General features: G+C 62.4%; 97 protein-coding genes, 3 tRNA genes, 1 other RNA gene, 1 pseudogene and 1 CRISPR repeat array (2 of these 103 only partly in view). Of the genes and pseudogenes, 67 read left to right on the forward strand and 35 right to left on the reverse strand.

Features of this window, described 5'->3' with window-relative positions; translation table 11 throughout:
- The 6 genes in view from TO66_RS04035 to TO66_RS04060 are tightly spaced (at most 25 nt apart) and all read left to right on the forward strand, a layout consistent with a single transcriptional unit that may run on beyond the window.
- Positions 1-188: the 3' portion of a hypothetical protein gene (locus TO66_RS04035; protein ID WP_256242509.1), read on the forward strand. Its footprint begins 91 nt before the window's first position; the window shows 188 of its 279 coding nt (coding positions 92-279); its start codon lies beyond the left edge, outside the window; the stop codon is at positions 186-188.
- Positions 189-191: 3 nt separating this feature from the next.
- A complete protein-coding gene (locus TO66_RS04040) occupies positions 192-3,077 on the forward strand; it encodes a phage tail tape measure protein (RefSeq protein ID WP_052506096.1) in 2,886 nt (961 codons plus the stop codon).
- Complete coding sequence (locus tag TO66_RS04045; protein ID WP_044461117.1) at positions 3,067-3,405, forward strand: phage tail protein; 339 nt, start codon at positions 3,067-3,069, stop codon at positions 3,403-3,405. The genes TO66_RS04040 and TO66_RS04045 overlap by 11 nt, the downstream gene beginning before the upstream one ends.
- Before the next feature lie 9 nt (positions 3,406-3,414).
- The gene (locus TO66_RS04050; RefSeq protein WP_044461118.1) at positions 3,415-4,164 is read left to right on the forward strand and encodes a phage minor tail protein L; all 750 of its coding nucleotides are present in this window, start codon (positions 3,415-3,417) and stop codon (positions 4,162-4,164) included.
- A 2-nt stretch (positions 4,165-4,166) separates the two neighbouring features.
- Positions 4,167-4,931, forward strand: a complete 765-nt coding sequence (locus tag TO66_RS04055; RefSeq protein WP_044461119.1) for a C40 family peptidase — start codon at positions 4,167-4,169, stop codon at positions 4,929-4,931.
- Between the two features lie 25 nt (positions 4,932-4,956).
- The gene (locus TO66_RS04060) at positions 4,957-5,157 is read left to right on the forward strand and encodes a hypothetical protein (protein ID WP_044461120.1); all 201 of its coding nucleotides are present in this window, start codon (positions 4,957-4,959) and stop codon (positions 5,155-5,157) included.
- On the opposite strand, the gene TO66_RS33175 is transcribed toward TO66_RS04060, so the two are convergent.
- On the reverse strand, positions 5,141-5,368 hold the full coding sequence (locus TO66_RS33175; protein WP_146021770.1) for a hypothetical protein: 228 nt from the start codon (positions 5,366-5,368) through the stop codon (positions 5,141-5,143). The two genes, TO66_RS04060 and TO66_RS33175, sit on opposite strands and share 17 nt — an antisense overlap.
- Positions 5,369-5,556: 188 nt before the next feature.
- Between TO66_RS33175 and TO66_RS32245 the strand changes: the two genes are divergently transcribed.
- Together TO66_RS32245 and TO66_RS04065 are read left to right on the forward strand one after the other, a co-directional pair.
- Positions 5,557-5,898, forward strand: coding sequence for a hypothetical protein (locus tag TO66_RS32245; protein WP_082061037.1), 342 nt, complete (start codon positions 5,557-5,559; stop codon positions 5,896-5,898).
- Positions 5,899-5,944: 46 nt separating this feature from the next.
- Positions 5,945-6,529, forward strand: coding sequence for a tail assembly protein (locus TO66_RS04065; protein ID WP_044461121.1), 585 nt, complete (start codon positions 5,945-5,947; stop codon positions 6,527-6,529).
- A gap of 219 nt (positions 6,530-6,748) precedes the next feature.
- Here TO66_RS04065 and TO66_RS33830 read toward each other — a convergent pair whose 3' ends face one another.
- Positions 6,749-6,994 carry a hypothetical protein gene (locus TO66_RS33830; RefSeq protein WP_082061038.1) on the reverse strand — a complete coding sequence of 82 codons (246 nt, stop codon included), beginning with the start codon at positions 6,992-6,994 and terminating at the stop codon, positions 6,749-6,751.
- Positions 6,995-7,124: 130 nt separating this feature from the next.
- On the opposite strand from TO66_RS33830, the gene TO66_RS04070 reads away from it, so the two are divergent.
- The 7 genes from TO66_RS04070 to TO66_RS04100 are packed head-to-tail and all read left to right on the forward strand — an operon-like array spanning position 7,125 to position 13,997.
- Positions 7,125-10,751: a phage tail protein gene (locus tag TO66_RS04070; protein ID WP_044461122.1), complete on the forward strand. Its 3,627-nt coding sequence runs from the start codon at positions 7,125-7,127 to the stop codon at positions 10,749-10,751.
- Positions 10,748-11,050 (forward strand): hypothetical protein, encoded by a 303-nt coding sequence (locus TO66_RS04075; RefSeq protein ID WP_044461123.1) that lies wholly within the window; start codon positions 10,748-10,750, stop codon positions 11,048-11,050. The genes TO66_RS04070 and TO66_RS04075 overlap by 4 nt, the downstream gene beginning before the upstream one ends.
- Positions 11,050-11,925, forward strand: coding sequence for a hypothetical protein (locus TO66_RS04080; RefSeq protein WP_044461124.1), 876 nt, complete (start codon positions 11,050-11,052; stop codon positions 11,923-11,925). Before TO66_RS04075 ends, TO66_RS04080 begins: the two co-directional genes overlap by 1 nt.
- A 13-nt stretch (positions 11,926-11,938) precedes the next feature.
- Entirely contained in the window at positions 11,939-12,907 is a 969-nt protein-coding gene (locus tag TO66_RS32260; RefSeq protein ID WP_082061039.1) for a hypothetical protein, read from the forward strand.
- 42 nt (positions 12,908-12,949) lie between these two features.
- Positions 12,950-13,375, forward strand: a complete 426-nt coding sequence (locus tag TO66_RS04090; protein WP_044461125.1) for a structural protein — start codon at positions 12,950-12,952, stop codon at positions 13,373-13,375.
- Positions 13,372-13,743: a hypothetical protein gene (locus TO66_RS04095; RefSeq protein ID WP_044461126.1), complete on the forward strand. Its 372-nt coding sequence runs from the start codon at positions 13,372-13,374 to the stop codon at positions 13,741-13,743. The genes TO66_RS04090 and TO66_RS04095 overlap by 4 nt, the downstream gene beginning before the upstream one ends.
- Positions 13,740-13,997, forward strand: coding sequence for a hypothetical protein (locus TO66_RS04100; protein WP_044461127.1), 258 nt, complete (start codon positions 13,740-13,742; stop codon positions 13,995-13,997). Before TO66_RS04095 ends, TO66_RS04100 begins: the two co-directional genes overlap by 4 nt.
- A gap of 120 nt (positions 13,998-14,117) precedes the next feature.
- Here TO66_RS04100 and ssrA read toward each other — a convergent pair.
- The 7 genes from ssrA to TO66_RS04130 all read right to left on the reverse strand — a co-directional run bounded on the left by ssrA (position 14,118) and on the right by TO66_RS04130 (position 22,758).
- Positions 14,118-14,509, reverse strand: a transfer-messenger RNA (tmRNA) gene (ssrA, locus tag TO66_RS32265).
- Positions 14,510-14,588: 79 nt separating this feature from the next.
- Positions 14,589-14,876, reverse strand: a complete 288-nt coding sequence (locus tag TO66_RS04105) for a hypothetical protein (protein ID WP_044461128.1) — start codon at positions 14,874-14,876, stop codon at positions 14,589-14,591.
- A gap of 296 nt (positions 14,877-15,172) precedes the next feature.
- Positions 15,173-17,983, reverse strand: a complete 2,811-nt coding sequence (locus TO66_RS04110; RefSeq protein ID WP_044461129.1) for an FAD-binding and (Fe-S)-binding domain-containing protein — start codon at positions 17,981-17,983, stop codon at positions 15,173-15,175.
- A complete protein-coding gene (locus TO66_RS04115; RefSeq protein ID WP_044461130.1) occupies positions 17,980-18,651 on the reverse strand; it encodes a lactate utilization protein C in 672 nt (223 codons plus the stop codon). Before TO66_RS04115 ends, TO66_RS04110 begins: the two co-directional genes overlap by 4 nt.
- Positions 18,648-20,105, reverse strand: coding sequence for a LutB/LldF family L-lactate oxidation iron-sulfur protein (locus TO66_RS04120; RefSeq protein ID WP_044461131.1), 1,458 nt, complete (start codon positions 20,103-20,105; stop codon positions 18,648-18,650). The genes TO66_RS04115 and TO66_RS04120 overlap by 4 nt, the downstream gene beginning before the upstream one ends.
- Positions 20,102-20,926 carry a (Fe-S)-binding protein gene (locus TO66_RS04125; protein ID WP_044461132.1) on the reverse strand — a complete coding sequence of 275 codons (825 nt, stop codon included), beginning with the start codon at positions 20,924-20,926 and terminating at the stop codon, positions 20,102-20,104. Before TO66_RS04125 ends, TO66_RS04120 begins: the two co-directional genes overlap by 4 nt.
- A gap of 146 nt (positions 20,927-21,072) precedes the next feature.
- Complete coding sequence (locus TO66_RS04130; RefSeq protein ID WP_044461133.1) at positions 21,073-22,758, reverse strand: lactate permease LctP family transporter; 1,686 nt, start codon at positions 22,756-22,758, stop codon at positions 21,073-21,075.
- A gap of 262 nt (positions 22,759-23,020) precedes the next feature.
- On the opposite strand from TO66_RS04130, the gene TO66_RS04135 reads away from it, so the two are divergent.
- Positions 23,021-23,788 carry an FCD domain-containing protein gene (locus TO66_RS04135; RefSeq protein ID WP_044461134.1) on the forward strand — a complete coding sequence of 256 codons (768 nt, stop codon included), beginning with the start codon at positions 23,021-23,023 and terminating at the stop codon, positions 23,786-23,788.
- 70 nt (positions 23,789-23,858) lie between these two features.
- Here the strand turns inward: TO66_RS04135 and smpB are convergent, their stop codons facing one another.
- The gene (smpB, locus tag TO66_RS04140) at positions 23,859-24,341 is read right to left on the reverse strand and encodes an SsrA-binding protein SmpB (protein ID WP_044461135.1); all 483 of its coding nucleotides are present in this window, start codon (positions 24,339-24,341) and stop codon (positions 23,859-23,861) included.
- Between the two features lie 116 nt (positions 24,342-24,457).
- On the opposite strand from smpB, the gene TO66_RS04145 reads away from it, so the two are divergent.
- Genes TO66_RS04145 through TO66_RS04155 form a run of 3 tightly spaced genes read left to right on the forward strand, consistent with a single transcriptional unit; the run spans position 24,458 to position 26,616 of the window.
- Complete coding sequence (locus TO66_RS04145) at positions 24,458-25,861, forward strand: sodium-dependent transporter (protein WP_044465944.1); 1,404 nt, start codon at positions 24,458-24,460, stop codon at positions 25,859-25,861.
- 7 nt (positions 25,862-25,868) lie between these two features.
- A complete protein-coding gene (locus tag TO66_RS04150; protein ID WP_007920838.1) occupies positions 25,869-26,303 on the forward strand; it encodes a type II toxin-antitoxin system RatA family toxin in 435 nt (144 codons plus the stop codon).
- Positions 26,304-26,307: 4 nt separating this feature from the next.
- Positions 26,308-26,616, forward strand: coding sequence for an RnfH family protein (locus tag TO66_RS04155; RefSeq protein WP_044465945.1), 309 nt, complete (start codon positions 26,308-26,310; stop codon positions 26,614-26,616).
- Positions 26,617-26,672: 56 nt separating this feature from the next.
- On the opposite strand, the gene TO66_RS04160 is transcribed toward TO66_RS04155, so the two are convergent.
- Positions 26,673-27,200 (reverse strand): outer membrane protein assembly factor BamE, encoded by a 528-nt coding sequence (locus TO66_RS04160; protein WP_044461136.1) that lies wholly within the window; start codon positions 27,198-27,200, stop codon positions 26,673-26,675.
- 98 nt (positions 27,201-27,298) lie between these two features.
- Between TO66_RS04160 and fur the strand changes: the two genes are divergently transcribed.
- Positions 27,299-27,703 (forward strand): ferric iron uptake transcriptional regulator, encoded by a 405-nt coding sequence (gene fur / locus TO66_RS04165; protein WP_007920840.1) that lies wholly within the window; start codon positions 27,299-27,301, stop codon positions 27,701-27,703.
- 91 nt (positions 27,704-27,794) lie between these two features.
- Here fur and recN read toward each other — a convergent pair whose 3' ends face one another.
- Positions 27,795-29,468, reverse strand: a complete 1,674-nt coding sequence (recN, locus tag TO66_RS04170) for a DNA repair protein RecN (RefSeq protein ID WP_044461137.1) — start codon at positions 29,466-29,468, stop codon at positions 27,795-27,797.
- A 252-nt stretch (positions 29,469-29,720) separates the two neighbouring features.
- Between recN and grpE the strand changes: the two genes are divergently transcribed.
- The 8 genes from grpE to TO66_RS04210 all read left to right on the forward strand — a co-directional run bounded on the left by grpE (position 29,721) and on the right by TO66_RS04210 (position 40,200).
- Positions 29,721-30,287: a nucleotide exchange factor GrpE gene (gene grpE / locus TO66_RS04175; protein ID WP_007920848.1), complete on the forward strand. Its 567-nt coding sequence runs from the start codon at positions 29,721-29,723 to the stop codon at positions 30,285-30,287.
- Positions 30,288-30,389: 102 nt separating this feature from the next.
- Positions 30,390-32,306 carry a molecular chaperone DnaK gene (dnaK, locus tag TO66_RS04180; RefSeq protein WP_044461138.1) on the forward strand — a complete coding sequence of 639 codons (1,917 nt, stop codon included), beginning with the start codon at positions 30,390-30,392 and terminating at the stop codon, positions 32,304-32,306.
- Between the two features lie 325 nt (positions 32,307-32,631).
- Entirely contained in the window at positions 32,632-33,756 is a 1,125-nt protein-coding gene (gene dnaJ, locus TO66_RS04185) for a molecular chaperone DnaJ (protein ID WP_044461139.1), read from the forward strand.
- Between the two features lie 10 nt (positions 33,757-33,766).
- Positions 33,767-34,573: a 4-hydroxy-tetrahydrodipicolinate reductase gene (gene dapB, locus TO66_RS04190; protein WP_044461140.1), complete on the forward strand. Its 807-nt coding sequence runs from the start codon at positions 33,767-33,769 to the stop codon at positions 34,571-34,573.
- 258 nt (positions 34,574-34,831) lie between these two features.
- On the forward strand, positions 34,832-35,968 hold the full coding sequence (gene carA, locus TO66_RS04195) for a glutamine-hydrolyzing carbamoyl-phosphate synthase small subunit (RefSeq protein ID WP_044461141.1): 1,137 nt from the start codon (positions 34,832-34,834) through the stop codon (positions 35,966-35,968).
- 104 nt (positions 35,969-36,072) lie between these two features.
- The gene (carB, locus tag TO66_RS04200; RefSeq protein WP_044461142.1) at positions 36,073-39,294 is read left to right on the forward strand and encodes a carbamoyl-phosphate synthase large subunit; all 3,222 of its coding nucleotides are present in this window, start codon (positions 36,073-36,075) and stop codon (positions 39,292-39,294) included.
- Entirely contained in the window at positions 39,291-39,767 is a 477-nt protein-coding gene (gene greA, locus TO66_RS04205; protein ID WP_044461143.1) for a transcription elongation factor GreA, read from the forward strand. The genes carB and greA overlap by 4 nt, the downstream gene beginning before the upstream one ends.
- Positions 39,768-39,795: 28 nt before the next feature.
- The gene (locus TO66_RS04210) at positions 39,796-40,200 is read left to right on the forward strand and encodes a hypothetical protein (RefSeq protein WP_044461144.1); all 405 of its coding nucleotides are present in this window, start codon (positions 39,796-39,798) and stop codon (positions 40,198-40,200) included.
- Positions 40,201-40,212: 12 nt separating this feature from the next.
- Here TO66_RS04210 and TO66_RS04215 read toward each other — a convergent pair whose 3' ends face one another.
- Complete coding sequence (locus TO66_RS04215) at positions 40,213-40,521, reverse strand: YhbY family RNA-binding protein (protein ID WP_044461145.1); 309 nt, start codon at positions 40,519-40,521, stop codon at positions 40,213-40,215.
- Positions 40,522-40,627: 106 nt separating this feature from the next.
- Between TO66_RS04215 and rlmE the strand changes: the two genes are divergently transcribed.
- From rlmE to TO66_RS04295, 16 genes are all read left to right on the forward strand, one after another.
- The gene (gene rlmE / locus TO66_RS04220; RefSeq protein ID WP_044461146.1) at positions 40,628-41,257 is read left to right on the forward strand and encodes a 23S rRNA (uridine(2552)-2'-O)-methyltransferase RlmE; all 630 of its coding nucleotides are present in this window, start codon (positions 40,628-40,630) and stop codon (positions 41,255-41,257) included.
- A gap of 199 nt (positions 41,258-41,456) precedes the next feature.
- Positions 41,457-43,361, forward strand: a complete 1,905-nt coding sequence (gene ftsH, locus TO66_RS04225; RefSeq protein WP_009046930.1) for an ATP-dependent zinc metalloprotease FtsH — start codon at positions 41,457-41,459, stop codon at positions 43,359-43,361.
- 8 nt (positions 43,362-43,369) lie between these two features.
- Positions 43,370-44,221 carry a dihydropteroate synthase gene (gene folP / locus TO66_RS04230; RefSeq protein WP_044461147.1) on the forward strand — a complete coding sequence of 284 codons (852 nt, stop codon included), beginning with the start codon at positions 43,370-43,372 and terminating at the stop codon, positions 44,219-44,221.
- Between the two features lie 16 nt (positions 44,222-44,237).
- Positions 44,238-45,575, forward strand: coding sequence for a phosphoglucosamine mutase (gene glmM / locus TO66_RS04235; protein ID WP_044461148.1), 1,338 nt, complete (start codon positions 44,238-44,240; stop codon positions 45,573-45,575).
- Positions 45,576-45,641: 66 nt separating this feature from the next.
- Positions 45,642-46,397: a triose-phosphate isomerase gene (gene tpiA, locus TO66_RS04240; RefSeq protein ID WP_044461149.1), complete on the forward strand. Its 756-nt coding sequence runs from the start codon at positions 45,642-45,644 to the stop codon at positions 46,395-46,397.
- Between the two features lie 4 nt (positions 46,398-46,401).
- Positions 46,402-46,785: a preprotein translocase subunit SecG gene (secG, locus tag TO66_RS32270; RefSeq protein WP_080926012.1), complete on the forward strand. Its 384-nt coding sequence runs from the start codon at positions 46,402-46,404 to the stop codon at positions 46,783-46,785.
- A 29-nt stretch (positions 46,786-46,814) separates the two neighbouring features.
- Positions 46,815-46,900: transfer RNA gene (locus TO66_RS04250), tRNA-Leu, on the forward strand.
- A 96-nt stretch (positions 46,901-46,996) separates the two neighbouring features.
- A tRNA-Met gene (locus TO66_RS04255) sits at positions 46,997-47,073 on the forward strand.
- 130 nt (positions 47,074-47,203) lie between these two features.
- The gene (gene rimP, locus TO66_RS04260; RefSeq protein ID WP_044465946.1) at positions 47,204-47,662 is read left to right on the forward strand and encodes a ribosome maturation factor RimP; all 459 of its coding nucleotides are present in this window, start codon (positions 47,204-47,206) and stop codon (positions 47,660-47,662) included.
- 47 nt (positions 47,663-47,709) lie between these two features.
- Positions 47,710-49,191, forward strand: a complete 1,482-nt coding sequence (gene nusA / locus TO66_RS04265) for a transcription termination factor NusA (RefSeq protein ID WP_009046934.1) — start codon at positions 47,710-47,712, stop codon at positions 49,189-49,191.
- A gap of 26 nt (positions 49,192-49,217) precedes the next feature.
- Positions 49,218-51,737: a translation initiation factor IF-2 gene (gene infB / locus TO66_RS04270; protein ID WP_044461151.1), complete on the forward strand. Its 2,520-nt coding sequence runs from the start codon at positions 49,218-49,220 to the stop codon at positions 51,735-51,737.
- A gap of 159 nt (positions 51,738-51,896) precedes the next feature.
- Positions 51,897-52,292 (forward strand): 30S ribosome-binding factor RbfA, encoded by a 396-nt coding sequence (gene rbfA, locus TO66_RS04275; RefSeq protein ID WP_044461152.1) that lies wholly within the window; start codon positions 51,897-51,899, stop codon positions 52,290-52,292.
- Positions 52,293-52,295: 3 nt separating this feature from the next.
- Complete coding sequence (gene truB / locus TO66_RS04280) at positions 52,296-53,213, forward strand: tRNA pseudouridine(55) synthase TruB (RefSeq protein WP_044461153.1); 918 nt, start codon at positions 52,296-52,298, stop codon at positions 53,211-53,213.
- 140 nt (positions 53,214-53,353) lie between these two features.
- Entirely contained in the window at positions 53,354-53,623 is a 270-nt protein-coding gene (gene rpsO, locus TO66_RS04285; RefSeq protein ID WP_009042128.1) for a 30S ribosomal protein S15, read from the forward strand.
- A gap of 196 nt (positions 53,624-53,819) precedes the next feature.
- Positions 53,820-55,925 (forward strand): polyribonucleotide nucleotidyltransferase, encoded by a 2,106-nt coding sequence (pnp, locus tag TO66_RS04290; protein WP_044461154.1) that lies wholly within the window; start codon positions 53,820-53,822, stop codon positions 55,923-55,925.
- A gap of 119 nt (positions 55,926-56,044) precedes the next feature.
- Positions 56,045-56,120 (forward strand) — tRNA-Thr (locus TO66_RS04295).
- Positions 56,121-56,211: 91 nt separating this feature from the next.
- Here the strand turns inward: TO66_RS04295 and TO66_RS04300 are convergent.
- The gene (locus TO66_RS04300; RefSeq protein WP_044461155.1) at positions 56,212-57,072 is read right to left on the reverse strand and encodes a LysR substrate-binding domain-containing protein; all 861 of its coding nucleotides are present in this window, start codon (positions 57,070-57,072) and stop codon (positions 56,212-56,214) included.
- Positions 57,073-57,205: 133 nt separating this feature from the next.
- Between TO66_RS04300 and TO66_RS04305 the strand changes: the two genes are divergently transcribed.
- The 4 genes from TO66_RS04305 to TO66_RS04320 are packed head-to-tail and all read left to right on the forward strand — an operon-like array spanning position 57,206 to position 61,457.
- Complete coding sequence (locus TO66_RS04305) at positions 57,206-58,264, forward strand: agmatine/peptidylarginine deiminase (RefSeq protein ID WP_044461156.1); 1,059 nt, start codon at positions 57,206-57,208, stop codon at positions 58,262-58,264.
- A complete protein-coding gene (gene aguB, locus TO66_RS04310) occupies positions 58,261-59,169 on the forward strand; it encodes an N-carbamoylputrescine amidase (RefSeq protein WP_044461157.1) in 909 nt (302 codons plus the stop codon). Before TO66_RS04305 ends, aguB begins: the two co-directional genes overlap by 4 nt.
- A 2-nt stretch (positions 59,170-59,171) precedes the next feature.
- Positions 59,172-60,275, forward strand: a complete 1,104-nt coding sequence (locus tag TO66_RS04315) for an extracellular solute-binding protein (protein WP_044461158.1) — start codon at positions 59,172-59,174, stop codon at positions 60,273-60,275.
- Between the two features lie 57 nt (positions 60,276-60,332).
- Positions 60,333-61,457, forward strand: coding sequence for an agmatine/peptidylarginine deiminase (locus tag TO66_RS04320; RefSeq protein ID WP_044461159.1), 1,125 nt, complete (start codon positions 60,333-60,335; stop codon positions 61,455-61,457).
- A 63-nt stretch (positions 61,458-61,520) separates the two neighbouring features.
- On the opposite strand, the gene TO66_RS04325 is transcribed toward TO66_RS04320, so the two are convergent.
- Entirely contained in the window at positions 61,521-62,408 is an 888-nt protein-coding gene (locus tag TO66_RS04325; RefSeq protein ID WP_044461160.1) for a hypothetical protein, read from the reverse strand.
- A gap of 338 nt (positions 62,409-62,746) precedes the next feature.
- Between TO66_RS04325 and TO66_RS04330 the strand changes: the two genes are divergently transcribed.
- Complete coding sequence (locus TO66_RS04330) at positions 62,747-63,043, forward strand: DUF6388 family protein (RefSeq protein ID WP_171820077.1); 297 nt, start codon at positions 62,747-62,749, stop codon at positions 63,041-63,043.
- A gap of 60 nt (positions 63,044-63,103) precedes the next feature.
- Here the strand turns inward: TO66_RS04330 and nadC are convergent, their stop codons facing one another.
- Entirely contained in the window at positions 63,104-63,952 is an 849-nt protein-coding gene (gene nadC, locus TO66_RS04335; protein ID WP_044461162.1) for a carboxylating nicotinate-nucleotide diphosphorylase, read from the reverse strand.
- Positions 63,953-64,296: 344 nt separating this feature from the next.
- Between nadC and TO66_RS04340 the strand changes: the two genes are divergently transcribed.
- From TO66_RS04340 to TO66_RS34240, 4 genes are all read left to right on the forward strand, one after another.
- A complete protein-coding gene (locus tag TO66_RS04340) occupies positions 64,297-66,498 on the forward strand; it encodes a DUF1631 domain-containing protein (RefSeq protein ID WP_044461163.1) in 2,202 nt (733 codons plus the stop codon).
- A gap of 62 nt (positions 66,499-66,560) precedes the next feature.
- Positions 66,561-67,121: a 1,6-anhydro-N-acetylmuramyl-L-alanine amidase AmpD gene (ampD, locus tag TO66_RS04345; protein ID WP_044461164.1), complete on the forward strand. Its 561-nt coding sequence runs from the start codon at positions 66,561-66,563 to the stop codon at positions 67,119-67,121.
- Positions 67,118-67,954: a regulatory signaling modulator protein AmpE gene (gene ampE / locus TO66_RS04350; RefSeq protein WP_044461165.1), complete on the forward strand. Its 837-nt coding sequence runs from the start codon at positions 67,118-67,120 to the stop codon at positions 67,952-67,954. Before ampD ends, ampE begins: the two co-directional genes overlap by 4 nt.
- Before the next feature lie 1,530 nt (positions 67,955-69,484).
- The gene (locus TO66_RS34240) at positions 69,485-70,189 is read left to right on the forward strand and encodes a methyl-accepting chemotaxis protein (RefSeq protein ID WP_409077184.1); all 705 of its coding nucleotides are present in this window, start codon (positions 69,485-69,487) and stop codon (positions 70,187-70,189) included.
- Position 70,190: 1 nt separating this feature from the next.
- Here the strand turns inward: TO66_RS34240 and TO66_RS04360 are convergent, their stop codons facing one another.
- A complete protein-coding gene (locus TO66_RS04360; RefSeq protein WP_044461167.1) occupies positions 70,191-70,979 on the reverse strand; it encodes a TatD family hydrolase in 789 nt (262 codons plus the stop codon).
- 2 nt (positions 70,980-70,981) lie between these two features.
- Entirely contained in the window at positions 70,982-71,977 is a 996-nt protein-coding gene (gene cra / locus TO66_RS04365) for a catabolite repressor/activator (RefSeq protein ID WP_044461168.1), read from the reverse strand.
- A 297-nt stretch (positions 71,978-72,274) separates the two neighbouring features.
- On the opposite strand from cra, the gene ptsP reads away from it, so the two are divergent.
- From ptsP to TO66_RS04400, 7 genes and pseudogenes are all read left to right on the forward strand, one after another.
- Positions 72,275-75,136: a phosphoenolpyruvate--protein phosphotransferase gene (ptsP, locus tag TO66_RS04370; protein ID WP_044461169.1), complete on the forward strand. Its 2,862-nt coding sequence runs from the start codon at positions 72,275-72,277 to the stop codon at positions 75,134-75,136.
- Entirely contained in the window at positions 75,136-76,077 is a 942-nt protein-coding gene (pfkB, locus tag TO66_RS04375; RefSeq protein WP_044461170.1) for a 1-phosphofructokinase, read from the forward strand. Before ptsP ends, pfkB begins: the two co-directional genes overlap by 1 nt.
- Before the next feature lie 11 nt (positions 76,078-76,088).
- Positions 76,089-77,831, forward strand: coding sequence for a PTS fructose-like transporter subunit IIB (locus TO66_RS04380; RefSeq protein ID WP_044461171.1), 1,743 nt, complete (start codon positions 76,089-76,091; stop codon positions 77,829-77,831).
- A 1,175-nt stretch (positions 77,832-79,006) separates the two neighbouring features.
- Positions 79,007-79,378 (forward strand): DUF3077 domain-containing protein, encoded by a 372-nt coding sequence (locus TO66_RS04385; protein WP_044461172.1) that lies wholly within the window; start codon positions 79,007-79,009, stop codon positions 79,376-79,378.
- A gap of 235 nt (positions 79,379-79,613) precedes the next feature.
- A CRISPR array of direct repeats spans positions 79,614-80,842; the repeat unit is 28 nt; unit sequence GTTCACTGCCGTATAGGCAGCTCAGAAA.
- A 247-nt stretch (positions 80,843-81,089) separates the two neighbouring features.
- Positions 81,090-81,362 (forward strand): annotated as a pseudogene (locus TO66_RS33835) (PAAR domain-containing protein); the annotation flags it as partial.
- Positions 81,363-81,517: 155 nt separating this feature from the next.
- Positions 81,518-82,093: a hypothetical protein gene (locus TO66_RS04395; protein ID WP_044461174.1), complete on the forward strand. Its 576-nt coding sequence runs from the start codon at positions 81,518-81,520 to the stop codon at positions 82,091-82,093.
- Between the two features lie 293 nt (positions 82,094-82,386).
- The gene (locus TO66_RS04400; protein ID WP_044461175.1) at positions 82,387-83,928 is read left to right on the forward strand and encodes an alkaline phosphatase; all 1,542 of its coding nucleotides are present in this window, start codon (positions 82,387-82,389) and stop codon (positions 83,926-83,928) included.
- Between the two features lie 115 nt (positions 83,929-84,043).
- Here TO66_RS04400 and TO66_RS04405 read toward each other — a convergent pair whose 3' ends face one another.
- Both TO66_RS04405 and TO66_RS04410 read right to left on the reverse strand, forming a co-directional pair.
- Positions 84,044-86,572, reverse strand: a complete 2,529-nt coding sequence (locus tag TO66_RS04405; protein WP_044461176.1) for a sulfite reductase flavoprotein subunit alpha — start codon at positions 86,570-86,572, stop codon at positions 84,044-84,046.
- Between the two features lie 164 nt (positions 86,573-86,736).
- A complete protein-coding gene (locus TO66_RS04410) occupies positions 86,737-89,016 on the reverse strand; it encodes a TonB-dependent siderophore receptor (RefSeq protein WP_044461177.1) in 2,280 nt (759 codons plus the stop codon).
- A 205-nt stretch (positions 89,017-89,221) separates the two neighbouring features.
- Between TO66_RS04410 and TO66_RS04415 the strand changes: the two genes are divergently transcribed.
- Genes TO66_RS04415 through TO66_RS04430 form a run of 4 tightly spaced genes read left to right on the forward strand, consistent with a single transcriptional unit; the run spans position 89,222 to position 91,286 of the window.
- The gene (locus TO66_RS04415) at positions 89,222-89,902 is read left to right on the forward strand and encodes a Fe2+-dependent dioxygenase (RefSeq protein ID WP_044461178.1); all 681 of its coding nucleotides are present in this window, start codon (positions 89,222-89,224) and stop codon (positions 89,900-89,902) included.
- 3 nt (positions 89,903-89,905) lie between these two features.
- Positions 89,906-90,691 (forward strand): tetratricopeptide repeat protein, encoded by a 786-nt coding sequence (locus TO66_RS04420; RefSeq protein WP_044461179.1) that lies wholly within the window; start codon positions 89,906-89,908, stop codon positions 90,689-90,691.
- A 56-nt stretch (positions 90,692-90,747) separates the two neighbouring features.
- Entirely contained in the window at positions 90,748-91,011 is a 264-nt protein-coding gene (locus TO66_RS04425) for a CopG family ribbon-helix-helix protein (RefSeq protein WP_044461180.1), read from the forward strand.
- Positions 91,008-91,286 (forward strand): type II toxin-antitoxin system RelE/ParE family toxin, encoded by a 279-nt coding sequence (locus TO66_RS04430; RefSeq protein ID WP_044461181.1) that lies wholly within the window; start codon positions 91,008-91,010, stop codon positions 91,284-91,286. The genes TO66_RS04425 and TO66_RS04430 overlap by 4 nt, the downstream gene beginning before the upstream one ends.
- 74 nt (positions 91,287-91,360) lie before the next feature.
- Here the strand turns inward: TO66_RS04430 and TO66_RS04435 are convergent, their stop codons facing one another.
- From TO66_RS04435 to TO66_RS04460, 6 genes are all read right to left on the reverse strand, one after another.
- Positions 91,361-92,524 carry a type III PLP-dependent enzyme gene (locus TO66_RS04435; protein WP_044461182.1) on the reverse strand — a complete coding sequence of 388 codons (1,164 nt, stop codon included), beginning with the start codon at positions 92,522-92,524 and terminating at the stop codon, positions 91,361-91,363.
- 577 nt (positions 92,525-93,101) lie between these two features.
- Complete coding sequence (locus TO66_RS04440; RefSeq protein ID WP_044461183.1) at positions 93,102-94,259, reverse strand: betaine/proline/choline family ABC transporter ATP-binding protein; 1,158 nt, start codon at positions 94,257-94,259, stop codon at positions 93,102-93,104.
- Complete coding sequence (locus tag TO66_RS04445) at positions 94,256-94,909, reverse strand: ABC transporter permease (protein ID WP_044461184.1); 654 nt, start codon at positions 94,907-94,909, stop codon at positions 94,256-94,258. Before TO66_RS04445 ends, TO66_RS04440 begins: the two co-directional genes overlap by 4 nt.
- A gap of 13 nt (positions 94,910-94,922) precedes the next feature.
- Positions 94,923-95,825, reverse strand: coding sequence for a glycine betaine ABC transporter substrate-binding protein (locus tag TO66_RS04450; RefSeq protein WP_044461185.1), 903 nt, complete (start codon positions 95,823-95,825; stop codon positions 94,923-94,925).
- Between the two features lie 18 nt (positions 95,826-95,843).
- A complete protein-coding gene (locus TO66_RS04455; RefSeq protein ID WP_044461186.1) occupies positions 95,844-96,560 on the reverse strand; it encodes an ABC transporter permease in 717 nt (238 codons plus the stop codon).
- A gap of 548 nt (positions 96,561-97,108) precedes the next feature.
- Entirely contained in the window at positions 97,109-100,576 is a 3,468-nt protein-coding gene (locus tag TO66_RS04460) for a GLUG motif-containing protein (protein WP_044461187.1), read from the reverse strand.
- 174 nt (positions 100,577-100,750) lie between these two features.
- Here TO66_RS04460 and TO66_RS33180 point away from each other — a divergent pair, with 174 nt between their 5' ends.
- The 3 genes from TO66_RS33180 to TO66_RS04470 all read left to right on the forward strand — a co-directional run bounded on the left by TO66_RS33180 (position 100,751) and on the right by TO66_RS04470 (position 103,285).
- Positions 100,751-101,047 carry a hypothetical protein gene (locus TO66_RS33180; RefSeq protein WP_156162036.1) on the forward strand — a complete coding sequence of 99 codons (297 nt, stop codon included), beginning with the start codon at positions 100,751-100,753 and terminating at the stop codon, positions 101,045-101,047.
- A 39-nt stretch (positions 101,048-101,086) separates the two neighbouring features.
- Complete coding sequence (locus TO66_RS04465) at positions 101,087-102,676, forward strand: peptide chain release factor 3 (RefSeq protein WP_044461188.1); 1,590 nt, start codon at positions 101,087-101,089, stop codon at positions 102,674-102,676.
- A 348-nt stretch (positions 102,677-103,024) separates the two neighbouring features.
- Positions 103,025-103,285: a hypothetical protein gene (locus TO66_RS04470; protein ID WP_044461189.1), complete on the forward strand. Its 261-nt coding sequence runs from the start codon at positions 103,025-103,027 to the stop codon at positions 103,283-103,285.
- 105 nt (positions 103,286-103,390) lie between these two features.
- Here the strand turns inward: TO66_RS04470 and TO66_RS04475 are convergent, their stop codons facing one another.
- The 9 genes from TO66_RS04475 to TO66_RS04515 all read right to left on the reverse strand — a co-directional run.
- Positions 103,391-104,362, reverse strand: coding sequence for a peptide ABC transporter ATP-binding protein (locus TO66_RS04475; protein WP_044461190.1), 972 nt, complete (start codon positions 104,360-104,362; stop codon positions 103,391-103,393).
- On the reverse strand, positions 104,362-105,330 hold the full coding sequence (locus tag TO66_RS04480) for an ABC transporter ATP-binding protein (RefSeq protein WP_044461191.1): 969 nt from the start codon (positions 105,328-105,330) through the stop codon (positions 104,362-104,364). The genes TO66_RS04475 and TO66_RS04480 overlap by 1 nt, the downstream gene beginning before the upstream one ends.
- Before the next feature lie 10 nt (positions 105,331-105,340).
- Positions 105,341-106,267: an ABC transporter permease subunit gene (locus tag TO66_RS04485; RefSeq protein WP_044461192.1), complete on the reverse strand. Its 927-nt coding sequence runs from the start codon at positions 106,265-106,267 to the stop codon at positions 105,341-105,343.
- A gap of 11 nt (positions 106,268-106,278) precedes the next feature.
- The gene (locus TO66_RS04490; protein ID WP_044461193.1) at positions 106,279-107,289 is read right to left on the reverse strand and encodes an ABC transporter permease subunit; all 1,011 of its coding nucleotides are present in this window, start codon (positions 107,287-107,289) and stop codon (positions 106,279-106,281) included.
- A gap of 73 nt (positions 107,290-107,362) precedes the next feature.
- Positions 107,363-108,958, reverse strand: coding sequence for an ABC transporter substrate-binding protein (locus TO66_RS04495; RefSeq protein ID WP_044461194.1), 1,596 nt, complete (start codon positions 108,956-108,958; stop codon positions 107,363-107,365).
- Positions 108,959-109,036: 78 nt separating this feature from the next.
- Positions 109,037-110,458 (reverse strand): OprD family porin, encoded by a 1,422-nt coding sequence (locus TO66_RS04500; protein ID WP_044461195.1) that lies wholly within the window; start codon positions 110,456-110,458, stop codon positions 109,037-109,039.
- A gap of 172 nt (positions 110,459-110,630) precedes the next feature.
- Complete coding sequence (locus TO66_RS04505; RefSeq protein ID WP_044461196.1) at positions 110,631-112,232, reverse strand: ABC transporter substrate-binding protein; 1,602 nt, start codon at positions 112,230-112,232, stop codon at positions 110,631-110,633.
- 305 nt (positions 112,233-112,537) lie between these two features.
- Entirely contained in the window at positions 112,538-114,163 is a 1,626-nt protein-coding gene (locus TO66_RS04510) for an ABC transporter substrate-binding protein (protein WP_044461197.1), read from the reverse strand.
- Positions 114,164-114,939: 776 nt separating this feature from the next.
- Positions 114,940-115,343, reverse strand: the 3' portion of a protein-coding gene (locus TO66_RS04515) for a cupin domain-containing protein (RefSeq protein WP_044461198.1). Its footprint extends 160 nt past the window's final position; the window shows 404 of its 564 coding nt (coding positions 161-564); the start codon falls outside the window, past its right edge; it ends in the stop codon at positions 114,940-114,942.

A 115,343-nucleotide genomic window follows, 5' to 3' on the forward strand; every position in this document is an offset into this window, starting at 1 on the left:
AAAACGAAACGCTGAACCTGGGCCTGAAGATCGAGCGGGGTTTTGCCCTGCTCGCCACCATTCTCAACAACCTGCACGGCGGCAAAGCCACGTTCGACGACTTCCTGCCGAAACGCGGTGAGGTGGCGGAAGAGGTGGAAGCTTCTGCGCAGGATCTGTTCAGGCTGCTGCAGTCGGTCAAGAGGTGATTTATGGCTGTTGATTCACTTGGCCAGCTGACGGTCGACCTGGTGGCCAACACCGGCGGCTTCGAAAAGGGCATGGACCGGGCGCAGCGGGCGCTGAAGTCGGCGACCAAGGAAGCGGCCTATCAGGCTGGCCAGCTCGACAAGCTGGTCGGCCAGATTGACCCGGTGATCGGGGCCTACGGCCGCCTCGACAAAATGGAAGAACAGCTGCGCAAGCACCGTGCGGCTGGCCGGCTGGATAATGCCGATTTCACCCTGTACCTAAACAAGCTAAAGGAACAGCGCGACGCGGTCGAGAAGGTCGACCGGGTCATGGCCAAGAACGGCCAGACCGCCAAGCAGTACGCGGCGAATCTGCGCGGTGTGCCGGCTCAGTTCACCGATATCGCCGTTTCGTTGCAGGCCGGTCAGAACCCGTTGACGGTGTTTCTCCAGCAGGGCGGCCAACTCAAGGATATGTTCGGCGGCGTGGTGCCGGCGGCCAAAGCCCTGGGCGGTTACGTGCTGGGGCTGGTGAACCCGTTCACGGTCGCGGCGGCAGCGGCGGCGGTGCTGGCCCTGGCTTACAAGCAGGGTTCCGACGAAGCCACCGCGTTCAATACCTCGCTGGCGATGACGGGCAACACGGCCGGCACCACCGCGAACGGTTTGGCGTCGATGGCGCGGCAGGTTTCGGGTGTGAGTGGCACCGTCGGCAAGGCGTCCGAGGTGCTGGCGCAGTTGGCGGCGACTACCCGGATCCCGGTAGCGGCTTTCGAGTCCATCGCTGAGGCCGCCATCAAGTACGAATCGGCGACCGGGATTGCGGCCAGCAAAACTGTCGAAAACTTCGAGAAAATCGCCAAGGACCCGGTCGCGGAGATTCTGAAGCTCAACGAGTCGATGAACTTCCTGACCGCGACCACGTACGAAAACATCAAGTCGTTACAGGAGCAGGGTAGAACTCAGGAAGCGGCCGCGTTGGCGACCGCCACCTATGAGGACGGCCTGAATCGGACGTCCACCTCCATCAAACAGAACCTCGGCTACCTCGAGGCGAGCTGGGGTGCGGTCAAGAGCGCCGCCAAGGGGGCGTGGGATGCGGCGTTGAACGTTGGCCGCGAGGAAACCCTCGACCAGCAGATCGCCAAACTCGACGAGCAACTGAACGCCATTGCCCAGAACGCTGCACTGCGCAACAAGCGTAATGCTCGGGGCAAGCCGGCGGACCCGTTCAGCAACCTGACGCCCGACGACAGCTTCCGCACGGAAGCGCTCGAGCGTGAGAAAACCGAAAAGCTGTTGCTCAAGGCCGAACAAGATCGTCGGGCGGCCGCCAAAGGATACGCCCAGCAGCAACAGCAGGCGGCACTGGATGACCAGCTCAAGCTGGACAAGCTACGCAAGGAAACCGAGAGCAATTCGGTAAAGCGCGAGCGTGAACTGGCTGATTATCGGTTGCTGGTGGAGCGTCGGGTTACCCAGGCCAAAGCCAGAGGTGACAGCTCGCTGCTGATCTCTGCGGATCAGCAGGCGAAAGACATCGCCGCGATCAATGAGAAATACAAGGATCCCAAAACCGCCAAAACGCCGCAGTACCGCGAGGATGCTGGCATCAAGGCACTCGATCAGGCGAAACAGCAGTACGCTGTGCTGCAGCAGCAAAGCGCCCTGATCGGCGATCAGACCGCCGCGAGCCAGGCCCTTGGTACGAACGCGAAGAAGCTGGTCGAGTGGGAGCAGCAGCTCGCCGACATCAAAGGCAAGAAAACCCTGACGGCCGATCAGCAGTCCCTGCTGGCCAACCAGGAACTGATCACTGCCCAGCTCAAGCGCAACGCCGCGCTGGAAACAGAAAACACGTTGCGCGAGAAAGGGCTGGAAACCCGCCGCAAGCTCGCCGCCTTCGACGAGAACCTGAAAAGCCAGCTGTCCAGTGCTCAGCAGGGGCTGGACAACAACCTGGCCGGCATTGGCCTGGGCGACCAGCAACGCAAGCGCTTGCAGGAACAGCGCGCTATTCAGCAGTCCTACCAGTCGCAGATGGACAAGCTGACCTCGGACTACAACAAGAGCAACAAGGACCAGTTCAGCACCGAACTGTACGACAAGGAAACCGCTGCGCTGAGGTCGGCCCTCGACAAGCGCCTGGCCATGCAGACCAAGTACTACGAGGACGAAGACGCCGCTCGCAGCGATTGGCAGGCCGGCGCATCGTCTGCGTTCCAGAACTACGTCGACCAAGCCAAGGATGTAGCCGGCCAGGCGAAATCGGCGTTCACGTCGCTGTATGACGGGCTGACCGATGCCGCCGTGGATTGGGCATTCGGTGCGGATAAGAGCTTTGGTGATGTTGCCAAGAGCTTTGCCCGCATGATCGCCAAGATGGCCTTGCAGTCGGCGGCTTCGAACGTGTTCTCAAGCATCGCCGGCAGCGCGCTGGGCAGCTACTTCGGCGGGACGACGGCAGCGTCTGCGGGCAGCACCGCCGCCGGTTACTCCGCTGACGTTTTGTCGAAGTGGCCGGGGCTATCCGATGGCGGCTACACCGGCGATGGCGGCAAGTTTGAGCCGAAAGGCGTTGTGCACGGTGGCGAGGTGGTCATTCGCAAGGAAGTGGTCCAGCAACCGGGCATGCGCGGCTATCTGGAGCGCCTGAACAAGCGCGGCTATGCCGACGGCGGGTATGTTGGGCTGACCGGTGGCTCTTCGCCGCCAGCTTCGACGCCGGGCGGCGTTTCCATCCATCAAACCATCATGGTGCCCGAGTCGGGTGGCGGCGGATCTGGCCAAGACATGCAGGCGCTCGGCCAAGAGTATGCCGCCGTATCCAAGCGCGGCGCCGAACAGGCCATTGCCCAGGAGATTCGCCCGGGCGGTTCAATTTGGAGGCTCGTAAATGGCCGTTGAGAAATTCGACTGGTGCCCGAAGATTGAGGCGGTCAGCGCTCCAGAGTATCGCGTCAGGTCCTCCAAGTTTGGCGATGGGTATGAGCAGGTCGTTGGGGAGGGGGTCAACAACCGCGTTGACTCTTGGCCCCTGACGTTTGTCGTCAAGGAGGCAGTGGCGTTGCAGATTCAGGCCTTTCTGAACAGGCATGGCGGCTTCAAGTCCTTCCTCTGGACGCCGCCGCTTGGCCAGGTCGGCTTTTATCGAGGAACGGCACCGACCGTCAGCCCGAACGGGGCAGGGATGTACACCCTAACCACCACATTCACCCAATCCTTTCATCCATAAGGGGCAACCATGCCACTGATCAGTGACATCCAGGTCCTGGAGCCGGGAAGCGAGGTGCTGCTATTCGAACTGGATGGTTCCGAGTACGGCGCGGATGTGCTGCGCTTCCACGGGCATGCGATCCCGCACTCGCCGGAGGAGATCATCGCCGCCGGCGCCGATGCTGACCAACTGCCGGCGAAGGCGATCTACTGGCAGGGCAATGAGTACAGCGCCTGGCCCATGCAGATCGACGGTATTGAAGCCAACGGCGACGGTACAGCGGTACGCCCTACGCTGTCGGTCGGTAACGTGAGCGGGCGGATTACTGCGCTCTGCTTGGCGTTCGACGATCTGCTCGAGTTCAAGCTGACCATGCGTCACACGCTGGGGAGCTACCTGGATGCGCAGAACTTCCCGGGCGGCAACCCGACGGCAGACCCAACCCAGGAGACGATCGAGGTCTGGTACATCGACCAGAAGACCAACGAGGACGGGGAAACGGTCAGTTGGGATCTGGCCAGCCCGGGAGACGTTGGCGGCGAGACGATCGGCCGCCAGGCCACAACTTTATGCCACTGGTGCCTCACCGGCGGCTACCGCGGCCCCAACTGCGGCTACACCGGCCCATACCGTGACAAGGACGGGAACCTCACGGATAACCCTGAACTTGATGCCTGTGACGCGACGCCGGGCCGCGGGTGCATCCCTCGCTTCGGCGAAGGAAACCCGCTGCCGTTTGGTGGTTTCCCGGCCGTTTCCCTGATCGCACGGAGCTGAGCATGCGCAAACACATCTTGAGCGCTATCCAGGCGCACGCGGCGGCTGAGTACCCAAAGGAGTGCTGCGGCCTGCTGCTGGCCGTGGGGCGCAAGCAGCAGTACTACCCGTGCCGCAACGTCTCCACTGAGCCGAACGAGGAGTTCCGGATCGATCCGGAGGAGTACGCCGCGGCCGAGGACGTGGGCGAGGTGATCGGGGTAGTTCACTCGCACCCTGACGCCACCAGCCGGCCGTCACCGCGCGACCTGGCCATGTGCGAGGCTACAGCGCTGCCCTGGCACATCCTGAGCTGGCCGGAGGGTGACCTGCGCACCATCACGCCGGCAGGCAGCACGCCGCTGCTCAAGCGCCCGTTTGTGCATGGTGCCTGGGATTGCTGGCAGGTCTGCGCAGACTGGTACAAGCGCGAGTGGGGGCTTGAGTTCGAAGCCTTCAAGCGTGCTGATGGCTGGTGGGAAGACCCGGCCGGGCCAAGCCTGTATGAGCAGGCCTATGAGGCCGCTGGGTTCTACCAGGTTGATCGACCCGAACGCGGCGACATGATCGTCATGGCGGTGGGGCGAACGGCACACCCGAACCATGCCGGGATCTACCTCGGCGCTGATCCGGCGCTGACCGATGAGGCCGCCGAAGTGTTCGGCCCGGGGCCATTCCTGCTGCACCACCTGTACGGGCGGCCCAGCGAGATCATCATATTCGGCGGCCCGTGGCTCGACAGGACGCGCCTGATCCTCAGGCACAAAGATGCACAATCAACCACATGATGCGGCAGGGCCGCAGGAGAGAGTTATGAATCAGCCATTCGAAGCAGCAGGCGATCATTTCATCAACAACTGGTCGATCATCGTCGATGGTGGTCGGTTCGCAGGGATTGGGCTTGGGTTGCCCGAAGAATTTGGCAAGGAAGCGCAGGAGAAAGCCGACCTACTTGAGCGTCGGCTTTCGAGATTGGAAAAGGCGCTCGGCCTTGATCCTATTTGTGATGGCTGAAGAAGCTGTTGATAGCTGTCACATCGGGCGCAACAGCGCCTGATGGATGAGTCTTGGCGAGTTCTACTGCATAAGCTTGAGCGGCCTCAACAGCCCCCGCGCCTTGCGTCTCTTTAAGCTGATTCGCCAGGCCTGAAAGTATGCAGTTCAGTGTAAGAAGAGATGAGCCGGTGTAGTTCAGAATCTCTTGGATGTTGGTGTCATTGCTCACATCGACCTCCTAGGTCATAAACGCGCCGAAATTGGCGCAATCCCAGTCCTTGGGCTTGCAGGCAAGGGACTGGGGAATCCGTTGCGTGAGGGCGGGAGGCTACTACGGAGGGCGCCGGGGCGTAACTGGGGATTCGTACAGGGGTCGACCGGTGATATCGTTGACTCCTTTCCACAGGAGTGACCCGCATGAGATTGATCGTAGGAGCGTTGGCTGTGGCGTTGTTGGCGGGGTGTGCATCACCGTCAGACCTCATGTCTGAAGCACCGGCAATTACTGTTTCTTCTGCAAAAACACCGAAAGCCTTAGCGCTCTGTATTTTCCCTGCGTGGCAAGAGCACAACTCTAATGCCAGTATGAGTGAAACGACTACCGGTTACCGTCTGGTCAGCGGCTTTGCCCAACAAACAGACGATGTTCTGGACATCAGCTATGCAAAAGCAGGGAGCGTGGCGAAACTCTATCAGCGGGTCGCATGGTCGCAAATCGGACGTGGGTCCTTGCGAGACTCAATTCAGAAGTGCAAATGAATACAAGACCGCCGATAGGCGGTTTTTTTATGAAAGGAGAAACGTTTTGGCCGCTATTGCTGAAATGACTACCATCAAGCTGTCGGGCTCTCTTGCTCGGAAGTTTGGTAGATCTCACGCTAAAAAAATCGATTCAGGCACATCACGCGAAGTCTTTAAAGCCATGAGCTGCACTCTCGAAGGTTTCGAGGCAGAAATCAAAAGGCTTGCCGCTCTAGGAATGCGGTTCGCAGTTTTTCGAAATCGGGTGAATATTGGTGAAGCTGAATTGGATCTTGGTGGGACTCGAGAGATTCGAATTGTGCCCGTTGTCGAAGGGAGCAAACGCGCTGGAGTTCTGCAGACTGTCGTCGGTGTTGTGTTGTTGGCAATTTCCTACGCGCTTCCATTTACCGCGCCATATCTGACCCCGGCCGGGATTGGTCTCATTGCCGGCGGCGTCATCCAGATGCTCAGCCCCCAGGTCTCAGGCCTGAAGCAAAGCGCATCCCCGGACAACGCCCCGTCCTACGCCTTCGGCAGCGCCAAGAACACCACGGCCAGCGGCAACCCGGTGCCGATCTGCATCGGCGAGCGCCGGTGGGGCGGGATGATCATCTCGGCCTCGATCTACGCGGAGGACAAGGCATGACCAAAGTCACCTACAGCATCACTATCCATGACCTGCAACGGCTTGAGGACGGATTGATTTGCGGCGACGAAGCGGTGGTGGCCGTTCTGGACAATGGGCGTGAGATCCATCACGAGCGCTTCATTGGCAAATGCACATCGCCAAGCGGCTACACGCGAAAATACCGCGACAAGGCAGGTCTTACCGCCGCACCGGTCTTTGGCAGCTGCCGCATGGGCTTCAGCCTAACTGGCCCGGCAAAGGCTCTTCCAAGCCACCCACAAAATCGTCAGATCCCAGCCGGTGAGAGCCGTAATCGACTCGATATTCTGGACCGCGAGATGCCGCTTCAGTCTCGGCCGCATCCTTAGACGCGTAGATATCGACGAAATGCCAGGGTGAGGTTTGCACGACTCCCCAGCCCAGAACCCACCCCTCGTTGTCTGGGTCGGCAGGGAGATTTTTAGCAAGACTTTTAATTGACATGACCGCTCCTTGGTTGCGTGAAGGCTGAACGCTACTACCCTGGCGCGCTCTTGCGTTACTGGAATTTCATCCACCCTGTACAGCTACACAGGCCGCCCAAGAGGCGGTTTTTTTATGCCTGGAGGAAAGCATGGGCGCCGCAGAAAAGATCGAGATCCACGGCGAGAAGGGCGGCAGCAGCAAGCCGAAGACGCCGACCGAAGCCAGCGATAGCCTGCGCTCGACCAACGTGGCGAAGCTGCTGGTGGCGGTGGGCGAAGGAGAGTTCGACGAAACTCCGACCGACTACGACATCTACCTGGACAACACGCCGATCCGCGATGCCAGCGGCAACTACAACTTCCCGAACGTGAAGTGGGACTGGCGGCCGGGCTCCGTGGATCAGACCTACATCCCGGGCATTCCGTCGGTCGAGAACGAGACCTCGCTGAACATCGAGCTGCGCAGCGATACCCCGTGGGTGCGCTCGATCACCAACACCCAGCTATCGGCAGTGCGCCTGCGTTTCGCTTGGCCTGCCCTGCAGCGGCAGGACGACGAGGGAAATGTCGTCGGCTACCGCATCGAGTACGCCATTGATCTGGCTACTGACGGTGGTGCTTATCAGCAGGTGTACCCCGACGCCGTGGACGGCAAGACAACCACCCGCTATGAGCGCTCGCGCCGAATCGATCTCCCGGCCGCCACTACCGGCTGGCAGATCCGCGTGCGCCGCCTGACGCCGAACCAGAACAGCAACAGGATCGCCGACACCATGCTGATCGCCGGTATCACCGAGGTGATCGATGCCAAGCTGCGATATCCGAACACAGCGCTGCTCTACATCGAATTCGACGCCGAGCAGTTCACCAACATCCCGGCCGTAACTGTGAAGTGCAAGGCTCGGCGCTGGATGGTGCCGAGCAACTATGACCCTGTGGCCCGCACTTACACCGGCACCTGGGACGGCACTATGAAGTCGGCCTGGACCAATAACCCGGCGTGGATCACCTACGGGGTCTGCACCGAGGACCGCTTTGGCCTGGGCAAGCGCATCAAGTCGTGGATGGTCGACAAGTGGGAGCTGTACCGGATTTCGCAGTACTGCGACCAACTTGTGCCGGATGGCCTGGGCGGCCAGGAACCGCGCTTTCTGTGCGACATGAACCTACAGGGCAAGGCCGATGCCTGGTCGCTGCTGCGCGATATCGCCGGCATCTACCGGGGCATGACCTATTGGGCTCAGGGCCAGCTGGTGATGCAAGCGGACATGCCGCGGGCGCAGGACTTCGACTACGTCTTCACCCGGGCCAACGTCATCGATGGGAAGTTCTCCTACGGCAGCGCGTCGGCCAAGACCCGGTACACCCGGGCCCTGGTCAGCTACGACAACCCTTCGAACAACTACGACACCGACGTCATTCCGTTCGCGGACCTTGGCCTGCAGCGCCGCTACGGCGACCGGCCGACCGAACTGACCGCTATTGGCTGCACTCGTGCCTCTGAAGCCCAGCGCCGCGGTAAGTGGGCGATCCTCAGCAACAACCAGGACCGCACCGTGTCGTTCAAGACCGGCATGGAGGGCGTGATTCCGCTGCCTGGGCATATCATCCCGGTCGCGGATTCGCTGTTAGCCGGCCGTGAGGTGGGCGGGCGGATCTCGGCCGCGGCCGGCCGCGTGGTGACGCTTGACCGCAACACCCAGGCCAAGGCCGGGGACCGGTTGATCATCAACCTGCCGGGCGGCCGCGCCGAGGGGCGCACCGTGCAAAGCGTCAGCGGCCGCGCGGTGACGGTCACGGTCGCCTACAGCGAGCCGCCGATCGCGCAATTGCAGTGGGCCCTGGATGCTGATGATCTGGCGATCCCGCTGTACCGGGTGTTGCGCACCAAGCGTACTGCTGAAGGGGATTTCGAGATCAGCGCCCTGCAGTACGAGCCCGGCAAGTTTGCTTTCATCGATACTGGCGCGCGCCTCGAGGAAAGGCCGATCAGCGTGATCCCGATCACCGTCGTTCCGCCGCCGGCAAGCGTCACCGTCGCCTCGACCTCGGTCGTGTCGCAGGGCCTGGCCGTGGCCACCATGAATATCACCTGGCCAGCCGTGAACGGAGCAGTCGGCTATGACGTGGAATGGCGCAAGGACAGCGGGAACTGGATCAAGCTGCAGCGCACCGGGGCTACCTCGGTTGACGTGGTCGGCATCTACGCCGGCGCCTATGTTGCCCGGGTGCGGGCGGTGAGCGCCTTCGATATCACGTCGATCTGGAAGAACTCGAACCTGACCCAACTGAAGGGCAAGGAGGGGTTGCCGCCGGCGGTGTCATTCCTGACCCCGACGAGCCTGGTCTACGGCATTCGCCTTGACTGGGGCTTCCCCGCGGGCGCCGAGGACACGCAACGGACGGAGATCTGGTACAGCAAGACCACGTCGCAGGCTGACGCGATCAAGCTGGGTGACTTCGCCTACCCGCAGGCTCGGCACGAAATGCAAAACATCCTGGCCGGGGCGTCGTTCTTCTTCTGGGCGCGCCTTGTCGACCGCACCGGCAACGTCGGCCCCTGGTATCCGACGGGGATTGGCGTCAACGGCCAGGCCAGTTCAGACCCGACCGAATACGAGAAGCACTTCCTTGGCCAGATCACGGAGTCGGCCCTTGGGCAGCACCTGAGCAACCGTATTGATCTGGTCGACGGAGATGGCCCTGGTTCTGTCAACTCACGCATCAAGGCAACCAAGGAAGAGCTTGAAGGGCTCATTGAACAGATCGTGGATGCACTCGAGTACGACCCGTCAAAGACTTACGCGGTAAACGAGATCGTCCGCCAAGGGCAGCACCTGTATCAAGCCATTACGGCTGTGCCAGCAGGCGCGGCACCGCCCAACGCTGCCTACTGGATCGATATCGGTACTGTCGCTCAGACGGTGAACGCGCTCGCAACTCAGGTTCAGCAGAACAGCACAACCATCGCGCAGCACGGCAACGAGATCACTGCGCAGGCGTCCCAGCTAAATGCAGTGAAAGCCACGGTGAACGATCCTGTCACTGGCGTGAATGCTACGGCGACTGGCCTGAGCACTCTCAAGTCGACGGTCACAGCGCTGGACGGCAAGGTCACCACCACCGCGGAGCGAGTGGACGGAATCTATGTCCAGGTCAACCCGGCAATGGCCGGCGAGGAAACCAGCTACGCCGGCTCAGAGCAAGGGTATGTCGGCGTTTGGTCGGTGCAGTCCGCTTTGATCGAGGGCGACGTGGCCACCGGTAAGCGCGTTGACGAAGTCAATGTGCAGATGGGGCAGAACAGCGCCGCGATTCAGACGGTCAGCCAGGCCCAGGTGGCGCTCGACGGCAAGGCCTCGACGATGTGGTCGGTGAAGATGCAGGTTGATTCAAACGGTCGCTACATCGCCGCGGGCATCGGTCTGGGCATTGAAAACCAGGGTGGTGTGTTCCAGAGCCAGTTCCTTGTGAGTGCTGACCGCTTCGCAGTAGTGAACGGCTTGGGCGGCTCGCCCTCCGCGCCGTTTGTGGTGCAGAACGGCCAGACGTTCATCAACTCGCTGTTCGTCCTCGATGCATCGATCACCAACGGGAAGATCGGCGGGGCGCTGTACTCCCTCGACTACGTGCCGAACACGACAGGCTGGATGCTGCCACGAACCGGCGCCTGGGAAATGAACGGCAGCAACGGTGCCGGGCGTCTGCAGATCAACAACACATCCATCAAGTTCTATCACCCGAACGGCGTGGTAGGCATCGAGATGAGCCTATGACCGGCATGACCCTGAAAACCGCCGGCGATGTCGTGTTGGTGGATATGACGATGAAGATCAGCCAGATGGTTGGCAGCGTGGTGACCGGCGGGGCCAATGGCTCTGCCTCGATCCCGCTGCCGCCGGCGGGCAAGACCATGTTCTTCATCGTCGTGCCGCTGGTGGACCTGCAGCGGGAGAAGGGGAAGCGGCCGGGGGTGACACTGTCCGGCACGACCCTTTCCTGGAGCTACTCATACAACACAAACGGCTGGGGCTACTTCTCGGCCAACTGCCAGATTTACTATGGGTACTACTGATGGTCGCGAGACTGGTTGTTACCAAAGACACCGAGGAGCTTCTGTTCGATACCAGCAAGATCTGCTACGGGCTTGTGAAAAGCGGAAACCTTGCCTTTATCGAGAACTGGGCCAGGTACTACCTGAGGTCCGCGCAGCTTGACCCGAGCGACGGCGCGAGTTGGGCGCCTGAGTCTGACCCGCAGCGCGGAGATCCCGCCTACGGTTTCACGGTGACGAATGCGCTATCGCCAATCGTGTTTATCACTGGCCCTGGCTGCCTGAACGGGGTTTCCCGGTCGGGCAGCAGCATGACGTTCATCTACATCAACGCCGATGCCAATACGCGGTTCTACTGCTTTGATCTCATGGCCGACAACATCCCGGGCAGCCCCTACCTGAAGACGCGTCTCGAGGACGGCAGGATCTCGTTCAACTCGCTACAGCCACCCTTGAACGTGCTGGCAGCAGTCCAGGCGCCGCCGCCACCTGCACACCCGCCAGCATGGCCTGACTGGTGGGGGACAACCTACAGCGGCGGATACAACGTTCAGCGGCGAGGTCTTGTAGCGCCAAATTACTCCCCAGCGCTTGATAGTCGAGTAGACATCGGGCTGGCGGGCGAGGAGTACGCCGCCTATCTCCCGTGGGCCCGCTCTGCGGTTTGCTTGAATGGCAGCGCCGATACAGGGCTGACCGTAACCGTTTCTGAGGGTGCATACGGAAGGGTTGGCGGCATCAGTTTTATGTTCGGCGCAGCCGGAGCCACAACGAAAGGAAATACCCCGTCAGGCCCCGGAACGCCGTCGGGAAACAGCTTCCGGAACATCCCGACGGATAGGTATCCAACGGCACTTGTGATCAGAACTGCCGGCCTTCCATTCCCCTACCAGTAATTGGAGCATTCAAATGTCAAAGCAAACGGTAACCCTGGGGACTGCCCCGACGGGCGTCGGCGGGGACACACCGCGCAGCGCCAACATCAAGATCAACGGCAACTTCGACGAGCTTTATGCGGCCCTCGGCGCAACAGGATCTCCGTCAGCGCTGCCGACGGTGCTGCCGATCGCGCGGGGCGGCACGGGAGCGGATACCGCGGCAGGAGCGCCCTGGCCAACGAAGTCAGCGTCGGGCATTGGCATGGTCGCCGCACCCGACGCGACAGGCTATGACTCGCCTGGGAACGCGCAAGTGGGAAGCCCGCAGGGGGGCGGAATGTACAAAGTCGCCGCCGGTCCTTCGTCATCCGGCATTTCCTACGCCGCCATGGTTCGAGTTCCCTACAACAACAACTACGAGGCTCAGCTTTTCTTCCCGATGGGTCTCGCAGTCAACAAGATGTATTTCCGGGTTTCGACGGGGGCCGCCGGCGGCAATTTCGGGCTGGCGATGGAGGTCTACCACACGGGCAACACCACCCGCGGATCAGGCGGCGCGCTGTCCGCTGCATCGCCGATCGTGCGCATCGCGAACGTCGCAGATAGCGTGCGCCGCGATCTCGACGAGCAGACCTTCGAGCCGGCCGGCGAGTGGGGCGTGGCGAACAGCGAAGCCCGCGGCGTGAGCGTTGAGCGCCTGGGTGTCGGCGAGTATCGGGTTACCGGCAGCCTGGGCCTGGCCCTTGAAGGCTGGCGCACGCAGGATCCTTGTTCGCCGGACGGCGGCGGCACGCTCGGCATCACCGAGAGTGAACAGGCGGAAGACGGCACTGTGATTATCCGTCTGTTCAAGCAGCGCTGGACGCTCTCTGAAGACGGCGAAATGATCCCCGGCCGCGGGGCTCCGCTGGACGTTCCGCTCAACAGCTGGATCGATGTCCGGCTTGAAATGCCGAAGCCGGAACCATCGCCACCGCCGGCAGCCACCGAAACCGAATAACAGCCCGCCACTGAGCGGGCTTTTTCTTGCCTGGAGAAAAGCATGAGTACCACTGAAACCCGCGGGGTGCGTAACCGAAACCCCGGAAACATCGACTACAACCCGGCCAACAAGTGGCAGGGCCAGCTACCGCACAATCCAGCGCTTGAGAAGCGATTCGCACGGTTCGATACACCGGAGAACGGCATTCGCGCCCTGGGCAAGGTGCTGCTGACCTACCAGCGCAAACATGGGCTCCGAACGGTGAAGGCGATCATCAGCCGCTGGGCGCCTGCCGTGGAGAACGACACGGCTGCATACGTGCGTGCTGTCGAAGCGAACACCGGCACCCGGCCTGGAGCGGAGATCGATCTGGCCCAGGCCGCGGTCATGGCCGGATTCGTCAAGGCGATCATCCATCACGAAAACGCAGGGTACGAATACCCGGCCGCTGTACTGGCTGAAGGCGTGCGGCGGGCGCTGTTATGAGCCCGGCGCCGAAGCTGATCGGCCTGCTGGTGCTGGCCGGACTGTTGATCACTGCTGGTGCCGGGCTGGGGGCCTGGCTCGCTGCTGGTCACTACCGGCCTTTGCTCGACGCCGCCCAGGATGACCTGGCTACCACCAAGGCCGGGCGGGCCAACCTGGAAACGCTGGTGGTGGAGCAGGGCAGGAAGCTCGGCGACCTGGTTCTGGCAGGTCAGGAGCGGGAGCGGCGCGCCGCCCATGCCCAGGCCGACGCCCGGGAGCTTTCCCGGGTCGACAATGCCGCCGCGAACCGGCTGTTGCAGGAGCGGACCGGCGGGGACCAGGCTGCGGCCGCCACGTCCGTTATTGATCAGGAGCTTGGATTATGAAGTTGCTGCTGTTGGGGGTTGTGGTGCTGCTGGCGGGGTGCGCGGGCCAGAAGGCGGAGGTACGCACTGTGCGAGTGGAGGTGCCCGTTCAGGTGCCGTGCCGCGCGCCAGATGTGGTGGTGCCGGCCTGGGCCGCGGGCAGCCTCAAGAAGGCCGACAGCTTGGAGCAGAAGGTGAGGGCATTGCTGGCTGAGCGCCGGCAAAGGATCGGGTACGAGCGGGAGCTGGTTGCGGCAGTTGGCGCCTGTCGTTGAGCACTACATGACCACTACATATGCTGTCATTAAGCTGGCATAACCGAGCCAAAACAGCCCTATCAGGCACAAAAAAGGCACTTGCGAAAACCGCTAAGTGCCTGATTTGTCTAGCTTTTTTGGTGGAGCCGGGGGGATTTGAACCCCCGTCCGCCAGTACTCCGCTGTCGGTACTACATGCTTAGCCGTGTCTATTGAGTTAACCCTCAGCGACCCGACGGGCAGGGTGCTTTGGGCGAGTTGTGTAAGTTTTAGCCGCTTCGTCCACAACGTACTGCACGGCGATTCTGTTCTGTATGACAATCATTTCGGGTTTACAGACATCCCCTGATGATTGCTGGACCCGAAGGTACCAGGAGGAAGGCTAGCGCCGCTTACGCAGCGAGAGCGTATTCCCCGTAGGTTTCGTCATTGGCAACTATAGGAAGTTGCAACAGTGGATTTACGAGTTCTGTTACCAACTCGGCATGCACCTAAAGTTTCGCAACCGGCGTCGAATCCTAAACGGCCCCGAACCTGCTGTGCATTACCAGCAGGTTTGCGCAGTCTACGCCAAAATGGCTCGCAAGGCCATCCCGAAGGCTTGCCCAGTTAGCCGCCGCCTTCACCCTTGGTGCTGTTCTGGATGGTCTGGATGGCACGGGTGGTCAGGGCGATGCATTCCTTGGTGCCTTCCTCGGTGTTTTTCGCCTGGGCCGCCTGGGCTTGTTGCACGGTGGCTTCCATATTGGCCTGCAAATCCTGGGACTGGATGCTGGTCCGGGCATCGCGGATGGTTTGCAGGTTCACCTGGCACAGGTCCTCCTGGTTCCCGGCGAAGCTGGGGGAAGCTAGGATCGAAGCGGTGACGAACAGGCCTAACAGTACAGAGCGTTTCATGGGCGTCTCCTTGGACTGGAGGGCCAGGCGCCGCTGGCCGTCAGCACGAATTGCCGCGTTTGGGGAAGCTCCCGTTTCCGGGGACTTGCTCGGTGGACTGCGAGGGTTCGGCAGGGTTCTATTTTTTTGCCCGGCGTTGCGACCGCTGGGCAGCTGGGTGCGAAAAAGGGCGATGTTTGTGTAGGAGCGAAGCTTGCTCGCGATGGTCATGAGAACGCTGCATTTATCCAGTCAATACGCGTTACCGTTAACGTTCATCGCGAGCAAGCTTCGCTCCTACAGTGGGCATATGCCGATCAGGCTGTTCTGGGCCGGGTCACCCGGTCCACCAGGTAGACCAGCCCGTGGTAGTCGATCCCGCCGTACTGGCTCAGGCCGATTTCGCAGGTGCGGCTGGTGGAGAGGCCTTCGCTGCAGTGCTGCACCGCATCCTTGAGGCTGCGCAGGGAATGGGCGTTGAGCTCTGGCGTGGTGAAGCCCTTGTCGCCGGCGAAACCACAGCAATGGATGCCTTCCGGGATCACCACGTTAGTGCTGCAACGCCGCGCCAGGTCGATCAGCGCCTGGCTTTCGCCCAGGTGCTGGGTGCTGCAGGTGACATGCACGGCCACCGGCGCCTCCTGTGGAGTGAACTCGAGCTTGTCCAGCAGGTGGGTGCGGATGAAACGCACCGGGTCGTACAGGTCCAGGCGCGTATCGCCCAGGTCTTGCGTCAGGCGCAGGGTGCAGGGGCTGGTGTCGCAGTAGATCGGGTCGAGACCGCCACGGCTGGCGTGGAGCAGGGCGCCGAGCAGTTCCTGGCGCTTGTGCTCGGCCTGTTCCGCGTAACCCTTGGAGGCGAACGGCTGGCCGCAGCAAAGGTTCTCGATGTGCTCCGGGATCACCACCTGATAACCGGCTTTCTCCAGCAGGTTGCGGGTCTTGTCGTAGAGCGAACTTTGCTCTTTGTCCCCAGCCGCCGGGCCCATGACCCGCGACACGCACGCCGCCAGATAGACCACCCGCGGCCGCCGATCATTGATCGGCGGGCTGAAACGAATGGCCCGTTCCGGCTGCGGCATGGCGTTGGTCCACTGCGGCACCTGGCCCTTGGACAGCTTGGTCAAGGCCGCCGAAACCCTGGCCAGGCGTGGCGCCCCCAGCAGCATCCGCGCGCCGTTGGCCACATGCAGAGTGAAGCGCGCGCCCTGCAAGGTGGTAGCAAAGTGCGAACCGAGCCAGTCAGCCGCCTTGGCGTGCGTGGCCTGCTGGCCGCGCAGTTTTTTCACCAGTTCGCCGGTGTTGATGCCGACCGGGCAGCGCTGGGCGCACAAACCGGTGGCGGCGCAAGTGTCGAGGCCCTGGTATTGATAGGCCGCCTCCAGCTCTGTGGTGTCGATGCCGGCGCGTTTGCGCGCCTGGATATCGCGCCAGATCACGATGCGCTGGCGCGGGCTCAGGGTCAGCCCCTTGGACGGGCACACCGGTTCGCAGAAGCCGCACTCGATGCACTTATCCACAATCTCGTCGGCCGCCGGCAGCGGCTTGAGGTGCTTGAGGTGGATCTGCGGGTCTGCGCTGAGCACCACGTCCGGGTTGAGGATGCCGTTGGGGTCGAGCAGGCGCTTGAGTTGCCACATCAGCTGGTAGGCGTCGCTGCCCCATTCCAGCTCGACGAAGGGCGCCATGTTGCGCCCGGTGCCGTGCTCGGCCTTGAGCGAGCCGCCGAACTCCACCGCCACCAGCTGCGCCACGTCGTCCATGAAGGCCTGGTAGCGCGCCACTTCCTCGGCGCTGTTGAAGCCCTGGGTGAAGACGAAGTGCAGGTTGCCCTCCAGCGCATGGCCGAACAGGATCGCTTCGTCGTAGCGGTGCTTGTCGAACAGCGCGATCAGGCGATTGACGCCGATGGCCAGCTGTTCCACCGGGAAGGTCACGTCTTCGATGATCACCGTGGTGCCGGTCTTGCGCACCGCGCCGACGGCGGGGAAGGTGTCCTTGCGGATCGCCCAGAGCCGGGCGTTTTCCTTCGGGTCCTCGGTGAAGTCGACCTGCTGTTCCACCGGGAACGCGGCCAGGGACGCCATGATCTGCACCCGTTGCTCCTGCAACAGGGTCGAGGACGCGGCGCGGGATTCGATCAGCAGTGCGCAGGCATTGGCCGACAGTTGCTGGACGAAGGCCGGCATTCCCGGTTTGTCCTGCACCGAACGCAGGCTGCGGCGGTCCAGCAGTTCCACGGCGGACACCGGCTGGCTTTTCAGCACGGTCACCGCGTTGCAGCAGGTTTCCACATCCGGGAAGACAATCAGCGCCGAAGCCTTGTGTGGATGATCGACCACCGTGTCGTAAGTCACCGCGCTGATAAAACCCAGGGTGCCTTCGGAGCCCACCAGCAGATGGCTGAGGATTTCCAGCGGCTCGTCGAAATCCACCAGGGCATTGAGCGACAGGCCGGTGGTGTTTTTCAGGCGGTATTTGTGGCGGATCTTTGCCGCCAGTTCGCTATTGGCACGGGTCTCGTGGCCCAGGGTCGCCAGGCGTTCCAGCAGTTCGCCGTGGCTGGCGCGAAAGGCTGCGACACTGGCGGCGTCTTCGGTGTCCAGGCGAGTGCCGTCGGCCAGCACCAGGCGCAAGCCGGCCAGGGTGTGATAGGTGTTTTGCGCGGTGCCGCAGCACATGCCGCTGGCGTTGTTGGCGACGATGCCGCCGATCTTGCAGGCATTGATCGAGGCCGGGTCCGGGCCGATCTTGCGCCCGAACGGCGCCAGCCAGGCATTGGCCTGGGCACCGATCACCCCCGGTTGCAGGCGGATCTGCTGGCCCTGGTCGCGGATCTCGCGGCCGTTCCAGTTATCCCCCAGCACGATCAGCACCGAGTCGCTGATGGCCTGCCCGGACAGGCTGGTGCCGGCGGCGCGGAAGGTCACCGGCACGCGGTCGCGCTGGGCCAGCTGGAGCAGGGCCACCACTTCGTCTTCGGACTCGACGCGGATCACCAGTTGCGGAATCAGCCGATAAAAACTCGCGTCGGTGCCGAAGGCCAGGGTCGAGAGCGGATCGTCGAAACGCCGCTCCTGGGGAATCAGTTGTTGCGCATCACGCAGAAAAGCCGCCGGTAGACTCATTGGTCCTCCAGGATCAGCACCACCAGGTCTTTCGGGCCGTGGGCGCCGTAGGCCAGCACTTGCTCGATGTCGGCGGTTTTCGACGGGCCGGACACCAGCAGCGCGTTGGTCGGCATGCCTTGGGCCCAGGCGTATTCCTGCTGGACCTGATAGAAGTTGTCGCGGATCTCGCTGGCCTTGAGCAGGGCGAAATGCACCGGCGGCACCAGGCTCATCAGCCGCGGCTCTTCGCGGGTCGGCCAGAGGATCAGGCTGCCGGTGGCGGCGATGGCGCCGAGGGTGGTGGTGAGGCTGGCCGGGGTGTCGTTGAACAGCTCGGCTTTCCATTCCTCCACGGGCCGATCGTAGGCCTTGAGCGGCGGCAGGCCGGGATGCTCGGCCCAGTACTGGCTGATGCGCTGGCCGTGGGGCGTGGTCGGGGCGATCAGCAGGCTGGGCAGTTGCCGGTCGCGCAGCAATGTCGCCAGCAACTCGGGCCAGCCGGCGCCGGTGGTCTGATGGATTTCGGTGTGCACCGCTTCCATCTGCTTGCGCAGCTGTGGGATGCGTTGTTCCGCGGTGTAGGTATAAGGCGCGGTGACCAGCGCCTCGTCGAAGTTATCCACAAGCGGCGTGGTGCCGGCGAGGCTGTTGCGCAGTTTGCCGAGGATGTTCTGTTTGGCGCTCATCGACGCTCTCCCTGTTTGGCCAGATGCTCGCGGGCCAGGTCGTGCAGGGACCGGGCGGCGGGTTTCGGTGCGCTGTGGTTTTGCGTCCAGGGGCCGACGTTGCTCGGGGTCAGCGCGCGCAGGCGAGTCGCCGCCAGGCTGAACAGGCGGTACAGGGTCGGCGAGCTGTTGAGCCGGGCCCAGGCGTTCCAGATGAAACGTTCTTTGCGCGAATACTTGCTGCCCTGGCCGCGCATCACCTGGTGCGGGCTGTCCGGAGCCTTGACGTTCTCTTCGCGCAAGCGGCGCAGCAGGCTCGGGATCGGGATCTTCACCGGGCACACTTCACCGCAGGCGCCGCACAGCGACGACGCGCTCGGATGGTCCGGCACCTTGGCCAGGCCAACCATGTGCGGGGTGATGATCTTGCCGATGGGGCCGGGGTAAACCTCGCCGTAGGCGTGGCCGCCGATGCGGGTGTAGACCGGGCAATGGTTCATGCAGGCGCCGCAGCGGATACAGTTCAGGGTCTGGCGCAGCTCGCTGTCGGCGAAGGCCTGGCTGCGACCGTTGTCGAGCAGCACCAGGTGCACTTCTTGTGGGCCATCGAGCTCGTGCTCCTTACGCGGGCCGGAGATCATGTTGACGTAGGTGGTGATCGGCTGGCCCAGCGCCGAGCGGGTCAGCAGCGACAGCAGCGGTACCACGTCGCGCAGGTTCTCGACGACTTTCTCGATGCCGGTGACGGCGATGTGCACCGGCGGCACCGTAGTGGACATGCGGCCGTTGCCTTCGTTTTCCACCAGCAGCAGGGTGCCGGTTTCGGCCACGGCGAAGTTGACACCGGAGACGCCGATGTCCGCTTCGAAGAATTTCTGCCGCAGGACCCTGCGACCGATCTGAATGAGTTGGTCGACGTCCCTGGTGTACTCCACGCCAAGTTTGTCGTGGAACAAGGACGCGACCTGACCGGCGTTCTTGTGGATCGCCGGCATGATTATGTGAGAAGGCTTCTCGTGGTCGAGCTGGACGATGAACTCGCCCATGTCCGACTCAAGGCATTCAATGCCTTGTTCAGCGAGGACATGGTTCATTTCCATCTCTTCGCTGACCATCGATTTGCCCTTGATCACTTGCCGCGCCTCGTGAGCGCGGATGATCGAGAGGACGATGCCATTGGCCTCGTCCACCGTCTCCGCCCAATGCACAGTCACACCGTTGCGGGTCAGGTTCTGTTCAAGCCGCTCGAGCAGGTCGGGCAGCTTGGATAACGCACGGGCCTTGATCGCATTGCCCAGGGCCCGCAGGTGTTCGCGCTCAAAGGCATCGCTGAACGACGCCGCACGCTTGGCCATGAGGGAATCCATGGCACTGCGAAAGTTGTTTCGCAGTTGTTGGTCACCCAGGGCCTGGTGGGCCCGGGTGCGAAAATCGTCCGACATGTCGGTGGTCGCAATCAGCTCGGGGGCGCTCATGCGGCACCTCCGGTGCGTTGCCAGAGGAAGCTGGCCAGGTGTTGGCCGCGCAGCGCTTCCCGTTGTTTCTCCAGCGCGCCGTTGATGTTCATCAAACAGCCGCAGTCGGCGCTCAGCACCTGGTGGGCGCCGGATTCCTTCAGTGCGCGGGTCTTGTCCGCGACCATCGCGCCGGAGATGTCCGGCATTCGGACGCTGAAAGTCCCGCCAAAGCCACAGCATTCACTTTCGTGGTCGTGGTCTACCCGCTCCACGTTGCCCAGTTGTGCCAGCAGCTCACGACCGTGCAGGTGGGTGTTCATTTCGCGCCGTGCCGAGCAGGAGGTATGCAGCGCCACCTTGACCGGCTCGCCCTGGTCCTTGAGCTGCACCTTGCACACATGCAGCAGGAACTCGGCCAGCTCGTAGGTGCGGGCCGCCAGGGCCTGCACCTGTTGCAACGTCTGCGGCTCGTCCTTGAACAAGTCGCTGTAATGCTCGCGGATCATGCCCGCGCAGGAACCCGAAGGCACCACCACCGGATAGTCGCCGGCGAACAGCGCCAGCTGCGAGCGGGCCACGGTGCGCGCCTGCTCGGTGTAACCCGAGGTGTAGGCCGGCTGTCCGCAGCAGCTTTGCCCTTGCGGGTACTCCACGCGAATGCCTTCGCGCTCGAGCAGGTGAATCGCATCCATCCCGGCGTCGGGGTAGAACAGGTCGACCACACAGGTGCCGAACAGGTAGACCCGCGACGGTTTCTCGCTGGGGTACTGGCGCGGTTCGGCCAAGGGCGGTGCGACGCGGGTCGCGTTAGGCACGGCGTTGTAAAAAAGCTCGCTCATCAGGCGTGTCTCCGGGTGGTCCCGGTTATCCGTCTGCTGCGGCTGCTGAATATAGAGAGACAAGCTTTCAGCAGCCTTGCAGACCGGGTTGTGAGTTGCAGGCGCCGAAGTCGTGCTCCGGCGCCGGTTCTTTCGGTGTCGCGGTATTAATGCACCAGCATGCCGGTGAACCAGTAGGCCTGGGCCAGGGTGATCAGGCCGACGATAGTGGCAAAGAATAGGCTGTGCTTGAGGGTGAAACGGAACAGGTCCGACTCCTTGCCGACCAGGCCGGTGGCGGCGCAGGCCACGGCGATCGATTGCGGCGAGATCATCTTGCCAGTCACGCCGCCGCTGGTATTGGCGGCCACCAGCAGGGTGTCGTTGACGCCGAGCTGGTGCGCGGTGGTGGCTTGCAGCGAGCTGAACAGGGCGTTGGACGAGGTGTCCGAGCCGGTCAGGAATACCCCCAGCCAGCCCAGGAACGGCGAGAAGAACGGGAACGCCGCGCCGGTGGCGGCCAGCACCAACGCCATGGTCGAAGACATGCCGGAGTAGTTGGTGACGAAGGCGAAGGCCAGCACCATGCCGATGGACAGGATCGGCCAGCGCAGTTCGTAGAAGGTCTCTCTCAAAGTGGTCAGACCAGTTTTGAAATCGATCTTCAACACCAGCATCGAGACCAGGGCGGAGAAGAAAATCGCCGTACCGGTCGCGGAAATCGGGTCGAGCTTGAACACCGCCGGAATCGCGGTCGGGGTGGCGACGATCGGTGCGCTCTTGATCACCAGTTGATCCAGGTGCGGGATCGCGAAGTTGAAGACCCAGCTGTACATCGAACCACCGGCGGCGAACATCGCCTTGAACGGCTTGAGGGTCCAGATAGTGACCAGCACGGTGAGGATCAGGAACGGCGACCAGGCCTTGAAGATTTCACCGAAGCTGTAAGGCGAAGGCTGGGTGGTACGTGGTTGGCCGAAGCCGCCGCTTTGCACGGCTGCGGCACCGACGCTGGCGGTGGCCGCGGCGAACGAGCGCTTGGGTTGCCAGACCTTGAGGAACAGGGTCAGGGCAATCAGGCTGGCCAGGGCCGAAGTGATGTCCGGCAGTTCGGGCCCGATGAAGTTCGAGGTGAAGTACTGGGTCACGGCAAAGCTCAGGCCGGCTACCAGGGCGGCTGGCCAGGTCTCTTTGACGCCGCGCAGGCCGTCCATCATGAACACCAGCCAGAACGGCACGAACAGCGACAGCAATGGCAGCTGGCGGCCGGTCATGGCGCCGATCTTGAACGCGTCGATGCCGGTCACCTGGCCTGCCACGATGATCGGAATGCCCAGGGCGCCAAAGGCCACCGGTGCGGTGTTGGCGATCAGGCACAGGCCGGCGGCGTACAACGGGTTGAAGCCCAGGCCGACCAGCAGGGCGGCGGTGATGGCGACCGGCGCGCCGAAACCGGCGGCGCCTTCGAGGAACGCGCCGAAGCAGAAACCGATCAGCAGCACCTGCAGGCGCTGGTCGTCGGTGATCGACAGCACGGAACTGCGGATGACCTCGAACTGGCCGCTCTTGACCGTCAGTTTGTAGAGGAATACCGCGGCGACGATGATCCAGGCGATAGGCCACAGGCCATAGGCAAATCCGTAGCCGGCGGCGGCGAGCGCCATGTCGGCGGGCATCTGGAAGGCAAAGATCGCCACCAGGATAGACAGCGCCAGGGTGATGCTGCCGGCGACGTGTCCTTTGAGACGGAACACGGCCAGGGCGAGGAAGAAGAACACGATCGGTATGACGGCGGCGAGGGCGGACAGGCCGAGGCTGCCAAGCGGGCTGTAGAGCTGTTGCCAGGTTTGCATATGGGGTGGCCCCTAATTGTTGTTGGTCAGGCACTGGTCAGCGTATTTGGATAATTGGTAAGACCAATTTACAATCGCTGTCGGCTAGGGTAAAAGCCTTGTGAGCGGTGTGTCAATTTGCCGCCCTAAAACTTTTGTCGAAGTTGCGGTGCAGATGGCATCTGATCCGCTCGCAGGCAGGCGTTCTGATAGGTGCTGGCGCGGCCCCGATAGGCCAGAATAGAGAGGCCCGGCGCGCGGCCGGGATCGTGGAGAGTGAGTGATGGGGTTTGATCAGATTCGTCAGCGCCGTTTGTCCGATGACATTGTCGAGCGGCTCGAGGGGATGATTCTCGAGGGCACGCTGAAGTCCGGTGAGCGTCTGCCGGCAGAGCGGGCGCTGGCGGAACAGTTCGGTGTCTCGCGGCCATCGTTGCGCGAGGCCATCCAGAAGCTCACGGCCAAGGGCTTGCTGGTCAGCCGCCAGGGCGGGGGCAATTATGTGGTGGAGTCGCTGGGCTCGACCTTCAGCGATCCGCTGCTGCATCTGCTGGAGAACAACCCCGAAGCCCAGCGCGATCTGCTGGAGTTTCGCCACACCCTGGAAGCCTCATGCGCCTATTACGCGGCGTTGCGGGCCACCGACGTGGATCGCGAGCGCCTGACGGCGGCCTTCGAAACATTGCAGGACTGCTATGCCCGGGCGAGCGAGGTGAGCCGGGCCGAGGAGGGGGCGGCGGATGCGCAGTTTCACCTGGCGATCGCCGAGGCCAGCCATAACGCTGTGCTCCTGCACACCATCCGCGGGCTGTTCGATCTGCTCAAGCGCAACGTGGTGACCAACATCGGCGGCATGTACAAGCAGCGCACGGAAACCCGCGACATGCTGATCAGTCAACACCGCGATCTGTACCAGGCGATTATCGAGGGGCGTGCCGAGCAGGCGCGTGAGATTTCCAGTCGGCACATTCTGTATGTGCAGGAAGTGCTGGAAGAGGTCCGTCAGGAAGTGCAGCGCGTGGCCCGGGCGGAGCGGCGCAAGGGGATCTGAAGGGTAAGTTCAAGCTCGCTCCCTGTAGGAGCGAGCTTGCTCGCGATCATGGCGTCAAGGCAGCAGAGCGTTACTCTTCCTTGCCCTTGTTGCGCACCGCGCGGTGCAGCTCGCGATCGGAGTCGCGCTCGCGCTCGGTGTGGCGCTTGTCGTACTCCTTCTTGCCCTTGCCGAGGGCGATTTCGCACTTGACCATGTGCTTGCTCCAGTAGAGCGACAGGCACACGCAGGCATAACCCTTCTGCTGCACGGAGGCGAAAATCTTCTCCAGCTCACGCTTGTTGAGCAGCAGTTTGCGCGAGCGCACCGGGTCGGCGATCACGTGGGTGCTGGCAGTGGTCAGCGGGGTGAAGTGGCTGCCCAGCAGCCAGGCTTCGCCATCCTTGAGCAGCACGTAACTGTCGACCAGTTGAGCCTTGCCTGCTCGCAGACTCTTTACTTCCCAGCCGGCCAGGACCATGCCAGCCTCGAACCGTTGTTCGATGAAGTAATCGTGACGCGCCTTTTTGTTTTGCGCGATGGTCCCTGTTGGGTGTTTCTTCTGTTTAGCCATAGGGGCGGCATTATAGGCAGTTGCACGCGTGTCGGCTACGGTGTCGCAGCGTGCTTGAGCAGGTTGAGTGAATCCCGGACAATGCGCGCTCTTTTTTTCGGTTGGGCGCGTTTTTGATGTCGACGGACAAGGTTTCTGTCCACGGCGGCTGGGCCAGTCGCTGGGTGTTCATCCTCGCGGCGACCGGTGCCGCCGTGGGTCTGGGCAGTATCTGGAAATTCCCTTATATGGTCGGCGTCTACGGTGGTGGCACCTTCGTCCTGGTGTTCCTGGCCTGCATCGCGCTGATCGGCGTGCCGGTGATGCTCGCCGAAACCTTGATCGGTCGCCGCGCCCGGCAAAGTCCTGCCAATGCCTTGAAGGCGCTCGCTCTCGAGACCGGGCACTCGGCCCGATGGTCCTGGGGGGCGTTCGCCGGCATGATCACGGCTTTGCTGATCCTGTCCTTTTACAGCGTGGTCGGTGGCTGGTCGCTGGACTACATCATCGATATGGGGCGCGGCGATTTCCAGGGTGTGGCGGCGGATCAGGTCGGCGCCTATTTCGGTCAGGTGATTGCTGACCCTTGGCGGCTGACGCTGTGGCATACCCTCTTCATGCTGTTGTCGGCGGTCGTCATCGCCAAAGGTGTGGTGGCCGGTCTCGAACGCAGCCTGCGCATCATGATGCCGTTGCTGTTCGTGATGCTGGTGATTCTCCTGGGCTACAGCATGACCACCGGGCATTTCATGGATGGCGTGCATTTCATGTTCGACTTCAAGGCCGACAAGCTGCTCGACGGCCTGCTTCCGGCCATGGGGCACGCGTTTTTCTCCCTGAGCGTCGGTGTCGGTTCCATCATGATTTACGGCGCTTACATGCCGAAGCATTCCTCCATTTCCGGCACCATTGTCGGCGTGGCCCTGCTGGACACCTTTGTTTCTCTGTTGGCGGGCCTGGCGCTGTTCCCGATCGTGTTCGCCGCCGGATTGAACCCGAGCGAGGGGCCGGGGTTGATGTTTGTCAGCTTGCCGTTTGCCTTTGGTAATGTGGCATTCGGCCAGTTGATGGGCGTAGTGTTTTTTGTCCTGGTGGCCATCGCCGCCTGGAGTTCGGCGATTTCGCTGCTGGAGCCGATGGTGGCGTACCTGGTCGAGCGGACTCGGGTTCGCCGCGGCTGGGTGACGTTCTGGCTGGCGTTCACCTGCTGGTTCGTCGGGCTGGGGACAGTGTTCTCCTTTAATATCTGGCAACAGGCCAAGTTCTTCGTGAACGAAGGCGGAGCTTTCCACCTCTACCAATGGGGGGCGGCGGGCGGCCTGGACTTCTTCGGGGTGATCGACTTTTTCACCTCGAGGATCATGTTGCCCTTGGGCGGTCTCTGTTTTGTGGTATTCGCGGGTTGGGTCATGGGGCGCGAGGCGGTGCGTGACGAGCTGTCGATTCGCAGCCCGCTGCTGTTTGTCCTGACCCTGTTTTTGATGCGCTATGTGGCGCCCATTGGCATTCTTATTGTGTTTGCCGCCCAGTTGTGGAAATGACGCTGACATGACGACACATATTCAACGCTCGGCCCTGCTGCCGTATCCGGCGCAGTTTTTGTACGACCTGGTCAATGACGTGGCCCGTTATCCGGAGTTCTTGCCCTGGTGTTCGTCGGCCGAGGTGCTGGAGAGCAGCGAGGTGCAGATGCGCGCGAGCCTGGCGGTTGCCAAGGGGGGGCTGAGCCAGCATTTCGTCACGCGCAATACCCTGGTGCCGGGCCAGTCGATCGAAATGAATCTGGAAGAAGGGCCGTTCAACCAGTTGCACGGCGTGTGGATCTTCAAACCGCTGGGTGAAAAGGCCTGCAAGATCAGCCTGGACTTGTCGTTTGACTATGCCGGCCCGTTGGTCCGTGCCACCTTGGGACCGCTGTTCAATCAGGCGGCCAATACCCTGGTGGATGCCTTCTGTCAGCGAGCCAAGCAACTGCATGCCTGAGTCGATGATCGAAATCGAAGTGGTATATGCCGCGGTCGAGCGGCAGGTATTGCTGGGCGTTGCAGTGCCCCCGGGAACAAGCATTCGCGAAGCCGTTAAGACCTGCGGGATCGCAGCGCAATTTCCAGAGCTGGATCTGGACGATTGTCCGCTGGGGATTTTCGGCAAGGCGGTTGCCAAGCCTGAGGTGCAGTTGGCGCAGGCGGGTGACCGGATCGAAATCTATCGTCCATTGCTGGCCGATCCTAAAGAGGTTCGACGCCTGCGCGCGGCCAAGGCGGCGCAGGCTCGGGCGCGTACCTCAGAGTCCTGAGGCCAGTCGACAGGCAATAAAAAAGCCCGGGTTCGCCGGGCTTTTCATTTCGCCACTTATTGCGGCGAGGTATCCAGAGGTTCTGGTGTCGGCACCGGAACTGTCTCGACATTGTCGACATCTTTCTGAATCTGATCGAGCAAAGAACCAGGCTTGGCCGGCTTTTCCGGTTTTGGCTGTTCCGCATTTTCGGCCGGAGTGGTCACGGTAGTGCCGCTGTCCTTGCCCAGAATGGCTTCGTCACGGCTTACGCCAGGCATGAAGTCGCCGGAAAGACTAACCAGTTGGTCATTGCCATTGAAGATGACGCTGACGCGTTCCTGCTGGCGTTCACCGCCACCTGGTTGCAGGCTGTACAGATAATCCCAGCGATCGGCATGGAACGTGTCGGTCAACAGAGGGTTGCCCATGATAAACCGTACTTGCCGGCGGGTCATTCCCGGGCGTAACTGGTCTATCATGTCCTGCGTGACGACATTGCCCTGCTGGATGTCGATTTTGTAAACCCCGGGGAATGAACAACCGGCGAGTGCGAGCAGTCCCACGAAGGTGAAACTGGTTAGCAAGAGCTTGGTGTTTTGCATCGGTGGGCGACTTCCACTATCTTGGCTGGGACAACGTAAACCCCGATCATACCCGCATTAAGAGGAGCTGCGAAGCAGCATCCGCGAGAAAGCTGACCATGGTTGAAAATAGCGAACTACGTAAAGCCGGCCTTAAAGTGACTCTGCCACGGGTCAAAATTCTACAAATGCTCGATTCCGCCGAGCAGCGCCACATGAGTGCCGAGGATGTTTACAAGGCGCTGATGGAAGCTGGCGAGGATGTCGGTCTGGCCACGGTTTACCGTGTTCTGACTCAGTTTGAAGCAGCAGGCCTTGTGGTCCGCCACAATTTTGATGGTGGTCATGCTGTATTCGAGTTGGCTGACGGCGGTCACCACGACCATATGGTCAACGTGGATTCCGGTGAGGTGATCGAATTCTTCGACGAGGAAATCGAGAAGCTCCAGAAGGCGATTGTCGAGAAGCATGGCTTCGAGTTGGTGGATCACAACTTGGTGCTGTACGTACGCACGAAGAAGTAAGCATGTCGCGCGGACGTTGTCCGTGAACGAGCGAAGGCGACCCTTGGGTCGCCTTCGTGCTTTCTGCTCCATATATAAAGAAGCGGATTTTTCAGGCCTTGGCGGTGACCACCATTTTTTTCGCGTGAGCCAGCGACTCCTTGGTCAGGTCGATGCCGCCCAGCATGCGCGCCACCTCTTCGATCCGCTCGGTCTTGCCCAATTTGGAAACGGCGGTGTGGGTCGCATCGCTGCCGCGCACCTTGTGCACGAACAGGTGTTGATGGCCCTGGGCAGCCACTTGCGGTAAATGGGTGACCGTCAATACCTGGCCGCGTTCGCCAAGGCGGCGTAGCAATTGGCCGACGATTTCCGCGGTCGGGCCGCCGATGCCAACGTCCACCTCGTCGAATACCAGGGTAGGGACCCGAGAGGTCTGGGCGGTAATCACCTGGATTGCCAGGCTGATCCGTGACAGCTCACCGCCGGACGCCACTTTGGCCAGGGCCTTGAGCGGTTGTCCGGGGTTGGCGCTGACCAGGAGTTCGACGTGTTCGAGCCCATTGGGCAGCAGCTCATCGCCGCTGTTGGCGTGCAGTTCGATGGTGAAGCGCCCGCCGGGCATGCCCAGGCGCTGGATTTCCTGTTCTACGGCGCTGGCCAGGCTGGTTGCGGCTTGTTGGCGCAACTCGCTCAGTTCCCGGGCTTTTTCGTGATAGTGACGGGCGTAGGCGTGCAGTTCCTCTCCCAGGCGCTCGATAGACTCATCGTTGGCATCCAGGGTTTCGATTTCCTCCAGCAGTTTCTGCTGCATGGCCACCACTTCGGTGGGCTGGATCCGGTGTTTGCGCGCCAGGGTATAGATAGCATCCAGCCGCTCCTCCAGCTGTTGCAGGCGCGCCGGGTCCGCATCGAAATGATCGACGAAGCGGTTCAGTTCGCCGACCGCTTCTTCGACCTGGATCTGTGCGCTAGCCAGCAGGTTGGTGGCCTCCGCCAGGGCGCCGGACGCATTGCCAATGCTCGACAGGCGATTGAGGCTCACCGTCAGGGCGCTCAGGACGTTGCCGGAATCGCTTTCGCTGCAGTGCTCGACGACTTGCCGGCAGATCCCCAGCAAGCTCTCGGCATTGGTCAGGTTCTTGTGCTCGAGCTCCAGCTGTTCGAGCTCGTTTTCGCCCAGGGCAAGGTTCTCCAGTTCCTCCAGCTGGTAGCTGAGGAGCTGGTGGCGAGCCCGCTGCTCATCCCCGGAATTGGACAGGCGCTCCAGTTCCTGACGAGTTTGGCGCCAACGCTGAGCGGCCAGCGATACCTGGCGGGCGAGGTCGGTCGCGCCGGCATATTCGTCGAGCAGGCGGCGATGGGTGTCGGTTTTCAGCAGCGACTGGTGCTCGTGCTGACTGTGGATATCGATCAGCAGTTCGCCGAGGGCTTTGAGATCGCTTAGCGGGCAGGGAGAGCCATTGATGTAGCCTCGGGAGCGGCCTTCGGCGGTGATGACCCGGCGCAGGATGCACGGGCTGTCATTGTCCAGGTCGCGTTCGGCGAGCCAGGTGCGGGCCTCGGGAATGTCCTCGAGGTCGAAGGTGGCGAGAATATCCGCCTTGTCGGCGCCTGGGCGCACCACGCCGCTGTCGGCGCGATCGCCAAGGGTCAGCCCCAGGGCATCGAGCATGATCGATTTGCCGGCGCCGGTTTCACCCGTGATGACGCTCATCCCGCGATCCAGTTCCAGATCCAGATGTTCAACGATGGCGTAGTTGTGTACGGACAGGTGCACCAGCATGAGGGCCGCTCCCAAACTATAGGTCTGGTTATTTATACAGTGTTTTGTTTTCGGCTGACAATGCCCGGCCTTAGCTCGATTGGCTTGGTTGGCAGGTTTTTTTATTGCGCGGGGGAATGGCAGGCGGAGGGCGGTTCGCTCGTTGCAATGCGTTTTGCCGGGGCGTCAGCCCTTGAACCTGAAAAATACGGCCCCATATACCGGGGCAGAAGCGTGAGTTGAGCTCACTGAGGATATTGAAAGGAGAATTGTATGGCTGACGAACAGACGCTGGATACGCAAAATCTCGACGCCAATCAGGCCCCCGAGGCTTCGGGCGAAGATCTGGCGGCTCGTGTGCAAGTGCTCGAAGAGCAGTTGGCTGGCGCTCAGGATCAGGCATTGCGTGTTGCGGCCGATCTGCAGAACGTCCGCCGCCGTGCCGAGCAGGATGTGGAAAAGGCTCACAAATTCGCTCTCGAGCGCTTTGCTGGCGACCTGCTGCCGGTGATTGACAGCCTCGAGCGCGGTCTGGAGTTGTCCAGTCCGGACGACGAAAGCATCCGACCGATGCGCGAAGGTATCGAGCTGACCCTGAAGATGTTCCAGGACACCCTGAAGCGTTATCAGTTGGAAGCGATCGATCCGCATGGCGAACCGTTCAACGCTGAACAGCACCAGGCGATGGCCATGCAGGAAAGCGCCGACGTCGAGCCGAACAGCGTGCTCAAGGTGTTCCAGAAGGGCTATCAGCTCAACGGCCGCCTGCTGCGTCCGGCCATGGTCGTGGTCAGCAAGGCGCCCGCACCGGTTTCGCCTTCGATTGATGAGAAGGCTTGAAATCGTACGTAGCGCCCCCATCTAAAGGCCAAGCGTTTAAGTGCTACCGCAGTCAGCCACCACTGCTGCGGCAACAAAATCTAAAGTTTCGGGAGAGTTAACATGGGCAAAATTATCGGTATCGACCTGGGGACTACCAACTCCTGCGTCTCCATTCTTGAAAACGGCAACGTAAAGGTTATTGAAAACGCTGAAGGCGCGCGTACTACGCCGTCCATCATCGCTTACGCCAACGATGGCGAGATCCTGGTTGGCCAGTCGGCCAAGCGTCAGGCAGTGACCAACCCGCACAACACCCTGTACGCGGTGAAGCGTCTGATCGGTCGTCGTTTCGACGAAGAAGTCGTACAGAAAGACATCCAGATGGTCCCTTACAAGATCGTCAAGGCTGACAACAGCGACGCCTGGGTGGAAGTGAACGGCCAGAAAATGGCACCTCCACAGATCTCGGCTGAAATCCTCAAGAAAATGAAGAAAACCGCCGAAGACTACCTCGGCGAGGCTGTGACTGAAGCGGTGATCACCGTTCCGGCCTACTTCAACGACAGCCAGCGCCAGGCGACCAAAGACGCCGGCCGCATCGCGGGCCTGGACGTAAAACGTATCATCAACGAACCCACCGCGGCCGCTCTGGCCTACGGCATGGACAAGGCCAAGGGCGATCACACCGTAATCGTTTATGACCTGGGTGGCGGTACCTTCGACGTTTCCGTGATCGAAATCGCTGAAGTCGATGGCGAGCACCAGTTCGAAGTACTGGCGACCAACGGTGACACCTTCCTCGGTGGTGAAGACTTCGACATCCGTCTGATCGACTACCTCGTGGACGAGTTCAAGAAAGAAAGCGGCATGAACCTCAAGGGTGACCCGCTGGCCATGCAGCGCCTGAAAGAAGCTGCGGAAAAAGCCAAGATCGAGCTGTCCTCGAGCCAGCAGACCGACGTCAACCTGCCGTACATCACTGCAGATGCCACCGGTCCTAAGCACCTGAACGTGAAGATCTCCCGCGCCAAGCTGGAATCGCTGGTCGAAGACCTGGTTCAGCGCACCATCGAGCCTTGCCGCATCGCCATGAAAGACGCCGGTATCGACGTCAGCAAGATCAACGACGTGATCCTGGTCGGTGGTCAGACCCGTATGCCGCTGGTTCAGAAGACCGTTACCGACTTCTTCGGCAAGGAAGCACGCAAGGACGTGAACCCGGACGAAGCAGTTGCCATGGGTGCTGCCATCCAGGGCGCGGTATTGGCTGGTGACGTAAAAGACGTACTGCTGCTGGACGTCAGCCCGCTGACCCTGGGTATCGAAACCATGGGTGGCGTGATGACCGCGCTGATCGAGAAAAACACCACGATTCCTACCAAGAAATCGCAAGTGTTCTCGACTGCCGACGACAACCAGGGCGCTGTGACCATTCACGTGCTGCAAGGCGAGCGTAAGCAAGCCGCGCAGAACAAGTCCCTGGGCAAGTTCGACCTGGCCGAGATTCCGCCGGCTCCACGCGGCGTGCCACAGATCGAAGTGACCTTCGACATCGACGCCAACGGCATCCTGCACGTAGGTGCGAAAGACAAGGCGACCGGCAAGACTCAGTCGATCGTGATCAAGGCCAACTCCGGTCTGTCCGAGGAAGAAATTCAGCAGATGGTTCGCGATGCTGAAGTCAACGCCGAAGAAGACCGCAAGTTCGAAGAGCTGGCCAGTGCGCGTAACCAAGGCGATGCCCTGGTTCACTCGACTCGCAAGATGATCGCTGATGCGGGCGACAAAGTGACCGCTGAAGAGAAGGCTGCGATCGAAGCTGCCGTGGTTGCTCTTGAAGCCGCTGTTAAAGGCGACGACAAGGCTGCCATCGACGCCAAGGTCGAAGAGTTGTCGAAAGTATCGGCTCCGGTTGCTCAGAAGATGTACGCCGAGCAGGCTCAGCCAGCAGAAGGCGCGGCAGCGCAGGGCGAATCGGCCGAGAAAGCCGATGATGTCGTCGACGCCGAGTTCGAAGAAGTAAAAGACCACAAGTAAGACTGCTTGTTGGTCGGCCGGTTGACTGCCTTCGTGCGGTGACTGGTAGGATGTCGCCGCGCGGGAGCTTGCTCCCGCGTTGGCGTGTCTGGAGCAAGCGAAAATTTTTTACGGCGTGCGACCCTTTCGCGCGCTGGCGGTACGAGTGGAAATGCTCCTGCTTTCCGTTCGGGACTACCGCAATTGTCGGCCAGTCTGTTGGTCGTCCATCCAAGACCAGGATCGTTGAATTGACGTGAGTTGGGTCCGGGCCTGTAGTGGGGCTCAACGAGTTTGGCGGGGCTCAGGAGAGCGTTGCCGGACGTCCTTAAGAGTGCGAAGACTTATGGCAAAGCGTGACTATTACGAAGTATTGGGTGTGGAGCGAGGCTCGAGCGAAGCTGACCTGAAAAAGGCTTACCGCCGCCTGGCGATGAAGCACCACCCTGACCGTAATCCCGGCGACAAGGCGTCGGAAGATCTGTTCAAGGAGGCCAACGAGGCCTACGAAGTTCTGTCTGATTCGAGCAAGCGCGCGGCCTATGACCAGTACGGTCATGCCGGTGTCGACCCGAGCATGGGTGGCGGCGGTGCTGGCTTCGGTGGTCAGAATTTCTCCGACATCTTTGGCGATGTCTTCAGTGATTTCTTTGGTGGCGGTCGCGGCGGCTCTCGTGGCGGCGCCCAGCGTGGCAGCGACCTGCGCTACACCCTGGAATTGAACCTGGAAGAAGCGGTTCGCGGCACCACCGTGAATATTCGTGTGCCGACGCTGGTCAATTGCAAGCCTTGCGACGGTTCGGGCGCCAAGAAGGGGTCTTCGCCTGTCACCTGTCCGACCTGTGGCGGTATCGGTCAGGTGCGCATGCAGCAGGGGTTCTTCTCGGTGCAGCAGACCTGCCCGCGGTGCCATGGCCAGGGCAAGATCATTTCCGACCCGTGTGAGTCCTGTCACGGCGAAGGTCGTGTCGAAGAGTACAAGACGCTGTCGGTGAAAGTGCCGGCGGGTGTGGATACCGGTGATCGCATTCGTCTGTCCGGCGAAGGTGAGGCGGGTACCCAGGGTGGCCCGACGGGCGACCTGTATGTGGTGATCAATGTGCGTGAGCACGCGATTTTCCAGCGCGACGGCAAGCATCTGTTCTGTGAGGTGCCGATCAGCTTCGTCGATGCGGCGCTAGGTGGCGAGCTGGAGATCCCGACGCTGGACGGCCGGGTCAAGCTGAAGATCCCTGAGGGCACCCAGACCGGCAAGCAGTTCCGCGTGCGTGGCAAGGGCGTGGCTCCGGTGCGAGGCGGTGGCGCTGGCGACCTGATGTGCCGTGTTGCGGTGGAAACTCCGGTGAACTTGAGCCGCCGTCAGCGTGAGTTGCTCGAAGAGCTGCGCGGATCCCTGGCGGACGACAATAGCCACTCGCCGAAAACCGCTGGCTGGTTCGAAGGCGTGAAGCGCTTCTTCGGCGACCTGTAAGGAGCGGGACATGCGACGTATAGCTGTGATGGGCGCTGCAGGGCGCATGGGCAAGAACCTGGTCGAGGCGGTGCAGCAGCGCTCGCCGCTCTCCGGGCTGACTGCCGCGATCGTGCGGCCTGGCAGCTCGCTGGTCGGTGCGGATGCTGGTGAGTTGGCTTCGTTGGGGCGTATCGGTGTGCCGATGTCCGACAGTCTGGAAAAGGTTGCCGATGAATTCGATGTGTTGATCGATTTCACGCTGCCGGAAGTGATGCTGAAAAACCTGGCGTTCTGCCGGAAGGCAGGCAAGGCCATGGTGATTGGCACCACTGGCCTGGGTGCCAAGGAGAAGCAACTGCTGGCCGAGGCGGGCAAGGATATTCCGATCGTGTTCGCGGCCAACTTCAGCGTTGGCGTCAACCTGTCGCTGAAACTGCTCGATATGGCAGCCCGTGTGTTGGGCGATGACGCGGATATCGAAATCATCGAAGCGCATCACCGGCACAAGATCGATGCGCCTTCAGGGACTGCCTTGCGCATGGGCGAGGTGATTGCCGATGCGTTGGGGCGTGACCTGCAGAAGGTCGCGGTGTACGGGCGTGAAGGTCATACCGGCGCGCGTGAGCGGGAAACCATTGGTTTTGCCACCGTGCGCGGCGGCGATGTGGTGGGTGATCATACGGTGCTGTTCGCTGCTGAGGGCGAGCGCCTGGAGATTACCCACAAGGCTTCCAGTCGCATGACCTTTGCCAAGGGCGCGGTGCGTGCTGCTTTGTGGCTGGACGGTCGTCCGGCGGGTCTTTACGACATGCAGGATGTGCTGGATCTGCGTTGAGAAGCATCCAAAACAGGGCTTGGCTTCACACTTGAGCCCGGTTTTATCCCGCTAAGCGATGTTCTGTCGCATTCCTCTGCCTTTAAGGCTCTTTAGCGGTGGACCGAAAAAGCCTTTTTCTGTAAGCTACAGCTTTAGTGTGTCCACTAAAAGCGCGCAGAATAATTCAGTGAAGAAGCGGGGTGACGTGTCCATACGTCACTCCGCTTTTTTACAACCTGCGATCGCCCTTTCAGGTTCTATTTACGGGAGGTCTTCTTGACTAAGCCAGCCATACTCGCCCTTGCTGATGGCAGCATTTTTCGCGGCGAAGCCATTGGAGCCGACGGTCAGACCGTTGGTGAGGTGGTGTTTAACACCGCAATGACCGGCTATCAGGAAATTCTTACCGATCCTTCCTACGCCCAACAGATCGTTACCCTGACTTATCCACATATCGGCAATACCGGCACCACGCCGGAAGATGCCGAATCCGATCGTGTCTGGTCGGCCGGTCTGGTGATTCGCGATCTGCCGCTGGTCGCGAGCAACTGGCGTAACACCTTGTCCCTGTCCGACTACCTGAAAGCCAACAATGTGGTGGCGATCGCCGGTATCGACACCCGTCGCCTGACGCGCATCCTGCGCGAAAAAGGCGCGCAGAACGGCTGCATCATGGCCGGCGACAATATCTCCGAGGAAGCGGCCATCGCCGCGGCGCGCAGCTTCCCGGGCCTGAAAGGCATGGATCTGGCGAAAGTCGTCAGTACCAAGGAAAGCTACGAGTGGCGCTCCAGTGTCTGGAACCTGAAGACTGACAGCCACCCGACTCTCGAGGCTTCCGAGCTGCCTTACCACGTGGTCGCCTACGACTACGGCGTCAAGCTGAACATTCTGCGCATGCTGGTCGAGCGTGGCTGCCGCGTGACCGTGGTGCCGGCGCAAACCCCGGCCAGCGAAGTCCTGGCGCTCAAGCCTGACGGCGTGTTCCTGTCTAACGGCCCTGGCGATCCCGAGCCTTGCGACTACGCCATCCAGGCGATCAAGGACGTGCTGGAAACCGAGATCCCGGTATTCGGTATCTGCCTGGGCCATCAGCTGCTGGCCCTGGCCTCCGGTGCGAAGACCGTGAAGATGGGCCATGGTCACCACGGCGCCAACCACCCGGTCCAGGATCTGGACAGCGGTGTGGTGATGATCACTAGCCAGAACCACGGCTTTGCGGTGGACGAAGCCACGCTGCCGGGCAACGTGAGGGCGATCCACAAATCGCTGTTCGACGGCACTCTGCAAGGTATCGAGCGTACCGACAAGAGCGCATTCAGCTTCCAGGGCCACCCTGAAGCGAGCCCGGGCCCGAACGATGTGGCGCCGCTGTTCGATCGCTTCATCAACGAGATGGCCAAGCGACGCTGAGTGCTCGCCCCTGAAGGTGGTCCCGGCTTCGGTGGCCCCTTCAGCGCTTCAGAGATTTGATCAAGACGGCTTGCCGACTGACCTGCGGATTCGAGTGACAACCCATGCCAAAACGTACAGACATTAAAAGCATCCTGATTCTCGGCGCTGGCCCGATCGTGATCGGCCAGGCCTGCGAATTCGACTACTCCGGCGCCCAGGCCTGCAAGGCCCTGCGCGAAGAGGGCTACCGGGTCATCCTGGTGAACTCCAACCCGGCGACCATCATGACCGACCCGGCCATGGCAGACGCTACCTACATCGAGCCGATCAAGTGGCAGACCGTTGCCAAGATCATCGAAAAAGAGCGTCCGGACGCCTTGCTGCCGACCATGGGTGGCCAGACTGCGTTGAACTGCGCCCTGGACCTGGAGCGCGAAGGCGTTCTGGAGAAGTTCGGTGTGGAAATGATCGGCGCCAACGCCGATACCATCGACAAGGCTGAAGACCGTTCGCGCTTCGACGCCGCGATGAAGGCAATCGGCCTGGAGTGCCCGCGCTCCGGTATCGCCCACAGCATGGACGAGGCCAACGCGGTTCTCGAGAAGCTGGGCTTCCCGTGCATCATCCGTCCGTCCTTCACCATGGGCGGCACCGGTGGCGGCATCGCCTACAACCGTGAAGAGTTCGAAGAAATCTGCGCCCGTGGCCTGGACCTGTCGCCGACCAAGGAACTGCTGATCGACGAATCGCTGATCGGCTGGAAAGAGTACGAGATGGAGGTGGTCCGCGATAAGAAGGACAACTGCATCATCGTCTGCTCGATCGAGAACTTCGACCCGATGGGCGTGCACACCGGCGACTCGATCACCGTGGCTCCAGCCCAGACCCTGACCGACAAGGAATACCAGATCCTGCGTAACGCCTCCCTGGCGGTACTGCGCGAGATCGGCGTGGAAACCGGTGGCTCCAACGTTCAGTTCGGCATCTGCCCGAACACTGGGCGCATGGTGGTTATCGAGATGAACCCGCGGGTATCCCGCTCCTCGGCTCTGGCCTCGAAAGCGACCGGCTTCCCGATCGCCAAGGTCGCGGCCAAGCTGGCCGTGGGCTACACCCTGGACGAACTGTCCAACGACATTACCGGCGGCAAGACCCCGGCGTCCTTCGAGCCGTCCATCGACTACGTCGTGACCAAGCTGCCACGTTTTGCCTTCGAGAAATTCTCCAAGGCCGACGCACGCCTCACCACGCAAATGAAGTCGGTAGGTGAAGTCATGGCCATTGGCCGGACCTTCCAGGAGTCCCTGCAGAAAGCCCTGCGTGGCCTGGAAGTTGGCGTTTGCGGCCTGGACCCGAAGCTCGACCTGAGCAACCCGGAAAGCCTGAACGTGCTCAAGCGCGAGCTGACCGTGCCGGGCGCCGAGCGCATCTGGTACGTGGCCGATGCCTTCCGTGCCGGCATGACCGTCGAGCAGATCTTCGGCATGAACATGATCGACCCTTGGTTCCTGGTGCAGATCGAAGATCTGATCAAGGAAGAAGAGAAGGTCAAGACTCTCGGGTTGTCGGCCATCGACCGCGACCTGATGTTCCGTCTCAAGCGCAAAGGTTTCTCCGATCAGCGTCTGGCCAAGCTGCTGGGCGTAACCGAGAAGAACCTGCGCACCCATCGCCAGAAGCTGGAAGTATTCCCGGTCTACAAGCGCGTCGACACCTGCGCGGCCGAGTTCGCCACCGATACCGCCTACCTGTACTCGACCTATGAGGAAGAGTGCGAGGCTGCTCCTTCGGGTCGCGACAAGATCATGATCCTGGGCGGTGGTCCGAACCGTATCGGTCAGGGCATCGAGTTTGACTATTGCTGCGTGCACGCGGCACTGGCCCTGCGCGACGACGGTTACGAGACCATCATGGTCAACTGCAACCCGGAAACCGTTTCCACCGACTACGACACCTCCGACCGCCTGTACTTCGAGCCCGTTACGCTGGAAGACGTGCTGGAAATCGTCCGTGTCGAGAAGCCGAAGGGCGTGATCGTCCAGTACGGTGGTCAGACACCGCTGAAACTGGCGCGTGCCCTGGAAGCCGCTGGCGTGCCAATCATCGGTACCAGCCCGGACGCCATCGACCGCGCCGAAGACCGTGAGCGCTTCCAGCAGATGGTCGAGCGCCTGAACCTGCGTCAGCCACCAAACGCCACCGTGCGCAGCGAAGACGAAGCGATTCGTGCCGCAGCCAAGATCGGTTATCCACTGGTGGTGCGCCCGTCCTATGTATTGGGCGGCCGGGCGATGGAAATCGTTTACGAAGAAGAAGAGCTCAAGCGCTACCTGCGTGAAGCGGTGCAAGTGTCCAACGACAGCCCGGTCCTGCTGGATCACTTCCTCAACTGCGCCATCGAGATGGACGTGGATGCGGTTTGCGACGGCAAGGACGTGGTGATCGGCGCGATCATGCAGCACATCGAACAGGCTGGCGTGCACTCCGGTGACTCCGCTTGCTCGCTGCCTCCGTACTCGCTGCCTGCGCACATCCAGGACGAGATGCGCGAGCAGGTCAAGAAGATGGCCCTGGAACTGGGCGTGGTTGGCCTGATGAACGTACAGCTGGCCCTGCAGGGTGAGCAGATCTACGTCATCGAGGTGAACCCGCGCGCTTCCCGTACCGTACCGTTCGTTTCCAAGTGCATCGGTGTTTCCCTGGCGATGATCGCTGCGCGGGTCATGGCGGGTAAGACCCTGCAAGAGCTGGGTTTCACCAAGGAAATCATTCCGAACTTCTATAGCGTCAAGGAAGCGGTATTCCCGTTCGCCAAATTCCCGGGCGTCGACCCGATCCTCGGCCCAGAGATGAAGTCGACCGGTGAGGTGATGGGCGTTGGCGATACCTTCGGCGAGGCCTTTGCCAAGGCGCAGATGGGTGCCAGTGAAGTGCTGCCGACCGGCGGTACTGCGTTCATCAGCGTTCGTAACGATGACAAGCCGTTGGTGGCGGGCGTGGCTCGCGACCTGATCAACCTGGGCTTCGAAGTAGTGGCTACTGCCGGTACCGCCAAGTTGATCGAGGCGGCGGGCTTGAAGGTGCGTCGTGTGAACAAGGTGACCGAAGGCCGTCCGCACGTGGTCGACATGATCAAGAATGACGAAGTCACGCTGATCATCAACACCACCGAAGGTCGTCAGTCGATCGCTGACTCCTATTCCATTCGTCGTAACGCCTTGCAGCACAAGATCTACTGCACCACGACCATTGCTGCTGGCGAAGCTATCTGTGAAGCGCTGAAGTTCGGTCCCGAGAAGACTGTGCGCCGCTTGCAGGATCTACACGCAGGATTGAAGGCATGAATAAATACCCAATGACCGTCCAGGGCGCCAAGGCCCTGGAGGAAGAGCTGACGTTTCTCAGCAAGGTCGAGCGGCCGCGTTTGAGCCAGGCCATCGGTGAGGCTCGGGAGCTCGGCGACCTCAAGGAAAATGCCGAATACCATGCCGCTCGCGAAGAGCAGGGGATGGTCGAGGCGCGCATCCGCGACATCGAGGGCCGCCTGCAAAACGCAGTGGTCATCGATGTGACGACCATTGCGCATACAGGCAAGGTGATTTTCGGCACCACCGTCGAGATCGCCAACGTTGAGACCGATGAAAGCGTTACTTACCAGATCGTTGGTGAGGATGAGGCTGATATCAAACTCGGAAAAATCTCTGTAGGTTCGCCAATTGCCCGTGCCTTGATCGCCAAGGAAGAGGGTGATGTGGTGGCCGTTAAAACGCCAAGCGGCGTGATCGAGTACGAGATTGTCGAAGTCCGTCACATCTGAGCGAGGGCGCCTGCTGAAGGCGGGCGCCATGCTTTGGCAGCTGGCCCAGATGTTATGGGTCGGTGGGGTGTGGTTGTTGCATATCGGTTTATTGCCGGCGCTCGGTCAGATTGGCCTGGCGCCGCTGCTGATCGAAGAAATTGGCAATATGCTGAGCGGGCTGCTGGTTGGTTTTTCGGCGGTCTGCATTGCTCTTCAGGTGCTGGTGTTAGTGCGTGCTGAAGGGCTGGCGAGCTTGTGGCGGGATATGCGTGGGCAGTTGCTGTTGATGGGGCTCTATGCCAGTGCGATGTACTTCGCGGTGCGTATCGGGCTGCCGGATGCCGAGCGCTGGTCGTTGTTCAGCTATCTTGTCTTGGGCTTCTCCGGTCTGGTGCTGGTGTTGCAACCGGTACCGGGATGGAGTGGCAGGGCGCGCGAAGCGCACCCTTGACCCTCGCCGACGTCAATGGAAGCGATGGACGTTGGACAGTTGCTTGTTTACCTTGGCGTTCTTGCGATAAATCAATGCCATTTTGCCGATGACCTGTACCAGGTCTGCCTTGCCGGCCTTGCACAGTTCTGCAATGGCCTCCAGGCGGGATTCGCGTTCGAGGATGTTGAGCTTGATCTTGATCAGCTCGTGATCGCTCAAGGCGCGTTCAAGTTCGGCCAATACACCTTCGGTCAAACCGTTGTCAGCCACAATCAATACTGGTTTCAGATGGTGGCCAATGGATTTGTACTGTTTCTTCTGCTCTTGAGTGAGCGGCATAATCTGACCCCTGCGTCTGATCTTGTAAAAAGCGGCGGCCAGTTTACCCGAGCGCGTCCGGGACCGCCCAGTTAATCACGACCCGTTTTATTTTTTGAGGTGGCCCGTGGCCCGTTCCAAGACAAGCCATAACTGGCTGAAAGAGCACTTCAACGACCCGTTCGTCAAAATGGCGCAGAAAGATGGGTATCGTTCGCGTGCCAGCTACAAATTGTTGGAAATCCAGGAAAAGGATCGCCTGATCCGCCCGGGAATGAGCGTGATCGATCTCGGTGCGGCCCCTGGCGGCTGGTCGCAGGTTACCAGTCGTCTGATTGGCGGGCAGGGCCGGTTGATTGCCTCCGACATCCTGGAAATGGATGGTATTCCTGACGTGACCTTCATTCAGGGCGACTTTACCGAGGATGCGGTACTGGCCCAGATTCTCGAGGCTGTCGGAAATTCCGAAGTCGACCTTGTGATTTCCGATATGGCCCCCAATATGAGTGGTACGCCAGCGGTAGATATGCCGAGGGCGATGTTCCTATGTGAATTGGCCTTGGATTTGGCGGGGCGGGTTCTTCGTCCTGGTGGCGACTTCCTGATCAAGATTTTCCAGGGAGAAGGTTTCGACGAATACCACAAGAACGTTCGCAAGATGTTCGACAAGGTTGTGATGCGCAAACCGAGTTCTTCCCGCGATCGTTCGCGCGAGCAGTATCTGCTGGGGCGCGGTTTTCGCGGGCGTATTGAATAGCGACGTTTTGACTGGGTTGATAGTTTTTTCGTATTTCGTCCTGGGCGCTTAAACGAATATTGTGTCATCTGGGTTTCACAAAGGGTTACAGACGGTGCCTGCCAGAGCTGTAGGTAATGTAGTAAGTTAGGTCGGTGAATATCATGCGAAGCGCGCGCCAGCAGCGGAGCTTGCTTCAGAGGGTAGTTAATTGAACGATATGGCAAAGAATCTGATCCTGTGGTTGATCATCGCGGCCGTCCTGGTGACTGTGATGAACAACTTCTCCAGCCCTAACGAGCCGCAGACCCTCAACTATTCCGACTTCATCCAGCAAGTTAAGGATGGCAAGGTCGAGCGCGTAGCCGTTGATGGCTATGTGATTACTGGTAAGCGCAACGATGGTGACAGTTTCAAGACCATTCGCCCTGCGATTCAGGACAACGGTCTGATCGGTGATCTGGTAGATAACCACGTAGTCGTCGAAGGCAAGCAGCCTGAGCAGCAAAGCATCTGGACCCAATTGTTGGTCGCCAGCTTCCCAATCCTGGTGATTATCGCGGTCTTCATGTTCTTCATGCGGCAGATGCAGGGCGGTGCCGGAGGCAAGGGCGGGCCGATGAGCTTTGGCAAGAGCAAGGCGCGCCTGCTGTCCGAAGATCAAGTGAAAACCACCCTGGCGGATGTTGCCGGTTGTGATGAAGCCAAGGAAGAAGTGGGTGAGTTGGTGGAGTTCCTGCGCGATCCAGGCAAGTTCCAGCGCTTGGGTGGCCGTATTCCGCGCGGTGTGTTGATGGTAGGTCCTCCTGGTACAGGTAAGACCCTGCTGGCCAAGGCCATTGCCGGCGAAGCCAAGGTACCGTTCTTCACCATTTCTGGTTCCGACTTCGTTGAAATGTTCGTCGGTGTGGGCGCCAGCCGCGTTCGCGACATGTTCGAGCAGGCCAAGAAGCACGCTCCATGCATCATCTTCATCGACGAGATCGATGCCGTCGGTCGTCATCGTGGCGCTGGCATGGGCGGTGGTCATGATGAGCGTGAGCAGACCCTCAACCAGTTGCTGGTCGAGATGGATGGCTTTGAAATGAACGATGGCATCATCGTTATTGCAGCGACCAACCGTCCCGATGTACTGGACCCGGCACTGCTGCGTCCCGGCCGTTTTGACCGTCAGGTCGTGGTGGGGCTGCCGGATATCCGTGGTCGTGAACAGATTTTGAAGGTTCACATGCGTAAGGTGCCGATGGGTGAGGATGTCGCTCCTGCGGTCATCGCTCGTGGTACTCCTGGTTTCTCGGGTGCCGACCTGGCCAACCTGGTGAACGAGGCATCGCTATTCGCGGCCCGCAGCGGCAAGCGCATTGTCGAGATGAAAGAGTTCGAACTGGCAAAAGACAAGATCATGATGGGCGCGGAGCGCAAATCCATGGTCATGTCCGAGAAAGAAAAGCAGAACACCGCTTATCACGAAGCTGGTCATGCGATCGTGGGGCGCGTGGTGCCTGAGCACGATCCGGTCTACAAGGTTTCGATCATCCCTCGTGGTCGAGCGCTGGGCGTGACCATGTTCCTGCCGGAAGAAGATCGCTACAGCCTGTCCAAGCGTGCGTTGATCAGTCAGATCTGTTCGCTCTATGGCGGTCGTATCGCCGAAGAAATGACGCTGGGCTTTGATGGCGTAACCACCGGCGCCTCCAACGACATCATGCGCGCCAGCCAGATTGCTCGGAATATGGTGACCAAGTGGGGTCTCTCCGAGAAACTGGGCCCCTTGATGTATGCCGAGGAGGAAGGTGAAGTCTTTCTGGGGCGTAGCGCCGGTAGCCAGCATGCCAGCCTGTCTGCAGAAACGGCCAAGCTGATCGACTCCGAGGTCCGCAGCATCATCGACCAGTGCTATGGCACCGCCAAGCAGATCCTCACGGATAATCGCGACAAGCTGGATGCGATGGCCGATGCCTTGATGAAGTATGAAACGATCGATGCGGAGCAGATCGACGACATCATGGCGGGACGCACCCCTCGCGAGCCTCGCGATTGGGAGGGCGGCTCGGGTACCACGCCTCCGGTGGTACAGAATGAGCGTCCAGAAACACCGATTGGTGGCCCGGCTGCTGACCACTAAGGTTTGAAATGACTTCTTCGTCGTCCTCGACCCGGTTGCCTTGCGGCAACCGGGTTCTTGATTTGGCCCATACGCATGTCATGGGCATTCTTAATGTCACCCCCGATTCATTTTCCGATGGTGGTCGCTTCAATCACCTTGATGCCGCTTTGCGTCATGCAGAGGCGATGGTGCAGGCTGGCGCTACGCTGATTGATGTGGGGGGCGAATCCACTCGTCCTGGCGCGCGAGCGGTGTCGCCGCTTGAAGAGCTTGAGCGTGTGGCGCCTATCGTCGAGCGTATCCATTGTGAACTGGATGTCATTATTTCAGTCGATACCTCCACTCCAGCGGTCATGCGTGAAACGGCGCGTTTGGGTGCAGGCTTGATCAATGACGTTCGTTCGTTGCGGCGCGACGGTGCGCTGGATGCGGCAGCGGCCACGGGCTTGCCTGTCTGTCTGATGCACATGCTCGGTGAGCCTGGCGATATGCAGGATAATCCTCGCTATCAGGATGTAACCAGGGAGGTGGGCGAATTTCTTGTTGAGCGCATGGCGCAGTGTGCGGCGGTTGGTATTGGCGCGGAGCGAGTGATCCTGGATCCAGGTTTTGGTTTCGCGAAAACCCTGCAGCACAACTTGAGTCTGTTCAAGCATATGGAGTCCCTGAATGCCCTTGGTCGGCCGTTGCTGGTTGGGGTTTCGCGAAAGAGCATGATAGGGCAGGCGTTGAATCATCCTGTTGATGGGCGCTTGTATGGCGGGTTGGCACTTGCCGCCTTGGCGATGACCAAGGGGGCGAGGATCCTGCGGGTCCATGATGTGGCCGAGACGGTTGATGTCGTGCGGATGATTACAGCTGTGGAATCAGCCGAATAAGAATGATGGAGCACTTATGAGCAAGAAGTACTTTGGCACCGACGGCATTCGCGGTCGTGTGGGTGTGTACCCTATTACCCCGGATTTCATGCTCAAGCTGGGTTGGGCCGCGGGTATGGCCTTTCGCAGCATGGGCGCCTGCCGTGTATTGGTAGGGAAGGACACGCGTATTTCCGGATACATGTTTGAATCCGCACTAGAGGCGGGTCTGTCTGCCGCAGGTGCGGATGTGATGCTGCTGGGCCCGATGCCTACTCCCGCGATTGCCTACCTGACCCGCACTTTCCATGCCGAGGCAGGGATTGTGATCAGCGCGTCGCATAATCCTCATGATGACAACGGCATCAAGTTCTTCTCGGGTGAGGGTACCAAGCTCCCGGATGAGGTTGAGCTGATGATCGAGGAGTTGCTGGATGCGCCGATGACCGTGGTGGAGTCGAGCAAGTTGGGCAAGGTCTCGCGTATCAATGATGCCTCGGGCCGCTATATCGAATTCTGCAAGAGCAGTGTTCCTTCCAGTACCAGCTTTGCTGGGCTGAAGATCGTTGTCGATTGCGCCCACGGTGCGACTTACAAGGTGGCGCCAAGCGTATTCCGCGAATTGGGGGCTGAGGTCGTAGTGCTCTCTGCCCAGCCTAATGGCTTGAACATCAACGACAATTGCGGCTCGACCCATATGGCGCAGTTGCAAGCGGCGGTGTTGGCTGAGCATGCCGATCTGGGTATCGCTTTTGATGGCGATGGCGACCGCGTGTTGATGGTCGACCATACAGGCGCAATCGTTGATGGTGACGAGCTGCTGTTTATCATCGCCCGGGATATGCACGAGCGTAACAAGCTGCAGGGCGGTGTAGTCGGTACCTTGATGAGCAACCTGGGCCTCGAGTTGGCCCTGGCTGATCTGGGGATTCCATTCATTCGCGCTAATGTCGGCGATCGTTATGTCATCGCCGAGTTGCTTGAGCGCCAGTGGCTGGTAGGGGGTGAAAACTCCGGTCATATCGTTTGCTTCCAGCACACTACTACCGGGGATGCGATCATTGCGGCCCTGCAGGTATTGATGGCGTTGAAGCGCCGTAACGAGGGGCTGGCACAATCGCGCCAAGCGCTGCGCAAGTGCCCGCAGATTCTGGTCAATGTTCGCTTTGGCGGCGGCGCCAACCCTGTTGAGCATCCCGCGGTCAAAGAAGCCTGCGCGCGCGTTACCAGCGCGATGGCGGGGCGTGGGCGCGTACTGCTGCGCAAGTCGGGTACAGAGCCTTTGGTTCGCGTCATGGTCGAGGGTGACGATGAGGCTCAGGTTCGTGGCTATGCTGATGAACTGGCAAAACTGGTTGCGGAAGTTTCTGCCTGATTTCGGCTTGCCAGTGTTGATACGGTTGGGTAACATCTGCGCCCACTTTGACCGACGAGGTACAGCATGCGTCGCCCTATGGTAGCTGGTAACTGGAAAATGCACGGTACCCGCGCCAGCGTCGCTGAGCTGCTCAATGGCCTGCGTCATCTGGCCTTGCCTAGCGGTGTTGATGTCGCGGTGTTCCCGCCTTGCTTGTATATCAATCAAGTGATTGATGGCTTGAAAGGCAAGTCGATCTCGGTCGGCGCGCAGAACTCTGCGGTGGAACCCATGCAAGGTGCGCTGACAGGGGAAGTTGCTCCGAGTCAGCTGGTGGATGCAGGTTGTTCCCTGGTGCTGGTTGGGCACTCCGAACGTCGCCTGATGATGGGTGAGCGTGACGGTACGCTGAATCGTAAGTTCGCAGCAGCACAGGCTTGTGGCTTGAAGCCGGTCTTGTGTGTAGGGGAAACCCTCGAGCAGCGCGAGGCCGGGAAGACTCTTGAGGTTGTCGGGCGTCAGCTGGGCAGCATCATCGAAGAGTTGGGTGTTGGTGCGTTTGCCAATGCCGTTATCGCTTACGAGCCGGTCTGGGCGATTGGCACCGGGCTGACTGCTTCGCCGCAACAGGCTCAGGATGTGCACAAAGCCATTCGTGAGCAGTTGGCGGCAGAAAACTCTGAGGTGGCACGAGGTGTGCGGCTTCTATACGGCGGCAGCGTGAAGGCGGCCAATGCGGTCGAACTGTTCGGCATGCCGGATATCGATGGGGGGCTCATTGGTGGAGCTTCCCTGAATGCAGATGAGTTCGGTGCGATCTGTCGCGCCGCGGGAAACTGAAAAAATGCTGGAAACAGTCGTAGTCGTTTTTCATCTGCTGGGTGCGCTGGGCGTAGTGGCTCTGGTATTGCTGCAGCAGGGTAAAGGTGCGGACGCTGGTGCGTCTTTCGGAGCAGGTGCTTCAAATACTGTGTTCGGAAGCCAAGGTTCCTCTACCTTTCTTAGTAAGTTTACTGCTATACTTGCCGCAGGTTTTTTCATAACCAGCTTAGGGTTAGGTTACTTTGCTAAAGAGAAAGCTCATGAGCTGACTCAAGTAGGTTTGCCAGATCCAGCGGTGCTTGAAGCGCCAAAGCAAAAACCGGCTTCTGATGATGTCCCGGTGCTCCAAGAGCAAAAGTCGGCAACCAATGCGACTGACGTACCTCAAGCTCCAGAGCAGAAGTAAGAAGAGTTTCATGCAGTAACGTAGTCTATGCCGAGGTGGTGGAATTGGTAGACACGCAACCTTGAGGTGGTTGTGCCCATAGGGTGTAGGGGTTCGAGTCCCCTTCTCGGTACCAATTATCAGGAGAGCCCGCTGTTGCGGGCTTTCTTGTAGGTGGAAGGTTACATTGACCCAAAAAGGGATCGATCGTATACTTCCGCCCCAGCTTTGTCGCGGGGTGGAGCAGTCTGGTAGCTCGTCGGGCTCATAACCCGAAGGTCGTCGGTTCAAATCCGGCCCCCGCAACCAGTTTTAGCGGAGCCCCTTTTCAGGGGCTTTTTGTTAGCTGGACACTTTATAACGCCGCTGTTCAACGGCGTTTCCGGGATGGGCGCTTCGCCCATTTTTTATTTGCACAAGCATGCACGAGGGGGTTCAGGTGTCGAGCAAGCTAGAACAGTTGCAGGCCTTGTTGGCCCCGGTGGTCGTGGCCCTTGGCTATGAATGCTGGGGTATCGAGTTTTCGGCTCAAGGTCGCCACTCACTGTTGCGCGTTTATATCGATAAAGAAGGCGGCGTGCTGGTGGACGATTGCGCCATCGTCAGCCGTCAGCTCAGCGGTGTTCTGGATGTCGAAGATCCGATCTCCGTTGAATACACCCTTGAAGTTTCCTCTCCTGGCATGGAACGCCCGCTGTTCACTCTTGAACAGTTTGCCAAGTATGTCGGTGAACAAGTGAAGATCAAGCTGCGCTCGCCTTTTGAAGGTCGGCGTAATTTTCAGGGCCTTCTCCGCGGTGTGGAGGAACAGGATGTCGTGGTGCAGGTGGATGACCATGAGTTCCTGTTGCCGATCGACATGATCGACAAGGCCCACATAATTCCCAGTTTTGACTGAGACGCGGATCCCGCGGATCCAATGGCTTGCGAAAGGCGAGGCGTACGATGAGCAAAGAAGTACTGCTGGTTGTTGAGTCGGTATCCAATGAAAAGGGTGTACCGGCAAGCGTGATTTTTGAAGCGCTGGAGCTGGCCCTGGCCACTGCTACCAAAAAGCGTTTTGAGGACGAAGTTGATCTGCGTGTGGAAATCAATCGCCACACCGGTGCTTACGAGACTTTCCGTCGCTGGACGGTAGTCGAAGAGGCGGATCTGGACGATCCGGCTGTGGAAACCTGGCCGAGCAAGGTCCAGGAAACCCATCCGGGTGCAAAAGTCGGTGATGTCGTCGAGGAAAAGATCGAGTCGATCGAGTTCGGCCGTATCGCTGCCCAGACTGCCAAACAGGTCATCGTGCAGAAGGTTCGCGAAGCAGAGCGCGCTCAAGTCGTCGATGCCTACCGCGAGCGCCTGGGTGAGATCATCTCCGGCACCGTGAAGAAAGTGACACGTGACAACGTGATCGTCGACCTGGGTAACAACGCCGAGGCGTTGCTGGCTCGTGAAGACATCATTTCCCGTGAGACCTTCCGTGTTGGCGTGCGTCTTCGTGCGCTGCTCAAGGAAATCCGCACCGAGAACCGCGGCCCGCAGTTGATCCTGTCGCGTACCGCGCCGGAAATGCTGATCGAGCTGTTCCGTATCGAAGTGCCGGAAATCGCCGAAGGCCTGATCGAAGTCATGGCGGCTTCCCGTGATCCGGGATCGCGCGCCAAGATCGCGGTCCGCTCCAAAGACAAGCGCATTGACCCTCAGGGCGCGTGCATCGGTATGCGCGGTTCGCGCGTCCAGGCCGTTTCCGGTGAGTTGGGCGGTGAGCGTGTGGACATCGTCCTGTGGGACGACAACCCGGCCCAGTTCGTGATCAATGCCATGTCGCCGGCCGAAGTTGCGGCCATCATCGTCGACGAAGATGCCCATGCCATGGATATCGCCGTTGGCGCAGACAACCTGGCTCAGGCCATCGGTCGCGGCGGCCAGAACGTGCGTCTGGCCAGCCAGTTGACTGGCTGGACCCTGAACGTGATGACCGAATCGGACATCCAGGCCAAGCAGCAAGCTGAAACCGGCGACATCCTGCGCAATTTCATCGAAGAGTTGGAAGTCGATGAAGAACTGGCGCAGGTGCTGGTTGATGAAGGCTTCACCAGCCTGGAAGAGATTGCCTACGTACCGTTGGAAGAAATGCTCAACATCGACGGCTTTGACGAAGACATCGTCAACGAGCTTCGCGCTCGTGCCAAGGATCGCTTGTTGACTAAAGCCATCGCTACTGAGGAAAAGCTGGCAGACGCCCATCCGGCCGAAGACCTGCTCTCGCTTGAGGGTATGGACAAGGATTTGGCGATGGAACTGGCGGTGCGCGGCGTAATTACCCGCGAAGACCTGGCCGAGCAGTCTATTGACGACCTGCTCGACATCGACGGCATTGACGATGATCGTGCCGGCAAGTTGATCATGGCCGCCCGAGCCCATTGGTTCGAGTAATAGGCGCGGCCTGAGGAGAGAAGTGCATGACGCAAGTCACGGTGAAACAACTGGCCGATGAGGTCAAAACACCGGTAGAGCGCCTGTTGCAGCAGATGCGTGAGGCAGGTCTGCCGCACACCGCCGCCGAGGAACATGTGAGCGACAGTGAGAAGCAATCCTTGCTGACTCACTTGAAAAGCAGCCACAAGGCGAAAGTGGAAGAACCGCGCAAAATCACTTTGCAGCGTAAAACCACCAGCACCCTGCGTGTTGCCGGCAGCAAAAGCATCAGCGTTGAAGTGCGCAAGAAGAAAGTCTTCGTACAGCGCAGCCCGGAAGAAATCGAAGCCGAGCGTCAACGTGAACTGGAAGAACGTCGCGCAGTAGAAAATGCTGCACGCCAGAAGGCTGAAGAAGAAGCCAAGCGTCGCGCCGAAGAAGAAGCGCGTCGCCAGCCTGCTGCTGCGCAACCTGCAGTCGTTGAAGCGGTTGCTGCCCCGGCCCCTGCCGTGGTTGCCGCGCCGATCATCGATGACGAACCTGTTGTCGCTCCAGCGCCAGTCGCTGACGTGCGCAAGAAGGACGAGCAGCGTCGTCCGGACAAGAGCCGCAACGACGACAACCGTCGTGGTGGCGATGGCGAGCGCAAAAACGCTCCGCATCGTGCTTCCGTCAAGGAAAAGGCTCCGGCTCCACGCGTTGCGCCACGTACCACCGACGAAGAAAGCGATGGCTTCCGTCGTGGGGGTCGCGGCAAGGCCAAGCTGAAGAAGCGTAACGCTCACGGCTTCCAGAGCCCGACCGGCCCTGTGGTGCGTGAAGTGAAGATCGGCGAGACCATCACTGTGGGCGACCTCGCCCAGCAGATGTCGGTCAAGGCTGCCGAAATCATCAAGTTCATGTTCAAGCTGGGCACCCCGGCCACCATCAACCAGGTACTGGATCAGGAAACTGCCCAACTGGTCGCTGAAGAACTGGGCCACAAAGTGACCCTGATCAGTGATACCGCCCTGGAAGATTCCCTGGCCGAGTCCCTGAAGTTCGAAGGCGAAGCGGTTCCTCGTGCGCCAGTGGTGACCGTAATGGGTCACGTTGACCACGGTAAGACCTCGCTGCTCGACTACATCCGTCGCGCCAAGGTTGCAGCTGGCGAAGCCGGCGGCATCACCCAGCACATCGGTGCTTACCACGTTGAAACCGAACGCGGCATGGTCACCTTCCTCGACACCCCGGGTCACGCCGCGTTTACCGCCATGCGTGCCCGTGGTGCCAAGGCGACCGACATCGTGATCCTGGTGGTTGCGGCGGACGACGGCGTGATGCCTCAGACCGTTGAAGCCGTCCAGCACGCCCAGGCAGCTGGCGTGCCTCTGGTGGTCGCGGTGAACAAGATCGACAAGCCGGGTGCCGACCTCGATCGCATCCGCAGCGAACTGTCGGTTCATGGCGTGACTTCCGAGGACTGGGGTGGCGACACGCCATTCGTTCCGGTTTCCGCGAAGATGGGTACCGGTGTCGACGAGCTGCTCGAAGCCGTGCTGCTGCAGGCCGAAGTGCTCGAACTGACCGCCACGCCGTCGGCTCCTGGTCGTGGTGTCGTGGTTGAATCGCGTCTCGACAAGGGCCGCGGCCCGGTGGCGACCGTGCTGGTTCAGGACGGTACCCTGCGTCAAGGCGACATGGTGCTGGTCGGCTCGAACTATGGCCGCGTGCGCGCCATGCTCGACGAGAACGGCAAGCCGATCAAGGAAGCGGGTCCGGCCATTCCGGTCGAGATCCTCGGCCTGGACGGTACTCCGGACGCTGGCGACGAGATGAGCGTGGTGGCCGACGAGAAGAAAGCCCGTGAAGTGGCTCTGTTCCGTCAAGGCAAGTTCCGCGAAGTCAAACTGGCTCGCGCCCACGCCGGCAAGCTGGAAAACATCTTCGAAAGCATGGGCCAGGAAGAGAAGAAGACGCTCAACATCGTCCTCAAATCCGACGTCCGTGGTTCGCTGGAAGCGCTGCAAGGTGCTCTGAACGGCCTGGGCAACGACGAAGTGCAAGTGCGCGTAGTCGGCGGCGGCGTCGGTGGTATCACCGAAAGCGACGCCAACCTGGCCCTGGCTTCCAACGCTGTACTGTTCGGCTTCAACGTGCGTGCCGATGCCGGCGCGCGCAAGATCGTCGAGCAGGAAGGTCTGGATATGCGTTACTACAACGTGATCTACGACATCATCGAAGACGTCAAGAAAGCCCTGACCGGTATGTTGGGCAGCGACGTCCGGGAGAACATCCTGGGTGTTGCCGAGGTTCGTGACGTATTCCGTTCGCCGAAGTTCGGCGCGATCGCCGGTTGCATGGTGATCGAGGGTGTCGTTCACCGTAACCGTCCGATCCGTGTACTGCGTGAAGACATCGTGATCTTCGAAGGCGAGCTGGAATCCCTGCGCCGCTTCAAGGATGACGCTTCCGAAGTACGTGCCGGCATGGAATGCGGTATCGGCGTGAAGAGCTACAACGACGTCAAAGTCGGCGACAAAATCGAAGTCTTCGAGAAGGTTCAGGTTGCTCGCAGCCTCTAACTCGCGCACTTCAAGAGCCATGATGGTCAGCCGCATGCATCTGCACGGCGCCTCATCCGGCCTCTAAACGCAACGCCCGGTCTGGCTTTTGTCAGGCCGGGCGTTTGCCGCTTTCAGACCTTGCGGGTTTCACCGCCAGGCAGCAACAGGTAACAAGACATGGCAAAAGAATACAGCCGTACCCAACGTATCGGCGATCAGATGCAGCGCGAGCTGGCTCAACTGATCCGTCGTGAAGTCAAGGACCCGCGCGTCGGCCTGGTCACCATCACCGCCGTTGAAGTCAGCCGTGACGTCGGTCACGCCAAGATCTTCATCACCGTGATGGGCCAGGACAATCCGGACGACATCGCCCAGAGCATCAAGGTGCTCAACTCGGCCGCCGGCTTCCTGCGCATGCAACTGGCTCGCGAAATGAAGCTGCGCAGCGTTCCACAGCTGCACTTCCACTACGACGAAAGCGTCGTGCGGGGCGCGCATCTGTCGGCCCTGATCGAGCGCGCCGTGGCCGAGGACAGCCAGCACGCTGATACACCCGAAGACACCAAGGAGTAAGCGGTGGCTCAGGTCAAGCGTATCCGTCGTAACGTCAGCGGCATCATCCTGCTCGACAAGCCGCTGGGGTTCACCTCCAACGCGGCGCTGCAGAAGGTCCGCTGGCTGCTCAACGCCGAAAAGGCCGGGCACACCGGTAGCCTCGATCCCCTGGCCACCGGTGTATTGCCGCTGTGCTTCGGCGAGGCGACCAAGTTCTCGCAATACCTGCTCGACTCCGACAAGGGTTACGAAACCCTGATGCAGTTGGGCAAGACCACCAGCACGGCCGATGCCGAGGGCGAAGTCCTGCAGACCCGCGACGTGACCGTTGGTCGCGCCGATATGGAAGCGGTGCTGCCACAATTTCGTGGGCAAATCAGTCAGATACCGCCGATGTACTCCGCGCTGAAGCGTGACGGCCAGCCACTTTACAAGCTGGCTCGTGCAGGCGAAGTGGTGGAGCGCGAGGCGCGTTCTGTTACTATTGCGCGCTTGGAATTACTCGCCTTCGAAGGCGATACTGCGCGGCTGGCGGTGGACTGCAGCAAAGGCACCTATATCCGTACCCTGGTGGAAGATATCGGTGAGAAGCTGGGTTGTGGTGCTTACGTCGCAGAACTGCGTCGCACCCAGGCCGGTCCTTTCAGCCTGGCCCAGACCGTCACGCTAGAAGAGTTGGAAGCGGTACATGCCGAAGGCGGCAACGAAGCGGTGGATCGCTTCCTGATGCCATCGGACAGCGGCCTGCTGGATTGGCCCCTGTTGCAGTTCTCGGAGCACAGCGCGTTCTACTGGCTCAACGGCCAGCCGGTACGGGCTCCCGATGCACCGAAGTTCGGCATGGTGCGGGTACAGGATCATAACGGTCGCTTTATCGGTATCGGTGAAGTGAGCGAAGACGGGCGCATCGCGCCGCGTCGACTGATTCGGTCGGAATGACCGGAACCAGCCTGGGTAACAGCAGGCTGGAGAGGGTGGCTGTTAACAGGCACGGTCACAGCTCATTTATAGATACAGGGATTTGTCCCTGGCCTGTTGGTGGCGTTTCTCGAAACGCTGCCCAATGAGAGGAAAGCCAAATGGCACTCAGCGTTGAAGAAAAAGCTCAAATCGTAACCGACTACCAGCAAGCTGTTGGTGACACTGGTTCGCCAGAAGTGCAAGTTGCACTGCTGACCGCCAACATCAACAAACTGCAAGGTCACTTCAAGGCCAACGGCAAAGACCACCACTCCCGTCGTGGTCTGATCCGCATGGTTAACCAGCGTCGTAAGCTGCTGGACTACCTGAAAGGCAAAGACCTGAGCCGTTACAGCGCTCTGATCGGTCGCCTGGGTCTGCGTCGCTAATCAGCGATTGCGCTAGAGGTTGGTTGTCTGCCGTGTGTCAGTGGGTTTCCCGCCGGCGCATGGCAGGCTCCCAGCCTCAAGTTTTATCTGGACAGTAGTTTTACCTGGACAATCAGGCCGGGCCGATTCCCGGTGTTGCCCAAGAATTTCGCAAGAAACCAGTTCCCCCCAAGAGCCACAAAGAAGGTAGGACACCGTGAACCCGGTAATCAAGAAATTCCAGTTCGGTCAGTCGACCGTTACCCTCGAGACTGGCCGTATCGCCCGTCAGGCCTCCGGCGCAGTATTGGTCACCGTTGACGACGACGTCAGCGTATTGGTGACCGTGGTTGGCGCCAAGCAAGCCGATCCAGGCAAGGGTTTCTTCCCTCTGTCTGTTCACTACCAGGAAAAGACTTACGCTGCCGGTAAGATCCCTGGCGGTTTCTTCAAGCGCGAAGGCCGTCCTTCCGAGAAAGAAACCCTGACCTCGCGTCTGATCGACCGTCCGATCCGCCCTCTGTTCCCAGAAGGCTTCATGAACGAAGTGCAGGTTGTCTGCACCGTGGTTTCCACCAGCAAGAAGACCGATCCGGACATCGCTGCGATGATCGGTACCTCGGCTGCGCTGGCCATCTCCGGCATTCCTTTCGACGGTCCGATCGGCGCTGCCCGCGTTGCTTTCCACGAAAGCACCGGCTACCTGCTGAACCCGACCTACGAGCAACTGGCTGCTTCGAGCCTGGACATGGTCGTGGCCGGTACCGAAGAAGCGGTACTGATGGTTGAGTCGGAAGCCAAAGAGCTGACCGAAGACCAGATGCTGGGCGCCGTGCTGTTTGCCCACGACGAATTCCAGGCCGTTATCAAGGCGGTCAAAGAGCTGGCTGCCGAAGCGGCCAAGCCGACCTGGGACTGGGCTCCTGCTCCAGAAGCCACCGCTCTGCTGGGCGCGATCCGCGCCGAGTTCGGCGAAGCGATCTCCCAGGCTTACACCATCACCGTCAAGGCCGACCGTTATGCGCGCCTGGGCGAGCTGAAAGACCAGGTCGTTGCCAAGCTGTCCGGTGAAGAAGGCCAGCCTTCTGCCAGCGACGTCAAAGCCGCTTTCGGCGAAATCGAATACCGCACCGTTCGCGAAAACATCGTCAACGGCAAGCCGCGTATCGACGGCCGTGACACCCGCACCGTGCGTCCGCTGAACATCGAAGTCGGTGTTCTGCCGAAGACCCACGGTTCGGCCCTGTTCACCCGTGGCGAAACCCAGGCCCTGGTTGTCGCGACCCTGGGTACCGCCCGTGACGCACAGCTGCTGGACACCCTGGAAGGCGAGAAAAAAGACCCGTTCATGCTGCACTACAACTTCCCTCCGTTCTCGGTGGGCGAGTGTGGTCGCATGGGTGGCGCCGGTCGTCGTGAAATCGGTCATGGTCGCCTGGCTCGTCGTTCGGTCCAGGCCATGCTGCCAGCCGCCGACGTGTTCCCGTACACCATCCGCGTGGTATCGGAAATCACCGAGTCCAACGGTTCCAGCTCCATGGCTTCCGTGTGTGGCGCTTCCCTGGCGCTGATGGACGCTGGCGTGCCGATGAAGGCGCCGGTTGCCGGTATCGCCATGGGCCTGGTGAAAGAAGGCGAGAAGTTCGCCGTCCTGACCGACATCCTGGGTGACGAAGACCACCTGGGCGACATGGACTTCAAGGTAGCCGGTACCGCCAAGGGCGTGACCGCGCTGCAGATGGACATCAAGATCAAGGGCATCACCGAAGAAATCATGGAGATCGCCCTGGGCCAGGCCCTGGAAGCTCGCCTGAACATCCTCGGCCAGATGAACCAGATCATCGGCCAGTCGCGTACCGAACTGTCGGCCAACGCTCCGACCATGATCGCGATGAAGATCGACACCGACAAAATCCGTGATGTCATCGGTAAAGGCGGCGCGACCATCCGTGCGATCTGCGAAGAGACCAAGGCTTCGATCGATATCGAAGACGACGGCTCGATCAAGATCTTCGGCGAAACCAAGGAAGCTGCGGAAGCCGCGCGTCAGCGCGTTCTGGGCATCACCGCGGAAGCCGAGATCGGCAAGATCTACGTCGGCAAGGTCGAGCGCATCGTCGACTTCGGTGCGTTCGTCAACATCCTGCCTGGCAAGGACGGCCTGGTGCACATCTCCATGCTGAGCGATGCTCGCGTCGAGAAAGTCACCGACATCCTGAAAGAAGGCCAGGAAGTGGAAGTGCTGGTACTGGACGTGGACAACCGCGGTCGTATCAAGCTGTCCATCAAGGACGTGGCAGCCGCCAAGGCTTCGGGCGTTTAACACCCCGGCACCTTAGCTTGAACAAGCAAACGCCCCGACTGGTTCGGGGCGTTTTGCTATCTGCCTGCCGCGAAACCGATATGGCAAAACCTTGGCCCCGATGCTAGGTTTAGCCCACCGCCCGTGTAGCTCAGCCGGTAGAGCAGCGCACTCGTAACGCGAAGGTCGCAGGTTCGATTCCTGTCTCGGGCACCAGTCAACAGCGGCACGTCATCCCGAATGCTTCACCCGCTCCTGCAAAACCCGCCTGGCGCGGGTTTTTGTGTTTCTGTGATGCGCGTCCGGCTCAGCCCTCTTCAAGCGCTTCGACCAGCCACTCGCAGAAACTGTGGGTGAGGGCGTCGCCTTCGCTGTCGCGGTGCACCAGCCAGCTCCAGTTCGGGCCGCGTACCCGTTGTTCCGCCAGCGCCACCAAAAGCCCCTGGCTACGGGCGCGGTCGGCCAGCAACTGGCTGACCAGGGCAATGCCCAGGCCCTGGCTAGCGGCGTCCAGCAGCAGGCCGGGGTCGGAAAAGTTCAGCCCCTGGCTGTGCTGGCCGACGTCGGCGCCGCCCTGTACCTGCCAGTGGCTCCAGTCCATCTCGCGTTCGCCGTGCAGCGTGGTGCGCGCGCTGGCCGGTTGTGCCAGCACGCTCGGGTGGCAAGCGGGATAGAGGCGGTCTTCCAGTAACACGCGAAAGCTGCATTCGGCCTGGGCGCTGAGGTCGTCGCGCACGGCGATGTCGATGGTCTGGGTGGCCATGTCCGGTGTTTCGTCGGTGGTCAGCAGCCAGAGATCGACCTGCGGGTGGCGCCGGTGGAAGTCCGCCAGGCGCGGCACCAGCCAGTGGCGCGCAAAGGCCGGGGTGGTGTTGACCACCAGCTGGTTGGGCTTGCGGTACTGGTCCAGGCGGCGGATGCCCACGGCCAGTTGTTGCAGCAGCGACTGGGTGGTGCTGAGCAGGTCGAAGCCGGCGTCGGTCAGCGCCACGCTGCGGCCGTTGCGGAAGAACAGCGGCTGTTCGAGGAAGCTTTCCAGGCTGCGGATCTGCTGGCTGATGGCCGACTGGGTGAGGTGCAGCTCTTCGGCGGCCTTGTGGAAGCTGCCCAGGCGAGCGGCGGCTTCGAAGCCGCGCAAGGCATTCAGCGGGGGCCAGTGTTTGAGCATGATCGATAAGCCTTGCTAATCAGAAGTCCACAAAATCTATCGTTTGTTGCCGCGTATTGACAGGCCTAGCATGCACGTCATTACCGAGGCCCCGGTTTTCAGTGATAACAAAATCTTAACTGAAGGCACTTTCATGCAAACCAACGATGCGCAGAACAGCTGGTTCATGCCCGCCGAGTGGGCTCCTCATGCCGCCACCTGGATGGCTTTTCCCCATAACCAGGCCCTATGGGAGCACGCCTGGGGCGTGACCCTGGCCGATGTGCAACTCGACTTCGCCCGGGTGGCCAATGCCATCGCTCGCTTCGAGCCGGTGAAGATGGTGGTCGACCCCTCGGCGGTGGCCCGGGCCCAGGAACTCTGCGGGCCGAATGTCGAACTGTTCGAACTGGCGATCAACGACAGCTGGTGCCGCGACTCCGGCCCAAGCTTCGTCTGCCATCCGCGCCTGGGCACCGCCGGGGTCGACTGGCGCTTCAACGCCTGGGGCGGCAAGTCCGCCTTCGACCTGGACGAAAGCCTGGCGCGGCGGCTGCTCAACGGCCTTGGCCTGGAATGCTTCGACACGCCGTTGACCAACGAAGGCGGCGCTATCCATGTGGATGGCCAGGGCACGCTGATCACCACCGAATCGGTATTGCTCAACGCCAACCGCAACCCCGGCATGAGCAAGGCCGAGATGGAGGCGATCTTCTCGCGCCTGCTTGGCGTGAAGAAGACCATCTGGCTGCCGGGCGATCCGGACTACGTCACAGGCGACATGACCGACGGCCATGTCGATGGCGTGTGTGCCTTCGCCCGGCCCGGCGCCTTGCTGGTGGACGCTACCCGGGACGCATCCTCGGTATATGCCGAAGTGGTGCGCGAAAACCGTCGTGCCCTGGAACTCGCCACCGACGCCCAGGGACGCCGCTTCGAGATGCTCGAACTGTTCGAGGCCAGCGATGCGGTGGACCAGGACGCCGAGGTGTTCTGTGCCTCCTACACCAACTTCTACATCGCCAATGGCGCGATCATCATGCCGGCCTACGGCATCGCCGCCGACGACGAGGCAGCGGCCACCCTGCGCCTGGCCTTCCCCGGGCGCGAAGTGGTGCCGGTGCGGATCAACCACCTGGCCCACGGCGGCGGGGGCGTGCATTGCATCACCCAGCAGCAGCCGGCCTGGCCGCTGAGCGGGGTGCGAGCATGAGCCTGCTGACCGTCGCTACCACTCAGTTCGCTTGCAGCTGGGACCTGCCGAGCAACCTCGACCAGGCCGAGCGCCTGGTGCGCGAGGCCGCGGCCCAGGGCGCGCAACTGATCCTGCTGCAAGAGTTGTTCGCCACCCCGTACTTCTGCATCGAGCAGGACCACAAGCACCTGGCCCTGGCCGAGGAATACCGCAAGAGTGCCGTGCTCAGGCGCTTTGCCGACCTGGCCCGGGAACTGGGCGTGGTACTGCCGTTGAGCTGGTTCGAGCGCGCCGGCAATGCCTGTTTCAACTCGCTGGCGGTGGCCGATGCCGATGGCCGCCTGCTGGGTGTGTACCGCAAGACCCACATCCCCAACGCCATCGGCTATCAGGAGAAGGAGTACTTCAGCCCGGGCGATACCGGTTTTCGCGTCTGGGATACCGCTTTCGGCCGGATCGGCGTGGGCATCTGCTGGGACCAGTGGTTCCCCGAGACGGCTCGTTGCCTGGCCTTGATGGGTGCCGAAGTGCTGCTCTATCCGACCGCCATCGGTTCCGAGCCGGGCGCCGCCGGGCTGGACTCCCGCGACCACTGGCAGACGGCCCAGCGGGGCCATGCGGCGGCCAATATCCTGCCGGTGATCGCCGCCAACCGGGTGGGCGAAGAGGTGGCCACCACCGACTCCGGGCTGCGCATGCGCTTCTACGGTTCGTCCTTCATCACCGATCACAAGGGCCAGCTGCTGGCCGCGGCCGACCGCGATACGCCGGGCTTACTGGTGCAGCGCCTGGACCTCGGGGCCATGGCCGAGGAACGCCTGAGCTGGGGCGTCTACCGCGATCGCCGCCCGGAAATGTACGGCCCGCTGCTGGGGCTGGACGGCCGTCTAAGCCACGCACACTGGCAGCGCCAGGGAGCCTGAAGATGACACTCATCAGCAAACTGTCGGCGCTCGTGCTGGGGCTTGGCCTGGGCTGCGCCTCGTTCGCCGCCCAGGCCGAGGACAAGGTCCTGCGTTTGTACAACTGGGCCGACTACTTCGCGCCGGACACCCTGGCGGCCTTCACCCGCGAGACCGGGATCCAGGTCATCTACGACGTCATGGACGGCAGCGAGACCCTGGAAGCCAAGCTCATGTCCGGCCACAGCGGCTACGACCTGGTTTTCCCCGGCGACACCGTGGCCGAGCGCCTGATGCGCGCCGGCGCCCTGCAGAAACTGGACCCGGGCAAGCTCGGACACCTGGATGACATCGAGCCCGGGCTGCGCGCCTTGCAGAACCGTTACCCGTATTCGCGGCAGGCCACCGTGCCCTACACCTGGGGCACCATCGGCCTGACCTGGAACCAGGCGCTGATCGACAAGCGCCTGAAGGATGCGCCGGTCGACAGCCTGGACCTGATCTTCAAGCCGGAGAACGCGGCGAAGTTCGCCGATTGCGGCATCTCGATGATCGACTCGCCCGATGAAGTGCTGGCCGTGGTGCTCAACTACCTGGGGCGCGAGCCGCGCAGCGGCAAGCCTGACGACCTGGCCGCGGCGGTGGCGCTGCTCAAGGGCATCAAGCCGTATATCCGCAAGTTCCAGTCGCAGCCGGTGACCCAGCTGGTCAATGGCGATATCTGCCTGTCCCTCGGCTACAGCGGCGACATGCTCCAGGCCCAGCGCAGTGCCGACGAGACCGGCAAGGGCGCGCGCTTCCAGTACCGCATTCCACGGGAGGGCACCACGGTGTGGATGGACACCATGGCCATCCCGGCCGATGCCCGGCACCCGGAATACGCCTACGCGCTGATCAACTTCGTCATGCGCCCGGCGAACATGGCGGCGATCAGCAATGCCACCGGTTATCCGACTTCCAGTGCCAAGGCCCGGCCGCTGGTCGAGGCCGGCATGCGCGACAATCCGGATATCTATGTGGACGACGCCACCTATGCACGGCTGATCCCCGGCAAGGACATCCCGCAGCCTGACATGCGGGCCCGGATGCGCGCCTGGACGACCTTCAAGACCAGCCTTCACGACTGACCGCCCGGACGGCACGGCCGACCGTGCCTGCCAGGCTTATCCACCAGAGGAATTTTCATGTCTACACGTCGCGACTTCATCAAGCAGCTGATGGCGGCCAGCGGGGTCGGCGCCGCCGCTTCGCTGGGCCTCGGCTTCGGCGCCCCGGGCGTTTTCGCCGCTTCGGCCGGCCGTTGGTACATGCCCGACGAACACGGCCCGCAGGCGCGGGTGATCCTGGCCTTCGGCGCGTCTTCCCGAGTCTGGGAAGACTGGGCGGGGGCGGTGAACGACACCATTGCCCTGCTGGCCAGGACCATCGCCCGCTATCAGCCGGTGACCGTGCTCTGTCGCGCCAGCCAGCTGGCGCAGGCGCAGAGCAAATGTGGCACCGACAATATCGACTTCCTGACCCTGGCACTGGATGACGTCTGGGTACGCGATTATGGCGGCTGCTTCGTGGTCGACGGCGCGGGCGGCCTGGGCCTGGTGGATTTCAACTTCAACGGCTGGGGCGACAAGCAGACCTCGGCCAACGACACCCGGGTGGCCGGGCCCCTGAGCGAGGAGATGGAAGCTGACTACATTCGCAGCGCGCTGGTGGGCGAGGGCGGTGGCATCGAGGTGGATGGGCATGGTACCGCGATCATCACCGAGAGCTGCTGGATCAACGACAACCGCAACCCCGGCATGAGCAAGGCACAGGTCGAGGCCGAGTTGAAGGCCAACCTCGGCCTGCGCAAGATCATCTGGCTGCCGGGGGTCAAGGACAAGGACATCACCGACGCCCACGTCGATTTCTATGCGCGTTTCGTCAAGCCCGGGGTAGTGATCGCCAACCTGGATAACGACCCCGAATCCTACGACTACGCAGTGACGCGCCGGCACCTGGACATCCTCAACGCCGCCACCGACGCCGACGGCCGCAGGCTGCAGGTCCATACCCTGCCGCCGCCGACCCGGATGCGCAGCAACCGCTATACCCGGGACAACCCGGATTTCGCCCCGGGCTACATCAATTTCCTGCCGATCAACGGCGCGGTGATTGCCCCGCAGTTCGGCGATCCGGCGGCGGACCAATACTGCAAGAACCTGCTGACCCGGCTCTATCCGGGGCGGGTGGTGGAGCAGGTCAATATCGACCCGATCGCTGCCGGCGGTGGCGGCATTCATTGTGTGAGCAAGCATTTGCCGCGCACCTGAGGGAAGAGCCCATAAACAACAAAGCCCGCATCGGCGGGCTTTGTCTTGTCTACTGGTCGGGTGTCACTTCACCCGGCGGCTCAGGTCCTCGAGGCTGCGCTTGAGTTGTTCCAGATCCCGGTCCTGGTTGCTGACCTCGCTCTTCAGGCTGGACAGTTCGCTGGCGCTCGCGCTCGACCCCGAGTTGCTGCCGCGCTTGAGGTCATCGACCTGCCTTTCCAGCTTGTCCAGGGTGCTGGCCTGACTGCTGACGGTGCTCTTCAGGCTGGACAGCTCGCTGGAACTCGAACTGGAGCTTGAGTTGCTACCGCGCTTGAGTTCTTCGATCTGCTTGCCCAGGTTGTCCAGTTCGCTGGCTTGGCTGCTGACGGTGCTCTTGAGGCTGGACAGCTCGCTGGAGCTCGAACTGGAGCTTGAGCTGTTGCCGCGTTTGAGCTCCTCGATCTGCTGGCCGAGCTTGTCCAGCTGGCTGGCCTGCTCGCTGGTGACCCGCTTGAGGTTGTTCACTTCATTGGCGTTCGAGCTGGAATTCGAGCCGTTGTTACGCTTGAGCTCTTCAAGCTGGGTTTCCAGTTTTTTCAGCTGGCTGGCTTGCTCGCCGGTGGTTTTCTTGAGGTTGCTCATCTCACTGGCATTGGTGCTGGAGCTGCTGCCGGTGTTGCGTTTGAGTTCTTCGATCAGGCGCGCCTGGTTGTTGACCTGGTCCTTGAGCTTTTCCAGCTCGGCGGTGCTGTTCTTGAGGCCGTCCTGCAGCTTTTGCAGGTCGTCCACGGTGAAGCCGCTGGGGCGGACGGTGAACTTGAGGTCCACTTCCTGGTGCAGGGCCGGGATCCTGTCCGAGTACGAGGCGCTGCTGGAGTTGAATTCCACGGCCTGGGCGGGGAGTGCCAGGCTGCCGAGTATCAGGCTGGTGGTGAGGTAGACGGACGAACGCGTGGAGCGATTGAACATCACTTCGATTCCTTGAGAAGTGCCGATATGGCACATCGCTATGACTGCATGCCGGTCTGCTTGTTCCGGGGAGGGATCCGGCACGCCGGGGGAGGAATGTAACAGCGTATTTTTCGCGGCGAGGCGTTGAGCGAACGGACAGGTTTTTTGTCGGCACGGTGTACGGATTCGTATGAATCCACTGGCAAAGGCCCTATATTCGCAGCCTTGTCTGAATGGTTTTCAGATGATCCCGAATGGCTCACGGCCCGACAAACGCGGCTGCTACAGCGCTTTGACGGCACAGCGATCACAACGATCCCGATCCATCTTCCATTCCCATGATCAGAGAGAACGAGATGATTCCTAAAGAAGCCAGAATTGATGTAGCCCTTGAGAAGTACCTGGCTGCCACGCCTTCCTTGCAGGAAGAAATCAGCGCCCTGAGCCCGCAGGAGCAGAAGCAGCAGGCCCAGTGGGCGTTCGAGGATGAAGCGGAGTCGCGCGGCATCGAGCCGTGGGAGTTGGTGCTGGAACTGGTGGCCGAGTCGCCCGAGGAGCTCAAGGCCATGCGCCTGGAGGTCCATCAGGAAGTGGCCGAGGCCCTGGGCATGGACTTGCAGGACTACCTGCAACTCAACGAAATCGACGATTGATGCAAAAACGCCAGCCTCTCGAGGCTGGCGTTTTCCTTAGGCTGGCAAGCCTCCAGAGCCTCAGAGGCTCAGGCGCATCGACAGGTCGATCGCTTTCACATCCTTGGTCATCGCACCGATCGAAATGTAATCGACGCCGGTCTCGGCGATCGGGCGCAGGGTGCTTTCATTGATCCCGCCGCTGGCTTCCAGCCTGGCCTTGCCGGCATTCAGGCGCACCGCTTCGCGCATGTCGTCCAGGCTCAATTCGTCGAGCATGATGATGTCCGAGCCCGCCGCCAGGGCTTCCTTGAGTTCCGTCAGGCTTTCCACTTCGATCTCCACCGGCTTGCCCGGCGCGATCTTGTGCGCGGCGTTGATCGCCTGGGCGATGCCGCCGCACGCGGCGATATGGTTTTCCTTGATCAGGAAGGCGTCGTACAGGCCGATGCGATGGTTATGGCAGCCGCCGCAGGTCACCGCGTATTTCTGCGCCAGACGCAGCCCCGGCAAGGTCTTGCGGGTGTCCAGCAGTTTGACCTGGGTATCGGCGACGAAGTCGGCGTAGTACTGCGCACGGGTAGCCACGCCAGACAGCAGCTGCAGGAAGTTCAGGGCGCAGCGTTCGCCGCTGAGCAGCGAGCGGGCCGGGCCTTCGAGGTGGAACAGCACCTGGTTGGGGATCGCGCGCTCGCCATCGCCTACCTGCCAGTGCACGGCGACCCGCGGATCGAGTTGGCGAAACACCGCGTCGACCCAGGCGGTGCCGCTGATGGTCGCGGCTTCGCGGGTGATGATGGTGGCTTTGGCCAGGCGTTCGGCCGGGATCAGTTGCGCGGTGATGTCGCCGCTGCCGATGTCTTCCAGCAACGCACGGCGCACGTTGGCTTCGATTTCGGCGGTCAGGTCGGCGAGGCGTAGATTCGGCATAACGGGCTCCACAAACAAAGTGGCCCGATTATAGGGCCATGGCAGGGGCGAACCCAAGGCAGCCCCCTTCCGCCCCCTGCATTTGGTCGCCTGCCGTGAGCCATTGGCCGGGGCCGGAGGTCGCTATAGGGGTGCAGACGCAAAACCGCTGCACAGTCTGCTGGCACAAGGGGTGGTTTTTGCCAGATAATCCGACTTGTAATTGACGCCATAGCTTTGACGTCCTTTTTGGCTCCCCCCGAGATCCGGTTTGCAGCGGTGTGTAGCGATACCCGCCGGGACTCGGCTGTGAGCGTCGACCGACTTTATATCGCGCGGCAAAAAATACCTTTCAGGAGGCTTGGATGCACAACGACGGGAATGTAGTGCCTTTGCACAAGGCGGCTACGGATCAGGCGAACGCTTCGGCGCTCGCCCGCTTGCCCGTGATCCTGCTCCAGGTCCGCGACAAGGCCACGCAGCAACTGCGCCAGGGCCTGCAGGAACTGTTCGATAACGCCGACGACACCCTGTTCGAGATGGCCGACCGGGCCCAGGACAATGTCCAGCAGAACACCTTGTTCCAAGCCATGCGCGACCTGCGCCTGAAACGCAAAAGCATCGAGCGCACGTTCCTGGAAAAGCTCTCCCAGGCCTTTGTCGACCTGGTCCAGTACGACCCCGCGCCGGCGCTCGCCCAGGCCGTTGCCGGCATCCCTCCTGCCGAGGCCTGCCATGACGAACTGGAGCGCGCCGTGGCTCTGGAGGCCATGGTCGCCAAGGCGGGCAATCGCGACGGCTTCGCCCTGGGGCAACTGACCGCGCGCTTGAACGCGCTGCTGGGCAAGCGCCTGGACGAGCGCAGCAACCCCTTGGGCGCGGCGATGCTGTGTGAGTACTTTCTCGACGCCGGGCGCAGCCTGGGGGTGGAGATCAAGGTCAAGCTGATCATCCTCAAACTGTTCGAGCGTTACGTACTCAGCGGCGCCGACCAGTTGTACGCCGAGGCCAACCAGTTACTGGCGGCCACCGGGGTGCTGCCGGAACTCAAGCCGGCGCCGGTGCGTCGGGCTGTCGACCAGGCGGCCGCGACCATCCAGGCGACGCCCGAGCCCGGCCTGGCGCAGATGGACGAGAGCGTCCAGGAAGTCTTCGCCGCCTTGCAGGAGTTGCTGCTGCACGTGCGCGGCAGCGTGGTGCCGACCCTCGAGGCCAGCGCCGAGACCCAGCCGATCTCGACCCGCGACCTGCTGCGCTTGCTGTCGCACTTGCAGCATTACGTGCCGGCCAGTGCCCAGGAAGAGTTCGACCTGCGCAACCAGCTGGAACAACTGCTGACCCGGGTCAGCGTGAAAAGCGGCAAGTCACGGGTGGTCGGGGTGGCCGACGAGGACGTGATCAACCTGGTGGCCATGCTCTTCGAGTTCATCCTCGCCGACCGCAACCTGCCGGAGTCGCTGAAGACCCTGATCGGCCGCCTGCAGATTCCCATGCTCAAGGTCGCGGTGCTGGATAAGAGTTTCTTCAGTCGCAGCAGCCATCCTGCGCGGCGCCTGCTCAACGAGATCGCCGCGGCGGCCATGGGCTGGGGCAGTTGCGACGATTATCAGCGCGACAGCCTGTACCTGCGGATCGAGCAGGTGGTGCAGCGGCTGCTGAACGATTTCGTCGACGACCCGGCGATCTTCACTGACTTGCTGGCCGAGTTTCTCGCCTTCACCAGCGACGAGCGGCGCCGCAGCGAATTGCTGGAACAGCGTACCCGCGACGCCGAGGAAGGGCGGGCTAAGGCCGAGCTGGCGCGGCGCTGTGTCGAGCAGGCGCTGAACGATGTGTTGCTGGGCAAGGTACTGCCCCTGGCGGTCGTCGAGTTCGTGCAGCAGGCCTGGAGCCAGGTCTTGCTGTTGGCCTGGCTCAAGCATGGCCCGCAGTCCGTGCAGTGGCGCGAAGGCCTGCGGACCATGGAACAGCTGATCTGGAGCGTGCAGAGCCACACCGAGCCGGCGTCCGCCATGCAACTGCTGGCGCTGGTGCCGGACCTGCTCAAGGCGTTGCGCGAGGGGCTCAACGGCGCCGCGTTCGATCCGTTCGCCACCAGCGAGTTTTTCAGCCAGCTGGAGGCCCTGCACCTGCAGGCGTTCGAGCACTTGGAGCAGCCTGCCGGCCCCGGCCAGGGCGAGGCTCCCGAGCCGCTGGCGCGGGTCGCGGTCGAGACCCAGATCGTCCTGCCCAGCGCCGAAGAAGGGCCGCTGGAGGCCGCGCCGCTGGCGCTGGCCGCCAACGATCCGAACGTGCTGCGGGTCGCACAGCTGCGGCTGGGGGCCTGGGTCGAATTCCTCGAGGACGACGACAATCGCGTGCGCTGCAAGCTGGCGGCGATCGTCCAGCCTGGCGACAAGTACATCTTCGTCAACCGCACCGGCATGAAGGTGCTGGAGCGCACCCGTATCGGCCTGGCCCTGGAGTTCCAGCGCGCCAGCGTGCGCGAGCTGGACGACACCCTGCTGTTCGATCGGGCGCTGGAATCGGTGATCGGCGACCTGCAGCGGCTCAATCGCGGCAAGTGATCGCAACCGGGACGCGGAACGCGGCATACTGAGCCGTCACAGGCCAGGTTGAAGGAATCGGTATGCAGTTGGACCCCGCAAGCGGGTGGTGTCACGGCGTTCGCCATTGCCCGTCGCCCAATTTCAATGCGCGCCCCGCGAATGAAATCTCCCTGCTGGTGATCCATAACATCAGCCTGCCGCCTGCCCAGTTCGCGACGGGCAAGGTGCAGGAATTCTTCCAGAACCGTCTCGATGTCACGGAACATCCCTACTTTGCCGGGATCGCCGATCTGCGCGTGTCCGCGCATTTTCTGATCGAGCGTGACGGCAGCGTCACTCAGTTTGTCTCCTGTCTGGACCGCGCCTGGCACGCCGGTGTGTCGTGGTTCGACGGGCGGGACAGCTGCAATGACTTTTCCCTGGGCATCGAGCTGGAAGGCACCGATGAGTTGCCGTTCACCGATGCCCAGTACGACGCTCTGGTCTGCCTGAGCCGGCAACTGCTGCAGGCCTACAAGGCCATCACGCCACAGAGGATCTGTGGGCATAGCGATATCGCTCCGGGACGCAAGACCGACCCGGGGCCGGGATTCGACTGGGAGCGCTATCGCGCGGCCCTGAACAAAGGGGAAGGACAATGAGTTTTCTGGTGTTGCTGCTGGCGGTGTGGATCGAGAAATTCTCGGCCCTGCGCCAGCGCGTTCAGCGTGACGAGCCCTGGCTGCGGCAACTGCATCGGCGCGAGGCCAGCCCCGGTCTGGCCAAACGGCCCTGGTGGGTACTGGCCCTGCTGGTGTTGCTGCCGGTCGCGGTGCTGGGGCTGCTGTTGCTGAGCCTGGAGCCGCTGGCCTACGGCCTGCTGGCATTGCCGGTGCATCTGTTGGTGGTGATCTACAGCCTGGGGCGCGGCGACCTGCTGGGCGACCTCGGGCCGTTTCGCGACGCCTGGCGTCGTGAAGACCTGCAAGCCGCGGCCCATGTGGCCAAGCGTGACCTGGACATCTGCGCCGACAGCGGCGAGCAATTGCTCGAGCAGGTCCAGGGGCACCTGTTGTGGCAGGCCTACCAGAGCTTCTTCGCGGTGATCTTCTGGTACTTCCTGCTCGGCCCGGTGGCCGCCTTGAGCTATCGCCTGCTGGCGCTGGCCGCCGAACACAGCAAGAACCCGGCGGTCGCCGAGCGGGCCGGGCAACTGCGCCATGCCTTCGACTGGTTGCCGGTACGCCTGCTGGCCGCCAGCTTCGCCCTGGTGGGGAATTTCGCCGCGGTCAGCCGGGTGATGCTGCACGAGTTGCTGAACTGGAACATCAGCGCCGCGCAACTGGTGGAAAAGGTCGGCCTGGTCGCCGCGGAAATCCCGGCGCCGATCACCGGGCCGGACGGCATTCTCAGCCTCGACCGGATCTGGGAGCTGTTGCTGCGGGCCGCGGTGCTCTGGTACGCCGGTTTCGCCCTGTGGACAGTGTTGCCCTGACGGCCATCGCATGAACGCTGGCGAGGCTGCCCGGTCTCGCCAGCGCAGGCAGTGCGCCTTCCTCTCGACCGCCGTTCGCGCGGTTAACCTTAAGTTACAAAACCTTTTGCCGATTTGAGCTATACAAGAGCGGCGCCAAATAGTGGCTATCTGCCGTCTTCGCCTACCTGCCCATAAAAATAAAAAGCAAAAGGGAGACTTCTTGTGAAGAGCTTGCTCTATCCCGCCATTGCCCTGATGAACCGCCTGAGCTTCGGCATGAAGTTCAGCCTGATCAGCGTGCTGTTTCTCCTGCCGATGCTGGTCACCAACTTCTACCTGGTGCGCGATTCCTATCGGGAGTTCCAGGGCACCCAGGTCGAGCTGCAAAGCCTGGACCTGCTGGGCAGCAGCCTGATGTTACGCCGGGACCTGGAAACCCTGAACAACCTGGTGCAGATCAACGCCACCCTGGGGCAGTCCGGCAAGGCGGGGGATATCGAGAGCAAGATCGCCACCCTGGAAAAGTCCGTGCTCGAGCGTTTGCAGGGCCTGGTCGCCGTCACCGTGGACCCTGAGCAGGTCGCTGTGTTCGACGGCAAGCGCGACGAAATGATCGCCGCCTTCAAGGCCCAACAGGCGGAAAGCTCGTTGCAGAGCAAAAGCGCGCTGATCGGCAAGCTGCTGGGCAGCGCGCAGATTTTCAGCCAGATCATCGCCAGCCAGGCCGGCCTGAGCCGCGACAGCCAGGGCGATATCCGCCAGTTGAGCGAACTGGTGACCAGCGTCACCCCGCAGGTCACCCAGCTCCTGGGCGAGGGGCGGGCGATGGGCGCTTATTCCCTGGGGCAGGGCTTTCTCAATTCCTCCGCCAGCACCCGTTTCGACGAACTGCTGGTGCAGATCGAAAAACTCCAGGCCGAATATGGCCTGAAACTGCAGGATGCGCTGGGGTCGAGCCAGGCTGCCCAGGGCGCGCTGGGCACCCTGGCCGGCGCCAGTAAAGGCAGCCTCAAGCAGGCCAGCGAACTGTTCGAGGAGCAGGTGGTGATGGCCGACACCCTGGATGCGCCCTGGCAGGGGTTCTATGACCAGGTCAGCGGGTTGATGGCGCAGACCTACCAGCTCAACGAGGCGACCCTGACGCTGCTCGGCGAAGAGCTGCAACAGCGGCTGGCACAGAACCGCGCGCACATGGTGCTGCTGGTGGTGGCGCTGGCGGCGGTGTTCCTGCTGATCTTCTATCTCTATGGCGGTTTCTACGTCTCCACCCGCACCACCCTCAAGCGCCTGGGCGCGGTGATGGACAAGGTGGCGGCCGGCGACATGACCGTCACCTTCGATGCCCACAGCCGCGACGAGCTGGGCGAGCTGGGCACGGTATTCAACGGCACCGTGGCGAAGATCCACGACCTGATCGAACTGGTGGGCAAGACCGTCGGCGAGGTCGAGCGCCAGGCCGGCCAGGTGGAAGCGGTGTCGGCCCAGAGCAACCAGGCGGTGGCCGGGCAGCGCAGCCAGATCGAGCAGGTGGCGACGGCGATGAACCAGATGTCCGCCACCTCCCAGGAAGTCGCGCGCAGCGCCGCGGCGGCAGTCAGCAGCGCGCACAGCGTCAACGACGAGACCCTCAGCGGGCGCGGGCTGGTGGAGTCGCAGCAGGGCAGCATTGCCCAGCTGGCCAGTGAGATCGATCAGTCGGTCCTGGTGATCAACCAGCTGGCCAGCGACAGCCAGGCCATCAGCCAGGTGCTGGAAGTCATCAAGAGCATCGCCGAGCAGACCAACCTGCTGGCGCTCAACGCGGCCATCGAGGCGGCCCGGGCGGGCGAGCAGGGGCGCGGGTTCGCGGTGGTGGCCGACGAGGTGCGGACCCTGGCCAAGCGCACCCAGCAATCGACCGAGGAAATCGAGCAGATGATCCTCAAGCTCCAGGGTGGCGTGGGGGCGGCGGTCAAGGCCATGGGCGTCAGCCATCAGGTGGCCAACGGCACGGTGGGGCAGTCGGAAAAGGTCCAGCAGGCGCTGGAGAACATCCTCGGTGCGGTGGGCATGATCGTCGACCAGAACCAGCAGATCGCCGCGGCGGTGGAGCAGCAGACCGCGGTGGCCCACGACATCGATCAGAACATCGTCGAGATCAACCGCGCCGGCGAACGCACCGCCGAAGGCGCGTACCAGACCGAAAACGCCAGCCGCCAGCTGTCCGCCCAGGTGGTGCAGTTGAAGCAGTTGATCAGCGCGTTCCGGGTCTGATTCAGGCGTTGCGCGGCCAACCGAACAGCGCGCAGGCGTTGGCGGTGCTGGCCTCTGCCAATTGCTCCGGGCTGACGCCCATGAGCTCGGCCAGGGCGGCGCAGATGGCCGGCAGGTGTTGCGGGCTGTTGCGCTGGCCGGGGTACATGGCGGGCGCCATGTCCGGCGCATCGGTTTCCAGCACTACCGCGTCCAGCGGCAAGTCGGCGATGACCTTGCGCAGGCGCAGGGCCTGGGGCCAGGTCGCCGCGCCGCCCAGGCCCAGCTTGAAACCCAGCTTGAGGTACTCGCGGGCTTCCTCGCGGCTGCCGGCGAAGGCGTGGACGATGCCGGCGCGCTGGAGCTTGAAGCGCTTGAGGGTAGCGATCACCGCGGCGTGGCTGCGGCGCACGTGGAGCAGGGCCGGCAGTTGGAAGTCCGCGGCCAGTTGCAGCTGCGCTTCGAACAGTTGCTGTTGGCGCTGGCGGTCCAGATGCTCGAGAAAATAATCCAGGCCGATCTCGCCCACTGCGCACAGCTGCGGATGCCCCGCCAGGCGGCTCAGCCAGTCGCCCAGTTCGATCAGGTCGGCCGGCCGGTGTTCGTCGAGGTAGACCGGGTGCAGGCCAAAGGCGGCATGCAGGTTGGCATCGCTCTGCACCAGTTCCCACAGCCGGTGCCAATTGCGCTGATACACCCCCAGCACCACCATCCGCCGCACGCCGAGGGCGCGGCTGGTGGCCAGCAGCGCCGGGCGATCGGCGTCGAAATCGGGAAAATCCAGGTGGGTGTGGCTGTCGATCAGCTCCACGTTCAGGCCTCGTGGATGCGCTGCTTGAAGGTCCGGGCGACGGCATTCACGCCGGGTTGGTAATGGCCTTCCTCGATGGCGGCCAGGGCCAGTTGCAGGGCCTTGTCGGCAATCAACTGATGCTGTTGGGCCATGGCGTTGACCGGCAGCGGTAAAAAGTCCAGCAGCTGGGTATCACCGAAGGTGCCCAGGCGCAGCGGCCGGGACTTGAGCGGGAAGTCGTGCAGGGCGTCGAACACCCCTTGCAGCAGCACATAGGAGGTGGTCACCAGCGCATCCGGCAAATGGCCCAGGCGCTCCAGCAAGGTTTCCATCAACTGGCGGCCGCAGTCGCGGCTGAAAGACTCGCCCTGTTCGATCAGCACCTGGCCGTCGAAACCTTCCAGGGCCTGCTTGAAGCCGGCGGTACGTTCCTGGCTGATGCCCAGCTCGGGGCGGGCGCCGATCAGGGCGATCTGCCGGGGCCGGGGCTGCAACAGGCTGCGGGTCAGTTGCAGGCTGGCTTGTTGATCGTCGCTGGTCACCGAGCAGAACACCGTGGGTTCCATCACCCGGTCGAGGGCGATGATCGGCAAGCCCTGGGCCTGCAACAGGCGATAGGTATCGTCTTCGGGCGGCAGGCAACTGGCGACGAACAGCGCGTCGCAGCGGCGGGCGCGGAACAGTTGCAGCAGTTGCCGCTCGCTGTCCGGGGCGTCGTCGGAGCTGGCGATCAAGAGCTGATAGCCGCGAGCGCGGGCGCCTTGCTCGAGCAGCTTGGCGATGCGTGCGTAGCTGGGGTTTTCCAGGTCGGGCAGGATGAAACCCAGGGTCCGGGTACGCCGGCTGCGCAGCCCGGCGGCCTGTGGGTTGGGCGTGAAACCGTGTTCCTCGACCACCGCCCGGACCCGTTCCACGGTCGCGTTGCTGATGCGTTGCTGTTCGGCCTTGCCGTTGATGACGTAACTGGCGGTGGTGACGGACACACCGGCCAGTCTGGCGATATCACTGAGTTTCAACCCGGGTTTTCCTTGTTTTGTAGAGCTTGCCCCGACATTTTCGCCAATCCTAACCGATATAGGCAGGCGACCAATGTCGGAACGTGCGGCCGACAGGTAGGGCTTCAAGGATGGATGATTATCGAGTAACGTGCCCGAAATTATAGATTAAACGTTTCAGCAAGCGTATTTTCTAGGGAAATCGTCATTCGGGAACCGGGCCTTGCCAAGCCGGCGGTCCCGGATGTGGCAGTAAAGCCGCCTGGCTGATTCACTCAAAACAATACCTAGCGCTCCCCGCGCTAAATAGGAGAAAGCATGCTCGAGCTCACCATTGAGCAGATATCCATGGGCCAGTCGGCTGTGGATAAGTCCGCTGCGCTGCACCTGCTTGCCGACAGACTGGTGGCCGACGGCCTGGTCGCCGAAGGTTACCTGGCCGGCCTGCAGGCCCGCGAAGCCCAGGGCTCGACCTTTCTCGGCCAAGGTATTGCCATTCCCCACGGCACCCCGGAAACCCGCGACCAGGTGTTCGCCACCGGCGTGCGCCTGCTGCAATTTCCCGAAGGCGTGGACTGGGGCGACGGGCAGATCGTCTACCTGGCGATCGGCATCGCCGCCAAGTCCGACGAACACCTGCGCCTGCTGCAACTCTTGACCCGCGCCCTCGGCGAAACCGACCTGGGCCAGGCCCTGCGCCGCGCCAGCTCGCCGGAAGCGCTGCTGAAACTGCTGCAAGGGGCGCCGCAGGAGCTGGCGCTGGATGCGCAGATGATCGGCCTGGGCGTGGCCGCCGAAGACTTCGAAGAACTGGTATGGCGCGGCGCGCGCCTGTTGCGCCAGGCCGATTGCGTTAGCAACGGCTTTGCCGCGGTGCTGCAACAGGTCGAGGCGCTGCCCCTGGGCGACGGCCTGTGGTGGCTGCACAGCGAACAGACCGTCAAGCGTCCGGGCCTGGCCTTCGTCACCCCGGACAAACCGATCCGCTACCTCGGCCAACCCCTGGCCGGGCTGTTCTGCCTGGCCAGCCTCGGCGAAGCCCACCAGGCCTTGCTGGAGCGCCTGTGCGCGCTGCTGATCGAGGGCCGTGGCCATGAACTGGGCCGCGCCACCAGCAGCCGCGCGGTGCTCGAAGTGCTGGGCGGCGAGCTGCCGACCGACTGGCCGAGCGCGCGCATCGTACTGGCCAACGCCCACGGCTTGCATGCGCGCCCGGCGAAGATCCTGGCGCAGTTGGCCAAGAGCTTCGACGGCGAGATCCGCGTGCGCATCGTCGATGGCGAGGGTTCGGCGGTCTCGGTGAAAAGCCTGAGCAAGCTGCTGAGCCTGGGCGCCCGCCGAGGCCAGACCCTGGAACTGATCGCCGAGCCGAGCATCGCCGCCGACGCGTTGCCAGCCTTGCTGGCGGCCATCGCCGAAGGCCTGGGCGAGGAGGTCGAGCCGGTGCCGGAGGCCGTGGCGCCACACACCGTAGCCGAAGCAGTCGAGGCGCCGCTCAGCGCGCCGGCGTCCGGCAGCCTGCTCCAGGCGATCCCGGCGGCGCCCGGTATCGCCATCGGCCCGGCGCATGTCCAGGTGGTCCAGCCGTTCGACTACCCGCTGCGCGGCGAGTCCACCGCGATCGAGCGCGAGCGCCTGCAACAAGCCCTGGCCGAGGTGCGCCGCGACATCGACGGCCTGATCCAGCGCAGCCAGGCCAAGGCCATTCGCGAGATCTTCGTCACCCACCAGGAAATGCTCGACGACCCGGAACTCACCGACGAAGTCGACACCCGCCTCAAGCAGGGCGAAAGCGCCGAGGCGGCCTGGATGACCGTGATCGAGACCGCCGCCAAGCAGCAGGAAGCCTTGCACGATGCGTTGCTGGCCGAGCGCGCCGCCGACCTGCGGGACATCGGCCGGCGGGTGCTGGCGCAGTTGTGTGGCATCGAAACCCCGGCCGAGCCGGACGAGCCCTACATCCTGGTGATGGACGAGGTCGGCCCGTCGGACGTGGCGCGCCTCGACCCGGCGCGGGTCGCGGGAATCCTCACCGCCCGGGGCGGCGCCACCGCGCACAGCGCCATCGTCGCCCGGGCCCTGGGCATTCCGGCGCTGGTCGGCGCCGGCGCCAGCGTGCTGCTGCTCGCGTCGGGCACGCCGCTGCTGCTCGACGGCCAGCGCGGCCGCCTGCATGTGGACGCCGACGCCGGCACCCTGCAACGCGCGGTGCAGGAGCGCGACAGCCGCGAGCAACGGCTCAAGGCCGCCGCCGAGCAGCGCCATCAGGCGGCCTGCACCACCGACGGCCATCAGGTCGAGGTGTTCGCCAATATCGGCGAAAGCGCTGGGGTGGCCAGCGCCGTGGACAACGGCGCCGAAGGCATCGGCCTGCTGCGCACCGAACTGATTTTCATGGCCCACCCGCAAGCGCCGGACGAAGCCACCCAGGAAGCCGAATACCGCCGCGTGCTCGACGGCCTGGGCGGGCGGCCGCTGGTGGTGCGCACCCTGGACGTCGGCGGCGACAAACCGCTGCCGTACTGGCCGATCGCCAAGGAAGAAAACCCCTTCCTCGGCGTGCGCGGCATCCGCCTGACCCTGCAACGCCCGCACCTGATGGAAGCCCAGCTGCGCGCCTTGCTGCGCTCGGCGGACAACCGTCCGCTGCGGATCATGTTCCCCATGGTCGGCAGCGTCGAAGAATGGCGCGCGGCCCGGGCGATGACCGAGCGCCTGCGCGAGGAAATCCCGGTGGCCGACCTGCAACTGGGGATCATGATCGAAGTGCCGTCCGCCGCCTTGCTGGCGCCGGTGCTGGCCAAAGAGGTGGACTTCTTCAGCGTCGGCACCAACGACCTGACCCAATACACCCTGGCCATCGACCGTGGCCACCCGACCCTGTCGGCCCAGGCCGATGGCCTGCACCCGGCGGTGCTGCAACTGATCGACATCACCGTGCGCGCGGCCCATGCCCACGGCAAGTGGGTCGGCGTGTGCGGCGAACTGGCGGCCGACCCGCTGGCGGTGCCGGTGCTGGTGGGCCTGGGCGTGGACGAACTGAGCGTCTCCGGACGCAGCATCGCCGAGGTCAAGGCGCGCATTCGCGAACTCAGCCTGGCCCAGGCACAAACCTTGGCGGGGCAGGCCCTGGCCGTCGGCAGCGCACATGAGGTGCGTGCCTTAGTGGAGGCCTTGTAATGGCAAAGATTCTTACCCTGACCCTGAACCCGGCGCTGGACCTCACCGTCCAGCTGGCACGCCTGGAGCCGGGGCAGGTCAACCGCAGCGAAGCCATGCACAGCCATGCCGCCGGCAAGGGCGTGAACGTGGCGCAGGTGCTGGCCGACCTTGGCCACCAACTGACCGTCAGCGGCTTTCTCGGCGCCGACAACCCGCAAGCGTTCGAGGCGCTGTTCGCCCGGCGCGGGTTCGTCGACGCCTTTATCCGCGTGCCGGGGGAAACCCGCAGCAACATCAAGCTGGCCGAACAGGATGGGCGCATCACCGACCTCAATGGCCCCGGGCCGGTGGTCGACGAGGCGGCGCAACAGGCGCTGTTCGAACGCCTGGAGCGCATCGCCCCCGGGCATGACGCGGTGGTGGTGGCGGGCAGCCTGCCGCGTGGCGTCAGCCCGCAATGGCTGCATGCCTTGCTGGTGCGCCTCAAGGCCCTGGGCCTGAAAGTGGCGCTGGACACCAGCGGCGAAGCCCTGCGCGCTGGCCTGGCCGCTGGGCCCTGGCTGGTCAAGCCCAATACCGAGGAGCTGGCCGAAGCCCTGGGCGAACCGCTGCTGTCGCTGGCGACCCAGGCCGAAGCCGCCAGGCGTCTGCACGCCCAGGGCGTCGAGCATGTGGTGATTTCCCATGGCGCCGAAGGCGTGAACTGGTTCAGTGCCGCGCCGGCCTTGCAGGCGCTGCCGCCCAAGGTCAGCGTGGCCAGTACCGTGGGGGCCGGCGACTCGTTGCTGGCCGGCATGCTGCATGGCCTGCTCAGCGCCCATGCCTTCGACCGGACCCTGCGCACCGCCACGGCCATCGCCGCCATGGCCGTGACCCAGATCGGCTTTGGCATCAGCGATGCCGCGCAGTTGGCACAGCTTGAACAGGGGGTGCGCGTTCATCCCCTCATAGAACAATAAGAGGGTTGGTCATGAAGTTAGCCATTGTTACCGCCTGCCCGAACGGCATGGTCACCAGTGTGCTGTGCGCCCGGCTGCTGGACGCCGCGGCCCAGCGCCAGGGCTGGAGCACCAGCGTCGAAGTGCATGACGCGGCGCACCCCGAACGGCAATTGTCGGCCGCGACCCTCGAAGCCGCCGAATGGGTGCTGCTGGTCAGCACCGGGCCTGTGGATATGTCGCGCTTCGTCGGCAAGCGCCTGTTCCAGAGCTCGCCCGCGGTGGCCCTGCAAGATGTCGACGGCGTGCTGCGGCGCGGCGCGGCCGAAGCCCAGGTGTATGCCGCTGCCGAGGCGCCGGCCGAACCTGCGGCGGCGGCCAAAGGCGCGCCACGGTTGGTGGCGGTCACCGCTTGCCCGACCGGCGTGGCCCACACCTTCATGGCGGCCGAGGCCTTGCAGCAGACCGCCAAGCGCCTGGGTTATGAGTTGCAAGTGGAAACCCAGGGCTCGGTCGGCGCGCGCAACCCGCTGAGCGCCGAAGCCATCGCCGCGGCGGACGTGGTGCTGCTGGCGGCGGATATCGAAGTGCCCACCGAGCGCTTCGCTGGCAAGAAGATCTACCGCTGCGGCACCGGGGTGGCGCTCAAGCAGTCCGAGGCCACCCTGAACAAGGCCCTGGCCGAGGGGCAGGTGGAGTCGGCGGCGACCGGCGCTGGCGCCGCGCCGGCCAAGCAGGAGAAGACCGGGGTCTACAAGCACTTGTTGACCGGCGTGTCGTTCATGCTGCCGATGGTGGTGGCGGGGGGCTTGATGATCGCCCTGTCGTTCGTGTTCGGCATCACCGCGTTCAAGGAAGAGGGCACCCTGGCCGCGGCGCTGATGCAGATCGGCGGCGACACCGCGTTCAAGCTGATGGTGCCGCTGCTGGCCGGTTATATCGCCTATTCCATCGCCGACCGTCCGGGCCTGGCGCCGGGGATGATCGGCGGCATGCTCGCCAGCACCCTGGGCGCGGGTTTTATCGGCGGGATCATCGCCGGCTTCATTGCCGGTTATGCGGCCAAGGCCATCAGCCAATACGCGCGCTTGCCGCAGAGCCTGGAGGCGTTGAAGCCGATTCTGATCATTCCGTTGCTGGCCAGCCTGTTCACCGGCCTGGTGATGATCTATGTGGTGGGCAAACCGGTGGCGGGGATGCTCGCCGGCCTGACTCAGTTCCTCGACAGCATGGGCACCACCAACGCGATCCTCTTGGGGGTATTGCTCGGCGGGATGATGTGCGTCGACCTCGGCGGGCCGATCAATAAGGCGGCCTATGCCTTCTCGGTGGGGCTGCTGGCGTCGCAGAGTTACGCACCGATGGCGGCGACCATGGCCGCCGGCATGGTGCCGCCGATCGGCCTGGGCATCGCCACCTTTATCGCCCGGCGCAAGTTTGCCCAGAGCGAGCGCGAGGCGGGCAAGGCGGCGCTGGTGCTGGGGCTGTGCTTTATCTCCGAAGGAGCGATTCCGTTCGCCGCCAAGGACCCGCTGCGAGTGATCCCGGCGAGCATCGCCGGCGGTGCGTTGACCGGGGCCTTGTCGATGTATTTCGGTTGCAAGCTGATGGCGCCTCACGGGGGGCTGTTTGTGATGTTGATTCCGAATGCGATCAATCATGCGTTGTTGTATTTGCTGGCGATTGTGGCGGGGAGTGTGCTGACGGCGGTGGTGTATGCGGTGGTGAAGCGGCCGGAGGCCAGTGAGTTGGCGCTGGAGCCGGCGGGGGCCTGAGCCCTGTGTTTTGCTGGGATGGCGCCCTCAGTGGCGCCATCGTTGTTTCTGCTGGTCGCGGACCTTGTAGGAGCGAGCGGGCGGCGATCCGACTTGCCCGCGATGGCGTCCGCACTGGCGCTGCATTTTTCGACGGTGTACATATCCGTTCCTGCGGTAACGGCCACCTATGGTTTCGCCCTTACGGCGACTCACTTTTTTCAAACGCCAAAAAAGTAAGCAAAAACGCTTTGCCCCTCCACTCGGCACCTCGCCTAGGCTCGGTGTGCCCTCTCTCCGGCATTGATCCGTGGGCCGCCGCAAGGGGCCATCCCTGGCCCCGTGCGGCTAACCCGGCGTCCTGCCGGGTTACCCACGGCTCAATGCCTGCGTTCGGCCATCGTGGTTAACGGGGCGCCCAGATCAAGAACAACGCGAGGCGGCCTACCGGCCGGCCTGGCAGCGGTTACAGAAATCGTGCACATCACTTCCACCTTGTAGGGCGCAAGCATCTGTAGCCGCTGCCGAGCGCTAGCGAGGCTGCGATCGACTGCGCAGCAGGCGCAAGGATCTCGAAACCGCCGGAGGACCTTCGGTCCTATCGCAGCCTCGCCGTGGCTCGGCAGCGGCTACAGAAATCGTGCACATCAGGCCCTACGGATGCACCGCTCGCACCTTGTAGGGCACAGTTTGAAAGCTCTGTAGCCGCTGCCGAGCGCTAGCGAGGCTGCGATCGACTGCGCAGCAGGCGCAAGAATCTCGAAACCGCCGGAGGACCTTCGGTCCTATCGCAGCCTCGCCATGGCTCGGCAGCGGCTACAGGGATCGTGTGGGGGCAGGTCCTACGGATGACAGGTTTTGTCTTGTAGGACGCAGTCTGAAAGTGAGGTACTTCGCTTTCTTTCGTAGGGCCTTTCCGAGAAACTCCGGGCCGCTTGTATCTGGGAAAGGCGCTGTCTAGCCTCGGGTTCGTCACCGGTTTTTCGGTGATCGGGTCTAGCAGCTCGGGTCAAGACGCAAGCCACACCATCAGCACTGCATTTTCCATTTACAGTGTTCTGTCATGGCGGTTGTGCGTGGGAGCGCCTTCGGGCGCGCCGGTTTCCTTGACCCGGTCTGCTAGCCCGCGTACAGCCGCCACCTTTCTATATCGTCTAGCAGCGGTAGGTGGTGGTTTCATGTCGAGGAGCCACATCATGAAAAAGCTCGTCCCTGATCCACCCGTTTCTCTCTCTGGCGTACGTCGCAATCCAGAGCATGAGCTGACTAATAAAGCGGTCCTGCATTCCTTGGCCAATGGTTCAGGAGAGGTGGTCTTATTGCAGTCATTGGGGGCCACTGCGGCCAGTACGATGGGCAATAATTCGTTGTTTTCGGTGCGTGAAGGCATCAGCGCCGAAGAAGCGTTGCTACACGTTTCCATCCTGCTCAAGGCCGCCGAAGAGGTCTCCGACGAAATCACCGAGCGCGCCAGCGGCGTGGAGCGAGGGCTGATCTGGTCGATGATTCATTCGGTGGAGATGGCGCGGGGTGTGGTGGACGCCTTGCTCGACGGCAATCGCCCCTGATCGACAAGCGCCGCCGAAACCCTCGCGCCTCGTTGCTCGCCGGGCCAGACAAAACAGCCTAACCGCTATAGTCTGAGCGCCGGCGAGCCGCTCCTTAACGCTGACCCTTTTTTTCGAGCAGGCTGCAACGCCATGTAAAATCAAGCATTTACAGCGGTCGCCACAAAAGAGGGTGAAATACGCTAATCGGCAGGATTTCTTTTTGAAATCATGAGGATGTAAAGATCTCTGGCTAGTTCACTGCCGTATAGGCAGCTCAGAAATGCTGGACCTGATCAAGATGCCGCCTCGCCCGGTTCACTGCCGTATAGGCAGCTCAGAAATGAATGGCAAGCAGGCAGCTATCAGGGCTGGAGTTCACTGCCGTATAGGCAGCTCAGAAATCGTTCTATCACCCGGATGCCGCCAGCAACCCGTTCACTGCCGTATAGGCAGCTCAGAAAGCAATGAGCGGTGCCAGCTTCGACTTCAGCGAGTTCACTGCCGTATAGGCAGCTCAGAAAAATCAGGCCGACGCTGAAGCCGCACGCAAGGCGTTCACTGCCGTATAGGCAGCTCAGAAATGGCAAAGCGCGTCAAGGTGAACGGAGTCTGGTGTTCACTGCCGTATAGGCAGCTCAGAAAGCACAGTCAACCAGGTCAGCGGTGAATGAACGGTTCACTGCCGTATAGGCAGCTCAGAAAAACTCCCGTCCGATGTAATCGGCAATCTCGCGGTTCACTGCCGTATAGGCAGCTCAGAAATTATCGGTACGGGTGGTGATGAAAACGAATGAGTTCACTGCCGTATAGGCAGCTCAGAAAAGGACCAGGTCCACGTCGAACAGATCGTTGTCGTTCACTGCCGTATAGGCAGCTCAGAAATGCCAGACCACTTTCGAGCGAGGCCTGCGCCGGTTCACTGCCGTATAGGCAGCTCAGAAATGGGCAGGAAAGGGCCTTGGACCACTGTTGACGTTCACTGCCGTATAGGCAGCTCAGAAAGGATCCGTTTTACTTGGAACGGTCAGCGTCGAGTTCACTGCCGTATAGGCAGCTCAGAAAAATCCCAAGCCGCTGGAGAAGGAGGTTTTTGGGTTCACTGCCGTATAGGCAGCTCAGAAAGACAACTACACGCAGATCCCCTGGCGCGGCAAGTTCACTGCCGTATAGGCAGCTCAGAAAAGGCTTGGCATCCGGCGGCGCCCGCAATACGAGTTCACTGCCGTATAGGCAGCTCAGAAAAGGAAAGCATCGCATTTGATGAACGCCTACAGGTTCACTGCCGTATAGGCAGCTCAGAAACGCATGAAGCCGGAGAAGTTCGAACAGTTCTGGTTCACTGCCGTATAGGCAGCTCAGAAATTGAAGTTTTGGATTTTCCGGGCTGGAGCGGGGTTCACTGCCGTATAGGCAGCTCAGAAAAGAACTTGTTGATGTGCGAGTTCGTCGACGAGGTTCACTGCCGTATAGGCAGCTGCGATAAACGCATTGAAGGTATGGCCCAACTCGCTTTAACGACTGGCGTTAATGGTCGGTAGAGTGGGAACTCGCCTCGATCCCGGTCGGGGCGTTTTTTTGTCTGTAGACCCGTAAGAGGCGAGCTACCAAAACAGCCACGTCATCAGAGTTCAGAATCGTCTTACAGCCTTGCCTTTCGCCACTTGCTAGGTTCGGGGAGTTGCAAAGAATCAGAGCCTCCCTCACGGATCAGTTAACGCAAGGATGATAAATGCTCCCCTCTGCTCGCCTGGGCGACAAACACATCTGCCCACTTCCCGGTCATGGCACCACCCCGATTACCTCCGCTTCCGGTGACATAAACATCAACTTCATGGGTGCCGCCCGAGTCGGTGACATCTGCGGTTGTGGTGCGGTTATTACCACGGGGTTTCCCTCGATCATCTTGAACGGGCGCCCAATGGCTCACCTGGGTAGCCCTACCAGTCACGGCGGAACGATCATCTCGGGCAGCCTCGATACCTTCGGCGTTTACCAGTTCGGCGCAGATCGACAGTTACGCCTGTAGGACCGGCATGGGTAATCGCTCGGACTTCCCCGTCGAAGACGGCATTCAGTTCTTTCCGCAGACGAATGAGAGCCTGGCGCAGTTGCTGGCCAATCATCTTCAGATCAAGGTGCACGTACCAGGAGGCCATTTTGAGTTTCTACCGAAGTAAAGGCTTCTGGATAGTCGTCACAATTATTTCTTCCTTGCTGCTGACCGCGGCCAACTACGGACTCAAGGTAATGACGAGTGTATACAAGACGGACTTGGGCAACGGCGTAGTGATCTATGCCGACGATTACGTGAAGACCGGACGCTGGGTGTTCGACTGCGAGTATTCACGGTTGATCAGTCGTGAGCCGCTGCCAGTTCCACTCTCCGAACTGGAAAACGTAGGGAGACTCACCATTGGCAATGCCCTCCTGAAAGAGGTAGACGAGCAGCCTGCCAAGGAGGCATTGAAGGCTGTTACGGGCAATCGCGACTGGTATAAGAATCTGCGCTATCTCTACTCTGCACTGGATGAGAGTAGCGACTTGAATTCCCATGCGTTCTATCTGGTCGCCCAGCACGCTGGCCGGTCATGGGCTGTGGAGGTAGACCAGTCAATCGGCTACGACGGCATGTCTCACTTTACCGTGACTATTGAACCCTACGATCCCAAAACCTACGTGGACTACGCAAAGGCGCTCCAGGCCGCCGCCAAGAGCTGTCCTGCTCCACAGTAAATGACGAGCCTAATCCTTCCCATCCTTGAATCACCCTGAATGAGCACGCACTGATAGCTGCGGCGGGCAGGTCATTTGATTTACGGGCAGTTGGCTCGCCGCAGTTGATCGAGCCTGAACGAATGTCTGCACTCGTGGAACAGGCGTTCACTACCGCACAGGCAGCTCAAGTGCATGGGATGCCCCTATCGGGAAGAAAGCCCCAAGAGACTGCTAGCCCCCACCCATGTCACATCCCTTTCATCCCCACAGGCTAAGGTCACCTTTTGGCTTTTTTGTCAGGGAGGCGATTCATGAGCGAGTTCAACCTCGGGCGGCGGCGGGTGATTCAGGTGGCGGGGGCGGGGTTGTTGTTGCCGGGGTTGGCGCCGGCGGTGATCGCCTCGCCCAAGGATCGGCCGAAGATGGTCGACGGTGTGCAGTCCGGGGACTTGCTCGGCGATCGGGCGATGGTCTGGAGCCGCACCGATCGGCCGGCGCGGATGGTGGTGGAGTGGGATACCCGCAGCCGGTTCGGCAATCCCCGTCGGTTCGTCTCGCAGTTGGCCGATGCCCGCACCGATTTCACCGCGCGGGTCGAGCTGGGTGGGTTGCCCACCGACCAGGCGATTTTTTATCGGGTGTATTTCGAGGACGCGCGGACCGGCGTGCGCAGCAAGCCCTGGTTCGGCCATTTGCGCAGTGTGCCGCAGGCCCGTCGCGATATCCGTTTTGTGTGGAGCGGCGACACCGTCGGCCAGGGCTTCGGTATCAATCCGGACATTGGCGGCATGCGCATCTACGAGGCCATGCGTCGGCGCCTGCCGGACTTTTTTATCCACAGCGGCGACACCATCTACGCCGACGGCCCGGTGCCGGCGCAGTTGACCACCGAGGGTGGGCGGATCTGGCGCAATATCACCACCGAGGCCAAGAGCAAGGTCGCCGAGACCCTCGACGAGTACCGCGGCAATTACCGCTACAACCTGCTGGACGAGAACGTGCGGCGCTTCAATGCCGAGGTGCCGCAGATCTGGCAGTGGGACGACCATGAGGTGGTCAACAACTGGTCGCCGAGCAAGGTGTTGGACGAGCGTTATACCGAAAAAAATATCCACACCCTGGTGGCGCGCGCGCGGCAGGCCTGGCTGGAATACGCGCCGATGCGCTTGCAGAGCGCCGACCAGGGCGGGCGGATCTACCGCAAGCTGAGCTACGGGCCGCTGCTGGATGTGTTCGTGCTGGACATGCGCAGCTATCGCGGCGGCAACGACGACAACCTCGGCGCGGCCAAGCCGTTCCTCGGCCGCGAACAACTGGACTGGCTCAAGCAGGGGCTCAAGCATTCCAAGGCGCAATGGAAGGTGGTGGCGGCCGACATGCCCATCGGCCTAGGCGTGCCGGACGGCGAGGTCAGCCCCGGCGTGCCGCGCTGGGAGGCGATTGCCAATGGCGACCCGGGCCCGGCCCAGGGCCGCGAGCTGGAGATCGCCGAGTTGCTGGCGTTCCTGCGCAAGCACAAGGTGCGCAACCATGTGTGGCTGACGGCGGACGTGCATTACTGCGCGGCGCACCATTACCACCCGGACCGCGCCGCGTTCCAGGATTTCGAGCCGTTCTGGGAATTCGTCGCAGGTCCCTTGAACGCCGGCAGCTTCGGGCCCAACGCGCTGGACAAGACCTTCGGCCCGGAGGTGGTGTTCCAGAAGGCGCCGCCGACGCAGAACAGCTCACCGTTTGCGGGTTTCCAGTTTTTCGGTGAGGTGCAGATCGAAGGGCAGAGCGGGGAGTTGACCGTGATCCTGCGCGACCTGGACGGCGTGGCGGTGTTCGAGCGCAAGTTGCAGCCGGTTTGATCAGGCAACCGCATCCGTAGGAGCGAGGCTTGCCCGCGATAGGCCGAAGGCCGGTAGTGGCCTTGATACCGCCATCGCGGGCAATCGAGCGTCGACCGGCCGCTCCTACAACAGATCAATACACGTCGCGGCGATAGCGTCCTTGTTCGATCAGTTGCTCGACGACCTCGGCGCCCAGCACGTCGTTGAGCACCTGATCCACCCCCGAGGCCATGCCTTGCAGGCTGCCGCAGATGTAGATCGCGGCGCCGTCGGCCAGCCATTGCTTGAGGCGCTCGGCCTGTTGCCGCAGGCGATCCTGCACGTAGACCTTCTCGGCCTGGTCGCGGGAGAAGGCCAGGTCCAGGCGCTTCAGGTCGCCGGCGGCCAGCCATTCCTGCAGTTCGTCCTTGCAGTAGAAATCATGCTCGGCGTTGCGCTCGCCGAAGATCAGCCAGTTGTCTTGCTGGCCCTGGGCGATGCGCGCCTTGAGCAGGCTGCGCAAGCCGGCCAGGCCCGTGCCGTTGCCCAGCAGGATCAGCGGGCAGGGCGCGGCCGGCAGGTGGAAGCCGCTGTTGCGTCGTACCCGCAGGCTGATGGTCGAACCCAGCGCCACATGCTCGGTGAGCCAGCCGGAACCGATGCCCAGGCTGCCGTCGGCGTGGCGTTCCTGGCGCACCAGCAGTTCCAGCTGGCCGTCGCTGGCAATCGAGGCGATGGAGTATTCGCGCATGGCCAGCGGCACCAGCGCCTCCACCAGCGCCTGGGCGTGCAGGCCCACCAGATGCGCGCGGTTCTCCGGCAACTGGCGGCTGGCCAGGGCCTGTTCGAGGGTTTCCGGCAAGCCATCGAGGGTGACCGGGGTGCTGCCGGCGATGCCCAGGCCGTCGAGGAAGTGCTCGATGTCCCAGGCGCTATTGCGCGGCAGCACTTCCACCAGGTCGCCGGCCAGCCAGCTGCTCGGTTGTGGCGGGGTCAGCCCCAGCAGGTAGACGCCCGAGCCGCTGCTGTCGGGGTTGAGCAGCACCCGTTGCTGCAGTGTCCAGTTGTCGTAGGCGGGGGCCTGCCACAGGTCCACCGGCGCCTGGCCGATCAATTGGCCCAGTTGCTGCTGCCAGTGGCGCAGCGCGTAGCTGTCGCCGCTGTCGACTTCCACCGGGGCGAACAGAGTGCTGCCGCCATGTTCGGCCAGCCAGCCGTGCAGGCGCTTGGCGAAACCGCAGAAGTGCGGGTACTGGCGGTCGCCCAGGCCCAGTACCGCGTACTTGAGGTTGTCCAGGGACAACGCGCGGCCGAGCACCTTGCGCTCGAAGCCGCGGGCGCTGTCCGGCGCCTCGCCATCGCCGAAGGTGCTGACCACGAACAGCGCGTTATGGGTATCGAGCAGTTCCCGCTCGCTGACACTGGCCAGCGGCCGCACCCGGGCCGGCACGCCGGCGGCCTGCAATTGCCCGGCGGTCTGCCAGGCCAGTTGTTCGGCGAAGCCGCTCTGGCTGGCGAAGCCGATCAGCCAGGCCGCGGCATCGTCGCTGCCGGCGTCCAGGCCCTGGCGCGCCTCCCTGACCTGGCGCTTCTTGCGCCGGCGGTCCAGATACAACAGCCAGCCGGTGATAAAGAACAGCGGCATCGCCAGCGAGGCGATAGTGATCAGGATCCGCCCGACGAGGCCGAAGTAGCTGCCCACGTGCAGGGCATAGATGCTGGTCAGCAGTTGGGCCTTGAAGCTCTTGTCGGCGTAGCGGTCGTGGCGGCTGACCACGCCGCTGTTGGGGTCGATGCTGATCTGGTTCAGCGCCCGGTCGTGGGGCGAATCCTTGAGCAGGTAGAACACGGTCGCCGGCTGGCCGGCCACGGCCGGCATGCGGATGTTGTAGGAACTCAGGTCCTTGCCGGCGGAGCTGTAGATGCCCAGCCACATGGCCTGGTAGTCGGCGGTCGGTGCCGGGCGCTGGGGCGGCGCGCCACGCCCGCCTTTGAGGCGCTGGCTCTGCGGCGAATCGGCCAGCAGTTTGTTCAAGCCCTTGTTGTACCACTCGTAGGACCAGGACAGCCCGGTCAGCGCCGCCAGCAGATAGAACAGCAGGCACCAGGTGCCGGCCACGGCGTGCAGGTCCCAGTTGAAGCCGCGGCCCTTTTTCGCCCAGTCCAGGGTCAGCCAGGCGCGCCAGCTCGCCACCTGGCGCGGCCAGCGCAGGTACAGGCCGGAAAGGCAGAAGAAGACCAGGATCAGGGTGCAGGCGCCGGTGATCTGCCGGCCGCTGTCGCCCATGGCGAGGAAGCGGTGCAGTTGCAGCATGAAGCCGAAGAAGTCCTGGCCCGTGGCGGCGCCGACGAAATCGCCGGTGTAAGGATCGAAGTAGCGCATCTCGCCGCGGCGCTGGCCCGGCGGCGGGGTGAACCACACGCGGGCGGCATTGCCGCTGTCGGTTTCCACCGTGAGCATCGAGACGGTTTTGCCCGAGGCGGCCTGGATCTTGTCCACCAGCTCGGCGGGCGGCAGGACTCCGGCCGGCTGTTTTTCCACCTGCAGGGTCGAGGGGTTGAGGGCACGCAGGATTTCATCCTGGAACGACACGGTCGCCCCGGTGAGGCCCATCAGGGCCAGGATCAGCCCGGCGCTGATGCCGAAAAACCAGTGCAACTGGAACAGGGTTTTCTTCAACACGTCGACCGCCTCGTTGGTTCTCAAGTCTGTGCTACGGCGCGCATTATGCCGTGAGTTGTCGAGAAAGATTCTTTTTTACGTAAAAAGCCCCACTCATCGAAATGGGTGGGGCTCGGGCGGGGCTGCGCGACGCCTGGAGAGGCCGGGCGTCGCGCTCCGCTGGGTCAGAAGTGGAAGTTGGTGGTGAACAGCGCCGTGCGACCGGCCGCCTGGTTGGCGAAGTGCGCCGAGTAGGCCTTGTCGTAGTAGGTCTTGTCGGTCAGGTTCTGCACGTTCAACTGCAGGTCGACGTTCTTGCTCAGCTTGTAGCTGGCCATGGCGTCGTAGCGGGTGTAGGACGGCACGTACACGGTGTTGCCGGCATCGCCGTACACCTCGTCGACATAGAAGGCGCCGCCGCCCACGGTCAGCTTTGGCAGCACTTCATAGGTGGTCCACAGGCTGAAGCTGTTTTTCGGCGTGTTCGGCATTTCGTTGCCTTTGTTCGAGCCGGCGCTGACGACCCCGTTGCGACCGTTCAAGCCTGCATCCACCAGCTCGCTTTTCAGGTAGCTGTAGCCGGCGAAGACTTGCCATTTGTCGGTGATCTTGCCGCTGGCCGACAGCTCCAGGCCGTCGACCCGGGACTCACCGGCGTTCTGGTAGGTCAGGGCGTCGACCAGGATGCGCGTGTTCTTCTTCTCGGTACGGAACACTGCGGCGGTCAGGGACAGGCGGTCGTTGAACACGTCCCACTTGGTGCCCAGTTCGTAGTTGACGGTTTCTTCCGGTTGCAGGTCGCTGACGCTGGCGCCGGCCGACAGCGGGTTGCCGTCCGCGCCTTCGCCGACCAGGCCGCCGGCAGGCGATGCCGAGGTGGCGTAGGAAGCGTAGATGCTGCCGTTGTCCGCCGGTTTCCACACCAGGCCGGCCTGCCAGTTCCAGAACTGGCTGTCGTCCTTGATCTTGGTGCGCCCGGTGGCGGTGTCGGTATTGGCCACGGTGTCGAAGGTGTCGTAGCGCAGGCCGACGTTGAGCAGCCATTGCGGGTCGAGTTCGATGGTGTCGAACACGTAGGCCGCGCGGCTGGTGGCCTTGGTGTTGGTGCCGTAGTAGTTGCGGTTGGTGGTGCCGATCCAGGTGTCGTCCGGGTTCGGGTTGCTCAGCGAGGTGCAGCTGCCGCCCGCGGACTTGCCTGGGGTGCACGTCGGGTTGCTGTTCGGGCTGACGGTGTAGCTGCTGACGCGGGTCTCTTCGCCGGTGAACTCAAGGCCGGTGGAGTAGGTGTGCTTGAAGCCCAGGGCCTGGAACTCGCCAAACAGGTCGGTCTGGTTGGTGGTGGTCTCGGTGGTGGAGACCCGCGAGTTGGCGCGACGCCACACGGTGCCGAACTTGTTGACGTTGAGCTTGCTGTCGTCCGGCTGGGTGAGGATGTAGTCCTGGCCGGTATTGCCATGACGCAGGGTGTTTTTCAGCGTCATGTTGTCGTTCAGGTCGTGCTCGAAGGAGATGGTGCTGATGTCCGCGCGGGTCTTGCGGAAGTCACGGTCCTTCAAGCCGTAGAAGTTGTTGCTGTCGCCGCCGTCGGTGGGTTTGTCATGACCGTGGGCGGTCGCGGTGGCCGAGCTGTAGCCATAGGGAATGCCCGAGTCCGGCAGGTCGTCGCTTTCCATGTGGTAGTAGCTGAGGTTGACCCGGGTCGGGGTGCCCAGGCCGAAGGTCAGGGACGGTGCCACGCCCCAGCGGTCGTAGTTCACGGCGTCGCGACCGGCCACGTTCTGCTCGTGGCTCATCAGGTTCAGGCGGAAGGCGGCGCTGTCGAGGAACTGCCGGTTGACGTCCAGCACGTAGCGGCGGGTCTGGTCGGAGCCGTAGGTGAAGCCACCGTTGAGGAAGTCCTGCTGCTTGGGCGTCTTGCTCACCAGGTTGAGGCTGCCACCGGCCGAGCCGCGGCCGCCGAAGGAGGAGTTGGGGCCCTTGCTGACTTCGATGGATTCGATGTCGAAGATCTCGCGGCTCTGGCCGCCGGTGTCGCGCACGCCGTCCAGATAGGTGTCGCCCTGGGCGTCGAAGCCCCGGATGAACGGACGGTCGCCTTGCGGGTTGCCGCCTTCGCCGGCGCCGAAGGTGATGCCCGGCACGGTGCGCAGCGCGTCCTGCAGCGAGGTGGCGGCGGTGTCCTTGAGCACTTGCTGGGGCACCACGGTCACCGAGCGCGGGGTGTTGACCAGCGGCGCGGTGTATTTCTGCGACGAGGCTTTCTCGACCTGGTAGGACGTCTGGTCCTGGGCTTCGCCGGTGATGCTGGTGGCATCCAGGGAAATGGCATTGCCGGTGGCTTTCTTCTCGGTGCCTTCGGCGGCATGGGCCATATGGGCCGCGGAGCCGGCGGTGAGTGCCACGCCAATCGCGGACGCCAGCAGGCGTGGTGAATTGACCGGTAATTGTGATTGTTGGCGCGACATTGGAATTCCCCTCCCCAAGGATTTGAGGCGGCGGAATATAAGGTGAACAAGTATTTGTATCAATTGCGAAATATTGCTATTCGCAAGAAATTTACATTCTTTACAATTTCGCTTTACGGTTTTTACGTTTTCGTTCGTCCGGGTATTTTACATTTCCAATAAGAATAAATATCATTTGCACCCCTTTGCTTTCAGGTACTGCCTCATGCTCCTGCATATTCCCGGCCTGTTCTCCCGTGAAGAAGTGCTGCGTATCCGTGAGGCCCTGGAGCAGGCGGACTGGGCCGACGGCAAGATCACCGCGGGCTACCAGTCGGCCAAGGCCAAGCACAACCTGCAACTGCCCGAGGGCCACCCGCTGGCCCAGGAAATCGGCGCGGCGATGCTCGAACGCTTGTGGCAACACCCGCGCTTCATGTCGGCGGCGCTGCCGCACAAGGTCTTCCCGCCGCTGCTCAACTGCTACACCGCCGGCGGCAGTTTCGACTTCCATATCGACAACGCCGTGCGCCAGCCCAAGGGCAGCGCCGAGCGGGTGCGCACCGACCTGTCGTCGACCCTGTTTTTCAGCGACCCGGAGGACTACGACGGCGGCGAGCTGGAGATCCAGGACACCTTCGGCACCCAGCGGGTCAAGCTGCCCGCCGGCGACATGGTGCTGTACCCGGGCACCAGCCTGCACAAGGTCAACGCCGTCACCCGCGGCACCCGTTATGCGTCGTTCTTCTGGACCCAGAGCCTGGTGCGCGAAGACAGCCAGCGCGCGTTGTTGTTCGAGATGGACGAGGCGATCCAGCAATTGACCCGGGACATGCCCGATCACCCGTCGCTGATCCGCCTGACCGGCACCTACCACAACCTGCTGCGTCGCTGGGTCGAGGTGTAGACCGTGAGCTATCGATTACGCCGCGAGGAAAGCCTCGACGGCGAGCAATTGCGCGCCATGCTCGAACAGAGCCCGGCCCGGGCCGCCCAGGCAGTCCTGCTGGCGGCGGGCGAGGGCGTGCTGGAGGCCCAGGCGCTGCTCGGGCAGATCCTGCTCGACGGCCTGGGCATCGAGCGCGACCCGCCGCTGGCCCTGCGCTGGTTCGAGATCGCCGCGCGGCGCGGCCACCTGATGGCGCGCAACATGCTGGGGCGTTGCGCCGAACACGGCTGGGGCCGTGAAGCCGACGCCCGGGCGGCGGCCGGGCATTATCGCCAGGCCGCCGAAGCCGGGCTGGACTGGGGGCTGTACAACTACGCCAACCTGCTGGCCACCGGGCGCGGGATCGCACAAGACCACGCCCGGGCCCTGGAGTGCTACCGGTGCGCCGCGGCGCTGGGCCATGCCAAATCGATGAACCTGCTGGGGCGTTACCTGGAAGAAGGGCGGCATTGCCCCCGCGATGTGGCCAGCGCCTGGGACTGGTATCGCCGCTCGGCCGAAGGCGGGGATTTCCGCGGCCAATTCAGCCACGCCGCGGTGCTGGCCGATGCCGGGCGGATCGACGAAGCGCTGGAATGGCTGGGCAAGGCGCTGCAAGGCGGCAACCTGAATTTCCTGCGGGTGGCGCGCGGTGCCTTGTTGCAGGCGAGCCATCCCGAGGTTCGAGCCCTGGCGAGGGACTATCACCAGCGGGCGGCGGAGCTGGGTGACGAGCGGGACCTGGCGCTGCTTGCCGCTCTGACGTAAATCACTATGATTGAAAGTTAATCACTCTCCATCATTCTGATTCCGCGGAGGTCATCATGACTGCCACTAAAGTGCTGACGGCCCATGTGCCCTTGGAGTTGGCCGACAAGGTCGACCAGATGGCCTCCCGGCTGGAGCGTTCGCGCGGCTGGATCGTCAAGCAGGCGCTGGTGGCCTGGGTCGACCAGGAAGAGGAGCGCAGCCGCCTGACGCACGAGGCCCTGGCCGATGTGGACGCGGGGCAGGTCATCGACCATCAGGCCGTTCAGGCATGGGCCGAGAGCCTGATGAATGATGATCCTTTACCGGTGCCCAAGTGAGGGCGTTGAAGTGGACGAGCAAGGCGCTATCGGACCTGGCTCGGCTGTTTGAGTTTCTGGCTCCCGTGAATCGCTCGGCCGCTGCCCGAACGGTGCAATCCCTGACACGAGCCCCGGAGACCCTGCTGGCCAATCCGCGTATCGGCGAGCAGTTGGAGGAGTTTCAACCTCGCGATGTCCGGCGTTTGTTGGTAGGGCCCTACGAGATGCGTTATGAGATTCAGGGGATGACGCTCTATATCCTGCGGGTGTGGCACGTGCGGGAAGACCGATAGGGATCGAATCGTCCACTGCCCAGAATGAAAAAGCCCATGACAGGTCATGGGCTTTTTTCGTTACCGGGTGTGGCTTACACGTAGAAGGATTTCAGCGGCGGGAAGCCGTTGAATTCCACCGCGCTGTAGCTGGTGGTGTAGGCGCCGGTGGACAGCCAGTACAGGCGGTCGCCGATGGCCAGGTTCAGCGGCAGGCCGTATTTGTAGTTCTCGTACATGATGTCGGCGCTGTCGCAGGTCGGGCCGGCGATCACCACTTCTTCGGTCTCGCCTTTCTTCTCGGTCCAGATCGGGAACTTGATGGACTCGTCCATGGTTTCGATCAGGCCGGAGAACTTGCCCACGTCGGTGTAGATCCAGCGCTCCACCGCGGTGCGGGATTTACGCGCCACCAGCACCACTTCGCTGACCAGGATGCCGGCGTTGGCGATCAGCGAACGGCCTGGCTCAAGGATGATTTCCGGCAGCTCGTCACCGAAGTCTTCCTTGAGGAAGCGGATGATTTCCTCGGCGTAGGTTTCCAGGCTGTTGGTGCGGGTGATGTAGTTGGCCGGGAAGCCGCCGCCCATGTTGATCAGCTTGAGATGGATGCCGTCTTCTTCCTTCAGACGCTCGAAGATCACCTTGACCTTGGCGATCGCCGCATCCCAGACGCTGATGTCACGCTGTTGCGAACCCACGTGGAACGACACGCCATACGGCACCAGGCCCAGGTCGCGAGCGAGGATCAGCAGGTCCATGGCCATGTCGGTCTGGCAGCCGAACTTGCGCGACAGCGGCCAGTCCGCGGTGGTCGAGCCTTCGGTGAGGATGCGCACATAGACTTTCGAGCCCGGCGCGGCCTTGGCGATGTTGCGCAGGTCGGCTTCGGAGTCGGTGGCGTACAGGCGCACGCCCTTCTCGTAGAAGTAGCGGATGTCCTTGGATTTCTTGATGGTGTTGCCGTAGCTGATCTGGTCCGGGCTGACGCCGCGGCCCAGCACCTTGTCCAGCTCGTAGATCGAGGCGATGTCGAAGCTCGAACCTTTCTCACGCAGCAGGTCGATGATCTCGACGGCCGGGTTGGCTTTTACCGCGTAATAGACCTTGGCGAATTCGAAACCGGCACGCAGGTCATCGTAGGCCTGGGCGATCATCTGGGTATCGATGACCACGAACGGGGTTTCTTGCTTGTCGGCGAACGCCTTCATTTTCTGGAAGGTTTCGCGCGCGAAATAGTCTTCGACCTGAATCGACATACCTGGGAGCTCCTAATGGCAAACGGGTAAAAACAATGGGTGCAATGAACGTCCTCCGTATCCCCACTTTGGTTCGCCTACTTCCCAAGGCATGTCGCCGAAAGCAAAAAGGCCATGGGACTTACCGCTCCCTTGGCCTTGCTGTCTCGTCGTCAGTACTTGAGCCGGATGGATCGTTTCCAGCATGGACGTTCGGCGCGAACTTTAGGGCGTGAGGGGCCTGAGATCAACAAAAAATGTCGCGTTTTTGCACGCGTTCGTCGCGTGCCCGAGCCCGTCATTTATGTAACCCACCCAGATGACAGGCTGATGTTGCTCCGGGTGGGGTATTTGTGACGGGCGGGGCCCGGTTTCCGGACGGTAGGACGCCATCGCGGGCAAGCCTCGCTCCTACCCATCCGTGTCGCGGCCCAGACACTGTAGCCGCTGCCGAGCGCCAGCGAGGCTGCGATCGGCAACGCAGTTGCCGCCAAACCTGCCTGCGCGATCCACCTGGAAAACCAGGTCGGCCGGTTTACGGGGCTATGCCCCGATCGCAGCCTCGCTGGTGCTCGGCAGCGGCTACAGGGCCAGGGCCTCAGGCCAGGGCGGTCTCGGCTGGCGAGACGATGTTGGTCTTCATGCCGCGCGAGCGGCCGGAGCTGAGGTAGGCGGCAATCGACTCCTGGGTCACTTCGCCGAGGAACACCCGCTCGGCATCCAGCACCGGCAGCCACGAACGGTTGAACTCATACATCCTCGACAACAGGATGCGCAGGTGTTCGTCGTAGGCCGCGGTGGCGTTGAACTCGCGCAGGTACTGGGCGCAGGTGCCGGCCTGGCGGTGCAGATCGCGGCGGCGCACATAGCCCAGGGCCTTGTTGTCGGCGCAGGTCACCACCACGTAGCGGCGGTCGTGCTCGTCCATCAGTTCCAGGGCCTCGGCCACGGGCGTCTCGGGGCTGACCGACGGCGCGTTGTCGGCGGCGTCCTCGGCCTTCACCAGCAGCAGGCGCTTGAGGGTGCTGTCCTGGCCGACGAAGTTGCTGACGAACTCGTCCGCCGGATGCGCCAGCAGGGTGTCCGGATGGTCGATCTGCAACAGTTTGCCGGCGCGGAAGATGGCGATCTTGTCGCCCAGCTTGATGGCTTCGTCGATGTCATGGCTGACCATGATCACGGTCTTGTTCAGCGCCCGCTGCATCTCGAAGAACTCGTTCTGGATCATCTCGCGGTTGATCGGGTCGACCGCGCCGAAGGGTTCGTCCATCAGCAGCAGCGGCGCCTCGGCCGCCAGCGCGCGGATCACCCCGATGCGCTGTTGCTGGCCGCCGGACAGTTCGCGCGGATAGCGGTGCAGGTACTGCTTGGGCTCGAGCTTGATCATGCTCATCAGCTCGCGGGCGCGGTCGTGGCATTTCTGCTTGTCCCAGCCCAGCAGGCGCGGCACTACGGTGATGTTTTCCTCGATGGTCATGTTGGGGAACAGGCCGATCTGCTGGATCACGTAGCCGATGTTGCGGCGCAGGGTCACTTCGTCGAGGCCGGTGGTGTCTTCGCCGTTGATCAGCACCTTGCCCGAGGTCGGCATGATCAGGCGGTTGATCATTTTCAGCGTGGTGCTCTTGCCGCAACCCGAGGGCCCGAGGAACACGCAGATCTCGCCTTCGTTGACGGTCAGGCTCACGGAGTCGACGGCGGTGATGGTCTTGCCGTTGCTTTGGAACGTCTTGGTCAGGTCTTGAAGTTCGATCATTTGAGCAGTCCTTTTGGAGTCAGCGAACGTTGCAGCCATTGCAGAAGCAGGTCGGCGAAGATGGCCAGGAGACTGACCAGCACCGCGCCGACGATCAGCATCGACATGTCGCTGCGGCTGATGGAGGCAAGAATGAGCACGCCCAGGCCGCCGGCGCCGATGGTGGCGGCGATGGTCATGACACCGATGTTCATCACCACGGCGGTGCGGACCCCGGCGAGGATCACCGGCACGGCGATCGGCAACTCGACCATGCGCAGGCGCTGGCCGAAGGTCATGCCGATGCCGCGGGCGGCTTCGCGGATGCCCGGCTCGACGCCGGTCAGCGCCAGGTAGGTGTTACGCATGATCGGCAGCAGGGAATAGAGAAACACCGCGGTAATCGCCGGCAGCGGCCCCAGGCCCTGGCCGAATTTCGAGTAGAACGGCAGCAGCAGGCCGAACAGCGCGATGGACGGGATGGTCAGCAGCACGGTGGCGCTGGCCTGTAGCGGACCGGCCAAGGTCGGGAAGCGGGTCATCAGGATCCCCAGCGGCACGCCGAAGAGGATCGCCAGGGTCACGGCGATGCCCACCAGGGTGATGTGCTGCCCGGTCAGCTGGATGACCTGCTGCCAGTCGAGGTGGGAAAAGGCGTTCAACAGTTCCATGGCTTCTCCCTCCTTATCGAGCGGGGTTCAATGGATGCTGGCGCAGGAAGTCTGCGGCCACGGCGGACGGGCTTTCGTGGTCGACGTCGACCCGGGCGTTGAGCTGGCGCATGGTCTCGTCGTCGAACAGGGCCGCCAGCGGCTTGAGGTCGGCGGCCAGTTGCGGGTGGGCGTCGAGGTAGGCCTGGCGCACCACGGGCGCCGCGGTGTAGTCCGGGAAGTAGTGCAGGTCGTCGTCCAGCAGCTTCAGGTTGAAGGCGTTGAGCCGGCCGTCGGTGGTGTACACCAGCCCGGCGAATACCTGGGCGTTGCGCAGCGCGGTGTAGACCAGGCCCGCGTCCATCTGGCGGATGTTCTTGCGCGTCAGGTCCATGCCGTACAGCTCGACCATGCCGGCCAGGCCGTCGGAGCGGTTGGCGAACTCGGTGTCCAGGGCGATCAGGTGGTTGTCCTTGCGCTCGGCGTCGAGGACTTTCTTCAGGTCGCTGATGCTGTTGATCTGCGGGTATTGCTCGGCGACCTTGTGCGGCAGCGCCAGGGCGTAGGTATTGCTGAATTTCGACGGGGCGAGCCAGACCAGGCCTTTTTTCCCGTCGAGCTCCTTGACCCGCTCATAGGACTGTTGGCTGTCGAGCTTCTCGGTGACGTGGTTATAGGCCACCAGGGACACCCCGGTGTATTCCCAGAGCATGTCCAGCTGCCCGCTTTCGTGGGCGCTGCGCGCCAGGTTGCTGCCCAGGCCGCCGGTGACCCGGGTGTCGTACCCCTTGCTGCGCAGGTACTGCGAGGTGATTTCCGCCAGCAGCGTCTGCTCGGTGAAGACCCGGGCGCCGATGCGGATCACCGGCTTCTGCGCGGCTTGGGCAATGCCTGCGCACAGCAGGACGCAGCCTATGATCAAAGCTATTTTTTTCATGTGAATTCCTTCGCAGGCTTAAGACGGGCGCAGGCCGCGTTCCAGCCAGAGGCGGCTGGCCAGTGTCACCAGGCCGTCGAGCAGCAGGGCCAGCAAGGCGGTGCAGGCCGCGCCGAGCAGCAGTTGCGGCTGATTGTTCAGGGCAATGCCCGGGAAGATCAGGCTGCCGAGGCTGTTGGCGCCGATCAGGAAGGCCAGAGGCGCGGTGCCGACGTTGATCGCCAGGGCCACGCGCACGCCACCGACGATGATCGGCACGGCGTTGGGCAGCTCGACTTTCCACAGCACCTGGCGCGGCGTCATGCCGATGCCGACGGCGGCTTCCTTGAGCGAGCCCTGGACGTTTTTCAGGCCTTCGTAGGTGTTGCGCACGATGGGCAGCAAGGAAGCGAGGAACAGCGCGAAGATGGCCGGCCCGCTGCCGATGCCGAGGATCCCCAGGGCGATGGCCAGGACGGCCAGGGGAGGGACGGTGTTACCGATGTTGAACACCTGCATGAAGCGTTCGGCACGCCCGACCATTTGCGGTCGGCTGAGGACGATGCCGGCGGGGATCCCCACCACGAGGGCGGCGAACATTGAAGCGAGTACCAGGTACAGATGGGCTTGCAGGTAAAACAACAGATCGTCGCGGTAGTGTTCGATCGTACTGATGCCGATCCAGTGGACCAGCAGGGCCAGGAGAGCGATGACCGCCGCGCCTCCTATCAGCCCTTTGCCATAGCGAATAGCCACAGGCGGACTCCTTTTTCATGTCGGCGAGCGCTCTTTCGGGTGGCAATGCCATGCCTGGCTGCCAAGCAAACGCTCGCGAGAAGCAGCTCGTCGGTACGCTGGAAACAGCGCCGGATCGAGCCATACGCATAGCCTCGTCAGGCTAACTTGCTGATTTTTCTGCCCCTGACGAAAAGCTCGTAACAGGGGAGTGGACGCCTCCACCTTTTAAAAGGTTCCATAATTGGCAGCCTTTGGCCACCTTTGATCCGGTAAGTCCGATACTTCTGATGCCTCTTCACCGGATGGCTGCTTGTAGCCGCTGCCGAGCGCCAGCGAGGCTGCGATCGAGCTGGGCGGCATTCCGACGCAGCGCTCGCAAACGCGAAGCTCAGGATTTGACTGATGTAGCGCATTGCCTGGTTTTGCGACTGCTACGCAGTCGATCGCAGCCTCGCTGGTGCTCGGCAGCGGCTACAGGTTCGGGCCAATGGAGGCGAGGGGTAAGAAGCGCCGGCCAGGGCTGTGCGTACAGGCCTGGCCGGCTCCCGGTTGATCCAGGGGAGGGATCAGAAGGTATAGCTGCGGCCGATCATCGGCACCTTGGCGGCTTCGCCTTCGACACTGTTGAACGACTGCTGGCCGAGGTTGGCGCCGATCAGGCCGCCATGGATGTCGCTGGGGTCCACCGGCACGATCTGGCCGCTGGCCGACGAGAAACGCACCGAGCCGATGTTGCCGCCGACCAGGCCACCCAGTACCGAGCCCTGGCCGGCGGTGACCTTGCCCGACGCCGAGGCGTTGCTGATCTGGCCGCTGTTCCAGCCGACCAGGCCGCCTGCGCGGCTGTCGCTGCCGGCCTCGACATCGCCTTTGGCCTGGGCATTGGCGAGGCTGCCCCCGGCCAGGTTGCCGACCAGGCCGCCCGCCTGGGCATTCGCCCCGGCGGTGACCGTGCCCGCGGCCACGGCGTTGCGCAGGATGCTGTTGCGGCCCTGGCCGAGCAGCCCGCCGATAACGGCCGAGTCGCCGGCGCGGACGTTGCCGAGCGCCGAGGCATTGCTCAGCGAGCCGTCCATCCGCAGCCCGATCAGCCCGCCGACAGTGGCCTTGGCGCCGCCGGTGACGTTCCCCGAGGCCTTCAGGTTGGTGTGATTGCCGCCCTGGCTATAGCCGATCAATCCGCCCAGCTCGCTGCCGTGTGCGTCCGTGACGTCGCCGCTGGCGGACGCATTGATGAGCGAACCCTGGATCTGCGAACCGATCAGGCCGCCGATCGAGCGCGTGCCGTTGCCGGTCACCTTGCCGGTGGCGGAGGCCTCGGTCAGCGAGCTGCCGGAGCTGGTGCCGATCAAGCCGCCGACATTCGCACCCTTGCCGCCGGTCACGTTGCCCGAGGCCTTGACCACGGTGTGGTTGCTCGACTCGTTCAGGCCCACCAGGCCGCCCACCTGCAGGCTGAAGGTGTCCAGCACATCGCCGCTGGCCGTGGCATTGCTGAGGCGGCTGGCGCTGTTCTTGCCGATCAGGCCGCCGATGGCCTGGGCGCCGTTGCCGGTCACCTTGCCGCTGGCCGAGACGTTGCTCGCGGCGCTGCGCTGGTTGAAACCGACCAGCCCGCCGATCCACTGGGTACGGCCGCCGGTCACGTTGCCGCTGGCCGAGGCGTTGCTCAGTGCGCCGCTGCTGTTATGGCCGATCAGGCCGCCGATGGCCTGGGCGTTGTCGCTGGTCACATCACCGCTGGCCGAGGCATTGCTCACGGCCCCGCCATTGTTGAAGCCGACCAGGCCGCCGTAGTAACCGTTGCGGCCGCTGCCCTTGATGCTGACGGAAGAGCTGACGTTGCTCAGCCGGGTGACCGAGGTGCCTTCGCTGAGCCCGACCAGGCCACCGAGCATCATCGCGTCGCCGTTCATCTCGATCGACCCGGCGCTGCGGCTGTTGCTGATCCGCGCGTTGCGGTTCACCCCGACCAGGCCGCCGGCGATGACGTGGGACGAACGCCCGCGCAGGGTAACGTCGGACTGGCTGTTGCTGATGCTGGCGACGCCCCTGCCGCTGCCGAGGTTTTCACCCACCAGGCCGCCCATGGCGTAGGTGCTGCTGTCGCCGGTCACGTTGCCGCTGGCCGCGGCGTTGGTGATGCTGCCCTGTTCCAGGTTCGTCCCCACCAGGCCGCCCAGGGTTTCGAACCGGGAGGCGCCGGTGACCGTCACCTGGCTGGCCTTGACGTTGTCGATCCGGCCGGTGTTGCGCCCCGCCAGGCTGCCGACCTGGAGGTTGAGGCGATCCGAGCGCGCGCCGCTGACCGAGATACGCTCCAGGTTCAGGTTGCGGATGTCGCCCGAGTTCGCCCCGAACAGGCCGATAGCGCTGCCGGTGCCATAGACCGAGAGGTTGTCGATGCTGTTGCCCAGGCCATCGAAGACCCCGCCGAAGCTGCGCTGGTCGGCCAGGGACAGGAAGCTGGCGCCGTTGCCGGCGATGCTGTTGCCCAGGACATAACGCCCGTTCAGGTTGTTGTCGACGCCGCGCAGTTGCGCCAGGTCCTGGATGACCGCGTAGTGCTGGCCGTTGGCCTGGAAGCTGGCCCCCGCGCCGGACAGGGTGACCGCCTTGCCGTCCTTGAGCGAATGGCCGTTGCCGCTGTTCAGCGCCAGGCTTGCGCCGGCGCCGGTCAGGGCGATGTTGTCGTTCAGGTGCAGGCTGCCGTTGCGCGCATTCAGCGTCAGGTCGGCCTTGGCGCCGCTGGCGGCCAATGGCCCGTCGACGCGGATGTCGCCCTGTTCGGCGGTCAGGCCCAGGTGGTTGCCGCTGCTCCAGGTCACCGGCGCCTTGAGCGACAGGTTGTTGCTGCTGGTCAGCTCGACATGGGTGGTGCCCAGGTTGCTCGCCAGGGTCTCGGAGCGCAGGGTTGGGGTGCCCTGGCCGCGCTGGGTGGCCTCGCTCTCGGGGCTGGCGACCGTAAGGGTGTGGGTGCGGATTTTCCAGGTGCCGGTCTGGCCCTTGTCGGCCCGGGTATCCACCTGGGCGGCCAGTTGCACCTCGACCTGGGCGCCGCGGTTTTCCACGGTGCCGCCGTTGCCTTGGCCGTCGAGGGCGCTGGCGTCCTGGCGACCGGCGACCTGGACGACGCCGCTGTCGCCGCCGTCGAGCACAATCCGCCCCGCCTTGGCCTGCAGGGTCCGGGCTTCGATCACGCCCTGGTTGCTGACCACGGTCTTGAGCAGGCTGTCGGCGCTCCGGGCGCTCATCAGCACCTGGCCGCCGTCGGCCTTGATCAGGCCGCCGTTCTGCACCAGGGCATCCACCGCGCCGCCGTCGATTTGCAGGTTGAGCAGGCCGTTGCCGTCGAAGTTGAGGGTGATGTCCTTGCCGGCGGCCAGGGCCACGTTGCCGAGGCGGGCCTGGATTACCCCGCTGTTGCTGACCTGGGCCCCGAGCAGGGCGACGCTGCCGCCGTCGCGGGCGCTGAGGGTGCCGGCGTTGCTGATGCCGGCGGCGGAGTTACCGGCGAAACGGTAGTTGCCATCGAGGAAGTCCTTGTCGGACAGGTTCTGGGTCGACACCACCAGGCCGCCGACATCGACCTGCGCGGACTTGCCGAAGACCACGCCGTTGGGGTTGATCAGGAACACTTGGCCATTGGCGTCGATCCGGCCCTGGATGTCGCTGCCGTTGTTGCCGATGACGCGGTTGAGGGCGACGGCGTCATGGCCGGGCTGTTGAAAGTTGACGCGCTCATCGGCGCTGACATTGAACTCGTTCCATTGGGTGATCAGCTTGTTGCTCTGCTGGTCGACGGTCAGTTGCTTGCCATCGGCCGAGGTATGCATGCCGCCTTCGCCGGCGATGATGTCCGCTCCGCTCGGCAGGGCGAATGCCGGTCCCTGGACGAGCAGCCCGAGCAGCGCTGCGCCAGCGGCGAGCACGGCCTTGCTGCGTCCGGCCTTGCCGCGTCGACGGGTCCATTCGCTGGTGACGTTCCAGCAGCCCATGGCCTGGTTCCAGACCAATGCATAGCTTTTGTTCATGATGCGTCCTCGTGTGTGGAAACTCTGCTGATCCCCCCAGCAGAATGGGTCGTGCTCAGAAAGGCCCGGAACGCTGTGGCATCTGTGTTCCGGGCGGCCGTTCCCCGCGCCCCGTCGAGCGCTGGTGCAGCGCTGCCGGCGAAGCTATTCGCGGTTTTTCCAGAGGCGGGGCGAATGACGGGAGGTCGTTTAGTGGGCGGGTTGAATCTATCAGCCGCCTGTTTGGCGGGAATTCAGAACAGTCTGAAGCGCTATGGGGCTTTTTCTTTAAATGGGCGGGCCGTTGATCTGATGCTGTCGTTCATGGTCGCCGGAAGGCTTTTTCCGGGGGCGCGTGGTGCGCGCCGGGCAGCGGTACGCCTTGGCGGCAATGGCGCCGGACGTCATCCGGCCGGGTATTTTCGAGCGCGCTTTGTTACCATGCGCGGTTCTCTGTGTTGGCCTTTGCAATCGGCCAAAGGCATTTTTTAACTGCGTGCATGAGCCTGTACGCAATCGAGATCTCAAGCGATGTCCGATAGTCAAATCGTCAACGAAGTCAACGCCAGGCGCACCTTCGCCATTATTTCCCACCCGGATGCGGGTAAGACCACCATCACCGAGAAGCTCCTGCTGATGGGCAAGGCGATTGCCGTTGCCGGTACGGTGAAGTCCCGCAAGTCCGACCGCCATGCCACCTCCGACTGGATGGAGATGGAGAAGCAGCGGGGTATTTCCATTACCACGTCGGTCATGCAGTTCCCTTATCGCGAACACATGATCAACCTGCTCGACACCCCGGGCCACGAAGACTTCTCGGAAGACACCTACCGCACCCTGACAGCGGTGGACTCGGCGTTGATGGTGCTCGACGGCGGTAAGGGCGTAGAGCCGCGGACCATCGCCCTGATGGACGTCTGCCGCCTGCGCGACACGCCGATCGTCAGCTTCATCAACAAACTCGACCGCGACATCCGCGACCCTATCGAACTGCTCGACGAAATCGAGGCGGTGCTGAAGATCAAGGCCGCACCCATCACCTGGCCGATCGGTTGCTACCGCGACTTCAAGGGCGTGTACCACCTCGCGGGCGACTACATCATTGTCTACACCCCGGGCCACGGCCACGAGCGCATCGAAACCAAGATCATCCAGAAGCTCGACTCCCCTGAGGCCCGCGCTCACCTAGGCGACGAGTACGAGCGTTTCCTCGAACAGCTGGAGCTGGTGCAGGGCGCCTGCCACGAGTTCGACCGGCAGCAGTTCCTGGACGGTCAACTGACCCCGGTGTTCTTCGGCACCGCCCTGGGCAACTTCGGGGTCGACCATGTGCTCGACGCCGTGGTCGACTGGGCTCCGCTGCCGCTGGCGCGGGTCGCCAACGAGCGTACCGTGCAGCCGCAGGAAGAGAAATTCAGCGGTTTCGTGTTCAAGATCCAGGCGAACATGGACCCCAAGCACCGCGACCGTATCGCCTTCATGCGCATCTGCTCGGGCAAGTACGAGAAAGGCATGAAGATGCGCCATGTGCGCACCGGCAAGGACGTACGGATCGGCGATGCGCTGACCTTCTTCTCCTCGGAGCGTGAACAGCTCGAAGAGGCCTACGCCGGCGACATCATCGGCCTGCACAACCACGGCACCATCCAGATCGGCGACACCTTCACCGAAGGCGAGGCGCTGGGCTTCACGGGCATCCCGCACTTCGCCCCGGAACTGTTCCGCCGCGTGCGCCTGAGGGACCCGCTGAAATCCAAGCAACTGCGCCAGGGCCTGCAGCAGTTGGCCGAAGAGGGCGCGACCCAGGTGTTCTTCCCCGAGCGCAGCAACGACATCATCCTCGGTGCCGTCGGTGTGCTGCAGTTCGATGTGGTCGCCAGCCGCCTGAAAGAGGAATACAAGGTCGAGTGCTCCTACGAGCCGATTACCGTGTGGTCCGCGCGCTGGATCGAGTGCAGCGACAAGAAGAAGCTCGAGGAATTCTCCAACAAGGCCGTGGAAAACCTGGCGCTGGACGGCGGCGGTCACCTGACCTACCTGGCCCCGACCCGGGTCAACCTGGCGCTGATGGAAGAGCGCTGGCCCGACGTGAAATTCCGCGCGACCCGCGAGCATCACTAAGGTCCGAGCGATACCCCCAAAGCCCCGCTGCCCAAACAGCGGGGCTTTTTTATGCCTGGAATGGGTGGCCGGCGGGGCTGTAATCGAACCCTGCATGCTTTAGGTTTTGGGGCCGCTGCGCAGCTCATCGCGAGCAAGCTTCGCTCCTACGGGTGATGGCGGTGTTCCTGCGGGGCATAACTGGAGGTTTTAAGGGTTAGTCGAAAGCCGTCTAGCCTTCGGTGCTCATCGATAGCTTGCTATCTGGAAAAGCACAGGCTTCGAGACTAGGTTTCATACGAAGCCCGGCCTTGGAAACCAGGGCTTGTGGCCATCATTGATTCACCTACGCAAAGGGACGGAATCAACATGAATGTTTTCCAACGGAGTGTGCTGTTGCTCAAGGTGCTGGTGTGGCTGGCGCTTGGCATGTCCGCGGCCTGGGCCGGCGATCAGGCCGCGCGGGCACCGGGTTTCTGGGTGCCGGGGCATGCGCAGAATGGCGTGCAGATGATCGCCAAGTCGGAATCCGAACCCGGGGACCAGGGCCAGGGGGGCAGCGCGGACGATGACGACTCGACCACCGACGAGCCGGATACCGACAGCACCGACGACAGCGAGCAGGGGTGAGATAAGGAAAACCCCTCCTGTCGGACTGATGCGCAATCCGGCAGGAGGGGTTTGGACAACACGAGTGAGGCGCCGCGGGTTACCACGGCGCCTTTTTTTGCGGGATCAGCCGAGGAACTGCTCGGCGTAGTGGCAGGCTACCTGGCGGCTGTCGAGCTGGCGCAGGGCCGGCTCTTCGCTGCTGCAGCGCTCGGTGGCGTAGGGGCAGCGCTTGTGGAAGGCGCAGCCGGGCGGCGGGTTCAGCGGGTTGGGCAGCTCGCCGACGATCTTGATCTTCGGCTTGTCCGGGTCCGGGTGAATGGTCGGCGTGGCCGACAGCAGCGCCTGGGTGTAGGGGTGCAGGGGTCGGGTGTAGATGTCCTCCTTCGGGCCCATTTCCACCGGCCGGCCGAGGTACATCACCATCACGTGGTCGGCGACGTGACGCACCACCGCCAGGTTGTGGGAGATGAACACGTAGGCGGTGTTGAACTCCTGCTGCAGGTCCATGAACAGGTTCAGCACCTGGGCCTGGATCGACACGTCCAGCGCCGAGGTCGGTTCGTCCGCCACCAGCACTTTCGGTTGCAGCATCATGGCGCGGGCCAGGGCGATGCGCTGGCGCTGGCCGCCGGAGAACATGTGCGGGTAGCGCTGATAATGCTCGGGGCGCAGGCCCACCTGCTTCATCATCGCCTGGACCTTTTCCCGGCGTTCGCTGGCCGACAGCCTGGTGTTGATCAGCAGCGGCTCGGCCAACTGGTCGCCGATCTTCTGCCGCGGGTTGAGCGAGGCGTAAGGGCTCTGGAACACCATCTGCACGTCTTTGCGCAGTTGCTTGCGCTGTGCCTTGTCGGCGCCGGCGACTTCCTGGCCGGCGATTTTCAGCGAGCCGGAGGACGGTTCCTCGATCAGGGTCAGGGCCCGGGCCAGGGTGGACTTGCCACAGCCGGATTCGCCGACCACCGCGAGGGTCTTGCCGGCTTCGAGCTCGAACGACACGCCGTTGAGCGCGCGCACGGTCGCATGGCCCTTGAACAGGCCGCGGGACACTTCGTAGTGGCGGGTCAGGTTGCGGGCGGTAAGAACGACGGCCATTACGCCACCTCCTGGTTCAGCGGGTAGAAGCAGCGCGCGAGGCTGGCGGCTTTCGGGTCGAGGCTGGGGCGCTGCTGGCGGCAGTTTTCCTGCACGTACGGGCAGCGCGGCGAGAGCAGGCAGCCTTGCGGACGGTCGTAGCGACCGGGAACGATGCCCGGCAGGGTCGACAGGCGCTCGGCGCCCATGCTGTGCTCGGGAATGGCCGCGAGCAGTGCTTCGCTGTAGGGGTGGGCGGGAATGTCGAACAGCTCCGGCACCTTGCCCACTTCCACCGCTTGCCCGGCGTACATCACGCACACGCGCTGGGCGGTTTCGGCCACCACGGCCAGGTCGTGGGTGATCAGCACCAGGCCCATGTTCTGCTCGCGCTGCAGGTTGAGCAGCAGTTCCATGATCTGTGCCTGGATGGTCACGTCCAGGGCGGTGGTCGGTTCGTCGGCGATCAGCAGCTTCGGCTCGCCGGCAATCGCCATGGCGATCGCCACGCGCTGGCTCATGCCGCCGGACAGCTGGTGCGGGTAGGCGTCCATGCGGCTGGCGGCGCCCGGGATCTCGACTTTCTCCAGCAGTTCGATGGCGCGTTTGCGCGCGGCCTTGCCGGACAGCTTCAGGTGCAGGCGCAGCACTTCCTCGATCTGGTAGCCCACGGTGTAGCTCGGGTTCAGCGCGGTCATCGGGTCCTGGAACACCATGGCCAGGTCCTTGCCGACGATCTGCCGGCGTTGCCGGGCGCTGAGCTTGAGCATGTCCTTGCCGTCGAAGCTGAGGGCGTCGGCGGTGACGATGCCGGGATGCTCGATTAGCCCCATCAGCGCCATCATGGTCACGGACTTGCCGGAGCCGGACTCGCCGACGATGGCCAGGACTTCGCCCTTGTCCACTTTCAGGTCCAGGCCATCCACCACGGGAACGGCCTTGGCGTCGCCGAAGCGAACGTTGAGATTCTTGATTTCTAGCAGTGACATGGGAATCTCCTCAGGCGGCGTTCTTGAGTTTCGGGTCCAGCGCGTCGCGCAGGCCGTCGCCCATCAGGTTGATTGCCAGCACGCTGAGCAAAATGGTCAGACCGGGCAGGCTCACGACCCACCAGGCGCGTTCGATGTAGTCGCGGGCCGAGGCCAGCATGGTGCCCCACTCGGGGGTTGGCGGCTGTACGCCCAGGCCGAGGAAGCCCAGGGCCGCGGCGTCGAGGATCGCCGAGGAGAAGCTCAGGGTCGCCTGGACGATCAGCGGCGCCATGCAGTTGGGCAGCACGGTGATGAACATCAGGCGCGGCAGGCCGGCACCGGCCAGGCGTGCGGCGGTCACGTAGTCGCGGTTCAGCTCGCCCATCACCGCGGCGCGGGTCAGGCGCACGTAGGACGGCAGGGACACCACGGCGATGGCGATCACGGTGTTGATCAGGCCTGGGCCGAGGATGGCGACGATCGCCACGGCCAGCAGCAGCGAGGGCAGGGCCAGCATGATGTCCATGAGACGCATGATGGTCGGGCCCAGAAGACGCGGGAAGAACCCGGCGAACAGGCCCAGGAGGATGCCCGGGATCAGCGACATGACCACCGACGACAGGCCGATCAGCAGCGACAGGCGCGAACCGTGGATCAGTCGCGACAGCAGGTCGCGGCCCAGTTCGTCGGTGCCGAGGATGAATTGCCAGCTACCGCCTTCGAGCCAGACCGGCGGGGTCAGCAGGAACTCGCGGTATTGCTCGCTCGGGTTATGCGGGGCGACCCAGGGCGCGAAGATCGCGCAGAAGATCACCAGCAGCATGAACAGCAGGCCGGCGACCGCGCCCTTGTTGCGCGAGAACGCCTGCCAGAATTCCTTGTACGGCGAGGGGTACAGCAGGCTTTGATCCACGGCCACGGTGGATACGGCTACTGAGGAGGTTGGGGTGCTCATGAGTATTGTCCTCAGCGCTGGTGACGGATGCGTGGGTTGGCAAAGCCGTAGAGGATGTCCACCACGAAGTTGACCAGGATCACCAGGCAGGCGATCAACAGGATGCCGTTCTGCACCACGGGATAATCCCGCGCGCCGATGGCTTCGATCAGCCATTTGCCGATGCCCGGCCAGGAGAAGATGGTCTCGGTCAGGACAGCGCCGGCCAGCAGGGTGCCGACTTGCAGGCCGACCACGGTCAGTACCGGGATCAATGCGTTGCGCAGGCCGTGGACGAATACCACGCGCGCCGGCGACAGGCCCTTGGCCTTGGCGGTGCGGATGTAGTCTTCGCGCAGCACTTCGAGCATCGAGGAGCGGGTCATGCGCGCGATCACCGCCAGCGGAATGGTGCCCAGCACGATGGCCGGCAGGATCAGGTGGTGCAGGGCGTCGAGGAAGGCGCCGGTGTCATCGGCCAGCAGGGTGTCGATGAGCATGAAGCCGGTTTTCGGCTCGATGTCGTAGAGCAGGTCGAGCCGTCCGGAAACCGGGGTCCAGCCCAGGCTCACGGAGAAGAACATGATGAGGATCAGGCCCCACCAGAAGATCGGCATCGAATAGCCGGCCAGGGACACGCCCATCACACCGTGGTCGAACAGCGAGCCGCGCTTCAGCGCGGCGATCACCCCGGCCAGCAGGCCGACCACGCCGGCGAACAGCAGGGCGGCCATGGACAGTTCCAGGGTCGCCGGAAACAGGGAAGTGAACTCGGTCCACACGCTCTCGCGAGTCCGCAGGGATTCGCCCAGGTCGCCGTGGGCGAGTTTGCCGATGTAGTCCAGGTACTGGGCGTACAGCGGTTTGTTCAGACCAAGGCGTTCCATTGCCTGGGCATGCATCTCAGGGTCGACCCGGCGTTCGCCCATCATGACTTCCACGGGATCGCCGGGAATCATGCGAATCAATGCGAACGTCAACAAGGTGATGCCGAAGAATGTGGGAATCAGCAACCCCACACGGCGGGCAATAAAACTAAACATCTTCTGGTGTACCTCATCAGCCGGTTAGGCGTGTCCGGCATCCCTGGGGTCAGGGATGCCGGGCGTTTCTTATCTACTTCACCTGGGTGGTAGCGAAGTTGTTGGTGGTCAGCGGGCTCTGGTGGTAGCCCTCGACGTTCTTGCGCATTGCCGTGAACATTTTCGGGTAGGCCATGGGGATCCAGGGTTGTTCCTTGTCGAAAATGGCCTGGGCCTGTTCATAGAGCGCGGAGCGCTTGGCCGGTTCGGATTCGGCGCGGGCCTGGTCGATCAGGTCCTGGAATTCCTTGTTGCACCAACGGGCGTAGTTTTCGCCGTTTTTGGCGGCCTCGCAACTGAGGTTGGGCGTCAGGAAGTTGTCCGGGTCGCCGTTATCCCCCGCCCAGCCGGCCGATACCATGTCGTGTTCGCCGTTTTTCGCGCGCTTGAGCATCTCGCCCCATTCCATGACGCGGATGTCGACCTTGAGGCCGATCTTGGCCAGGTCGGCCTGCATCATCTGTGCGCCGAGCAGCGGGTTGGGGTTGGTCGGGCCGCCGCCGTTGCGGGTGAACAGGGTGAAGACGGTGCCGTCCGGCACGCCCGCTTCCTTGAGCAGGGCACGGGCCTTGTCGAGGTCGCGCTTGGGGTTGCCCAGGCTGCTGTTGAAACCGAGCAGGGTCGGCGGGTAGGGGCCGGTGCCGACCACCGCATTGCCATTGCCATACAGGCTGTTGACGTAGGCTTCCTTGTCGAAGGCGATGTTGATGGCGTGCCGTACCCGTGGGTCGCTCATGTATTTCTTGCTGGTGTTGAGGGCCACGTAGCCCACGGTCATGGCGGCCAGGTCGTCGACCTTCAGGTTGGCGTCGGCCTTGATGCTCGGGATGTCGTCCGGTTTCGGATACAGGGCGACCTGGCACTCGTTGGCCTTGAGTTTCTGCAGGCGCACGTTGTTATCGGTGGTGATCGCCAGGATCAGCGCGTCGGCCGGCGGCTTGCCGCGGAAGTAGTCCGGGTTGGCCTTGAAACGCACCTGGGCGTCCTTGGCATAGCGCTGGAAGATGAACGGGCCGGTGCCGATCGGCTTGCTGTTGAGGTCGCCGGTCTTGCCGGCCTTGAGCAACTGGTCGGCATATTCGGCCGGGAAGATCGAGGAGAAGGCCATGGCCACGTCGGCCAGGAACGGCGCCTCGCGACGGGTCAGGGTGAAGACCACGGTGTGGTCGTCGGTTTTCTCCACGCTCTTGAGCAGCTCCTTGAAGCCCATGCTCTCGAAATAGGGGAAGCCCACGCTGGACTTGTCATGCCACGGGTGTTTCGGGTCCAGCTGGCGCTGGAAGCTCCAGAGCACGTCGTCGGCGTTCATCTCGCGGGTCGGCTTGAAGTAATCGGTGCTGTGGAACTTGACGCCTTTGCGCAGGTGGAAGGTGTAGCTCAGGCCATCCGGGCTGACCTCCCAGGATTCGGCCAGGGCCGGCTCGATCTCGGTGGTGCCGGGCTTGAAGTCCACCAGACGGTTGAAGATGGTTTCCGCCACCGCGTCGGCAGTGACTGCAGTCGTGTACTGGACCATATCGAAGCCTTCCGGGCTGGCTTCGGTACAGACCACCAAGGGTTTGGCCGAGACGCCTGCGGCGACGCTCAGCAGTGCGGCCGCGATGGCCGCTCTCAGGGAAATCTTTTTCATCTAGAACCCTCTGCAATCGGTTGAACCAGAGTAGCCAAAACGGCGAATTCATCATGAATTCGCCGTCTGGCCGGTGCGTTAGAGAATGTTGAACGGAATGGTGGTGACCAGGCGGAACTCGTTGATGTTGCCGTCTGCCTGGTGTTCGCTGGCCCGGTGCGTAGTGTAGGTCGCCCGGATGGCGGTGGCCTTGAGCGGGCCGCTTTGCACGGCATAGGACGCGCCAATGCCGTATTCGTAGTGGGTTTCGCCATCCATCAGGCTCAGGTCGCCGCGCTTGGCGCCTGGATCGGTGTAGGCGGTGCCGCGGTAGTGAGTACCGTCGATACCCCAGCCACGAGCCTGGTAGATGTTGAACTTCAGGCCAGGCACGCCGTATTCGGCCATGTTCAGGCCGTAGGCGATCTGGAAGGACTTCTCGTTCGGGCTGTTGAAGTCCGAGAGCAGGGAGTTGGCCAGGTAGATGCCGTTGGTTTCATGCAGGTAGTCGAAGTACTCGTCGCCGTTCACTTCCTGGTAGGAGAAGGTCAGGCTATGGGCCTGGTGAGTCAGGCCCAGCGACAGCGAGTAGGTATCGTTGTCGATCTCGCCCATCTTCTTTTTGCCTTCGTCCACGGTCTTGTAGTAGTTCAGGCCGGTGGTCAGGCTCAGTACCTGGCTGTCGCCCAGTTCATGGGTGGCGCCGAAGTAGTACTGGTTCCAGAAGTCCTCGACCTTGGCGCCGTACAGGCTGGTCTTCAGGCTCTTGAACGGCTGGTAGTTCACGCCGGCCGTGTAGACCTTGTCGGTTTCCACGCCGGTGGCGGAGTACTCGGTACGGAACTTGGACAGGCTCTGTTCGCTTCGTGGCGAGACGCGGTCGAAGCCGGCCAGGTCGAACGACAGGTTGTTGAATTCCTCACTGTGCAGGCTGATACCTTCGAAGCTCGAAGGCAGGGCCCGGTTGCCGATCACGTCGATGATCGGCGTGCTGAAGTTCTGGCGACCCGCGGTCAGGGTGGTGTTCGATACGCGGAACTTGACGTTGGCCAGGCCCAGCTTGCTCCACTGGTCTACCGCGTCGCCGTTGGAGTCCGCCAGGGTGCGGTTGGAGCCGCCGGCGATGTCCTTGCGATCACGGTCCAGCGCGATGGCGTTGTAGGCCGCCACTTCGGTGCTGACGCCCACGGTGCCCTGGGTGAAACCCGAGGTGTAATTGAGGATGGTGCCCTGGACCCAGTTGATACGACGGGCGGTCGGTGTCTTGGGTGCAGTGGGGTCGTTCTTGACGCTGTTTTTCTTGTAGCTGAACGTGTCGTCACGACGCTTCAGTTCATTGGCGTACCAGTTACGGGTGGTGCCCCCCAGGCTCTGCCCGTCAATGAAGCCCTTGGCCTCACTTTGCGCGCTGGTGCCGGTCGTGGTCGTCGGAATGAACTCCTGGCTCACGCTTTCCGCGTGGGCCATCGCGGTGATGCTGCTGATGGCCATGGCCAGTATCGCGGTACTGCTCGGTTTCATGGGTGAAGCTCCTTTGTTTTCTTTATTTTCATGCCGGTCTTTTTGATTGAACGGCTATCGGGTTTACAACTCATTCAAGGCATCGCAAACGTTTGCATGAGGTCGGATCGCCGAATTCAGGCAGCAGTGTTGCGTGGGGGCGGATATCGCCCCCAGTGGCCTGGCTCATCATTTATTGGTCGATACTGACGCCCGAGAACACGTTACGGCCGAAGGGGCTGACCTTGAATCCTTCGACTTTGGCGCTCAACGGCTGGTTGACCGTCGAGTGGGCGACAGGGGTGATCGGCACCTGTTGCTTGAGCAATTGCTGGGCCTGCTGGTACAGCGCCGTGCGCTGCTCGCGATAGGTGACGATCTTGGCCTGCTTGATCAGCTTGTCGTACTGCGGGTCGCACCACATGGAGTAGTTGTTGCCGCCGATGGCGTCGCAGCTGTACAGGGTGCCGAGCCAGTTGTCCGGGTCGCCGTTGTCGCCGGTCCAGCCGATCAGGCTGATGTCGTGTTCGCCATTCTTGGTGCGCTTGATGTACTCGCCCCATTCGTAGCTGACGATCTTCACTTTCAGGCCGATCTTGCCCCAGTCGGCCTGGAGCATCTCGGCCATCAGCTTGGCGTTGGGGTTGTAGGGACGTTGCACGGGCATGGCCCAGAGGGTGATCTCCGTGCCTTCCTTGACCCCGGCGGCCTTGAGCAGCTCGCGGGCCTTTTCCGGGTTGTAGGCGGCGTCCTTGATGCTGGTGTCGTACGACCACTGGGTCGGCGGCATGGCGTTGACCGCCAGCTGGCCGGCGCTCTGGTACACGGCGTTGAGGATGGCCGGCTTGTTCACCGCCATGTCCAGCGCCTGGCGCACTTCCAGCTGGTCGAACGGTTTGTGGCGAACGTTGTAGGCGATGTAGCCGAGGTTGAACCCGGGCTTTTCGATCAATTGCAGCTTGGGATCGTTTTTCAGCGCTTCGACATCGGCCGGGCGGGGGTGCAGGGTGACCTGGCATTCGCCGGCCTTGAGCTTCTGCACGCGCACCGAGGCATCGGTGTTGATGGCGAAGATCAGCTGGTCGAGCTTGACCCGGCTCGGGTCCCAGTACTGCTTGTTGGCGGTGTAGCGGATGTTCGAGTCTTTCTGGTAGCTCTTGAACACGAACGGCCCGGTGCCGATCGGCTTCTGGTTGATGTCGCTGGGCCGGCCGGCCTTGAGCAACTGGTCGGCGTATTCGGCCGAGAGAATCGAGGCGAAGCTCATGGCGATGTTCTGGATGAACGCGGCGTCCACCGTGTTCAGGGTCATCACCACGGTCAGCGGCCCGGTCTTATCGACCTTGGCGATGTTCTTGTTCAGGCTCATCCCGTTGAAGTAGGGAAACTCGGTCGGGTAGGCCTTGCGGAACGGGTGCTCGGCATCGAGCATGCGGGTGAAGGTGAAGACCACGTCGTCGGCGTTGAAGTCGCGACTGGGCTTGAAGTACGGGGTGCTGTGGAACTTCACCCCTTCGCGCAGGTGGAAGGTGTATTGCAGGCCGTCCGCGGAAATGTCCCAGCGGGTGGCCAGGCCGGGCACCACGTTGGTCGCGCCCTTTTCGAACTCCGCCAGGCGGTTGTACAGGGGTTCCGCCGCGTCGTTGTCGGTGGCGGTGGTGTACTGCGCGGTGTCGAAACCCGCCGGGCTGCCTTCGGAGCAGAACACCAGGCTGCCGCCGGCCGCCAGGCTGGCGAAGGTCGCGGCCAGCAGGCCGGTGCCCAGCAGGGCGGATAAAACCAGAGAATGACGCATGACGATCCCTCTCCCTTTTTTATTGTTTTGATCGATGAGCCATCACCTCATCCTGAGGTGGTTGCGTCATTGATCCCGAGTCCTGGCTTGCAGCAAATATCGGGCAATGGATGCACCACTCCATGCTTTGACGGTAAGGGTCGCCGCATGGGTAGTAAATGCCAAAGAGCCTGAAAGACATGTAAGGATCTTCCGAAACGCCCGTACTCACCGCGATGGGGTGCAGCAAGGGGCAGGCGTTCGGGATCCGGCAGTCCTGGCGGGCAAGGCGACGGCGACGCGTGCGGCGCCGCCGTCGCGACACCTTATTTGCTGATGCTGACGCCGTAGAAGGAGTTCAGGCCGAAGGGGCTGATCTTGAAGTCCTGTACGTTGGCGCGCATGGGTTGGAACACCGTCGAGTGCGCGATCGGTGTCATTGGGACCTGGTCTTTGAGGAGGTGCTGCGCCTGCTTGTACAGCTCGGTGCGCTTGGCCACGTCCGGAGTGGCCTTGGCTTGCTTGATCAGTGCGTCGTACGGCTTGTCGCACCATTTGGAGAAGTTGTTGCCGTTCATGGCGTCGCAGCCGAACAGGGTGCCGAGCCAGTTGTCCGGGTCACCATTGTCGCCGCTCCAGCCGATGATCATCGCCTGGTTCTCGCCGCCCTTGGAACGCTTGATGTACTCGCCCCATTCGTAGCTGACGATGTTGACCTTCAGGCCGATCTTGGCCCAGTCGGATTGCAGCATTTCCGCCATCAGCTTGGCGTTCGGGTTGTAAGGGCGCTGTACGGGCATGGCCCACAGGGTGATCTGGGTGCCTTCCTTGATGCCGGCTTCCTTGAGCAGGGCCTTGGCTTTCTCGGGGTCGTACTTGGCATCCTTGATGGTGTCGTCGTAGGACCACTGGGTCGGCGGCATGGCGTTGACCGCCAGTTGGCCTGCGCCCTGGTACACGGAGTCGATGATCTGCTGCTTGTTCACCGCCATGTCCAGCGCCTGGCGGACCTTGAGGTCGGCCAGCGGGTTGGCGTCGGTGCGGCCCTTGAGCACGGGCATCACGTTGTAGGCGATGTAGCCGAGGTTGAAGCCGGCCTGCTGCGGCAGCTTGAGGTCCTTGTCTTCACCCAGGGCCTTGAGGTCGGCCGGGCGCGGGAACAGGGTGACCTGGCATTCGTTCTTTTTCAGCTTCTGGATACGTACCGACGGGTCGGTGGTGATGGCGAAGATCAGGTTGTCGATCTTCACGTCTTCAGGCTTCCAGTAGTCCTTGTTGCCGGTGTAACGGATGTTGGAGTCTTTCTGGTAGCTCTTGAACACGAACGGGCCGGTGCCGACCGGCTTCTGGTTGATGTCGCCGGCCTTGCCTTCCTTGAGCAACTGGTCGGCATACTCGGCGGACTGGATGGAGGCGAAGCTCATGGCCAGGTTCTGGATGAACGCGGCGTCCACGGTTTTCAGGGTGAACTTGACGGTCTTGTCGTCGACTTTCTCGACCTTGGTGATGTTGGTATCCATCCCCATGTCGGTGAAGTAAGGGAATTCGGTTGGGTACGCCTTGCGGAACGGCATGTCCTTGTCGAGCATGCGGTTGAACGTGAAGAGCACGTCGTCGGCGTTGAAGTTGCGGGTCGGCTTGAAGTACGGGGTGGTGTGGAATTTCACGCCATCGCGCAGGTGGAAGGTGTAGGTCAGGCCGTCGTCGGAGATGTCCCAACTGGTCGCCAGGCCAGGAACGACGGCGGTGCCGCCACGTTCGAACTGGCTGAGACGGTTGAACAGGGTTTCTGCTGAGGCGTCGAAGTCGGTTCCGGTGGTGTACTGGCCTGGGTCGAAACCGGCCGGGCTCCCTTCGGAGCAGAACACCAGGTTAGTCGCCGCTTGGGCGAACGGTGCGCTGGCGAGTAAACCGGCGCTGACTAAAAGCGGAATGACTGCTTGTTTGAACATGGTTGCCTCATGATTTGTTGTCATTTTTGGTGTAGAGGGCGACCTTATGAGTCGACCCGCCGATACTTATGCAGGCCCCATACCCAATGCAAGGTGCGGGGCCGTCACAAGTATCAAGGAGTGGAACGAACGTACATGGATGACGCATTTGTATAAATTCTGACGCATTGGACCGTATGCGCCGGTTTTTTCTGGTGCATGGGCTGCCTTATTGCGGAGCATCCAATGGGGGTCTTGCCTCCGGTTGGTGCGTCGCTGGAGCGGCTGGCGACCGGCTTCTGTCGAACTGCCCGGCGTTGCCCGCCAGGCGCAAATGTTTCGCGCATTGGATTGACCGGATAAAACAGGGTGGTTTGCGGAGGGAGGCCGTGGAGAACGGTTGCCCGGGATCTTGGCGATGGCGAGTGCACAGCGCATCGGAAATCGTGGCTCGCAGTGAGGTTGTCACTGTGGAGGTTGCGGGTGGCGCATGGCAGTGGGATGCCGCGCATCAGCTCCGCTGTTTGCCAAACCTGGAGCGCAAAGGTCTTACGCATGCAAACCTCATTTTTTATTTTTCTGCAGCGTCTCTGAGGATTGGCCTTGTGGGCCGGGGCAACTCCCTTCTGGGGCGCCCTGTGCGGCGACGGCGATCGCTTGTCCTCGGGTTGAGTGACGATTCGCCGATGCCGAAATTAAGTCATGCTGAAATCGTGGTCAACGAAAATTAAGCGTGGCTAACATTTCTCTTCTGCCCGAAGTGTCTGTGGGGCTGTTCAGGCGGCTACGGGCCGGATTCAGGCCGCCGAATGGTCGTCGAACAGCCCCATGGTCGTGACGGTCAGGACTTCTGCCGGGCCGGCGCCGGCGTTGGCCAGGTAGTGGGGTTTGGTCGAGTCGAAGTGCACCGAGTCGCCGGGGCCGAGGGGATACTGGCGTCCCTCGATGGTGTAGACGATCTGCCCCGCCAGTACGTAGGCAAACTCGGCGCCATCATGGGAAATCAGCTCCGACTGGTAGCCCACCGGGATGTTCATCTTCACCGCGTTGATCAGGTTGCCGGGAAAGGAACTGGACAGCCGCTCGTAGGCCAGGGGCTGGCCTTCGATGGTGTAGCGCACCCGCTTGCCCTCGTGGGAGTCGGGTTGTGCCTGGGTCGGCTGGTCGAACAGGGCGTTCAGCGGAACGTTCAGGGACTTGG

The organism is Pseudomonas sp. MRSN 12121 (assembly GCF_000931465.1).
GTDB lineage: Bacteria > Pseudomonadota > Gammaproteobacteria > Pseudomonadales > Pseudomonadaceae > Aquipseudomonas.

Excerpts from the sequence above, each read along its gene's own strand:
- TO66_RS04040 (WP_052506096.1), top strand. The coding sequence starts at position 192 with ATGGCTGTTGATTCACTTGGCCAGCTGACGGTCGACCTGGTGGCCAAC.
- TO66_RS04045 (WP_044461117.1), top strand. The coding sequence starts at position 3,067 with ATGGCCGTTGAGAAATTCGACTGGTGCCCGAAGATTGAGGCGGTCAGC.
- TO66_RS04050 (WP_044461118.1), top strand. The coding sequence starts at position 3,415 with ATGCCACTGATCAGTGACATCCAGGTCCTGGAGCCGGGAAGCGAGGTG.
- TO66_RS04055 (WP_044461119.1), top strand. The coding sequence starts at position 4,167 with ATGCGCAAACACATCTTGAGCGCTATCCAGGCGCACGCGGCGGCTGAG.
- TO66_RS04060 (WP_044461120.1), top strand. The coding sequence starts at position 4,957 with ATGAATCAGCCATTCGAAGCAGCAGGCGATCATTTCATCAACAACTGG.
- TO66_RS32245 (WP_082061037.1), top strand. The coding sequence starts at position 5,557 with ATGAGATTGATCGTAGGAGCGTTGGCTGTGGCGTTGTTGGCGGGGTGT.
- TO66_RS33830 (WP_082061038.1), bottom strand. The coding sequence starts at position 6,994 with ATGTCAATTAAAAGTCTTGCTAAAAATCTCCCTGCCGACCCAGACAAC.
- TO66_RS04070 (WP_044461122.1), top strand. The coding sequence starts at position 7,125 with ATGGGCGCCGCAGAAAAGATCGAGATCCACGGCGAGAAGGGCGGCAGC.
- TO66_RS04075 (WP_044461123.1), top strand. The coding sequence starts at position 10,748 with ATGACCGGCATGACCCTGAAAACCGCCGGCGATGTCGTGTTGGTGGAT.
- TO66_RS04080 (WP_044461124.1), top strand. The coding sequence starts at position 11,050 with ATGGTCGCGAGACTGGTTGTTACCAAAGACACCGAGGAGCTTCTGTTC.
- TO66_RS32260 (WP_082061039.1), top strand. The coding sequence starts at position 11,939 with ATGTCAAAGCAAACGGTAACCCTGGGGACTGCCCCGACGGGCGTCGGC.
- TO66_RS04090 (WP_044461125.1), top strand. The coding sequence starts at position 12,950 with ATGAGTACCACTGAAACCCGCGGGGTGCGTAACCGAAACCCCGGAAAC.
- TO66_RS04095 (WP_044461126.1), top strand. The coding sequence starts at position 13,372 with ATGAGCCCGGCGCCGAAGCTGATCGGCCTGCTGGTGCTGGCCGGACTG.
- TO66_RS04100 (WP_044461127.1), top strand. The coding sequence starts at position 13,740 with ATGAAGTTGCTGCTGTTGGGGGTTGTGGTGCTGCTGGCGGGGTGCGCG.
- TO66_RS04105 (WP_044461128.1), bottom strand. The coding sequence starts at position 14,876 with ATGAAACGCTCTGTACTGTTAGGCCTGTTCGTCACCGCTTCGATCCTA.
- TO66_RS04110 (WP_044461129.1), bottom strand. The coding sequence starts at position 17,983 with ATGAGTCTACCGGCGGCTTTTCTGCGTGATGCGCAACAACTGATTCCC.
- TO66_RS04115 (WP_044461130.1), bottom strand. The coding sequence starts at position 18,651 with ATGAGCGCCAAACAGAACATCCTCGGCAAACTGCGCAACAGCCTCGCC.
- TO66_RS04120 (WP_044461131.1), bottom strand. The coding sequence starts at position 20,105 with ATGAGCGCCCCCGAGCTGATTGCGACCACCGACATGTCGGACGATTTT.
- TO66_RS04125 (WP_044461132.1), bottom strand. The coding sequence starts at position 20,926 with ATGAGCGAGCTTTTTTACAACGCCGTGCCTAACGCGACCCGCGTCGCA.
- TO66_RS04130 (WP_044461133.1), bottom strand. The coding sequence starts at position 22,758 with ATGCAAACCTGGCAACAGCTCTACAGCCCGCTTGGCAGCCTCGGCCTG.
- TO66_RS04135 (WP_044461134.1), top strand. The coding sequence starts at position 23,021 with ATGGGGTTTGATCAGATTCGTCAGCGCCGTTTGTCCGATGACATTGTC.
- smpB (WP_044461135.1), bottom strand. The coding sequence starts at position 24,341 with ATGGCTAAACAGAAGAAACACCCAACAGGGACCATCGCGCAAAACAAA.
- TO66_RS04145 (WP_044465944.1), top strand. The coding sequence starts at position 24,458 with ATGTCGACGGACAAGGTTTCTGTCCACGGCGGCTGGGCCAGTCGCTGG.
- TO66_RS04150 (WP_007920838.1), top strand. The coding sequence starts at position 25,869 with ATGACGACACATATTCAACGCTCGGCCCTGCTGCCGTATCCGGCGCAG.
- TO66_RS04155 (WP_044465945.1), top strand. The coding sequence starts at position 26,308 with ATGATCGAAATCGAAGTGGTATATGCCGCGGTCGAGCGGCAGGTATTG.
- TO66_RS04160 (WP_044461136.1), bottom strand. The coding sequence starts at position 27,200 with ATGCAAAACACCAAGCTCTTGCTAACCAGTTTCACCTTCGTGGGACTG.
- fur (WP_007920840.1), top strand. The coding sequence starts at position 27,299 with ATGGTTGAAAATAGCGAACTACGTAAAGCCGGCCTTAAAGTGACTCTG.
- recN (WP_044461137.1), bottom strand. The coding sequence starts at position 29,468 with ATGCTGGTGCACCTGTCCGTACACAACTACGCCATCGTTGAACATCTG.
- grpE (WP_007920848.1), top strand. The coding sequence starts at position 29,721 with ATGGCTGACGAACAGACGCTGGATACGCAAAATCTCGACGCCAATCAG.
- dnaK (WP_044461138.1), top strand. The coding sequence starts at position 30,390 with ATGGGCAAAATTATCGGTATCGACCTGGGGACTACCAACTCCTGCGTC.
- dnaJ (WP_044461139.1), top strand. The coding sequence starts at position 32,632 with ATGGCAAAGCGTGACTATTACGAAGTATTGGGTGTGGAGCGAGGCTCG.
- dapB (WP_044461140.1), top strand. The coding sequence starts at position 33,767 with ATGCGACGTATAGCTGTGATGGGCGCTGCAGGGCGCATGGGCAAGAAC.
- carB (WP_044461142.1), top strand. The coding sequence starts at position 36,073 with ATGCCAAAACGTACAGACATTAAAAGCATCCTGATTCTCGGCGCTGGC.
- greA (WP_044461143.1), top strand. The coding sequence starts at position 39,291 with ATGAATAAATACCCAATGACCGTCCAGGGCGCCAAGGCCCTGGAGGAA.
- TO66_RS04210 (WP_044461144.1), top strand. The coding sequence starts at position 39,796 with ATGCTTTGGCAGCTGGCCCAGATGTTATGGGTCGGTGGGGTGTGGTTG.
- TO66_RS04215 (WP_044461145.1), bottom strand. The coding sequence starts at position 40,521 with ATGCCGCTCACTCAAGAGCAGAAGAAACAGTACAAATCCATTGGCCAC.
- ftsH (WP_009046930.1), top strand. The coding sequence starts at position 41,457 with ATGGCAAAGAATCTGATCCTGTGGTTGATCATCGCGGCCGTCCTGGTG.
- folP (WP_044461147.1), top strand. The coding sequence starts at position 43,370 with ATGACTTCTTCGTCGTCCTCGACCCGGTTGCCTTGCGGCAACCGGGTT.
- glmM (WP_044461148.1), top strand. The coding sequence starts at position 44,238 with ATGAGCAAGAAGTACTTTGGCACCGACGGCATTCGCGGTCGTGTGGGT.
- tpiA (WP_044461149.1), top strand. The coding sequence starts at position 45,642 with ATGCGTCGCCCTATGGTAGCTGGTAACTGGAAAATGCACGGTACCCGC.
- secG (WP_080926012.1), top strand. The coding sequence starts at position 46,402 with ATGCTGGAAACAGTCGTAGTCGTTTTTCATCTGCTGGGTGCGCTGGGC.
- nusA (WP_009046934.1), top strand. The coding sequence starts at position 47,710 with ATGAGCAAAGAAGTACTGCTGGTTGTTGAGTCGGTATCCAATGAAAAG.
- infB (WP_044461151.1), top strand. The coding sequence starts at position 49,218 with ATGACGCAAGTCACGGTGAAACAACTGGCCGATGAGGTCAAAACACCG.
- rbfA (WP_044461152.1), top strand. The coding sequence starts at position 51,897 with ATGGCAAAAGAATACAGCCGTACCCAACGTATCGGCGATCAGATGCAG.
- rpsO (WP_009042128.1), top strand. The coding sequence starts at position 53,354 with ATGGCACTCAGCGTTGAAGAAAAAGCTCAAATCGTAACCGACTACCAG.
- TO66_RS04300 (WP_044461155.1), bottom strand. The coding sequence starts at position 57,072 with ATGCTCAAACACTGGCCCCCGCTGAATGCCTTGCGCGGCTTCGAAGCC.
- TO66_RS04305 (WP_044461156.1), top strand. The coding sequence starts at position 57,206 with ATGCAAACCAACGATGCGCAGAACAGCTGGTTCATGCCCGCCGAGTGG.
- aguB (WP_044461157.1), top strand. The coding sequence starts at position 58,261 with ATGAGCCTGCTGACCGTCGCTACCACTCAGTTCGCTTGCAGCTGGGAC.
- TO66_RS04315 (WP_044461158.1), top strand. The coding sequence starts at position 59,172 with ATGACACTCATCAGCAAACTGTCGGCGCTCGTGCTGGGGCTTGGCCTG.
- TO66_RS04320 (WP_044461159.1), top strand. The coding sequence starts at position 60,333 with ATGTCTACACGTCGCGACTTCATCAAGCAGCTGATGGCGGCCAGCGGG.
- TO66_RS04325 (WP_044461160.1), bottom strand. The coding sequence starts at position 62,408 with ATGTTCAATCGCTCCACGCGTTCGTCCGTCTACCTCACCACCAGCCTG.
- TO66_RS04330 (WP_171820077.1), top strand. The coding sequence starts at position 62,747 with ATGATTCCTAAAGAAGCCAGAATTGATGTAGCCCTTGAGAAGTACCTG.
- nadC (WP_044461162.1), bottom strand. The coding sequence starts at position 63,952 with ATGCCGAATCTACGCCTCGCCGACCTGACCGCCGAAATCGAAGCCAAC.
- TO66_RS04340 (WP_044461163.1), top strand. The coding sequence starts at position 64,297 with ATGCACAACGACGGGAATGTAGTGCCTTTGCACAAGGCGGCTACGGAT.
- ampD (WP_044461164.1), top strand. The coding sequence starts at position 66,561 with ATGCAGTTGGACCCCGCAAGCGGGTGGTGTCACGGCGTTCGCCATTGC.
- ampE (WP_044461165.1), top strand. The coding sequence starts at position 67,118 with ATGAGTTTTCTGGTGTTGCTGCTGGCGGTGTGGATCGAGAAATTCTCG.
- TO66_RS34240 (WP_409077184.1), top strand. The coding sequence starts at position 69,485 with ATGTCCGCCACCTCCCAGGAAGTCGCGCGCAGCGCCGCGGCGGCAGTC.
- ptsP (WP_044461169.1), top strand. The coding sequence starts at position 72,275 with ATGCTCGAGCTCACCATTGAGCAGATATCCATGGGCCAGTCGGCTGTG.
- pfkB (WP_044461170.1), top strand. The coding sequence starts at position 75,136 with ATGGCAAAGATTCTTACCCTGACCCTGAACCCGGCGCTGGACCTCACC.
- TO66_RS04380 (WP_044461171.1), top strand. The coding sequence starts at position 76,089 with ATGAAGTTAGCCATTGTTACCGCCTGCCCGAACGGCATGGTCACCAGT.
- TO66_RS04385 (WP_044461172.1), top strand. The coding sequence starts at position 79,007 with ATGAAAAAGCTCGTCCCTGATCCACCCGTTTCTCTCTCTGGCGTACGT.
- TO66_RS04400 (WP_044461175.1), top strand. The coding sequence starts at position 82,387 with ATGAGCGAGTTCAACCTCGGGCGGCGGCGGGTGATTCAGGTGGCGGGG.
- TO66_RS04410 (WP_044461177.1), bottom strand. The coding sequence starts at position 89,016 with ATGTCGCGCCAACAATCACAATTACCGGTCAATTCACCACGCCTGCTG.
- TO66_RS04415 (WP_044461178.1), top strand. The coding sequence starts at position 89,222 with ATGCTCCTGCATATTCCCGGCCTGTTCTCCCGTGAAGAAGTGCTGCGT.
- TO66_RS04425 (WP_044461180.1), top strand. The coding sequence starts at position 90,748 with ATGACTGCCACTAAAGTGCTGACGGCCCATGTGCCCTTGGAGTTGGCC.
- TO66_RS04435 (WP_044461182.1), bottom strand. The coding sequence starts at position 92,524 with ATGTCGATTCAGGTCGAAGACTATTTCGCGCGCGAAACCTTCCAGAAA.
- TO66_RS04440 (WP_044461183.1), bottom strand. The coding sequence starts at position 94,259 with ATGATCGAACTTCAAGACCTGACCAAGACGTTCCAAAGCAACGGCAAG.
- TO66_RS04445 (WP_044461184.1), bottom strand. The coding sequence starts at position 94,909 with ATGGAACTGTTGAACGCCTTTTCCCACCTCGACTGGCAGCAGGTCATC.
- TO66_RS04450 (WP_044461185.1), bottom strand. The coding sequence starts at position 95,825 with ATGAAAAAAATAGCTTTGATCATAGGCTGCGTCCTGCTGTGCGCAGGC.
- TO66_RS04460 (WP_044461187.1), bottom strand. The coding sequence starts at position 100,576 with ATGAACAAAAGCTATGCATTGGTCTGGAACCAGGCCATGGGCTGCTGG.
- TO66_RS33180 (WP_156162036.1), top strand. The coding sequence starts at position 100,751 with ATGACGGGAGGTCGTTTAGTGGGCGGGTTGAATCTATCAGCCGCCTGT.
- TO66_RS04465 (WP_044461188.1), top strand. The coding sequence starts at position 101,087 with ATGTCCGATAGTCAAATCGTCAACGAAGTCAACGCCAGGCGCACCTTC.
- TO66_RS04470 (WP_044461189.1), top strand. The coding sequence starts at position 103,025 with ATGAATGTTTTCCAACGGAGTGTGCTGTTGCTCAAGGTGCTGGTGTGG.
- TO66_RS04475 (WP_044461190.1), bottom strand. The coding sequence starts at position 104,362 with ATGGCCGTCGTTCTTACCGCCCGCAACCTGACCCGCCACTACGAAGTG.
- TO66_RS04480 (WP_044461191.1), bottom strand. The coding sequence starts at position 105,330 with ATGTCACTGCTAGAAATCAAGAATCTCAACGTTCGCTTCGGCGACGCC.
- TO66_RS04485 (WP_044461192.1), bottom strand. The coding sequence starts at position 106,267 with ATGAGCACCCCAACCTCCTCAGTAGCCGTATCCACCGTGGCCGTGGAT.
- TO66_RS04490 (WP_044461193.1), bottom strand. The coding sequence starts at position 107,289 with ATGTTTAGTTTTATTGCCCGCCGTGTGGGGTTGCTGATTCCCACATTC.
- TO66_RS04495 (WP_044461194.1), bottom strand. The coding sequence starts at position 108,958 with ATGAAAAAGATTTCCCTGAGAGCGGCCATCGCGGCCGCACTGCTGAGC.
- TO66_RS04500 (WP_044461195.1), bottom strand. The coding sequence starts at position 110,458 with ATGAAACCGAGCAGTACCGCGATACTGGCCATGGCCATCAGCAGCATC.
- TO66_RS04505 (WP_044461196.1), bottom strand. The coding sequence starts at position 112,232 with ATGCGTCATTCTCTGGTTTTATCCGCCCTGCTGGGCACCGGCCTGCTG.
- TO66_RS04510 (WP_044461197.1), bottom strand. The coding sequence starts at position 114,163 with ATGTTCAAACAAGCAGTCATTCCGCTTTTAGTCAGCGCCGGTTTACTC.